At 66.9% G+C, this 111,311-nt stretch carries 115 protein-coding genes, 3 tRNA genes and 5 pseudogenes (2 of these 123 running past the window's edge); 45 read left to right on the top strand and 78 right to left on the bottom strand.

The genetic code is table 11. From position 1 onward, the window contains the following. The 4 genes from JHW48_RS03995 to JHW48_RS03980 form a co-directional block, all read left to right on the top strand. A protein-coding gene (locus tag JHW48_RS03995; RefSeq protein ID WP_119886374.1) for a YbcC family protein crosses the window boundary here: on the top strand, positions 1-1,529 show its 3' portion. It extends 832 nt beyond the left edge of the window; the window shows 1,529 of its 2,361 coding nt (coding positions 833-2,361); the start codon falls outside the window, past its left edge; the stop codon is at positions 1,527-1,529. A gap of 84 nt (positions 1,530-1,613) precedes the next feature. Continuing rightward, entirely contained in the window at positions 1,614-2,360 is a 747-nt protein-coding gene (locus JHW48_RS03990) for an ImuA family protein (RefSeq protein ID WP_119886373.1), read from the top strand. Beyond that, the gene (locus tag JHW48_RS03985) at positions 2,281-3,792 is read left to right on the top strand and encodes a DUF6504 family protein (RefSeq protein WP_119886372.1); all 1,512 of its coding nucleotides are present in this window, start codon (positions 2,281-2,283) and stop codon (positions 3,790-3,792) included. The genes JHW48_RS03990 and JHW48_RS03985 overlap by 80 nt, the downstream gene beginning before the upstream one ends. Then, positions 3,789-6,998, top strand: coding sequence for an error-prone DNA polymerase (locus JHW48_RS03980; protein ID WP_119886371.1), 3,210 nt, complete (start codon positions 3,789-3,791; stop codon positions 6,996-6,998). The genes JHW48_RS03985 and JHW48_RS03980 overlap by 4 nt, the downstream gene beginning before the upstream one ends. Before the next feature lie 6 nt (positions 6,999-7,004). On the opposite strand, the gene phoB is transcribed toward JHW48_RS03980, so the two are convergent. From phoB to pheT, 9 genes are all read right to left on the bottom strand, one after another. Beyond that, on the bottom strand, positions 7,005-7,694 hold the full coding sequence (gene phoB / locus JHW48_RS03975) for a phosphate regulon transcriptional regulator PhoB (protein WP_119886370.1): 690 nt from the start codon (positions 7,692-7,694) through the stop codon (positions 7,005-7,007). A gap of 3 nt (positions 7,695-7,697) precedes the next feature. Further along, positions 7,698-8,417 (bottom strand): phosphate signaling complex protein PhoU, encoded by a 720-nt coding sequence (phoU, locus tag JHW48_RS03970; RefSeq protein ID WP_119886369.1) that lies wholly within the window; start codon positions 8,415-8,417, stop codon positions 7,698-7,700. Between the two features lie 17 nt (positions 8,418-8,434). Further along, on the bottom strand, positions 8,435-9,232 hold the full coding sequence (pstB, locus tag JHW48_RS03965; protein ID WP_119886368.1) for a phosphate ABC transporter ATP-binding protein PstB: 798 nt from the start codon (positions 9,230-9,232) through the stop codon (positions 8,435-8,437). 21 nt (positions 9,233-9,253) lie between these two features. After that, positions 9,254-10,606 (bottom strand): phosphate ABC transporter permease PstA, encoded by a 1,353-nt coding sequence (gene pstA / locus JHW48_RS03960; RefSeq protein WP_419182410.1) that lies wholly within the window; start codon positions 10,604-10,606, stop codon positions 9,254-9,256. A gap of 5 nt (positions 10,607-10,611) precedes the next feature. Continuing rightward, positions 10,612-11,817, bottom strand: a complete 1,206-nt coding sequence (gene pstC / locus JHW48_RS03955; protein WP_119886366.1) for a phosphate ABC transporter permease subunit PstC — start codon at positions 11,815-11,817, stop codon at positions 10,612-10,614. A gap of 79 nt (positions 11,818-11,896) precedes the next feature. Beyond that, positions 11,897-12,928: a substrate-binding domain-containing protein gene (locus tag JHW48_RS03950; RefSeq protein WP_119886365.1), complete on the bottom strand. Its 1,032-nt coding sequence runs from the start codon at positions 12,926-12,928 to the stop codon at positions 11,897-11,899. Between the two features lie 150 nt (positions 12,929-13,078). Beyond that, positions 13,079-13,153: transfer RNA gene (locus JHW48_RS03945), tRNA-Val, on the bottom strand. Positions 13,154-13,190: 37 nt separating this feature from the next. Beyond that, on the bottom strand, positions 13,191-13,805 hold the full coding sequence (locus tag JHW48_RS03940) for a histidine phosphatase family protein (RefSeq protein WP_240637907.1): 615 nt from the start codon (positions 13,803-13,805) through the stop codon (positions 13,191-13,193). A 7-nt stretch (positions 13,806-13,812) separates the two neighbouring features. After that, a complete protein-coding gene (gene pheT, locus JHW48_RS03935) occupies positions 13,813-16,200 on the bottom strand; it encodes a phenylalanine--tRNA ligase subunit beta (protein WP_119886998.1) in 2,388 nt (795 codons plus the stop codon). 135 nt (positions 16,201-16,335) lie between these two features. Between pheT and JHW48_RS03930 the strand changes: the two genes are divergently transcribed. Then, on the top strand, positions 16,336-17,535 hold the full coding sequence (locus tag JHW48_RS03930) for a hypothetical protein (protein ID WP_119886997.1): 1,200 nt from the start codon (positions 16,336-16,338) through the stop codon (positions 17,533-17,535). Between the two features lie 91 nt (positions 17,536-17,626). Continuing rightward, entirely contained in the window at positions 17,627-17,929 is a 303-nt protein-coding gene (locus JHW48_RS03925) for a TM2 domain-containing protein (RefSeq protein WP_119886996.1), read from the top strand. Here the strand turns inward: JHW48_RS03925 and JHW48_RS03920 are convergent. The 4 genes from JHW48_RS03920 to JHW48_RS03905 are packed head-to-tail and all read right to left on the bottom strand — an operon-like array spanning position 17,926 to position 23,730. Beyond that, on the bottom strand, positions 17,926-18,579 hold the full coding sequence (locus JHW48_RS03920; protein WP_119886995.1) for an aminotransferase class IV: 654 nt from the start codon (positions 18,577-18,579) through the stop codon (positions 17,926-17,928). The genes JHW48_RS03925 and JHW48_RS03920 overlap by 4 nt on opposite strands. Beyond that, positions 18,525-19,640, bottom strand: a complete 1,116-nt coding sequence (locus JHW48_RS03915) for an aminodeoxychorismate synthase component I (RefSeq protein WP_119886994.1) — start codon at positions 19,638-19,640, stop codon at positions 18,525-18,527. Before JHW48_RS03915 ends, JHW48_RS03920 begins: the two co-directional genes overlap by 55 nt. Further along, positions 19,637-23,116: a transcription-repair coupling factor gene (mfd, locus tag JHW48_RS03910; protein WP_119886993.1), complete on the bottom strand. Its 3,480-nt coding sequence runs from the start codon at positions 23,114-23,116 to the stop codon at positions 19,637-19,639. Before mfd ends, JHW48_RS03915 begins: the two co-directional genes overlap by 4 nt. A gap of 41 nt (positions 23,117-23,157) precedes the next feature. Next, the gene (locus JHW48_RS03905; protein ID WP_119886992.1) at positions 23,158-23,730 is read right to left on the bottom strand and encodes a hypothetical protein; all 573 of its coding nucleotides are present in this window, start codon (positions 23,728-23,730) and stop codon (positions 23,158-23,160) included. A gap of 96 nt (positions 23,731-23,826) precedes the next feature. Here JHW48_RS03905 and hemB point away from each other — a divergent pair, with 96 nt between their 5' ends. After that, complete coding sequence (hemB, locus tag JHW48_RS03900; protein WP_119886991.1) at positions 23,827-24,822, top strand: porphobilinogen synthase; 996 nt, start codon at positions 23,827-23,829, stop codon at positions 24,820-24,822. Positions 24,823-24,909: 87 nt separating this feature from the next. Then, on the top strand, positions 24,910-25,503 hold the full coding sequence (locus JHW48_RS03895) for a lipid-binding SYLF domain-containing protein (protein ID WP_272835767.1): 594 nt from the start codon (positions 24,910-24,912) through the stop codon (positions 25,501-25,503). A 4-nt stretch (positions 25,504-25,507) separates the two neighbouring features. Here JHW48_RS03895 and JHW48_RS03890 read toward each other — a convergent pair whose 3' ends face one another. The 3 genes from JHW48_RS03890 to JHW48_RS03880 form a co-directional block, all read right to left on the bottom strand. Further along, positions 25,508-26,206, bottom strand: a complete 699-nt coding sequence (locus tag JHW48_RS03890) for an intradiol ring-cleavage dioxygenase (protein ID WP_119886989.1) — start codon at positions 26,204-26,206, stop codon at positions 25,508-25,510. Positions 26,207-26,274: 68 nt separating this feature from the next. Continuing rightward, positions 26,275-26,919 (bottom strand): GntR family transcriptional regulator, encoded by a 645-nt coding sequence (locus tag JHW48_RS03885; RefSeq protein WP_119886988.1) that lies wholly within the window; start codon positions 26,917-26,919, stop codon positions 26,275-26,277. A 31-nt stretch (positions 26,920-26,950) separates the two neighbouring features. After that, positions 26,951-27,646 carry a M48 family metallopeptidase gene (locus tag JHW48_RS03880; RefSeq protein WP_119886987.1) on the bottom strand — a complete coding sequence of 232 codons (696 nt, stop codon included), beginning with the start codon at positions 27,644-27,646 and terminating at the stop codon, positions 26,951-26,953. Between the two features lie 96 nt (positions 27,647-27,742). On the opposite strand from JHW48_RS03880, the gene JHW48_RS03875 reads away from it, so the two are divergent. The 4 genes from JHW48_RS03875 to JHW48_RS03860 all read left to right on the top strand — a co-directional run bounded on the left by JHW48_RS03875 (position 27,743) and on the right by JHW48_RS03860 (position 29,046). Then, positions 27,743-28,057: a TIGR02300 family protein gene (locus JHW48_RS03875; RefSeq protein WP_119886986.1), complete on the top strand. Its 315-nt coding sequence runs from the start codon at positions 27,743-27,745 to the stop codon at positions 28,055-28,057. A 167-nt stretch (positions 28,058-28,224) separates the two neighbouring features. After that, a tRNA-Ala gene (locus tag JHW48_RS03870) sits at positions 28,225-28,300 on the top strand. Between the two features lie 99 nt (positions 28,301-28,399). Beyond that, positions 28,400-28,609 (top strand): DUF6538 domain-containing protein, encoded by a 210-nt coding sequence (locus JHW48_RS03865; RefSeq protein WP_147388125.1) that lies wholly within the window; start codon positions 28,400-28,402, stop codon positions 28,607-28,609. Positions 28,610-28,842: 233 nt separating this feature from the next. Further along, positions 28,843-29,046, top strand: a complete 204-nt coding sequence (locus JHW48_RS03860) for a hypothetical protein (protein ID WP_170152328.1) — start codon at positions 28,843-28,845, stop codon at positions 29,044-29,046. A gap of 26 nt (positions 29,047-29,072) precedes the next feature. On the opposite strand, the pseudogene JHW48_RS03855 reads toward JHW48_RS03860, so the two are convergent. Together JHW48_RS03855 and JHW48_RS03850 are read right to left on the bottom strand one after the other, a co-directional pair. After that, positions 29,073-30,262, bottom strand: a pseudogene (locus JHW48_RS03855) (IS3 family transposase). A gap of 22 nt (positions 30,263-30,284) precedes the next feature. Beyond that, a pseudogene (locus tag JHW48_RS03850) lies at positions 30,285-31,238 on the bottom strand (IS481 family transposase); the annotation flags it as partial. Between the two features lie 88 nt (positions 31,239-31,326). On the opposite strand from JHW48_RS03850, the gene JHW48_RS03845 reads away from it, so the two are divergent. Then, complete coding sequence (locus tag JHW48_RS03845) at positions 31,327-31,518, top strand: Atu4866 domain-containing protein (RefSeq protein ID WP_119887825.1); 192 nt, start codon at positions 31,327-31,329, stop codon at positions 31,516-31,518. A gap of 25 nt (positions 31,519-31,543) precedes the next feature. On the opposite strand, the gene JHW48_RS03840 is transcribed toward JHW48_RS03845, so the two are convergent. Further along, positions 31,544-32,197, bottom strand: a complete 654-nt coding sequence (locus JHW48_RS03840; RefSeq protein WP_119887821.1) for a TetR/AcrR family transcriptional regulator — start codon at positions 32,195-32,197, stop codon at positions 31,544-31,546. 66 nt (positions 32,198-32,263) lie between these two features. Between JHW48_RS03840 and JHW48_RS03835 the strand changes: the two genes are divergently transcribed. Next, positions 32,264-32,983 carry an SDR family NAD(P)-dependent oxidoreductase gene (locus JHW48_RS03835; protein WP_119887822.1) on the top strand — a complete coding sequence of 240 codons (720 nt, stop codon included), beginning with the start codon at positions 32,264-32,266 and terminating at the stop codon, positions 32,981-32,983. Positions 32,984-33,028: 45 nt separating this feature from the next. Here JHW48_RS03835 and JHW48_RS03830 read toward each other — a convergent pair whose 3' ends face one another. Continuing rightward, positions 33,029-33,430, bottom strand: coding sequence for a RidA family protein (locus JHW48_RS03830; RefSeq protein ID WP_119887823.1), 402 nt, complete (start codon positions 33,428-33,430; stop codon positions 33,029-33,031). A 162-nt stretch (positions 33,431-33,592) separates the two neighbouring features. Between JHW48_RS03830 and JHW48_RS03825 the strand changes: the two genes are divergently transcribed. Both JHW48_RS03825 and JHW48_RS03820 read left to right on the top strand, forming a co-directional pair. Beyond that, positions 33,593-34,204 (top strand): TetR/AcrR family transcriptional regulator, encoded by a 612-nt coding sequence (locus JHW48_RS03825; RefSeq protein ID WP_205962003.1) that lies wholly within the window; start codon positions 33,593-33,595, stop codon positions 34,202-34,204. A gap of 171 nt (positions 34,205-34,375) precedes the next feature. After that, a complete protein-coding gene (locus tag JHW48_RS03820) occupies positions 34,376-34,783 on the top strand; it encodes a hypothetical protein (RefSeq protein WP_205962004.1) in 408 nt (135 codons plus the stop codon). Between the two features lie 22 nt (positions 34,784-34,805). Here JHW48_RS03820 and JHW48_RS03815 read toward each other — a convergent pair whose 3' ends face one another. Both JHW48_RS03815 and JHW48_RS03810 read right to left on the bottom strand, forming a co-directional pair. Beyond that, on the bottom strand, positions 34,806-35,189 hold the full coding sequence (locus JHW48_RS03815; RefSeq protein WP_170152389.1) for a hypothetical protein: 384 nt from the start codon (positions 35,187-35,189) through the stop codon (positions 34,806-34,808). Positions 35,190-35,851: 662 nt separating this feature from the next. Then, positions 35,852-36,166 (bottom strand): annotated as a pseudogene (locus JHW48_RS03810) (IS5-like element ISPaes2 family transposase); the annotation flags it as partial. A 64-nt stretch (positions 36,167-36,230) separates the two neighbouring features. Here JHW48_RS03810 and JHW48_RS03805 point away from each other — a divergent pair. Next, positions 36,231-36,988 (top strand): IS5-like element ISPaes2 family transposase gene (locus tag JHW48_RS03805; protein WP_076611977.1). Its coding sequence is split into 2 segments (ribosomal slippage): positions 36,231-36,555 and positions 36,555-36,988, totalling 759 coding nucleotides; the frame shifts between segments, so codons are not numbered across the junction. A 97-nt stretch (positions 36,989-37,085) separates the two neighbouring features. On the opposite strand, the gene JHW48_RS03800 is transcribed toward JHW48_RS03805, so the two are convergent. The 5 genes and pseudogenes from JHW48_RS03800 to JHW48_RS03780 all read right to left on the bottom strand — a co-directional run bounded on the left by JHW48_RS03800 (position 37,086) and on the right by JHW48_RS03780 (position 44,262). Further along, entirely contained in the window at positions 37,086-38,849 is a 1,764-nt protein-coding gene (locus JHW48_RS03800) for an acetate/propionate family kinase (protein WP_119887447.1), read from the bottom strand. After that, complete coding sequence (locus JHW48_RS03795; protein ID WP_119887446.1) at positions 38,846-41,464, bottom strand: HAD-IC family P-type ATPase; 2,619 nt, start codon at positions 41,462-41,464, stop codon at positions 38,846-38,848. The genes JHW48_RS03800 and JHW48_RS03795 overlap by 4 nt, the downstream gene beginning before the upstream one ends. Positions 41,465-41,502: 38 nt before the next feature. Next, positions 41,503-42,267 carry an SDR family NAD(P)-dependent oxidoreductase gene (locus JHW48_RS03790; RefSeq protein WP_119887445.1) on the bottom strand — a complete coding sequence of 255 codons (765 nt, stop codon included), beginning with the start codon at positions 42,265-42,267 and terminating at the stop codon, positions 41,503-41,505. 128 nt (positions 42,268-42,395) lie between these two features. Then, positions 42,396-43,025: pseudogene (locus JHW48_RS03785) on the bottom strand (NAD(P)-dependent oxidoreductase). 136 nt (positions 43,026-43,161) lie between these two features. After that, the gene (locus JHW48_RS03780; protein WP_170152354.1) at positions 43,162-44,262 is read right to left on the bottom strand and encodes an alpha/beta hydrolase; all 1,101 of its coding nucleotides are present in this window, start codon (positions 44,260-44,262) and stop codon (positions 43,162-43,164) included. A 331-nt stretch (positions 44,263-44,593) separates the two neighbouring features. Here JHW48_RS03780 and JHW48_RS03775 point away from each other — a divergent pair, with 331 nt between their 5' ends. The 5 genes from JHW48_RS03775 to JHW48_RS03755 all read left to right on the top strand — a co-directional run bounded on the left by JHW48_RS03775 (position 44,594) and on the right by JHW48_RS03755 (position 49,051). Then, the gene (locus tag JHW48_RS03775; protein WP_170152353.1) at positions 44,594-45,031 is read left to right on the top strand and encodes a hypothetical protein; all 438 of its coding nucleotides are present in this window, start codon (positions 44,594-44,596) and stop codon (positions 45,029-45,031) included. Positions 45,032-45,381: 350 nt separating this feature from the next. Continuing rightward, the gene (locus JHW48_RS03770) at positions 45,382-46,404 is read left to right on the top strand and encodes an LLM class flavin-dependent oxidoreductase (protein WP_119887442.1); all 1,023 of its coding nucleotides are present in this window, start codon (positions 45,382-45,384) and stop codon (positions 46,402-46,404) included. 644 nt (positions 46,405-47,048) lie between these two features. Continuing rightward, positions 47,049-47,830, top strand: a protein-coding gene (locus JHW48_RS03765) for an IS5-like element ISPaes1 family transposase (RefSeq protein ID WP_119887974.1) whose coding sequence is annotated in 2 segments (ribosomal slippage) — positions 47,049-47,391 and positions 47,391-47,830 — 783 coding nt in all. Because the reading frame shifts where the segments join, the coding sequence is not laid out codon by codon here. Between the two features lie 169 nt (positions 47,831-47,999). After that, a complete protein-coding gene (locus tag JHW48_RS03760) occupies positions 48,000-48,497 on the top strand; it encodes a hypothetical protein (RefSeq protein ID WP_147388206.1) in 498 nt (165 codons plus the stop codon). A gap of 38 nt (positions 48,498-48,535) precedes the next feature. After that, the gene (locus tag JHW48_RS03755) at positions 48,536-49,051 is read left to right on the top strand and encodes a hypothetical protein (RefSeq protein WP_119887944.1); all 516 of its coding nucleotides are present in this window, start codon (positions 48,536-48,538) and stop codon (positions 49,049-49,051) included. A gap of 85 nt (positions 49,052-49,136) precedes the next feature. On the opposite strand, the gene JHW48_RS03750 is transcribed toward JHW48_RS03755, so the two are convergent. Next, a protein-coding gene (locus tag JHW48_RS03750; protein WP_272835763.1) for an IS3 family transposase occupies positions 49,137-50,326 on the bottom strand; the annotation gives its coding sequence in 2 pieces (ribosomal slippage) (positions 49,137-50,068 and positions 50,068-50,326; 1,191 coding nt in all). Between the two features lie 103 nt (positions 50,327-50,429). Between JHW48_RS03750 and JHW48_RS03745 the strand changes: the two are divergent. Both JHW48_RS03745 and JHW48_RS03740 read left to right on the top strand, forming a co-directional pair. Continuing rightward, positions 50,430-51,427, top strand: a pseudogene (locus JHW48_RS03745) (IS481 family transposase). Positions 51,428-52,116: 689 nt separating this feature from the next. Further along, the gene (locus JHW48_RS03740) at positions 52,117-53,118 is read left to right on the top strand and encodes a tyrosine-type recombinase/integrase (protein WP_119884979.1); all 1,002 of its coding nucleotides are present in this window, start codon (positions 52,117-52,119) and stop codon (positions 53,116-53,118) included. A 66-nt stretch (positions 53,119-53,184) separates the two neighbouring features. On the opposite strand, the gene JHW48_RS03735 is transcribed toward JHW48_RS03740, so the two are convergent. Next, positions 53,185-53,261 (bottom strand) — tRNA-Arg (locus JHW48_RS03735). Positions 53,262-53,370: 109 nt separating this feature from the next. Then, a complete protein-coding gene (locus tag JHW48_RS03730) occupies positions 53,371-54,792 on the bottom strand; it encodes a sensor histidine kinase (protein WP_119884980.1) in 1,422 nt (473 codons plus the stop codon). A gap of 249 nt (positions 54,793-55,041) precedes the next feature. Here JHW48_RS03730 and rpmH point away from each other — a divergent pair, with 249 nt between their 5' ends. From rpmH to JHW48_RS03680, 10 genes are all read left to right on the top strand, one after another. Then, on the top strand, positions 55,042-55,176 hold the full coding sequence (rpmH, locus tag JHW48_RS03725; RefSeq protein ID WP_042247969.1) for a 50S ribosomal protein L34: 135 nt from the start codon (positions 55,042-55,044) through the stop codon (positions 55,174-55,176). A 98-nt stretch (positions 55,177-55,274) separates the two neighbouring features. Further along, positions 55,275-55,619: a ribonuclease P protein component gene (rnpA, locus tag JHW48_RS03720; RefSeq protein ID WP_240637682.1), complete on the top strand. Its 345-nt coding sequence runs from the start codon at positions 55,275-55,277 to the stop codon at positions 55,617-55,619. Continuing rightward, positions 55,616-55,879: a membrane protein insertion efficiency factor YidD gene (gene yidD / locus JHW48_RS03715; RefSeq protein ID WP_119884982.1), complete on the top strand. Its 264-nt coding sequence runs from the start codon at positions 55,616-55,618 to the stop codon at positions 55,877-55,879. Before rnpA ends, yidD begins: the two co-directional genes overlap by 4 nt. Beyond that, complete coding sequence (ttcA, locus tag JHW48_RS03710) at positions 55,863-56,750, top strand: tRNA 2-thiocytidine(32) synthetase TtcA (protein ID WP_119884983.1); 888 nt, start codon at positions 55,863-55,865, stop codon at positions 56,748-56,750. Before yidD ends, ttcA begins: the two co-directional genes overlap by 17 nt. Before the next feature lie 58 nt (positions 56,751-56,808). Next, positions 56,809-58,104, top strand: a complete 1,296-nt coding sequence (locus JHW48_RS03705; RefSeq protein WP_119884984.1) for an EAL domain-containing protein — start codon at positions 56,809-56,811, stop codon at positions 58,102-58,104. A 119-nt stretch (positions 58,105-58,223) separates the two neighbouring features. Beyond that, entirely contained in the window at positions 58,224-60,083 is a 1,860-nt protein-coding gene (gene yidC / locus JHW48_RS03700; RefSeq protein WP_119884985.1) for a membrane protein insertase YidC, read from the top strand. Continuing rightward, positions 60,080-60,844 carry an MOSC domain-containing protein gene (locus JHW48_RS03695; protein ID WP_119884986.1) on the top strand — a complete coding sequence of 255 codons (765 nt, stop codon included), beginning with the start codon at positions 60,080-60,082 and terminating at the stop codon, positions 60,842-60,844. Before yidC ends, JHW48_RS03695 begins: the two co-directional genes overlap by 4 nt. Beyond that, positions 60,841-61,491, top strand: coding sequence for a ribosome biogenesis GTP-binding protein YihA/YsxC (gene yihA, locus JHW48_RS03690; protein ID WP_119884987.1), 651 nt, complete (start codon positions 60,841-60,843; stop codon positions 61,489-61,491). The genes JHW48_RS03695 and yihA overlap by 4 nt, the downstream gene beginning before the upstream one ends. A gap of 63 nt (positions 61,492-61,554) precedes the next feature. After that, on the top strand, positions 61,555-62,454 hold the full coding sequence (gene argB / locus JHW48_RS03685; protein ID WP_119884988.1) for an acetylglutamate kinase: 900 nt from the start codon (positions 61,555-61,557) through the stop codon (positions 62,452-62,454). An 80-nt stretch (positions 62,455-62,534) separates the two neighbouring features. After that, a complete protein-coding gene (locus tag JHW48_RS03680; RefSeq protein WP_119884989.1) occupies positions 62,535-63,053 on the top strand; it encodes a SixA phosphatase family protein in 519 nt (172 codons plus the stop codon). Between the two features lie 48 nt (positions 63,054-63,101). On the opposite strand, the gene JHW48_RS03675 is transcribed toward JHW48_RS03680, so the two are convergent. From JHW48_RS03675 to rplO, 17 genes are all read right to left on the bottom strand, one after another. Further along, positions 63,102-63,887, bottom strand: a complete 786-nt coding sequence (locus JHW48_RS03675; protein ID WP_170152215.1) for an amino acid ABC transporter ATP-binding protein — start codon at positions 63,885-63,887, stop codon at positions 63,102-63,104. Positions 63,888-63,897: 10 nt separating this feature from the next. Beyond that, positions 63,898-65,352 carry an amino acid ABC transporter permease gene (locus JHW48_RS03670; protein ID WP_119884990.1) on the bottom strand — a complete coding sequence of 485 codons (1,455 nt, stop codon included), beginning with the start codon at positions 65,350-65,352 and terminating at the stop codon, positions 63,898-63,900. Between the two features lies 1 nt (position 65,353). Beyond that, entirely contained in the window at positions 65,354-66,610 is a 1,257-nt protein-coding gene (locus tag JHW48_RS03665; protein ID WP_240637685.1) for an amino acid ABC transporter permease, read from the bottom strand. A 109-nt stretch (positions 66,611-66,719) separates the two neighbouring features. Continuing rightward, positions 66,720-67,748 carry an amino acid ABC transporter substrate-binding protein gene (locus JHW48_RS03660; RefSeq protein ID WP_119884992.1) on the bottom strand — a complete coding sequence of 343 codons (1,029 nt, stop codon included), beginning with the start codon at positions 67,746-67,748 and terminating at the stop codon, positions 66,720-66,722. Positions 67,749-67,918: 170 nt separating this feature from the next. Further along, complete coding sequence (locus tag JHW48_RS03655; protein ID WP_119884993.1) at positions 67,919-68,632, bottom strand: ATP12 family chaperone protein; 714 nt, start codon at positions 68,630-68,632, stop codon at positions 67,919-67,921. Further along, the gene (locus JHW48_RS03650) at positions 68,629-69,285 is read right to left on the bottom strand and encodes an HAD-IA family hydrolase (RefSeq protein ID WP_119884994.1); all 657 of its coding nucleotides are present in this window, start codon (positions 69,283-69,285) and stop codon (positions 68,629-68,631) included. Before JHW48_RS03650 ends, JHW48_RS03655 begins: the two co-directional genes overlap by 4 nt. After that, positions 69,282-70,334, bottom strand: coding sequence for an RluA family pseudouridine synthase (locus JHW48_RS03645; RefSeq protein ID WP_119884995.1), 1,053 nt, complete (start codon positions 70,332-70,334; stop codon positions 69,282-69,284). Before JHW48_RS03645 ends, JHW48_RS03650 begins: the two co-directional genes overlap by 4 nt. A gap of 54 nt (positions 70,335-70,388) precedes the next feature. Next, on the bottom strand, positions 70,389-71,702 hold the full coding sequence (locus JHW48_RS03640) for a replication-associated recombination protein A (RefSeq protein ID WP_119884996.1): 1,314 nt from the start codon (positions 71,700-71,702) through the stop codon (positions 70,389-70,391). A gap of 42 nt (positions 71,703-71,744) precedes the next feature. Next, on the bottom strand, positions 71,745-72,335 hold the full coding sequence (locus JHW48_RS03635; protein ID WP_119884997.1) for an acyl-homoserine-lactone synthase: 591 nt from the start codon (positions 72,333-72,335) through the stop codon (positions 71,745-71,747). A gap of 58 nt (positions 72,336-72,393) precedes the next feature. Then, entirely contained in the window at positions 72,394-73,005 is a 612-nt protein-coding gene (locus tag JHW48_RS03630) for a helix-turn-helix transcriptional regulator (protein ID WP_119884998.1), read from the bottom strand. A 276-nt stretch (positions 73,006-73,281) separates the two neighbouring features. After that, positions 73,282-73,698, bottom strand: coding sequence for a 50S ribosomal protein L17 (gene rplQ / locus JHW48_RS03625; protein ID WP_119884999.1), 417 nt, complete (start codon positions 73,696-73,698; stop codon positions 73,282-73,284). Positions 73,699-73,805: 107 nt separating this feature from the next. After that, positions 73,806-74,822 carry a DNA-directed RNA polymerase subunit alpha gene (locus JHW48_RS03620; protein ID WP_119885000.1) on the bottom strand — a complete coding sequence of 339 codons (1,017 nt, stop codon included), beginning with the start codon at positions 74,820-74,822 and terminating at the stop codon, positions 73,806-73,808. Between the two features lie 114 nt (positions 74,823-74,936). Further along, entirely contained in the window at positions 74,937-75,326 is a 390-nt protein-coding gene (gene rpsK, locus JHW48_RS03615) for a 30S ribosomal protein S11 (protein ID WP_119885001.1), read from the bottom strand. A gap of 12 nt (positions 75,327-75,338) precedes the next feature. Then, a complete protein-coding gene (rpsM, locus tag JHW48_RS03610; protein ID WP_119885002.1) occupies positions 75,339-75,707 on the bottom strand; it encodes a 30S ribosomal protein S13 in 369 nt (122 codons plus the stop codon). A gap of 180 nt (positions 75,708-75,887) precedes the next feature. Continuing rightward, positions 75,888-76,460, bottom strand: a complete 573-nt coding sequence (locus JHW48_RS03605) for an adenylate kinase (RefSeq protein WP_419182409.1) — start codon at positions 76,458-76,460, stop codon at positions 75,888-75,890. A gap of 63 nt (positions 76,461-76,523) precedes the next feature. After that, positions 76,524-77,894 carry a preprotein translocase subunit SecY gene (gene secY / locus JHW48_RS03600; RefSeq protein WP_119885004.1) on the bottom strand — a complete coding sequence of 457 codons (1,371 nt, stop codon included), beginning with the start codon at positions 77,892-77,894 and terminating at the stop codon, positions 76,524-76,526. A 110-nt stretch (positions 77,895-78,004) separates the two neighbouring features. Next, a complete protein-coding gene (rplO, locus tag JHW48_RS03595; protein ID WP_119885005.1) occupies positions 78,005-78,481 on the bottom strand; it encodes a 50S ribosomal protein L15 in 477 nt (158 codons plus the stop codon). Positions 78,482-78,714: 233 nt separating this feature from the next. Between rplO and JHW48_RS03590 the strand changes: the two genes are divergently transcribed. Then, positions 78,715-79,347, top strand: coding sequence for a hypothetical protein (locus tag JHW48_RS03590; protein ID WP_119885006.1), 633 nt, complete (start codon positions 78,715-78,717; stop codon positions 79,345-79,347). Between the two features lie 64 nt (positions 79,348-79,411). Here the strand turns inward: JHW48_RS03590 and rpmD are convergent, their stop codons facing one another. The 26 genes from rpmD to JHW48_RS03460 all read right to left on the bottom strand — a co-directional run bounded on the left by rpmD (position 79,412) and on the right by JHW48_RS03460 (position 96,972). Then, a complete protein-coding gene (gene rpmD / locus JHW48_RS03585) occupies positions 79,412-79,600 on the bottom strand; it encodes a 50S ribosomal protein L30 (protein WP_119885007.1) in 189 nt (62 codons plus the stop codon). Positions 79,601-79,606: 6 nt separating this feature from the next. After that, on the bottom strand, positions 79,607-80,173 hold the full coding sequence (gene rpsE, locus JHW48_RS03580) for a 30S ribosomal protein S5 (RefSeq protein WP_119885008.1): 567 nt from the start codon (positions 80,171-80,173) through the stop codon (positions 79,607-79,609). Between the two features lie 121 nt (positions 80,174-80,294). Beyond that, positions 80,295-80,654 (bottom strand): 50S ribosomal protein L18, encoded by a 360-nt coding sequence (rplR, locus tag JHW48_RS03575; RefSeq protein WP_119885009.1) that lies wholly within the window; start codon positions 80,652-80,654, stop codon positions 80,295-80,297. Between the two features lie 12 nt (positions 80,655-80,666). Next, positions 80,667-81,200 (bottom strand): 50S ribosomal protein L6, encoded by a 534-nt coding sequence (gene rplF, locus JHW48_RS03570; protein ID WP_119885010.1) that lies wholly within the window; start codon positions 81,198-81,200, stop codon positions 80,667-80,669. 10 nt (positions 81,201-81,210) lie between these two features. Further along, the gene (rpsH, locus tag JHW48_RS03565) at positions 81,211-81,603 is read right to left on the bottom strand and encodes a 30S ribosomal protein S8 (protein ID WP_119885053.1); all 393 of its coding nucleotides are present in this window, start codon (positions 81,601-81,603) and stop codon (positions 81,211-81,213) included. Positions 81,604-81,619: 16 nt separating this feature from the next. Next, a complete protein-coding gene (rpsN, locus tag JHW48_RS03560; protein ID WP_119885011.1) occupies positions 81,620-81,925 on the bottom strand; it encodes a 30S ribosomal protein S14 in 306 nt (101 codons plus the stop codon). A 19-nt stretch (positions 81,926-81,944) separates the two neighbouring features. Beyond that, the gene (rplE, locus tag JHW48_RS03555; protein WP_119885012.1) at positions 81,945-82,505 is read right to left on the bottom strand and encodes a 50S ribosomal protein L5; all 561 of its coding nucleotides are present in this window, start codon (positions 82,503-82,505) and stop codon (positions 81,945-81,947) included. Next, positions 82,505-82,810 carry a 50S ribosomal protein L24 gene (gene rplX / locus JHW48_RS03550; RefSeq protein WP_119885013.1) on the bottom strand — a complete coding sequence of 102 codons (306 nt, stop codon included), beginning with the start codon at positions 82,808-82,810 and terminating at the stop codon, positions 82,505-82,507. Before rplX ends, rplE begins: the two co-directional genes overlap by 1 nt. Further along, on the bottom strand, positions 82,810-83,178 hold the full coding sequence (gene rplN, locus JHW48_RS03545; protein ID WP_022708219.1) for a 50S ribosomal protein L14: 369 nt from the start codon (positions 83,176-83,178) through the stop codon (positions 82,810-82,812). The genes rplX and rplN overlap by 1 nt, the downstream gene beginning before the upstream one ends. Before the next feature lie 92 nt (positions 83,179-83,270). Next, a complete protein-coding gene (gene rpsQ / locus JHW48_RS03540) occupies positions 83,271-83,516 on the bottom strand; it encodes a 30S ribosomal protein S17 (RefSeq protein WP_119885014.1) in 246 nt (81 codons plus the stop codon). A gap of 12 nt (positions 83,517-83,528) precedes the next feature. Continuing rightward, complete coding sequence (gene rpmC / locus JHW48_RS03535; RefSeq protein ID WP_119885015.1) at positions 83,529-83,735, bottom strand: 50S ribosomal protein L29; 207 nt, start codon at positions 83,733-83,735, stop codon at positions 83,529-83,531. A gap of 203 nt (positions 83,736-83,938) precedes the next feature. Then, positions 83,939-84,352: a 50S ribosomal protein L16 gene (gene rplP, locus JHW48_RS03530; RefSeq protein WP_119885016.1), complete on the bottom strand. Its 414-nt coding sequence runs from the start codon at positions 84,350-84,352 to the stop codon at positions 83,939-83,941. A 12-nt stretch (positions 84,353-84,364) separates the two neighbouring features. Beyond that, on the bottom strand, positions 84,365-85,075 hold the full coding sequence (rpsC, locus tag JHW48_RS03525; protein WP_119885017.1) for a 30S ribosomal protein S3: 711 nt from the start codon (positions 85,073-85,075) through the stop codon (positions 84,365-84,367). Then, entirely contained in the window at positions 85,075-85,455 is a 381-nt protein-coding gene (rplV, locus tag JHW48_RS03520; RefSeq protein WP_042247864.1) for a 50S ribosomal protein L22, read from the bottom strand. Before rplV ends, rpsC begins: the two co-directional genes overlap by 1 nt. A gap of 5 nt (positions 85,456-85,460) precedes the next feature. Next, complete coding sequence (gene rpsS / locus JHW48_RS03515; protein WP_119751637.1) at positions 85,461-85,739, bottom strand: 30S ribosomal protein S19; 279 nt, start codon at positions 85,737-85,739, stop codon at positions 85,461-85,463. A gap of 3 nt (positions 85,740-85,742) precedes the next feature. Further along, a complete protein-coding gene (gene rplB, locus JHW48_RS03510) occupies positions 85,743-86,582 on the bottom strand; it encodes a 50S ribosomal protein L2 (protein WP_119885018.1) in 840 nt (279 codons plus the stop codon). A 95-nt stretch (positions 86,583-86,677) separates the two neighbouring features. Further along, positions 86,678-86,974 carry a 50S ribosomal protein L23 gene (locus tag JHW48_RS03505; RefSeq protein ID WP_119885019.1) on the bottom strand — a complete coding sequence of 99 codons (297 nt, stop codon included), beginning with the start codon at positions 86,972-86,974 and terminating at the stop codon, positions 86,678-86,680. Beyond that, complete coding sequence (gene rplD, locus JHW48_RS03500; protein ID WP_119885020.1) at positions 86,971-87,591, bottom strand: 50S ribosomal protein L4; 621 nt, start codon at positions 87,589-87,591, stop codon at positions 86,971-86,973. The genes JHW48_RS03505 and rplD overlap by 4 nt, the downstream gene beginning before the upstream one ends. Next, the gene (gene rplC / locus JHW48_RS03495; protein WP_119885021.1) at positions 87,591-88,484 is read right to left on the bottom strand and encodes a 50S ribosomal protein L3; all 894 of its coding nucleotides are present in this window, start codon (positions 88,482-88,484) and stop codon (positions 87,591-87,593) included. Before rplC ends, rplD begins: the two co-directional genes overlap by 1 nt. Before the next feature lie 11 nt (positions 88,485-88,495). Then, a complete protein-coding gene (gene rpsJ / locus JHW48_RS03490) occupies positions 88,496-88,804 on the bottom strand; it encodes a 30S ribosomal protein S10 (RefSeq protein WP_042247848.1) in 309 nt (102 codons plus the stop codon). A 330-nt stretch (positions 88,805-89,134) separates the two neighbouring features. After that, positions 89,135-90,097 (bottom strand): GTP cyclohydrolase FolE2, encoded by a 963-nt coding sequence (gene folE2 / locus JHW48_RS03485; RefSeq protein WP_119885022.1) that lies wholly within the window; start codon positions 90,095-90,097, stop codon positions 89,135-89,137. 51 nt (positions 90,098-90,148) lie between these two features. Further along, complete coding sequence (gene metZ / locus JHW48_RS03480) at positions 90,149-91,336, bottom strand: O-succinylhomoserine sulfhydrylase (RefSeq protein WP_119885023.1); 1,188 nt, start codon at positions 91,334-91,336, stop codon at positions 90,149-90,151. 367 nt (positions 91,337-91,703) lie between these two features. Next, positions 91,704-93,029 carry a sigma-54-dependent transcriptional regulator gene (locus JHW48_RS03475; protein ID WP_119885024.1) on the bottom strand — a complete coding sequence of 442 codons (1,326 nt, stop codon included), beginning with the start codon at positions 93,027-93,029 and terminating at the stop codon, positions 91,704-91,706. A gap of 19 nt (positions 93,030-93,048) precedes the next feature. Then, positions 93,049-94,824, bottom strand: coding sequence for a sensor histidine kinase (locus tag JHW48_RS03470; protein WP_419182408.1), 1,776 nt, complete (start codon positions 94,822-94,824; stop codon positions 93,049-93,051). A gap of 81 nt (positions 94,825-94,905) precedes the next feature. Continuing rightward, a complete protein-coding gene (gene purQ, locus JHW48_RS03465; protein WP_119885025.1) occupies positions 94,906-95,574 on the bottom strand; it encodes a phosphoribosylformylglycinamidine synthase subunit PurQ in 669 nt (222 codons plus the stop codon). A 186-nt stretch (positions 95,575-95,760) separates the two neighbouring features. Further along, positions 95,761-96,972 carry an NADP-dependent isocitrate dehydrogenase gene (locus JHW48_RS03460; protein WP_119885026.1) on the bottom strand — a complete coding sequence of 404 codons (1,212 nt, stop codon included), beginning with the start codon at positions 96,970-96,972 and terminating at the stop codon, positions 95,761-95,763. A 717-nt stretch (positions 96,973-97,689) separates the two neighbouring features. Here JHW48_RS03460 and JHW48_RS03455 point away from each other — a divergent pair. Then, positions 97,690-98,307: a Hint domain-containing protein gene (locus JHW48_RS03455; RefSeq protein ID WP_272835748.1), complete on the top strand. Its 618-nt coding sequence runs from the start codon at positions 97,690-97,692 to the stop codon at positions 98,305-98,307. A 21-nt stretch (positions 98,308-98,328) separates the two neighbouring features. Here the strand turns inward: JHW48_RS03455 and JHW48_RS03450 are convergent, their stop codons facing one another. Then, positions 98,329-99,462 (bottom strand): HD domain-containing protein, encoded by a 1,134-nt coding sequence (locus JHW48_RS03450; RefSeq protein ID WP_240637688.1) that lies wholly within the window; start codon positions 99,460-99,462, stop codon positions 98,329-98,331. Further along, a complete protein-coding gene (locus JHW48_RS03445; RefSeq protein WP_119885027.1) occupies positions 99,459-100,121 on the bottom strand; it encodes an alpha/beta hydrolase in 663 nt (220 codons plus the stop codon). Before JHW48_RS03445 ends, JHW48_RS03450 begins: the two co-directional genes overlap by 4 nt. A gap of 201 nt (positions 100,122-100,322) precedes the next feature. Between JHW48_RS03445 and iscR the strand changes: the two genes are divergently transcribed. The 3 genes from iscR (at position 100,323) to JHW48_RS03430 (ending at position 103,103) form a co-directional block, all read left to right on the top strand. Then, a complete protein-coding gene (iscR, locus tag JHW48_RS03440; RefSeq protein WP_119885028.1) occupies positions 100,323-100,781 on the top strand; it encodes a Fe-S cluster assembly transcriptional regulator IscR in 459 nt (152 codons plus the stop codon). Positions 100,782-100,902: 121 nt separating this feature from the next. Then, a complete protein-coding gene (locus JHW48_RS03435) occupies positions 100,903-102,621 on the top strand; it encodes a YadA C-terminal domain-containing protein (protein ID WP_119885029.1) in 1,719 nt (572 codons plus the stop codon). A gap of 8 nt (positions 102,622-102,629) precedes the next feature. Continuing rightward, complete coding sequence (locus JHW48_RS03430; RefSeq protein WP_119885030.1) at positions 102,630-103,103, top strand: hypothetical protein; 474 nt, start codon at positions 102,630-102,632, stop codon at positions 103,101-103,103. Here JHW48_RS03430 and JHW48_RS03425 read toward each other — a convergent pair. Further along, positions 103,100-103,447 carry an arsenate reductase family protein gene (locus JHW48_RS03425; protein WP_119885031.1) on the bottom strand — a complete coding sequence of 116 codons (348 nt, stop codon included), beginning with the start codon at positions 103,445-103,447 and terminating at the stop codon, positions 103,100-103,102. The genes JHW48_RS03430 and JHW48_RS03425 overlap by 4 nt on opposite strands. Beyond that, entirely contained in the window at positions 103,440-103,961 is a 522-nt protein-coding gene (locus JHW48_RS03420) for an Lrp/AsnC family transcriptional regulator (RefSeq protein ID WP_119885032.1), read from the bottom strand. The genes JHW48_RS03425 and JHW48_RS03420 overlap by 8 nt, the downstream gene beginning before the upstream one ends. Before the next feature lie 99 nt (positions 103,962-104,060). Here JHW48_RS03420 and JHW48_RS03415 point away from each other — a divergent pair, with 99 nt between their 5' ends. The 6 genes from JHW48_RS03415 to JHW48_RS03390 all read left to right on the top strand — a co-directional run bounded on the left by JHW48_RS03415 (position 104,061) and on the right by JHW48_RS03390 (position 110,397). Then, positions 104,061-104,384 carry a DUF2849 domain-containing protein gene (locus JHW48_RS03415; protein WP_119885033.1) on the top strand — a complete coding sequence of 108 codons (324 nt, stop codon included), beginning with the start codon at positions 104,061-104,063 and terminating at the stop codon, positions 104,382-104,384. Continuing rightward, entirely contained in the window at positions 104,377-106,035 is a 1,659-nt protein-coding gene (locus tag JHW48_RS03410; protein ID WP_119885034.1) for a nitrite/sulfite reductase, read from the top strand. The genes JHW48_RS03415 and JHW48_RS03410 overlap by 8 nt, the downstream gene beginning before the upstream one ends. Continuing rightward, entirely contained in the window at positions 106,028-106,759 is a 732-nt protein-coding gene (locus JHW48_RS03405; protein WP_119885035.1) for a phosphoadenylyl-sulfate reductase, read from the top strand. Before JHW48_RS03410 ends, JHW48_RS03405 begins: the two co-directional genes overlap by 8 nt. Next, complete coding sequence (locus JHW48_RS03400) at positions 106,756-107,142, top strand: DUF934 domain-containing protein (RefSeq protein ID WP_119885036.1); 387 nt, start codon at positions 106,756-106,758, stop codon at positions 107,140-107,142. The genes JHW48_RS03405 and JHW48_RS03400 overlap by 4 nt, the downstream gene beginning before the upstream one ends. 46 nt (positions 107,143-107,188) lie before the next feature. Continuing rightward, positions 107,189-108,025 carry a ferredoxin--NADP reductase gene (locus JHW48_RS03395; RefSeq protein ID WP_119885037.1) on the top strand — a complete coding sequence of 279 codons (837 nt, stop codon included), beginning with the start codon at positions 107,189-107,191 and terminating at the stop codon, positions 108,023-108,025. 161 nt (positions 108,026-108,186) lie between these two features. Continuing rightward, positions 108,187-110,397 (top strand): OmpA family protein, encoded by a 2,211-nt coding sequence (locus tag JHW48_RS03390; RefSeq protein WP_119885038.1) that lies wholly within the window; start codon positions 108,187-108,189, stop codon positions 110,395-110,397. 67 nt (positions 110,398-110,464) lie between these two features. Here JHW48_RS03390 and JHW48_RS03385 read toward each other — a convergent pair whose 3' ends face one another. Continuing rightward, positions 110,465-111,311, bottom strand: the 3' portion of a protein-coding gene (locus JHW48_RS03385; RefSeq protein ID WP_119885039.1) for a carbohydrate porin. Its footprint extends 335 nt past the window's final position; only the last 847 of its 1,182 coding nucleotides appear in the window; the start codon falls outside the window, past its right edge; the stop codon is at positions 110,465-110,467.

Raw genomic sequence — 111,311 nt, 5'->3', positions numbered from 1 at the left:
CCGTGGTGCCCGCCCATGCCGCGCCGGTCGAACCCGATCCCGACCATGTGATCGACGCCATCCTGCAGGATGCGGCCGAACGCGCCCATCAGCGCGACCTGGCCGCCCGGCTGACCGGCCCGCGCGGCGCGGGCGCGCGCCCCGCGCTGCAGGCGGCCTTCTGCATCGACGTGCGGTCCGAACCTTTCCGCCGCGCGCTGGAGGGGCTGGCCCCCGATATCCAGACCATCGGCTTTGCGGGCTTCTTCGGCCTGCCGCTGCAGCACCGCCCCCATGCCAGCGACCTGAGCGACGCGCATCTGCCGGTCCTGCTGAGGCCTGTGCTGCGCTCGGTCGATGCCGACGCCCCCCTGGCCGAGGATGCGGCCCGGATCGGCGCCCGCGCGGCCCGGGCCTGGGGGCGGTTCCGGCAGGCGGCGGTGTCCTCCTTTGCCTTCGTCGAGGCGGCGGGGCCGCTCTATGGGGTCACGCTGCTGAAGGACGCCTTGGGTCGCCACGCCGCCCCCGCGCCGGAGGGACGGCCGCGACTGGACCCGCCTCTGCCGGCCGATCAGGGCGCGGCGCTGGCCGCGACGGTGCTGCGCGCGATGGGGCTGACCCGCGATCACGCGCGGCTGGTCCTGCTGGTCGGGCATGGCGCGCAGGTGACCAACAACCCGCATGAAAGCGCCTATCACTGCGGCGCCTGCGGGGGGCGGACGGGGCAGGTCTCGGCCCGGGTGCTGGCCGACCTGATGAACGACCCGGCGGTGCGGGCGGGGCTGCCCGGCCATGGGATCGCGCTCCCGCAATCGACGCTGTTCGTGGCCGCGCTGCATGACACGACGACGGACCGGGTGACGGTCCATGCCGATGCCGCGCCCGCCAGCCATGCGGCGGATCTGGCGCGGGCCGCGGATTGGCTGGCCCGGGCCGGGGCGCGGGTGCGCGCCGAACGCGCCCCCCGCCTGCCCGGCGCGCGGGCCGAGGATGTCGCCGCCCGCGCCCTGGACTGGGCCGAGACGCGCCCCGAATGGGGCCTGGCGGGCTGCGCGGCCTTCATCGCCGCGCCGCGCGACGTCACGCGCGGGCTGGATCTGGGCGGGCGCAGCTTCCTGCACAGCTATGACCGCCGCCTGGACCCCGACCACAAAGTGCTGGAGCTGATCCTGACCGCGCCGGTCGTGGTGGCCAGCTGGATCAGCCTGCACTATTACGGATCGACCGTGGCCGCCCCGGTCTTTGGCGGCGGCAACAAGCTGATCCATAACGTCACCGGCGGCATCGGCGTGGTCGAGGGCAATGGCGGCCCCCTGCGCCCCGGCCTGCCGCTGCAGGCCGTCCATGACGGGCGGCGCGCGGCCCATGACGCGCTGCGGCTGACGGTGCTGCTGGATGCCGCGCCCCAGGCCGTGGGCGCCATCCTGGCCCGCCATCCCCAGGTCGCGGCGCTGTTCGACAATGGCTGGATGCACCTGCTGACGCTGGAGGATGGCCGCATCGCCGCCCGCTATCGCCCCGGCGGCGACTGGAGGCGCGAGCCCGCGTGAAACGGCATCGCGACCTGGCGGATTGACTCGCCGGCCCGAAAAGAACAAAAAAGGAACAACGAATCCCGTTCCTCCGGTTGTCCCATGCCCGCCTCCGCCGCCACGCTCACCGCGCTCCGTGCCCGCATCGCCGATCTGTCGGGCGATGCGCAGGCGCGCGCGGTGCTGCCCTTCGGGGTGGCGGATCTGGACCGGCGCCTGCCGCAGGGGGGGCTGGCGCTCGGCTGTCTGCACGAGGTCGCGGGCGGCGCCGGGGGCGCGGTGGACGGGGCTGCGGCGGCCTGCTTTGCCGCGGGCATCGCCGCGCGCCTGCCGGGGCAGGTGCTGTGGTGCGTGACGCGGGCGGATCTGTTCGCGCCGGGGCTGGCGCAGGCGGGCCTGCCGCCGGGCCGGGTGATCCATGTCGAGGCGGGCGACGAGGCATCGGTCCTGGCCTGCATGGAGGAGGGGCTACGCCATGGCGGCCTGTCCGCCGTGGTGGCCGAGGTCGGGCGCCTGTCCATGACCGCCTCGCGCCGGTTGCATCTGGCGGCCAAGGGCACGGGCACGACGGGCATCGCGCTGCGCCGCTGGCGGGCCGTGGCCGAGGCCGCCGATTTCGGCCAGCCCACCGCCTCCATGACCCGCTGGCAGGTATCCGAGATCCCCTCGGCCGCGCTGCCCGTGCCGGGCCTCGGGCGGGCGCGCTGGCGGGTGGCGCTGGTGCGGGCGCGGGCGGGCGAACCCTTCGATCTGGAACTGGAGGCTTGCGATGGCACGGGTCATCTCGGTCTGCCTGCCGATGTGGCCGATCGACCGGCTGCGGCGGGCAGGCGATACGCCTTCATGTGACGATGGGCCCCTGATCCTCGCGGGCCGCACGTCCAACCGCCGGGTGATCACCGCCGCCTGCGCGCGCGCCCGGTCGCTTGGCCTGGGGCCCGGCATGCCCGTCAGCAAGGCGCAGGCGCTGGTCCCGGACCTGCGCGTCCTGCAGGCCGACCCCCGGGGCGATCTGGCCGCGCTGGAGCGTCTGGCCCTGTGGCTGATGCAGCGCTTCGCGCCCATCGTGGCGGTCGATCCGCCCGAGGGCGTGGTGATCGACGCGACCGGCACCGACCACCTGCATGGCGGCGAGGCCGCGATGCTGGACGCGATCCTGGGTCGGCTGACCCTGTCGGGCATCACCGCGACCATCGCCATGGCCGATACATGGGGGGCAGCCCATGCGCTGGCCCGCCATGCAGGCGCAGTGACCATCGCGCCCCCCGGCACGGCGCGGGAGGCACTGGCGCCCCTGCCCTTGGCGGCGCTGCGGCTGCCGCCCGCGACGGTGGCCGGGTTGGCGGATATGGGGTTCCAGACGGTGGGCGACCTGATGGCCGTGCCCCGCGCGCCCCTGACCCGCCGCTTCGGCCCGGAGGTGACGCGGCGGCTGGACCAGGCGCTTGGCCTCTCGGGCGAGCCCATCGACCCGCTGCGCCCCGCCGATCTGGCCACCAGCCGCCGCGCCTTCGCCGAACCCATCGCCGCGACCGAGACCATCGCCCGCCAGATCGGCCGGCTGGTGGGCGACCTCTGCGCCCAGCTTGAATCGCGGGGCATGGGCGCGCGCCGCCTGGACCTGATCTGCTGGCGCGTGGACAGTGCCGCCCAGCCCGTCCGCGTGGGCCTGGCCGCCCCGCAGCGCGACCCCGCGCGGCTGACGCGGCTGCTGTGCGACAAGATCCCCTCCATCGACCCGGGCTTCGGGATCGAGATCATGACCCTGACCGCCACCTTGGCCGAACCGCTGGCCCCCCGCCAGCGCGCGACCCTGCTGGAGCCCGAGGCCCCCGATGTCACCGGCCTCATCGACGTGCTGGCCAATCGCGTGGGCGCGGCGGCCGTATTCCGCATCGCCCCCGTCGCCAGCGAGGTCCCCGAACGCAGCGTGGCGCGCGTGGCCCCCCTCTCCGCGATCCCCGAGGGCTGGCCCGACCACTGGCCCCGGCCCGCCCGCCTGCTGCCGCGCCCCGAACCGATCGAGACGATGGCCCTGCTGCCCGACCAGGCGCCCCATTGGATCGCTTGGCGCGGCAGCCGCCACCGCGTCGCCCGCGCCGACGGGCCGGAACGCATCTTCGGCGAATGGTGGAAGCGCGAGGCCGAGACCCGCGCCGTGCGCGACTATTTCCGCGTCGAGGACGAGTCCGGCCGCCGCTTCTGGATCTTTCGCCAAGGCGATGGCGAGGACGCCTCGACCGGATCGCATCGCTGGTTCCTGCATGGGGTGTTCGGATGAGCGGGCCGGGTTACGTCGAGCTGCAGGTCACCTCGCAATTCTCCTTCCTGCGCGGCGCCTCCTCGGCCGAGGAGCTCTTCGCCGCCGCCGCCCTGATGGGGATGGAGGCGCTGGCCGTCACCGACCGCAACTCGCTGGCCGGGATCGTGCGCGCCCATGTGGCAGCCAAGGAGACCGGCGTGCGCCTGATCGTCGGCTGCCGGCTGGACTTGGCCTGCGGCATGTCGCTGCTGGTCTATCCGACCGACCGCCCCGCCTATGCGCGGCTCTGTCGGCTGCTGTCCGTCGGCAAGGGGCGCGCAGGCAAGGGCCGCTGCCATCTGGAATGGGCGGACCTGGCCCCTGCCTGCGAGGGCTTGATCGGCGTGCTGATCCCCGATCAGGCGGATGATCACTGCGCCCTGCAGATGCGCCGGATGCGCGAGGCCTTCGGCGACCGCGCCCATCTGGCGCTGACCCTTCGCCGGCGCCCGAACGATCAGCTGCGGCTGCATGAGCTGTCGAGCCTCGCCGTCCGCCTGCGCGTGACGACCGTGGTCACCAATGACGTGCTGTTCCACATCCCCGACCGCCGCATCCTGCAGGACGTGGTCACCGCGATCCGCCACAACACCACCGTCGACGCCCTGGGCTTTCGCCGCGAGCGTCACGCTGACCGCTATCTGAAGACGCCCGCCGAGATGCACCGGCTGTTCAGCCGCTACCCCGAGGCGCTGGCCCGCTCGGCCCGGATCGCGGAGGCCTGCCGCTTCTCGCTCGACGAGCTGGAATACCAGTATCCCGAGGAACGCGACGATCCCACCGTCACCACCCAGGCCACGCTTGAGCGGCTGACCTGGGAGGGCGCGGCCGAGCGCTATCCCGAGGGCGTCCCGATCAAGGTCAACGCCAGCCTGCGCCATGAGCTGCGCCTGATCGACCGGCTGGACTATGCCCCCTACTTCCTGACCGTGAACAGCATCGTCCGCTTCGCCCGCTCGCGCGGCATCCTCTGCCAGGGCCGGGGATCGGCGGCCAATTCGGCGGTCTGCTTCGTGCTCGGCATCACCTCCATCGATCCGGGGCGCCACGATCTCCTCTTCGAGCGCTTCATCAGCGAGGAACGCCACGAGCCGCCCGACATCGACGTGGATTTCGAACATGAACGGCGCGAGGAGGTCATCCAGTGGATCTACCGCAGCTATGGCCGTGACCGCGCGGCGCTGACCGCCGTGGTGATCCGCTATCGCAGCAAGGGCGCGCTGCGCGACGTGGGCAAAGCCCTCGGCCTGCCCGAGGACGTGATCCGCGCCATATCCGGCCAGATCTGGGCTTGGGGGGACGAGCCCATCCCCGAGGCCCTGCTGCGCGAGCTGAACCTGAACCCCGCCGACCGCCGCCTGCGCCTGACGCTGGAACTGGCGGCCCAGCTGCGCGGCACGCCACGGCACCTGTCCCAGCATCCGGGCGGCTTCGTGCTGACCAATGACCGGCTGGACGCGCTGGTCCCCATCGAGCCCGCGGCGATGGAGGATCGCCAGATCATCGAATGGGACAAGGACGACATCGACGCGCTGCACTTCATGAAGCTGGACGTGCTGGCCTTGGGCATGCTGACCTGCCTCTCGCGCAGCTTCGGGCTGCTGCGCGATCACAAGGGGCTGGATCATGACCTGGCCAGCATCCCCGCCGATGACGGCCCGACCTTCGACATGATCTGCCGCGCCGACACGCTCGGCACCTTCCAGATCGAGAGCCGCGCCCAGATGTCCATGCTGCCCCGGCTGAAGCCCCGCAGCGTCGAGGACCTGACCATCCAGGTGGCCATCGTCCGCCCCGGCCCGATCCAGGGCGACATGGTCCACCCCTATCTGCGCCGCCGGGCGGGGCTGGAGACGGTCGTCTATCCCAAGCCCGAACTGGAACGCGTGCTCAAGCGCACCTATGGCGTGCCGCTGTTTCAGGAACAGGCCATGCGCATCGCCATCGAATGTGCGGGCTTCACCCCCGGCCAGGCCGACATGCTGCGCAAGTCCATGGCGACCTTCAAGCTGACGGGCGGCGTCTCGGCCTTTCGCGACCGGGTGATCGAGGGGATGATCGCCAACGGCTACGAGGCCGATTTCGCCGCCCAGATCTTTCGCCAGCTGGAGGGTTTCGGCAGCTACGGCTTTCCCGAAAGCCACGCGGCCAGCTTCGCGCTGATCGCCTATGCCTCGGCCTGGCTGAAATGCCACCATCCCGACGCCTTCTGCGCGGCGCTGCTGAACAGCCAGCCGATGGGATTCTATGCCCCGGCCCAGATCGTGCGCGATGCCCGGGATCACGGGGTGGAGGTCCGCCCGGTCTGCATCGCGACATCGGATTGGGACTGCACGCTGGAGACCGCGGGGGCCGGGCTTGCGGTGCGGCTCGGGCTGCGGATGGTCAAGGGGCTGGCGCGCACCCATGCGGCGGCGATCATCGCCGCGCGGCCCGCCGCCTCTGCCGCCGATCTCTGCCGCCGGGCGGGTGTGCCCGCCGCCGCCCTGACCGCCATCGCCGAGGCCGACGGCTTTCGCCCCGCCTATGGCCTGGCCCGGCGCGAGGCGCTCTGGGCGATCCGCGGGCATCAGCCGGACCTGCCGCTGTTCGCGGCGGCCGCGGCGGAGGAACCCGCCGTCGCGCTGCGCCCCATGCAGGCGGGCCGCGAGGTGGTCGAGGATTACGCCCATACCGGCCTGACCCTGCGCCGCCATCCGCTGGCCTTCCTGCGCGACGACCTGACCCGCCGCCGCATCCGCAGCTGCGCCGAGGCCATGGCCGCGCCGAACCGCAGCTGGACCCATGTGGCGGGGCTGGTCCTGGTGCGTCAGCGACCCGGATCGGCCAAGGGCGTCATGTTCATCACGCTGGAGGACGAGACCGGCATCGCCAACCTGGTCCTGTGGCCCAAGGTCTTCGACGCGCATCGGCGCATCGTGCTGGGGGCGGGGATGATCGGGGTCGAGGGCCGCGTCCAGCGCGCGGGTGCGGTCGTGCATCTGGTCGCCCACCGGCTGACCGACCTGTCGGCGGATCTGGCGAGCGTGGGGCGGCAGGGGGCCTTTCCCCTGCCCCATGGCCGCGGCGACGAATTCCATCGCGGCGCGCCCCCGCCCGATCCGCGCGGCACGGCGCCGAAGCCCCGCGACATCCATGCCCGCGGCCCGAACGGCATCACCGTCAGGACGCGGGATTTCCGCTGAGCGCGATCAGCCGAGCGCGTAGCCCACGCCGCGCACGGTGCGCAGCGGATCGTCGCCGCCATTCTTCATCAGCGCCTTGCGCAGCCGGCCCACATGCACGTCGATGGTGCGCGTGTCGACATAGATGTCGCGCCCCCAGACCCGGTCCAGCAGCTGTTCGCGCGTCCAGACGCGGCCCGGTTTCTCCATCAGCGTGGACAGCAGGCGGAACTCGGTCGGGCCCAGATGCAGCGACTGGCCCGCGCGGAACACCCGGTGTTCGGCCGCGTCCAGGATGATGTCGCCGAAGGACAGCCGCTCGCCCATGGTGGCGGGGCGGGTGCGGCGCAGCTGGGTGCGCAGGCGGGCCAGCAGCTCGACCACGGAATAGGGTTTGACCACGTAATCGTCGGCCCCCGTCTCCAGGCCGCGGACGCGGTCGACCTCCTCGCTGCGGGCCGACAGCATGATGATGGGGATGTTGCGGGTCGAGGGATCGGCCTTGACCTGGCGGCAGACCTCGATCCCCGAGACCTTGGGCAGCATCCAGTCCAGCACGATCAGGTCGGGCTGTTCCTCGGCCACCAGCAGCAGCGCATCCTCGCCGTTATCGGCCATCACCACGTCGAAGCCCTCGGCCTCCAGGTTGTAATGCAGGACCTCGCGCTGCGCGCCCTCGTCCTCGACGACCAGGACGCAGGGGGCTTGGCGCGCCATGGATCAGGCCCCCCCTGCGGGGCTGAAGGACGGCACGCTGTTGCTCTTGGGGCGCACGTCGTCGGGCAGCTCGCCTGACACCAGATAGATCACCTGTTCGGCGATGGATGTCGCGTGATCGCCCATGCGTTCGACATTCTTGGCGATGAAATGCAGATGCATGCAGGGGGTGATGTTGCGCGGATCCTCCATCATGTGGGTCAGGAACTCGCGGAACAGCGCGTTGTACATCTGGTCCACCTCCAGGTCGCGCTGGCGCACATCCTCGGCCAGGTCGGCATCGCGGCGGATATAGCTGTCCAGCGCGTCCTGCAGCATCTTGTTCACGGCCTGGCTCATCCGGCGCAGGGCGATGCCCGACCCGTTGATGGCGGGCATCTGGGCCAGGACCTCGGTGCGCTTGGCCATGTTCTTGGCGTAATCGCCCACCCGTTCCAGCGAGGCCGAGATCTTGATGACCGCCAGCACCATGCGCAGGTCGGTCGCGGTGGGGGCGCGCAGCGCGATCAGCCGGGCGGCATCCTCGTTGATCTGGGCCTCCAGCGCGTCGATCGCCTTGTCGCGGCGGCGGACATCCTCGGCCAGATCCTCGTCGCGCGTGTCCAGCGCGGTCGAGGCGTCGGTGATGGCGGCCTCGACCATGCCGCCCATCTTCACCACCAGCGCCTGGATCGTCTCCAGGTCGCGGTCGAAGGCCGAGGAGATATGCTTGTCGCGGTTCATGTCATGTCCTTTCGCGATCAGCCGATCCGGCCCGAGATATAGGCCTCGGTCCGGCTGTCCTGCGGCTTGGTGAAGATGTCGTCCGTCGCGCCGTATTCGACCAGGTTGCCCAGGTGGAAGAACGCGGTCTTCTGGCTGACGCGGGCGGCCTGCTGCATCGAATGGGTCACGATCACGACCGAGAATTCCGACCGCAGCTGCTCGATCAGCTCCTCGACCTGGCTGGTGGCGATGGGGTCCAGGGCCGAACAGGGCTCGTCCATCAGCAGGACCTCGGGGCTGGTGGCCACCGCGCGGGCGATGCACAGGCGCTGCTGCTGGCCGCCCGAAAGGCCGGTGCCCGGTTCCTGCAGGCGGTCCTTTACCTCGTTCCACAGGGCCGCGCCGCGCAGGGACCGCTCGACGATCTCGTCCAGATCGGCCTTGCCGCGGGCCAGGCCGTGGATGCGCGGGCCGTAGGCCACGTTGTCATAGATCGATTTCGGGAAGGGGTTGGGCTTTTGAAAGACCATGCCGACCTTGGCGCGCAGCTGCACCGGGTCCACGCGGCGGTCATAGACATCCTCGCCGTCGATCATGATCTTGCCCTCGATCCGGGCGATGTCGATCGTGTCATTCATGCGGTTGATGCAGCGCAGGAAGGTCGACTTGCCGCAGCCGGACGGGCCGATGAAGGCCGTCACGGTCTTGTCGAGGATCTCGACATTGACATCCTTGATGGCGTGCTTGTCGCCGTAATAGACCTGCACGTCGCGGGCCGAGATCTTGACGTCCGTCTGTGTCACGGCGCTCTCCGTTCGGGTGGTGTCATACATCATATCGCTCCTTTGCGCCGGTTACCAACGGCGCTCGAACTTGCGGCGCAGATAGACGGCCAGCAGGTTCATGCACAGCAGGAAGACCAGCAGCACGATGATCGCGCCCGATGCCCGTTCGACAAAGGCGGGATCGCTGCGCTGCGTCCAGTTGTAGACCTGCACGGGCAGGGCCGAGGCCGGGTCGAACAGGCCCTCCGGCGGCGCGCCGGGATATTCGCGCACGAAGGCCACCATGCCGATCAGCAGCAGTGGCGCCGTCTCGCCCAGGGCCTGGGCCAGGCCGATGATCGTGCCGGTCAGGATGCCGGGCATGGCCAGGGGCAGGACGTGGTGGAACACGGTCTGCATCCGGGACGCGCCCACCCCGAGCGCCGCGTCGCGGATCGAGGGCGGCACCGATTTCAGCGCCGCGCGGGTCGCGATGATGATCGTGGGCAGGGTCATCAGCGTCAGCACCAGGCCGCCCACGATGGGCGCCGATTGCGGCAGGCCGACGAAATTGATGAAGACCGCCAGCCCCAGGATGCCGAAGACGATCGACGGCACCGCCGCCAGGTTCGAGATATTGACCTCGATGATGTCGGTGATGCGGTTCTTTGGCGCGAATTCCTCCAGATAGATCGACGAGGCCACCCCGATCGGCACCGCCAGGAACAGCACCACCAGCATCATGTAGAGCGATCCCAGCATCGCCACGCCCACGCCGGCCGCCTCGGGGCGCTGGTCGGATGCGTCGGCATTGGTCAGGAATTCGCGGTTGAAGCGGGTGACCAGCAGGCCCTCGTCGCGCAGCACATCGGCCAGCATCAGCTGCTGGGGCGACACGTTGCTGTCGCGTTCGGCCGACTGCATGGTGACGCGGCCCTTGAAATAGCCGTCGATCCGGCCGTTCACCAGCACGTTCACATCGACCGTCTGGCCCACCAGATCAGGGTCGGCCAGCACCATGCGCCGCAGCTGCGCCGATGCATCGCGCGAGATCAGCCCGTCCACGTCCCCGTCCTGCAGGCCGGGGATCTGCAGGTTCAGGTCGGCCACCGCCCGGTCCAGCGCCCGGTCCAGCACCTGCCCATAGGACAGGGTCAGCACGCTGGCGATCTGGGCGGGGTCGCGGTTGCCCTGCGGGTCCAAGATCTCGGCATCCAGCGTCACCGGGATCGACAGATAGGTCTGGCGGAACGCCCCCGACCCGTCGCGGATGATCGTCGTGACCAGGAAGGCCAGGGCCAGCACCGCGATGGCAATGGCGGTCAGCCCATAGGCGCGGAACCGCTTCTCGGCGGCATTGCGCCGGCGCGTGCGCGCGTCCTTTTGATAGAGCGAGCCTTGGTGACGCGCCGCGCGCCGCTCGGTCGGGGATGCGTGGGACAGGTCGGTCATTCGTACTGCTCGCGATACTTGCGCACGATATAGAGCGCGATGACGTTCAGCCCGAGCGTGATGACGAACAGCGTCAGGCCCAGGGCGAAGGCGACCAGCGTCTCGGGCGAGGAGAAGTCGTTGTCGCCGGTCAGCTGGCTGACGATCTTGACCGTGATGGTGGTCATCGCCTCGAAGGGGTTGCCGCTGATCGTGGCCGCGGCCCCCGCGCCCAGCACCACGATCATTGTCTCGCCGATGGCGCGGCTGGCGGCCAGCAGGATTGCGCCGACGATGCCCGGCAGGGCGGCGGGCAGCACGACGCTGCGCACCGTCTCGGACGGGGTCGAGCCCAGGCCCAGGGCGCCGTCGCGCAGGCTTTGCGGCACGGCGTTGATGATGTCGTCGGAAAGCGAGCTGACGAAGGGGATCAGCATGATCCCCATGACCAGCCCCGCGGTCATCACCGAACTGGCGCTGTTGCCCAGGCCCGTGGGCTGCGCGATCCAGTCGCGCAGCAGCGGCCCGACCGTCACCAGCGCGAACAGGCCGTAGACGATGGTGGGGATGCCCGCCAGCACCTCGACCACGGGCTTGGCGATGCTGCGCATGCGCGGCCCGGCATATTCCGACAGATAGATCGCGGCCAGCAGGCCGATCGGCACCGCCACCAGCAGCGCGATGAAGCTGACATAGAGCGTGCCCCACAGCAGCGGCAGCATCCCCAGACGCGAATTCCCCTCGAAGCGGGGCGACCATTCGGTGCTGAAGAAGAACTGGCGGATGCTGTACTGCTCGAAGAAGTTGATCGTCTCGAAGATCAGCGACAGCACGATGCCGACGGTCGTGCCGATGGCGATCAGCGAACAGAACATCATGATGCCCAGCACCATGCGTTCCACCAGGTTGCGGGCGCGAAAGCCCGATTCGACCCGCGTCACTGCCCAGCCCAGCCCGGCCACCGCCGCGCCCAGGGCCAGCAGCCCCGCGAAACCGCCGCCGGTCACCGGGATGATGCCCGCCATGCGCGCGAAGGAGGCCAGCGCCAGCACCGTCAGCGCGGGCAGCATCACGGCCAGGGCGACATTCGCCCCGTGATAGGTGGGGCGGCTGTGCAGGCTGCGCACATCACCGCCCGACGCGGCGAAGGCGCGGCTGCGACCAACGAAAAAACCTGCCGCGGCCAGGATCATGGCGGCTAGCAGGGACCAGGACAGGGGCATCCGTCGAACCTCGGGCGGTCAGGGGGAAAACGGGCAGGGGGGAAACGGGGGCCGGCTGCGCGCCGGCCCCCGCATTGCATCACTGCATGACGGTTTCGTCGGCGACCGCCTGCTGGACCGAGGCCAGCTCGGGGTCCGAGACCAGGCCATAGGAGGCCAGCGGGCCGTTCGGGCCGGCGATGACGTCCGAGACGAAGAATTCCGCGAATTCCTTCACGCCCGGGATGACGCCGATATGCGCCTTCTTGACGTAGAAGAAGATCGGGCGCGACACGGGGTATTCGCCCGATGCGATGGTCTCGGTGCTGGGCACGACGCCGTTGATGGTCGCGACCTGCAGGGTGTTGGTGTTGTTCTCGTAGAAGGACAGGCCGAACACGCCGATGCCGTTGGGCGAGCTGCCGATGCGGCTCAGGGTCTCGGTATAGTCGCCGTCGATGTCGATCGAGCGGCCGTCGGTGCGCAGGCGGACGCAGGCTTCCTTTGCGTCATCCTCGCTCAGCTCGGCCTCGAAGACCTCCTTGGCGCCCGAATCCGCGCAGCCCTGCATGATGACCTTCTCCTCGAAGACCTCGCGGGTGCCGTGACGGGTGCCGGGCACGAAGACCAGGATCTCCTGATCGGGCAGGTCGCCATTGACCTCGGACCAGTTGGCGGCGGTGTTGTCGACGACCGCGCCATCCACGACGCGGCGGGCGGCCAGGGCGTTGAACACGTCCGCCGGCTCCAGCGCGAATTCGTTGCCGTCCACGGCCGAGGCGAAGACGATGCCGTCATAGCCGAAGCGGACTTCCATGATGTCGGTCACGCCATTGGCGGCGCATTCGGCGCGCTCGGTCTCGCGGATCGAGCGGCTGGAATTGGCGATGTCGATGGTGTTCGGGCCGACGCCTTCGCAGAAGCGGCGCAGACCGGTCGAGGACCCGCCCGATTCGATGACCGGGGTGGCGAAGTCGGTGTTCTCGCCGAACAGTTCGGCCACGATGGTCGAATAGGGCAGAACCGTGGACGAGCCGGCAACCTGAACCTGGTCGCGCGACTGCGCGAAGGCACCGGTCGCGGTCAGGGCGACGACGGACAGCGCGGTTGCGCCAAGGCCGAGGATCTTCATGGGTCTTCTCCTGAGGAGTGGAAGTTGCCCGGCACGGATACGTGGCTTTGGTGACAGCATTGCAACGCCCATGTGACAGAAACATGACATGACCCAACGGCAGGATGCGGGCGGGGGCGGCGGATGGCGCGATGGTGGAGGTGGGGGGAATGGTGGCCCGTGACAGATTCGAACTGCCGACCGGCCCGGTGTAAACGGGACGCTCTACCACTGAGCTAACGGGCCGTGGCTGGCCGTATATGACCGCCGCCGGGGCCGGGTTTCAAGCCGAAAAGCCCGGTGGATGCAGCACCGCCTCGCGTTCATGGGAGATGTGGTGGACGGCGCCCTGGATCACCGGGCCGCCTTGGGTCACCCCATGCCCCATGGCTAGGGCACGGATCATCCGCAGCGTGATCCCATGGGTGACCAGCACCGCGGGACCGTCCAGCCCCGCCAGCAGATCGCGGCAGCGCAGCTCCAAGGCGGCGAAGCCCTCGCCCCCCGGGCAGCGGTCGTACCAGTCCAGCGGGCCGCCCGCAAAGACCGCCGGGTGGCGGGCGCGCAGGTCATCCTCGCACAGCCCCGCGAAACCGCCCACGCAGATCTCGGCCAGGCGCGGATCGGCGGGGATGTCGGTGCCGAAGATCAGCCGCGCCGTGTCGCGCGCCCGCCCCGCCGGGCTGGTCAGCCGGATGCCGGGCAGACCGCGCGCCAGCGGGCCCAGGCCCCGCGCCTGCGCCCGCCCCATGGCCGTCAGCGGCGAATCCCCGCGCCCCTGCAGGCGGCCCTGCAGGTTCCATTCCGTCTGGCCATGCCGGATCAGCCACAAGGGCGGAAGGTCCCGCGCCTTCGCCATGACGGGCGCCATGACGGGCATCACGACGGGCGCGGGCATGGCGGGGTCAGGCCCGCAGGGTGCCGCCGGTGGCCTTCTGGACCTTCTCGACGATCTTGCGGCTGACGGCCTCGATCTCGGCATCGGTCAGGGTCTTGCCCTGCGGCTGCAGGCGCACCGTGATGGCCAGGGATTTGCGCCCGTCCTCCAGCCCGGTGAACTGGTCGAAGACCGACACGCCCGCGATCAGCGCCTTGTCCGCGCCGGCCGCGGCGTTGACCAAGGTCAGCGCCTCGACCCCCGCATCCACGACGAAGGCGAAATCGCGTTCGACGGCCTGGAATTCCGACATCTCCAGCGCAGGGCGCGTGGGCGTCCTGGTCTTGGGGAAGGGCACGGCGGCCAGGTGGATGGTGAAGCCCACGGCCGGGCCCTTGACGTCCATCTGGCGCAGGACGCGGGGGTGGATCTCGCCGAATGTCGCCAACGCGTTCGGCCCCAAGGCGATGGTGCCCGCGCGGCCCGGATGCCACCAGCCGTCCAGCTTGCGGGTGATCTGGGCGCGGGCGGGCGCGCCGATCGCCTGCAGGATCGCCTCGGCATCGGCCTTGGCGTCATAGAGGTCCACCTTGCGGCGGCTGCCGAAGGGATCGCGCGGCGCGGTCTGGCCGACCAGCAGCCCGCTGATGCGGACCGCCTGATCGCCTGGCTCTCCGCCCGCAAAGACCGGGCCCATCTCGAACAGCGCCAGATCGGCGAAGCCGCGCGCCTGGTTGCGCGCGGCCGCCTGCAGCAGGCCGGGCAGCAGGTCGGGGCGCAGATGCGACATCTCGCTGCTGATCGGGTTCTCCACCCGCACCGCATCGTCCCCGCCACCGAACAGCGCCGCCGAGGCCTGGTCGATGAAGCTGTAGGTCACGCATTCATTATAGCCCAAGGCCGCCGCCATCCGCCGCGCGGTCTTTTCGCGGACCTGCAGGGGCGTCAGCACGGGCTGCGGCACGCCCGCCTGCGCGCGCGGCAGGGGCTTGCCCTGCAGCTTGGTCAGGCTGGCGATGCGGGCGATCTCCTCGACCAGATCGGCCTCGCCCAGCACGTCGGGGCGCCAGGAGGGCACTTGGGCCATCTCGCCCTCCAGCCGGAAGCCCAAGGCCTCCAGCGTGGCGCGCTGATCGGCCTCCGGGATGTCCATGCCGACCAGGCGGCTGGTCCGCGCAGGGTCCAGGCGATAGGCGCGACCCGTGTCGGGCAGCGCGCCTGCGGTCACCACCTCGGAGGCCTCGCCGCCGCAGAGGTCGATCACCATGCGCGTGGCCAGCTCCAGCCCCGGCAGGGTGAATTCCGGGTCGATGCCGCGTTCGAAACGATAGCGCGCATCGCTGTTGATCTTCAGCGTACGGCCGGTGGCAGCGGTGCTGATCGGGTCGAACCAGGCGGCTTCGATGAAGACGTCGCGCGTCTCCTCGGACGCGCCCGAGGCAGCACCCCCCATGATGCCCGCGATGCTTTCCGGGCCGTGATCGTCGCAGATCACCACCGCGCCTTCGGGCAGGGCATAGGTCTTGTCGTCCAGCGCCACCAGCTCCTCACCTGCCCGCGCGCCGCGCAGGACCAGGTCGCCCGCGACCTTGGCCGCGTCGAAGACATGCAGCGGCCGGTTCAGGTCGAAGGTGAAGAAATTGGTGATGTCCACCAGCGCATTGATCGGGCGCAACCCGATCGCGCGCAGGCGCTTCTGCAGCCAGGCGGGCGACGGGCCGTTCGTCACGCCCCGCACCACGCGGCCCGCGAAGAACGGCGCCTTGGCGGCGACGTCCGCGTCGATGGTCACGCCCACCGGGCAGGGGAAGGTGCCCGGAACCGGCTCCACCGTCACCGGCTTCAGCACGCCCAGACCGCGCGCGGCCAGATCGCGGGCGATGCCGTGGACGCCCAGGGCGTCGGGGCGGTTGGGCGTGATCTTGATATGGATCATCGGGTCGATCTTCTCGGGCGCGTTCTGCGCCAGCCAGTCGACGAAACGCTGGCCGACCTCGCCCGAGGGCAGCTCGATAATGCCGTCATGTTCCTCGGACAGCTCCAGCTCGCGTTCCGATGCCATCATGCCGTGGCTTTCGACGCCGCGGATCTTGCCCACGCCAAGCGTCGTGTCGATGCCGGGGACGTAATCGCCGGGCTTGGCCAGCACCACGGTGATCCCCGCCCGCGCATTGGGGGCGCCGCAGACGATCTGCTTTTCGCCCTCATCCGTCATCACCCGGCAGACGCGCAGGCGGTCGGCATCGGGATGCTGCTGCGCGTCCTCGATCCGCGCCAGGGTGAAGCTGCCCAGCCTGGCTGCGGGGTCCGCGACCTCCTCGACCTCCAGCCCCAGATCGGTCAGCGCCTCGGCGATCTGATCCAGGGTGGCGGTGGTGTCCAGATGCTCCTTGAGCCAGGAGAGGGTGAACTTCATGGCGGCGGCCCTCCGGGGCGGTTTGCGGGTTTGCCGCCTTGAACCGCGCCCGGCGCCGAGAATCAAGCCCGTTCGACCGCTTGCCCGGCGGATCGGCCGGTGCCACTGTGACGGCGGGTTTTCCAAGGTGCTGCCATGAGTCGCAAATTTCCCCTGTTCTGTCTGCCCTTTATCCTGGCGGGCGCGCTGCCCGCCGCCGCCCAGGACGCGCCGTCCTGTTCGGGCCAGCCCGCCCTGTGGCTGGGCGGCCTGGCCGAGGAAAGCGATGTCAGCACCGCGGGCCGGATGCTGTCGCTGTCCATGTCCACGACGGATGCGACCAGCCCCTATGCAATGATCCGCGTCACCGGCGCCATGCAGCCCCTGCGGATCGAGGCCATGTCCGACGGCGACCCCGCCCTGCGGCTGGAGACGCCCGATGGCGACCTGCTGGCGGAAAACGACGACGCGGTGGGGCTGAACGCGCGGATCGAACAGACCGTGGGGCCGGGCGATTACTGCATCCGCCTGCTGGCGGTGGGCCAGCCGCGGATCGCGGCGACGGTGGCGGTGACCACGCCCGACCTGCCGCCGCTGCTGACGGGACCGGTCGACACGACCATCGCCCCCTGCCTGCCCGACACGCCCGCCCGTGACCTGGACGGCCCCCTGCCCCGGCAGGCCACGACCGGGGGCGCGGTGGAATATCTGCGCTTCACGCTGGACCAGCCCGCGCCCGTCACGCTGCGCGCGACCAGCGGCGATCTGGACCCGAACATGATCCTCTTTGACGATCAGGGCAATCAGGTTGCGGCCAATGACGATGCGGACGGGCTGAACGCGCGGCTGGATTTCCCCTCCGGGCTGGTAGGGGCCCATTGCCTGGGGGTGGCGCCGATCTCGGCCGGCGAGGGGCGGATCGAGGTCAGCCTGGCCGCGCTGGACCGCGACGCCTATCTGCGCGACGCCCATCGCCGGGGGGAACTGCCGCCGCCCCTGGACGGGTCGGTGCCGATGCAGCGGATCGACATCGCCGCCACGCCGGAGACGGTGGTCCTGCATGACGGGACCGCGCAATGGCTGGTCCTGACGCTGGACCGCGAGACCGCGCTGATCGTCACCGCCCATGGCAGCCTGGTCGGCGTGGACAGCAAGCTGGCGCTCTTTGGTCCCTCGGGCGGGCTGGTGGCGCAGGACGATGACGGCAGCGGCACGGTCGATGCCCGGATCGGGCCGGTCGTGCTGGCGCCCGGCGATTACCGGCTGGCCGTGACCGACGTGAACCGCCCCGATCAGGCGGGCGCGCCGATCCGCCCCGTGGGCCTGGTCTTCGAACGGTTCCAGCGGGTCGAATGACCCCGCGTCCGGCGCGGGAAACCTTGCGCCGGGCATGGTCGTTTCCCATGTGACAGCCGGGCCGCCCCGGCCCGCGCAAGGAAGGACCCCGATGGACACGCATCGCGAATTGCTGATCGAACAGCGCGTCGCCAACGAGGCGAAATCGCCGCTGATCGCCTATCTGCTGCTGATCTTCCTGTGGGGGTTCGGCGTGCACCGGATGTATCTGGGCCGCTGGATCAGCGGGTTCCTGATGCTGGCCACCTGGGGCGTGGGCTGGCTGCTGACCCCGATCCTGATCGGCTGGCCGGCGGTGGGCTTCGTGGTGCTGTGGTGCATCATCGACCTGTTCCTGATCCCCGGCATGGTCCGCAACGACCGCGAGGACATCCGCCGCCGCCTGCGGATCTAGGCCAGCAGCCGCGCGGGGATCAGCCCGCGCAGCGCATTCCCGCAGAGCATCGGCCCGCGCGCCAGATCCTCCAGCCCCAGATCGGCCTCACGCGCGCGGCCCGCGCCCAGCAGGCTGGCGCGTAGCACCCCCGGCAGCAGCCCCCGCGACAGAGGCGGCGTCAGCAGCACCCCGTCCCGTTCGACAAAGACCGACGTGATGCTGCCCTCGCAGGGCTGGCCGCGGTCGTTCAGCAGGATCACCTCGTCCAGCCCCGCAGCCAGGGCCGCGCGCGCCGCGTCATAGGCCGGACGATGCGAAGATTTCATCCCCAGCCACGGATCGCCCGCGCGCAGACGCTCGGCCGCGATGCCCACGCACCATTCCGGCGGGTTCGGGGCCAAGGGCGCATGGCTCAGCGTGAACCGCCCCCCCGCATCGACCGACAGCCGCGCCCGCAGCACCGCGCCCCGCGGCAGATCCGCCAGCAGCGCCGCGGCCCGCGCATGGTCCAGCCCCCAGCCAAGCCGCGCGCAGCCCCGCCGCAGCCGCGCCAGATGCAGCGGCCAGAGCGCGATGCCCCCGTCCGCCTCCGCGCGCATCGTCTCGAACAGGGTCAGGCCCGGGGGGTGGGGCTCAGGAATGCGGCCTTGCACAACGCCTCCTCCCATTCGGATGCGGCCTCGCTGTCATGGACGATCCCGCCGCCCACATTCAGGCGCAGCCGGTCCGGCGCGGCCAGCCAAGGGGACCGGATCGCCACCGAAAAGCGCATCGGCCCCGCGGGATCGACCCAACCGATGGCACCGCAATAGACCTCGCGCGGGGCTGCCTCCAGCTCGGCGATGATCTCCATCGCGCGGATCTTGGGCGCCCCGGTGATGGATCCGCAGGGAAACAGCGCGCCCAGGATCTGGGCCAGGCCCACGCCGGGCGCCAGCCGCCCCTGGACGGTCGAGACCATCTGATGGACGGTGGCATAGGTCTCGACATGGAACAGCTGGGGGACGCGGACGCTGCCGGGCAGGCAGATGCGGCTGATGTCGTTGCGCAGAAGGTCCACGATCATCAGGTTCTCGGCGCGGTTCTTTTCCGATCCACGCAGCGCCGCGATGGTCGCGGCGTCGTCGGGCGCGCGGGCGGCAGTGCCCTTCATGGGTCGGGTGGTGACTATGCCCTGCCCGTCCACGGCAAAGAACAGCTCCGGGCTGCGCGACAGGACGGGGGGGCCGCCCAGATCGACGAAGGCCCCTTCGGGGACCGGCTGGCGCGCGGCCAGCATCGCATAGAGCGCCAGCGGATCGCCCGCGACCTCGGCCTCGATCGGGAAGGTCAGGTTGATCTGATAGGTGTCGCCGGATTCGATCAGCCGATGCACCGCCGCGATGGCCGCGTCATAGCGCGCCCGGTCCCAGAGCGGCCGCACCGCCCCGATCCGCCCCCCCGGTTCGGGCAGCGGCGGCGCGGGGCGCGGGGCGTCGAAGACCCCCATCAGGATCAGCGGCATGGCGCGATCCGCAGGCATCAGCTCGGCCAGGCGCGGGGTCAGGGCGTGACCCAGCTCGTAGGACAGGTATCCCGCCAACCATTGCCCCCGCGCGGTCGCCGCCTGCATCGCGGCCAAGGCCAGGCCGACGCCCTGCGGCGTATCGGCCCGGATCACCGTCTGCGGGGCCGCGAAGATCGTGCCCTGCCCAAGGGGTCCGGTGTCGAAGCGGATGCTGCCGGTCATCCCTTGGCCTTCTGCGCGGCGCGACCCTCGCGGACCTTGGTGGCCAGGTCGCGGGCCACGGCGAAGGCGCCCTTGATGCGTTCGGCATCGGTGGCGAAGTCGCGTTTCAGCACGACCTTGTTGTCGGTGACCTTGGCGGTGCCGCGCTCGTCGGACAGGAATTCCACCAGGCCCGCGGGGTTGGGGAACTTGTCCATGTGGAACTGGACCGTGACGCCCTTGGGGCCCACGTCCAGCTTCGAGATATTGGCGCGTTTCGCCATCGCCTTGATGCGGATCACCAGCAGCAGCGTGTTCACCTCGCGCGGCAGGGGGCCGAAACGGTCGATCAGCTCGGCCGCGAAGCCCTCCAGCTCGACCTTGGTGGTCAGCTCGGCCAAGCGGCGATAGAGGCCAAGCCGCACGTCCAGATCGGGGATATAGCTGTCAGGAATGGTCACCGGCACGCCCAGGTTCAGCTGGGGCGCCCATTCATCCTCGGGCGTGCCCTCCAGCTCTCCGGATTTCAGCTTGGCGATCGTCTCCTCCAGCATGGCCTGATAGAGCTCGAAGCCGACCTCCTTGATATGGCCCGACTGCTCCTCGCCCAGAAGGTTGCCCGCGCCGCGCAGGTCCAGGTCCTGGGATGCCAGGTTGAAGCCCGCCCCCAGCCCGTCGATGGACCCCAGGAATTTCAGCCGCCGCATCGCCTGCGGGGTCAGCGGAACGCGGGGTTTCGTGGTCAGATAGGCATAGGCCCGCGCCTTGGACCGCCCCACGCGACCGCGGATTTGATAGAGCTGCGACAACCCGAACATGTCCGCGCGCCAGACGATCATCGTGTTCGCGGTCGGGATATCCAGCCCCGATTCCACGATGGTCGTGGCCAGCAGCACGTCATGGCTGCCGTCGTAGAAGGCGTTCATCCGCTGATCCAGATCGCCCGCCGCCAGCTGGCCGTGGGCCACGATATAGTTCAGCTCGGGCATGTTCTCGGTCAGCCAATGCTCGACCTCGGGCAGGTCGGTCAGGCGCGGCACCACGAAGAAGGACTGACCGCCGCGATATTTTTCGCGCAAAAGCGCCTCGCGGATGGTGACGCTGTCGAATTCGCTGACATAGGTGCGGATCGCCAGGCGGTCCACCGGCGGCGTGCTGATGACCGACAGGTCGCGCACCCCGGTCAGGGACAGCTGCAGCGTGCGCGGGATGGGCGTCGCGGTCAGGGTCAGGACGTGGATGTCGGAGCGTAGTTCCTTCAGGCGCTCCTTATGGGCCACGCCGAAATGCTGCTCCTCGTCGATGATCAGCAGGCCGAGATTCTTGAAGCACACGCCCTTGGCCAGCACGGCATGGGTGCCGACGACGATATCCACCTGCCCGTCCGACAGGCCGGTGCGGGTGGCGTTAGCGTCCTTGGTGCTGACAAAGCGCGACAGTGGGCGCACGGTGATCGCGGTGCCGCGGAAGCGTTCGACAAAGCTGCGGTAATGCTGGCGGGCCAGCAGGGTCGTGGGGGCGACCACGGCGACCTGCATCCCTTGGCTTGCGGCGATGAAGGCGGCGCGCATCGCGACCTCGGTCTTGCCGAAGCCCACATCGCCCACGACCAGCCGGTCCATCGGGCGGCCCATTGCCAGATCGCCGGCCACATCCTCGATGGCTGACAGCTGGTCGTCGGTCTCGCTATAGGGAAAGCGCGCGGCAAAGGCCTGCCAGTCGTGGTCCTCGGGCTCCAGCACCGGGGCGGGGCGCAGCAGGCGTTCGGCGGCGACACGCATCAGCTTGTCGGCGATCAGCTTGATGCGTTCCTTGAGGCGCGCCTTGCGGGCCTGCCAGGCGCCGCCACCGAGGCGGTCCAGTAACCCCTCCTCATGGCCGTAACGCGACAGCAGCTCGATATTCTCGACCGGGACATAAAGACGGTCGCCGCCCGCATATTCCAGCGCCACGCAGTCATGCGGCACCTTCAGCGCCATGATCGTCTCGATGCCGGTATAGCGGCCGATGCCGTGTTCGACATGCACGACCAGATCTCCGGGCGACAGGGTCTGGGTGTCCTTGAGGAAATTATCGGCCTTGCGCCGTTTCTTGGCACCCCGGATCAGCCGGTCGCCCAGCACGTCCTGTTCCGAAATGACCGCGATCCGCCCCAAGGCGGTGCCATCCGCGACGAACCCCTCCTCCAGCGGCCAGACGGCAAGGCCGACGGACCCCGCAGCCTCGGGCAGGTCGCGCAGATCCGTGATGGGCTTGGCGCCCGCCAACCCCTCATCGGTCAGAAGCCCCGACAGGCGGTCGCGCGCCCCGTCGGAGAAGCTGGCGATGACCACGCGATGTGTGCGGGCCAGCGCCTTGACGTGATCGGCCAGGGCGCTGAACAGGTTGATCTGTTCGGCCTGCCGTTCGGGGGCGAAATTGCGCCCCGGCCGCCCGCCCGCATCCAGCACGCCCGGACCGGGGGGCTGGTTCAGCACCGACAGGCGCAGCACGCGATGCGGGGCCAGCCAGGCGGTCCATTCGCTTTCCGTCGGGAACATCGCGTCGGGGGGGATGGGCTTGTAGACCGTATCCGTGCGCCCCTTGGCGGCCATGGCGGCGCGGCGGGCGTCGAACTGTTCGCGGATCGTGTTGCGCCGCGCGTCGATCACCTGGCCCAGATGGTCGTCCAGCACCACCGATGCGCCGGGCAGATAGTCGAAGACGCTCTCGGTCCGGTCGTGGAACCACGGCAGCCAATGTTCCATGCCCGCCGTCTTGCGCCCCGCGCTGACGCTTTCATAGAGCGGGTCGCTGGTCCCGCCGCCATATTCGGCGCGATAGGCCTGGCGGAACCGGGTGATCGAGGCCTCGTCCAGGATCACCTCGGACATGGGGGCCAGCTCGACCCGGTCCAGCTTTTCGGTGGTGCGCTGCGTGTCGGGATCGAACCGGCGCGCCCCGTCCAGCACATCGCCGAACAGATCCAGCCGGATCGGCCCGGTGGTGCCCGGGGGATAGATGTCGATGATGCCGCCCCGGATCGCGTAGTCGCCCGGATCGGTGACCGTGGGGCTCTGCACGAAGCCCATGCGGACCAGGAAATCGCGCAAGGCCCCTTCGTCGATGCGGTCGCCCACGCGGGCCATGAAGGCCGTGCCGCGCACCAGATCGCGCGCAGGCACGCGCTGCAGCACCGCGTTCAGCGTGGTCAGCAGCACGAAGGGCCCCTTGACGCGGCCCTGCGCCAGCCCGGCCAGCGTGGCCATGCGCGCGGCCTGAACCTCGGGCGCGGGGGACACGCGGTCATAGGGGGTCGTGTCCCAGGCCGGGAAATCCAGCACGGCCAGATGCGGGGCCATGAAGGCCAGCGCCGCGCGCATCGCCTCCATGCGGCGGTCGTCGCGGGCCACGTGGATCACGGGGGCGCCGCGGTTTTCGGGTCGCGCGGCCTCGCGCGCGATCAGCGCGGCGTCATAGCCTTCGGGCGCGCCGGACAGGATCAACTGGTCGGACATGCGCCGTCAGGTATAGGGCCGGGCCGCGAAGTCAAGCGGCCTCAGAACCCGTTGGGATGCATCAGCGTCCACAGCGTCCCCCACAGCACCGTCACCGCCACCGCCACCATCGACAGCAGCGTCACCCAGCGCCGGTGCCAGACCATCCGCCGGGCCGCCTGTTCGGCCGCCTGCGACAGATCGGCGCGACCGTCCTGCGCCGCCTCGATCAGCGGCACCAGCCGGCGCGCCAGCCCCACCCGCAGCCAGAAGAGCAGCCAGAAGGGCAGCAGCAGCAGGAACAGCGCCTGCGCCATCTCCAGCCAGAAGACAAAGCCGAAGACCCCGAGCGAGGTCAGCAGGAAACTGGTCACGCCCAGGAATATCACCCCCTCGCGCGGGCCCAGCCGCCAGCGCGGCAGCACCAGCGACAGCCAGTCCAGCAGGGTGATGACCGCGGTACCGTCCGATTGCCCGTGGGACTGGGCCAGGCGGGCGCGGGTCAGCACCTCGGTCGGCACGCCCAGCACGCTGCGCCCGGTGGCCGACCACATGCCCAACAGGACCAGCCAATACCAGATCGTCGCGAAGGACCGGCTGTCCAGCAGGCCGATCAGGCTGTTGACTTGCGGCACGGGCAGTTCCTTGTCCTTGGCTGCGGGCGACCTTAGAACGGGTTTTCGACAAGGGAAAGCCACCCGCTTGTCCCACCCCCCGGATCCGAGGTTCCCATGGCCAGCCCCATCATCGCGCCCTTTCCCGCATCGCGCCTGCGCCGCCTGCGCCGCACCGCCAACATCCGGGCGATGGTGTCGGAACGCAACCTGACCCCCGCCAACCTGATCTGGCCGATCTTCGTGACCGAGGTGCCCGGCGCCGAGGGCGAGATCGCCTCGATGCCCGGCGTGGAACGGCTGACCCTGGACGGGGTGCGGCGCGCGGCCGAACGCGCGGCGCGGCTGAACATCCCCGCCATCTGCATCTTTCCCCATTCCGACCAGGACAGCCGCACCGAGGGCTGCGAACGCGCATGGGACCCCGACAATATCGGCAACCTGGCGATCCGCGCCGTCAAGGAGGAGGTCCCCGACCTGGCCGTGATGACCGACATCGCGCTGGACCCCTATAATGCCAACGGCCATGACGGCCTGGTCGTCGACGGCGAGATCCTGAACGACGAGACGGTCGAGGCGCTGGTCCGCATGGCCTTGGTCCAGGCGGAATGCGGCGCCGACATCCTGGGCCCGTCGGACATGATGGACGGGCGCATCGCCGCCCTGCGCGCGGCCCTGGAACGCGAGGGGCACAAGCATGTCGCGATCCTGTCCTATGCCGCGAAATTCGCCAGCGCCTTCTATGGGCCGTTCCGCGACGCGGTCGGCGCCTCGGGGCGGCTGGTCGGCGACAAGAAAACCTATCAGATCAACCCCGCCAACCGCGGCGAGGCGATCCGCTGCGTCGCCCGCGACCTGGCCGAGGGCGCGGACATGGTCATGGTCAAGCCCGGCATGCCCTATCTGGACATCTGCCAGGCCGTGAAGGAGGAGTTCGGCGCCCCCACTTTCGCCTATCAGGTCAGCGGCGAATACGCGATGCTGGAAGGGGCGATCCGCAACGGCTGGCTGTCGCGCGAGGCGATGGTGGAAAGCCTGCTGTGCTTCCGCCGGGCGGGATGCGACGGCATCCTCAGCTATTTCGCGCCCACCGTGGCCGAGATGCTGGCGTGACCTGCCCCCTTGGCGTATCCTGACGGGCAACGGGCCGCCACAAGGCCCGATCCTGACATGAGGCGACAGATGACCCATTCCCGGAACATGACCCGGCGCACCCTGCTGCTGACGGGGGGCGCGGCGCTGATGCTGGGCGCCTGCACCAATGCGGTGGGCACGGACGGCGCGGCCCAGGTCGATGCGCGGGTCGACCAGACCCATCAATACCTGATCCAGTCCTATCCCGCCGCCCAGCCTTTGGTCGAGGGGGCGCGCGGCGTGCTCTACATGCCGCTGATGACCGAGGCCGCCCTGGGCTTCGGCGGGGCCTATGGCCAGGGCGCGCTGCGCATCGGCGGGCAGACGGTGGATTACTATTCCGCGACGCGGGCCACGGTGGGCCTGCAGGCCGGGGCGCAGCAATATGCGCATGTCCTGATCTTCCAGACCGACGAATCCCTGGCCGCCTTCCGCGCGGCGCCGGGCTGGACGGCGGGGGCCGGGGCCTTCTATGCGATCCCGTCGGGGGGGATGGCGGTCGGCGCGGACACGTTCAGCGCCCAGTTCCCGGTCGTGGCGATGATCTTCGGCCAGTCTGGCCTGATCGCCGGCGCCGCGATCGAGGGGACGAAATACACCCGCATCATCCCCTCGACCCTGCCCGACATCCGCTTCGGCACGGTGGGGATGCCCGGCTGACGCCTCAGGCCGGGCGGGGCGCGGCCAGGCCGATGACCATCGCCGCCTCGAACCCGCCCGGGACCTGGGTCACCTCGGCATAGGCGCCCTGCCCCGCGCGGCGCGCGATGCCGTCGCGGTCGTTGAAGATCAGCCCCCGCGTCGATCCGCGCGCATATTCGGGGCGCTGGTCGAACACCGCGCGGCTGAAGCGGTCGGGAAAGAAGATCTGGCCCGTCAGCATGGACCGCTGGCCCATCAGCACCTTGAAATGCACATGGGTCGTGCGGCCCCGATACCAGCCGGGCCAGATGGTGCGGAAGGCCACCCGCCCCGCCGGATTGGTCATCTGCGACCCGCGCAGGAAGGCCTGGCCCCGCAGGTCGCCATCCGCCTGGCCCGCGACGCCGCTGTAATTGCCCTGCGCGTCGCAATGCCAGATATCGACCCGCGCCCCGTCGATGGGCCGGCAGCCCGCATCCACCACCTGCAGCCGCAAGGCCAGCGGATAGCCCGGCCGCCCGTCGCGGATGTCGGACCGCATCAGCTGGGGATCGACATAGAACGGCCCCTCGGTCGTCTCCGGGGTCAGCTGGCAGACATGGGTGGCGATCAGCCGGGCGTCGCGCGCATCGCGCGCCAGCGCGCGGCTGACCGCCCCCAGGCCCAGGACGGATGGCGCGGCCAAGGCAAGCGCCTTCAGCAGGTCACGGCGTGCGGTCATGCGGCATCCCCCTTCGGTGCTGCGGCCCATCATGGCCGGTCGCGCCGCCGCGCAAAGTCACATTGCCGTCAGGCGCCCTCGGTCGAGGTCAGGTGCCGCAGCCCGTGGGTCACATCCGCCCGCACCGCCAGCCGCAGCGCCGGTTCGTCCCCCGCCCGCAGCGCCGCCAGGATCATGCGGTGGTGGCGCGGCGGCTCGTTCCGGCGCACCCGGCCATAGAGCGCGCGCATCGTCGGCCCCAGCTGCAGCCAGATCGTCTCCAGCATGGCCAGCATGGCCGGGGCCTGGGCCCGCAGATAGAGCATGCGGTGGAATTCGAGGTTGCAGCGGATGTATCCGACCGCGTCATGGCGTTCGACCGCATCCGCGATCCGCCCGTTCATCAGGGCCAGCCGGTCGATCAGCGCGAAATGCGCGCGCGGCAGGGCACGGGCAGCCAGCTCCGGCTCGATCAGGGCGCGCAGCGCGGCCAGTTCCTCGATGCGGTCGTCCGACAGGGCGGGCGTCGCCACCCGGCCCGATCCCGACAGGGTCAGCGCGCCCTCGGCCACCAGGCGGCGCACCGCCTCGCGCGCGGGCGTCATCGAGACATGGTGGTCGCGCGCGATCCCGCGCAGCGTCAGCGCCCGGCCGGGCGGCAGCTCGCCCAGCATGATCTGGCCCCGCAGCGTGCGGTACAGCCGTTCATGGGTGGTGGGATCGGTCGGGCTCATGCGCCTGATGTGATCACAAAGCGCAGGCGCGTCAATCGCGGAACCGCCACTGCATCAGCCCCTGCCCCTCGGCCCGCAGCCAGGCGCGGTGGGGGGCATGGCCGGGCATCAAGGCCTCGACCGCGGCCCAGAAGCGGGGGGAATGGTCCATATGGGCCAGATGCGCGACCTCATGCGCGGCGACGTAGTGCAGGACGGCGGGCGGGGCCATGACCAGCCGCCAGTTGAACATCAGCCGCCCGTCATGGGTGCAGCTGCCCCAACGGGACCGCGTGTCGCGCAGCACAATGGCGCGATAGGGCCGCCCCAGGTCGCGCGCCAGCCCGTCGCAGGCCGCCCGCAACCGCGTCATCGCCAGCTGGCGCAGCCAGGCCGCGGCCGTGGCCCCCACCGCCCGGTCCTGCGGGATCAGAAGCCGCGCGCCGTTCACCGCCACGGCGCGCAGCGGCGCGGGCGTCAGGACCAGCGCCCGCCCCTCGACCGGCAGGGCCGCGCCCGCCGCGGCCAAAGACGGCGCCGGAACCCGCGACAGGGCCGCCCGCAGCCAGTCGCGCCGCGACAGCGCGAAGGCCCGGCCCTCGGCCTCGGCGGTGGCGGTGGGCAGGGTCAGGACCGGCCCGGAGCCGTCGCGCGGCACGCGCAGCGTCATCCGCCGCGCCCGCGCCGATCGCCGCAGCCGCAACTGCAGCCCGTCTTCCAGGATGATCCGCCGATCGCCGCTTGCCATGCCCGCCTTGGCCTGCCAGATAAAGCCTTTGACACCCCCCGGCCGCTATGGCAGGGGACGCCCGATTTCCCCTAATCGCGGCTGAAGGAGAATACCATGCCCAAAGAGGAATGGGGCACCAAGCGCCTGTGCCCGCATTGCGCGACCCGCTTCTACGACCTGAAGGCCGATCCGATGACCTGCCCGGCCTGCGGCAACACGTTCACCCTGACCAGCCTGACGGATGGCCGCGGCAAGACGCTGGTGACCGAAAAGACCGCCGCGACCACCAATGACGACCTGGTCGATGACGACGACGACATCTCCGAGGATTCCAACGATCTGGACGACGATCTGCTGGAGGAGGATGACGATGACGGCGACGTGTCGCTGGACGACATCGCCGACGTGGCGAGCGACGACGACGAATGACCCCGAAGGCCGCGCCCCCCCCAGCGCGGCCTTCGTCCTATCAAGGCCCCTTTTCCAAAGATTTCCCGATTTTTGCGACGGGCGTGTTTTTTCCGCTTGCGCCCCACCGCGCCCCCCCATATAGACCCCACACGCGGCGGCGCTGAGGCGCCTCGCAGACCTCCGGTGGGGCCATAGCTCAGTTGGTAGAGCGCTTGAATGGCATTCAAGAGGTCAGGGGTTCGACTCCCCTTGGCTCCACCAGTTCATTCCTTTATTTTGTTTTTCAGGAAGCCTCTTCGATCGTTGGGGAAATTCCATGTTGTGTCACTGGTAGGTGTTACAGTGGTGAGGCCGGAAGCCGTGACTGGACGCACCCGCTTGGCCCGCCGTGGAGCGGTCTTCTACCAGCGTGCGGCGATCCCTGTCGACATCAAGGACAGCTACCCAAAGGCGGAGGAAATGCTCTCCCTGAAGACCAAGGATCGTGCTGAGGCGCTACGCTTAGTCCGCATTGCCGCCGTGGAAGTCGATGAACGCCTCGCCAAGCATCGCCGCAGGATCACCCTTTAACAGGCTGCGCTTCTAGACGATCTGACACCCGGCCAGATCGCCACAGCCAAAGCTGCCTACTTCCGCCACTTACTGGAAGAGGACGAGGACGTCAGGTTCGCTGGCATTGTGGATCTGGATGATGGGGGCAGGGCTATCGGTCCGCCGTCGGACGACCCCCATCCCACCTTTGACGAGCACGGCCAAATCGCTGACGACTGGAGGCAGGACAGGGTTGGGGTCTGTCATAATTTGTGCCGGTCATCCTGCCGCTGACCGAACTTTCGCAGTTGCAAGATGCGCTGCAGGTGACTGCGAAGATTCAATTCATGATGTGCGGCTTTCTAATTGACCAAAAATGGCCCGGCGACGAGTTGTTCAGTCCCGGCATCTGTTGGATCGGATTTGGGATGAATCTGTCTGGCTCAGATGTCCAGATCTTGCGGATGTATTCGTAGGGTGTGAGTGACGTTGCCCCCAACTTCTATCCAGGGTGAGCGAGACTCCGGGTTTGAGTTTTGCCTGTTTGGGCGGGTTGGGCAACGGGGGCTGGCGCGGAGCTTTACGGGTTGCGCAGCGTCAGGCCCCGTTGCGGTGTGAAGGTTTGGGCGAACTCCGCAGGCGTCTGCCAGCCGAGGCGCGAGTGCGGGCGTTCGGTGTTGTAGTCCATACGCCAGGCGGCCAGCGTGGCTCGGGCATGGTTCAGGGACGGGAACAGCGTCTCGTTCAAAAGCTCGTCGCGCAACCGACCATTGAAGCTCTCGATGAAGGCGTTCTGGGTCGGCTTGCCCGGCGCGATATAATGCCAGTCGATCTTGCGGTCGTCGGCAAAGGTCAGGATCGCGTTCGAGGTGAACTCGGTGCCATTGTCGCTGACCACGGTTCCGGGCTTTCCGCGGGCCTCGAACAGCGTTGCCAGTTCCCGCGCAACCCTTGCGCCGGACAGGGACGTGTCGGCGATCAGGGCGAGGCATTCCCGCGTGCAGTCATCCACCACGGTCAGCACCCGGAAGCGGCGGCCATCGGTCAGCTGGTCGGAGACGAAGTCCAGCGACCAGCGCTGGTTCGGCATCAGCGGAAGCGCCATCGGGGCTCGTGTCCCTATCGCCCGTTTGCGGCCACCGCGGCGACGGACATGCAGCCGCTCCTCGCGATAGATGCGGAACAGCCGCTTGTGATTCACCTCATGACCCTCACGGCGCAGGAAGACATGCAGCCGTCGATAGCCGAACCGGCGGCGCACCCGCGCCAGTTCTTTCAGCCGATCGCGCAGCACGGGGTCATCCTGCCGGATCGCCTCATAGCGCATGGTCATCCGACAACATCCGATCACCCGGCACGCCCGCCGCTCGCTCATCCCGTGGCCTGACACCAGATACGCGATCGCTTGCCGCTTCGCGGCGGGCGTCACCACTTTTTTCCCAGCAGGTCCTTCAGAGCCGAATTGTCCAACATGGCGTCGGCGAGCAGCTTCTTGAGCCTCCCGTTCTCATCCTCGAGCGCCTTCAGCCGCTTTGCCTCGCTGACATCCATGCCGCCATATTTGGCTTTCCACTTGTAGACGGTCGCATCGCTGACGCCGTGCTTGCGGCACAGATCGGCGACGGAAACGCCGGCCTCGTGCTCCTTTAGAATGCCGATGATCTGATCCTCGGTGAACCTGCTGCGCTTCATCTCTGGTCCTCTCGGTTAGGCTGTTCAGTCCCGGCATCTGGTGGATCGGATTGACGATGAATCTGTCTGGCTCTGAAGTCCAGACCTTGCAGATGTATTCGTAGGGTGTGACACCGCTCAGCGTCTTGAGCCTGCGTGCGAAATTGTAGGCGGCGATGAAATCGGCGAGGTGCGTGCGCAGCTGGCTGTGGCTGTCGTAGTGGTAGCGCTTGACGGTCGCGTCCTTGATCGTCCTGTTCATCCGCTCGACTTGGCCATTCGTCCACGGGTGGTTGGGCTTGGTCAGCCGATGCTCGATCCCGTTTGCCTCGCAAATCATGTCGAACCGCATTTGCCGAGAGTAAGGAGTGTTACGGTTTCGAGGCTGCTCTGCGAACTGGATGCCATTATCGGTCAGGATCGTGTGGATGCGGTAGGGCACGACGTCCAGAAGGTGCTCCAGGAACTCCCAAGCGGTTTTCCTGTTGGCCTTTTCCGCCAATTGAACGACAGCAAATTTGCTGGTGCGATCAATGGCTACGAAGAGGAAGAGCTTGCCTTCGGCCGTCTGCACCTCGGCGATGTCGATATGGAAGAAACCTATCGGGTAGCGCTTGAACTTCGCACGCTTGGGCTTGTCCCCGCCCACGTCCGGCAGTCGCGAAATGCCATTCCGCTGCAGGCATCGGTGCAGCGCCGAGCGCGTCAGATGTGGGATAGAGGGCTGAAGAGCGTAGAGGCAGTCGTCCAACGGCAGCAGCGTATGGCGCCGAAACGCGACGATTGTTGCTTCCTCGGCCTCACTCAAGACCGTGGAGCGTGGCTCCTTCGGCCCAGTCTTACGGTCCTCAACTGTCTCGCGCTTGCGCCACTTCGCGACAGTCTTTGGGTTGATGCCGAGCTCCCGGCTCAGCTGCGCGAGCGAAGCTTGCGATCGCTGTATTGCAGCTCTGACAGCGTGCGTGGTCGTGGCGCTCCCGTGACGAACTTGTCCCATAATGCTTCCTTCCATTCCTGCGAAAGGATTGCACCATCAAACCATGGGATCAAACACCTAGGGGCATAGCGAGCGCGATCGTTCCCATATCCGGCACAACCTGCTGCCGGATGGCCGCTATGACGAAGCAAGGGGAGACCGTGAAAGTGCCTATCAGGGCCGGTATGAGGTTCGTGACCGGCACATCGACTACTGGGACGACACCGGTTTCACGGCCGACGGTGAGTTCAACGACGACGTCCTCCACCACGCTGGCATGATCCTTTACCGAAAGGAATAGGACCGGCACGAGCGCTTCATTGGCCTCAAGGCGCCGTCGCGCCGGCCTTCGTCCGCGGCAGCGTGTTTAGATAGGCGCCGCACATGATGTGCAGGTTCCGGCGGAGCGCGTCCGTGTCCTCCGCCGAAAGTCCCCTCTCGAAGGCGTTGCGCACCGTGCCGTAGATCACGGAGGTCAGCGTCAGGTTGATCGCTGCGGCATCTTCAAGGGCAACATCAGGCGCGGTCGCCAGCATGGCCGTTGTCGCCCCGTCCACCCGCGCCGCAAAGTCTTGCAGCAGGGACTCGTTGTCCAACTCGACCACCGAGCGGTAGAGGGCCCGGGTGACCTCGGCCCGCTCTGTCTTCGCCTGCCAGTAGGCGTCGATCAGCGCCGCCATCATCTGCGCGATCGGCTTTCCACTCTCAGCTGCCGCAACAGCCTCGATCTTTGCCGCAAGCGCATCCAGATAGCGCGCGTTGAGCGCGTAGATCAGTGCCTGCTTGTGCGGGAAATACTGATACATCGTGCCGACCGATACGCCCGCCCGCTCGGCCACCCAGGTGGTGGTCAGGCCCGCCATTCCGTCCCGCAGCAGAACCTGAATCGTCGCCTCGAAGATGGCATCCACCGTCACGCGCGCGCGGCGCTGCAGCGGGCTTTTCCGGGCCTTCAGGCCGGCTGGCGCCGTGTCAGGCATATGCGAATCCAAAAGCTGAAGCTCCGCTCATATTTTGTGGCGAAGCTAAGGGAAAAGGAAGCCGACATGACAGAGAAGAAGATTGCTTTGGTCACAGGCGCCAACAAGGGGATCGGCCTTGCCATCGCACGACAACTAGCCGAAGCGGGAGTCCATGTCCTGATCGGCGCCCGTGACGAGACGCGCGGCACGGCAGCCGCGGCCCAGCTGGCCGCAGACGGCCTCGCCGCCGACTGGATCAGGCTGGACCTGGACGATCACGCGACGCTTGATGCTGCCGCGGCGGAAATGGAGGCGCGGCACGGGAGGCTCGACATCCTGGTGAACAACGCCGGGATCTTCGATCCCGCTGACGGTGCCCCCGGCGCGGCATCCGTCAAAGCGGTGCGCCGCGTGATGGAGGTCAACTTCATCGGCGCCCTTGCCGTGACGCAGGCAATGCTGCCGCTGCTGCGGAAGTCGCCGGCCGCGCGGATCGTGAACCTGTCCAGCTCGCTCGGCTCGCTGGCGCTGAACGGCGATCCCTCCTCGACCTACTACGCGCAGCAGTTCATCGGCTACAACGCCTCGAAGGCGGCGATGAACATGCTGACGGTGCAGCTCCACGAGGCGCTGAAGTCGGACGGCATCAAGGTGAACTCGGTCAGTCCCGGCTTCGTGAAGACGGATCTGACCGGCTACGGCACGATGACCCCCGAGGAAGGGGCGCGCCTGCCGGTCCATTTTGCGCTTCATGCCGGCGAAAGCGGCCTCTTCGTCGAGCCGGATGGCCGCAGCCCATGGTGATGGGAGCAGCAACAGCTGGCAGCAGGTGCTCGCTGCCACCGCTCCTCAGGCGTTCGGGAGGCGGGCGATGACCTTGATCTCGAAGTCGAAGCCGGCCAGCCACGTCACGCCGACCGCGGTCCAAGTCGGGAACGGCGTCTTCGGGAAGAAACGCTCCTTCACCGGCATCAGGATCGGAAGCTGCGCCTCGGGGTCCGTGTGGAAGGTCGTGACGTCGATGATGTCATCGAAACCGCAACCCGCGGCCTGCAGCACTGCCTCGAGATTGGCAAAGGCACGCTCGACCTGGCCGAGGTAGCTGTCTTCGGGCTGGCCATCCTCGCGGCTGCCGACCTGACCGGATACGAACAGCAGATCGCCCGAGCGGACGGCGGGGGAGTAACCATGCGCATCATAAAGCGCATGGCGGGCGGAGTTTCCGGGGTAGATGGCGTCGCGTTGGGCCATGGTCTTTCTCCTGTGATGGAAGCTGTTTTAAGCCTGAGGGAGCGCGCTTCCCTCTGGAGACGAATTCAGATACGCTGCGTATCTAGAAACTATTTACATACGCAACGTATGTCAATGGGAGCGAACGCGGGAGATGCCATGGCCAGGCGAACACGGGCAGAGATGATGGAGGACACGCGGCGCAAGCTAGTCGCCTCGGCACGCGCGGCATTTGCCGGAAAGGGCTTTGCCAGCACCTCGATGGACGACCTGACGGCTGCTGTCGGGCTGACTCGCGGGGCGCTCTACCACAATTTCGGCGACAAGAAGGGGCTCTTCGCGGCGGTCGTGGACGAGATCGACGCCGAAATGGCGGGCCGGGCGCGCCGGCTTGCTGAGGCGGAAGCGACGGCGTGGAACGCGCTTCTGGCCGAAGGTTGCGCCTATATCGAGATGGCGCTCGACCCCGAGGTGCAGCGCATCGTCCTGCGCGATGGCCCGGCGGTGCTGGGCGATCCGGCGCAATGGCCGAGCCAGAACCGCTGCCTCGACGCTACGCGCGCGGCAGTGGCCGAACTGAAGGCCGAGGGCGTTCTGCGGCCGGTGGACGTGGAGGCGGCATCGCGCCTCCTGAACGGCGCGGCCCTGAACGCGGCACTCTGGGTGGCGGCCTGCGAGGACCCCGCGGCAATGCTGCCGAAGGCGCAGGAGGCGTTCCGGATGCTCGCTGAGGGACTTCTGGCGGAACACGCATCGCAGCTCTTGAAGAAGACACGTGGTGCCGAACTTCGATGAGCTATTCCGGACCGAACTGCCGGCGAAGATCACACTCGGCATCTGGCGGTCAAAACTGCCGCCGATAGCATCAACGTCCAGTCCCGGATACTTCAGGGCCTGCTGGGGTTTGCCGGCAACCGCATCGCGCTGGCCTGGATCGTTCTCGGCGCTGCCGGCCTGGCGGGGCTGGTGACAGGTGTCGCGACTGACCGCCTTGGCCTCGCCCATGTCCACCGGCTGTCGCTGGCGCTAATGGCGGTCGCGGTGATCCGCCTTGCGGCGGGCGGTGCGGCTGCCATCCTGCCCTATTTCGCCATGGGACTGTTCGGAGCAGGCTACATCATCTCGTCGGGCACGCTTCTGCTGTGGGGGATCACGCTGTTCCCAGACCGCGCCGATCTCGGCCTGGGACTGCCGTTCCTGATGATTGCAGCGGGGCAGACGGCGGGCGCGCCGGCTTTCGGCGCGTTGCTCGACATAGCAGGTGCGCCGGTGGCCCTTGCCGCTGCAGCGTTGCTGATGGCGGGCGCCGCCTTGCCGGCGCCCGCATGTCACGGCGTCGTCACTGCAACGGCTGACCCCACCTGCGCCTCGTGACTCCGACATTGCCGCAGGAGGATCAGGCGCGGTCCGGCTGGCGTTCAAGCTTCTCCGCCGCCTCGCGCAGCGCCGTCTGAAGGGACGCGGCGAGCCTCGATATGGCCGGATCGGGATCCTCTGCCGCTGCCGCGAAATCGTCCGCGATCTTGCGCAGACCGTCTGCCGTGCCGCCGAGGCCGAAGCATAGTCCGACCATCATGTGGACAGCTATATCCGCCAAGTGATCGACCTCGGCCTGTAGTTCAGCAAGACGGATGTCGGTATCGCTCATTGTCGTTCTCCGGCGGTCACAAGGCTTGAGCATCCTTTCGTTTAAAGCTTCGCCACTTACCTGCACCAAGCATCGCATATAGGTCTCTGCTTCTTGCAGGGCCACGGCAAGATCCTGGTCGAGAACCGTCACGGAACCGATCTGGCCGTTGTAGCTCGCGCATATCGAATAGCGGCGGAAAGTGTATCCCTCTGCTACCTTATCCCAAGTGCCAGAGGAGCTCGCATTGCCTATCCATGTGCCATAATTCCGGATGCCCTCCCTATGAGATCATTGTTCGCCAACGCAGCTAGTCGATCTCGCTGCGGCATGCTTGAACGGCCGCTTAAGGGAAGCTGCACCGCAGCACCTGAGCGGTGTTGACCGTCCGCAATGGGCCGAGGACACGTGTCGGAGGCTGAATTACACCCTTTTTGTCGCCACGCGCGTGCTCTTCGATCGCACCGAGGTAAGCCGAGCAGCGACCATATCATATAGTAGTTGTTTGACAATCAGCCCCCGCCAGACGCGGAACCTTTCATACCCGGAGAGCTTCGTGAGCATTATAGAAGAAGTTGTCACACGCGCACGTGCCACCGAGCACGGCTTCAAGGACCTGAAGCTGCTTGCTGAGGGTCTTGTCTCGTCCGCCCCCCCCGAGCAAGCCACGAGGATTGCGCTGGACCTGTTGCGCTCGGATGTTCATCAGGCCCGATGCGTGGGGACTTTTGTTCTGGGACAACTGGCAGCATCTGACGCAGACGCGCTCAACATTATGAAACAGCAAGTCAGCTAGGCTCCAGACTCATTAAGTTTCACAGCCAGAACAAGACGGTTGCGGCGAGCATGATCGCTGAGAAGAACGTTTCCGGGCAGCGGTCATAACGGGTTGCGACGCGCCTCCAGTCCTTCAGACGTCCGAACATGATTTCGATGCGGTTACGCCTTTTGTAACGCCGCTTGTCGTATTTGACGACCTTCTTGCGGGACCTCCGTCCGGGGATGCAAACCTTTATCCCCTTGTCTTTCAAAGCGTCTCTGAACCAGTCAGCATCGTAGCCCCTGTCGGCCAGAAGCCACTCAGCCTTCGGCAGGCTGCCCAGCAGCGCCGCCGCGCCGGTGTAATCGCTAGGCTCCAGACCCATTGATCTTACGGTCTTTGCATGATTCAGGCTCCTCAAGGAGACCTGATCGATGAGTAATCTTTACTGGCTGAGCGACGCCCAAATGGAGCGTCTGAAACCGTTCTTTCCCAAGAGCCATGGCAAGCCCCGGGTCGATGATCGTCGCGTCCTCAGCGGCATAATTTTCATCAATCGTAATGGGTTGCGGTGGTGTGACGCGCCGAAGGAATACGGCCCGGCCAAAACCCTCTACAACCGCTGGAAGCGCTGGAGCGATAACGGGGTTTTTGCCCGGATCATTGTCGGCCTTGCCGCCGAGAGCGCCGAGCACAAGACGATCATGATTGACGCGACCTATCTCAAGGCACACCGCACGGCCTCGAGCCTTGGGGTGAAAAAGGGGGGCGCGGGCGCCAGATCGGGCGCACCAAAGGCGGTATGAACACCAAGTTGCACGCTGTCGCCGATGCGAAGGGGCGGCCGATCGGGTTCTTCATGTCGGCCGGCCAGGTTAGCGATTACACCGGCGCGGCGGCGCTGCTGGGCAGCCTGCCGAAGGCTGAGTGGCTTCTGGCCGACAGGGGCTACGACGCTGATTGGTTCAGAGACGCTTTGAAAGACAAGGGGATAAAGGTTTGCATCCCCGGACGGAGGTCCCGCAAGAAGGTCGTCAAATACGACAAGCGGCGTTACAAAAGGCGTAACCGCATCGAAATCATGTTCGGACGTCTGAAGGACTGGAGGCGCGTCGCAACCCGTTATGACCGCTGCCCGGAAACGTTCTTCTCAGCGATCATGCTCGCCGCAACCGTCTTGTTCTGGCTGTGAAACTCAATGAGTCTGGAGCCTAAGGCCGCTTTGGGGGACCCTGCCGCTGACAGAGGCGCATGGTGACCGGCCGGTTTGGAGCAATGCGCCTCTCCCTTCAGAGTTCAGCAACAGCCGTTCCTACCAGCTCTCCTTCTCCGGCGCCCCTGATGCCGGCGGCATTGGCCTCATCCGTGTCGATATGCATTTCCGTCACGGTGCCGGGCGCGACGCGGATCAGCACGCGGTCGAAGACCAGGTCGCGGCCGCTCGCGCCGGTGATGCGGACGCGAATGAGGCTGCCATCGGTGAGGCCCATGGCCTCGGCATCCGCCGGGCTGGTGTGGATGTGCCGCGCGGCGACGATCAGACCGTTGCTGTCCAGTTGCCCGGCCGGACCGATCAGGCGCACGGTGGGGGTGCCGTCGAGCTTGCCGCTGTCGCGCACGGGCGCATCGAGTCCAAGCGCGAAGCTGTCGGTGCGTGATACCTCGATCTGGGTGCGCGGGCGCAGCGGGCCGAGGATCGCCACCCGCTCCAGCCGGCCCTTCGGCCCCTCCAGCGAGAGGCGTTCCTCTGCGACCCAGTTGCCCGGCTGCCGCAGGGGCGCTCCCGGGTTCAGGCGGTAGCCGGGGCCGAACAGGGCATCCACCGCATCGGCCGACAGGTGGACGTGGCGGCCCGAGACCGCCACCGGGATGCTGCGCGGGACCGGGGCGCGACGCGCCAGAAGCTGGCGCACCTCGCGCGCGATCATCAGCTGCTCGGCCGTTTCGGTCACGATGACCGCGACGCGGCTGCCCTGCGCCTGGATCTGCGGCGCAGCGCGATCGGTCAGGTCGGGCGCCCGGTTCAGGTCGTCGTCCAGCATCAGCCCCAGAAAGCTCAGCCCGTCGCAAATGCGCCGCCGCATCGAGGCAGAATTCTCGCCGATCCCCCCGGTGAAGACGACCGCATCCAGCCCGCCCATCGCCGCCGCATAGGCGCCGAGATACTTCCGCGCCCGGTAGGCGTAGATGTTGATGGCCAGCTGCGCCTCAAGATCCCCCGCCGCCGCGCGATCCTCGACATCGCGCATGTCCGCGCTGCCCGTCAGTGCCTTGAGGCCGCTGTCTGCGTAAAGCGCCGCCTCGATCTGCGGGATGTCCAGCCCCAGCTCGCGCTGCAGAAAGCCGAAGGCGCCGGGATCGACATCGCCCGAGCGCGTGCCCATCACCAGCCCCTCCAGCGGCGTCATCCCCATCGAGCTGTCGATGCTGCGCCCATATTGCACCGCGCAGGCGCTGGCGCCGTTGCCGAGGTGGATGCTGACGATCCTGAGGTCCTTCGCGTCCTGCCCGAGCGCCTCGGCCGCGCGCTGAGCGACATACCGGTGCGAGGTGCCGTGGAAGCCGAAGCGCCGCAGCCCTGCATCGCGCCACGCTTTGGGCACGGCATAGGTGGTGGCGCGTGCCGGGTTCGTCAGGTGGAAGCTGGTGTCGAAGACCGCGACCTGGGGCAGGTCGGGCCACAGCTGCCGCGCCAGCCGAACGGCTTGCAGCATCGCCGGATTATGCAGCGGCGCGAGCGGCGTCAGCGCTTCGATGCGGGTCTCGACCGCGTCGTCAATCCGCACCGGGCCGGTGAAGGCGGTTCCGCCATGCGCCAATCGGTGGCCGACGGCGTCGATCTTCTCGACGCCGTGACGATCCAGCAGCGCCGGAACGGCGGCGATGGCGCCAGCGAGATCCGGCTGCGGGGCGCGGCTGGTCTCACCGCCGATCTTCAGGTCGCAACCCTCCGGGCCGAAACGGTCGAAGCTGGCCTTGAAGACCTGCCGCTCACCGTCGAAGACGCCGAGCTTCAAGCTGGAGCTGCCGGCGTTGAAGACCAGAACCCTCATGCAGTGTCTCCTTTGGGATCTCGTTTCCAGAACGCGGCGGCGCGCTTGTCGAGTTCCAGCACCGCCAGAAGCAAGGCGCCCGCAGCCGCACAGGAGACCAGTTGCCACAGGGAAAGTGCAGCCGTGCCGAACAGCGCCTGAAGCGGCGGCGCATAGGTCAGCAGCGCCTGCAATGCCAGCACCACGGCCAGCGCCATCAGGACAGCGGGCGTTCCGCGTGTGCCCTCGACTGTCGCCGAGGCGCCGTGCCGGTAGCGGACCGAGAACAGGTAGAAGATCTCCATCGCGACCAGCGTGTTGACCGCCATCGTCCGCGCCACGTCCAAATCCGCCCCTGTGGCCAGCGCCATCTCGAACTGTCCGAAGATGCCGATGGTGAAGAGGACCGAGACCAGCATGATGCGCCAGAGCACAAAGCGCGACAGGATCGGCGCCGAGGCTGGACGCGGCGGGCGTGCCATCACGCCCATCTCGGGCGGCTCGAAGGCCAGCGCCATCGCCAGCGCGACCGAGCTGAGCATGTTCACCCAGAGGATCTGCAGGGGCGTGATCGGCAAGGTCAGCGCGAAGAGCACGGCGATGATCAGGCTCATGCTTTCGCCGCCGTTCACCGGCAGCAGGAAGCTGATGACCTTCTTGAGGTTCTCGTAGACCGTCCGCCCCTGCCGCACTGCCTCTGCGATCGAGGCGAAGTTGTCGTCCGCCAGCACCAGATCGCTCGCCTCGCGCGCCGCCTGAGAGCCCTTCTGCCCCATCGCGATGCCTGCATCGGCGCGCTTCAGCGCCGGCGCGTCGTTCACCCCGTCGCCGGTCATCGCGACCACGGCCCCCGGCGCCTGCAGCGCCATCACGAGGCGCAGCTTGTGTTCGGGGCTGGTGCGGGCAAAGACATCGGTGACCGCTGCGGCGCCGATCAGCGCCTCGTCGTCCAGCGCGTCAATCTGCGCCCCGGTCAGCACGCGGTCCGGGCGCGCCAGCCCGATCTGGCGGCCAATGGCGGCGGCGGTGCCCGCGTGATCGCCGGTGATCATCTTGACCGCGATGCCGGCGCGGCGGCAGTCGGCCACGGCGGCAATCGCCTCGGGACGCGGCGGGTCGATCAGGCCAACGAGGCCGACAAGGACAAGCCCGGCTTCGACATCCGCGTGGTCCAAGGCCGGCCCGTCATGCGGTTTCTGGGCCAGTGCCAGAACGCGCATCCCGTCTGCCGCGATGGCTTCGGCACGTTCCTCCCACGCAGCCCGGTCCAGTGGTCCCGAGGCACCAAGCGCAGTGGCGCAGCGCGCCAGAACGGCCTCGGGCGCACCCTTCAGCAGGATCATCCCGTCCTGCAGCACCGCCATGTAGCGATAGCGCGCGTCGAAGGGGATCGCCGCCTCAGGCGCAGGGCGGTCTTGCCAGGGCGCGCCCAACTTGCCGGCCAGCGCCAGCAGCGCGCCCTCCATCGGATCGCCTTCGACCCGCCAGCCGCCGTCATGGCGCAGATGGGCCGTGTTACACAGGGCGGCGATGCGGCCGAGAGCGGGCAGCGCGGCGCCTCCTGCGCCGGTGACGTCACCTTCCGGCGCGTAGCCCGCGCCGCCGATCTCGGCGTCGCCCTCGGCCGTGGCGATACGGGTGACGACCATCTCGTTCCCGGTCAGCGTGCCGGTCTTGTCCGTGCAGATGACGGAGACCGCGCCGAGTGTCTCGATCGACGGCAGGCGGCGGATGATGGCGTTGCGCGCGGCCATCCGCTGAACGCCGATGGCGAGGGTGACGGTGAGGACCGTGGGCAGGCCCTCGGGGATGGCCGCGACGATCAGGCCGACGACGACGATGAAGCCTTCGGCGAAGGGCGTGCCGCGAAGCAGCGTGGTGAAGGCCAGGACCGAGGTTGCGACGGCAAGGACGAAAGCGGTCAGGACCTTTGCAAATCGGCTCATCTGAACGATCAGCGGCGTGGTCAGCACCTCGACCGAGCTCATCATGTCGCTGATGCGCCCGATCTGCGTCGCCGCGCCCGTCGCCACGACGACGCCCGTGCCGGTGCCCTCTGCGATCATGGTGCCACTGAAGGCCATCGCGCTGCGGTCGCCAAGCGGCGCTTCGGCGGCGACGGGCGCCAGCGCCTTGCGGACCGGCAGGGACTCGCCCGTCAGCATCGCCTCTTCCGCCGTCAGGTTTGCCACCTCGATCAGCCGCAGATCCGCCGGCACCCGGTCGCCCGCCTCGATCAGCACGATGTCGCCCGGCACAAGCTGCGCGGCGTCCACCCCCTGCCGCTGCCCGCCCCGCAGAACCGAGGCGCGGGGCGCCAGCATGTCCCGCAGCGCCTCCAGCGCCTGCTCGGCCCGGCCTTCCTGCACAAAGCCGATCAAGGCGTTAACGATCACCACGGCCATGATCACGCCCGTATCGATCCAATGCCCCAGCAGCGCCGTGATCGCGGCGGCCAGGATCAGGACCACGATCAGCAGGTTGCCGAACTGCCGCGCCAGCCGCGCCAGCCCGGAAGGCCGCGGCGGCTCGGGCAGCCGGTTCGGGCCGTGCCGTTCAAGGCGCGCGGCGGCCTCTGCCGGGGCGAGCCCCGCAAGGGTGCTGTCCAGTGCCCGCAGCACTTCGTCCACGGACATGGCCCAAGGGTTCAGGTCCCCTGCCTCTGCCGCATCCCTCACGGCGCGGTATATCCGCCGTCGACCAGGTGATAGCTGCCGGTGATGAAGCTCGCGCGCGACGACAACAGGAAGCAGGTCAGCGCCGAGACCTCGGCCGCCGTGCCGATCCGCCCCAACGGGTGCAGCGCGGCCAGCCCCGCCATCACCTCGGCCGAGAGGTTCGCCGACAGGAGCGGCGTGTCGATGAAGGCCGGCCCGACCGCGTTCACCCGCACCCCCTTCTGCGCATATTCCATCGCCGCTGTCTTCGTCAGCCCCAGGAGCGCGTGCTTGGCCGCGACATAGGGTGCGGCATTGGCAAAACCGACCGAGCCGAGGATCGAGGACATGTTCACGATCGCCCCGCCGCCGGCGCGCTCCATCGCCGGGATCTGCCAGCGCATGCCGTAGAACACACCGTTCAGGTTGATGTCGATCACGCGCCGCCAGCCTTCGGCCGGATATTCTCCGGTCGGCAGGCTCGGCCCGCCGACCCCGGCGTTGTTCACTGCCATGTGCAGCCCGCCGCCTTCGGCTTCGGCAAATGCAACGAGACTCCTCATCGCCGCCTCGTCCGTCACATCCGCAGCAAAGACCCGCGCCTGTCTCCCGGCCTCGGTAATTTCGTCGACCACCCGCTGGCAGCCATCTTCCTGAAGGTCGCTGACGACGACCAGCGCGCCTGAGCGCCCAAGCTCCAGCGCAATCTCCCGGCCGATCCCCGAGGCGGCGCCGGTGACGACGGCCGTGCGGCCAGAGAAGTCAAAGCGAAGGTCGGTCATGGTCTTGCTCCTTCCAAAAGCACAGTCGGTGTGCCTGCAACGCACATGTTGCGCGTGGCCTTGGCACGGCTCCTTCTTAGCGAGATGGCAGGCCGCGACATTGACCTATGTCAGATCGCGGTGCGCTCTTATTCATGCCCGATGAAGGGCTTCTGGCGCAGAAAGCTGACCTTTTCGAGGCAGTCCAGGATGAAGCCCGCGACTTCCTGGCGGGTCACTCTTCGCAGTTGCAGCCCCGGTGGGATCTGCGTCACCACCCGAAGCGGCCCAGCCCCGGAGGTGCGGGCAAACGGCGCCGGCCTGACGATCGTCCAGTCGAGGCGGCTTCTCTCGATCATCCCCTCCTACCGGCCCTTGTCGAGATAGCGGTTGCGCGTGAAGAGCGGAAAGATGATGCGGTTGTAGACGAGCCCGCCATGCCCCGTGCTGTCACCCGCTCCGATGCCGGTCACCGCAACGAGCCGCCGGAGGCCTGCAGCGTCCATCGCCTGGAGCACCGCCGCCGTCGTGTCCGAGAAGAGGGTCGTCGGCGCGCGGCTGTCGATGCCGAGGCAGAAGACGACGGCATCATGACCAGTCATGTGTTGGCGAAGGAATGGCGCATCGGTCGGCTCACCCTTGACGACGTGAAGAGCCGCACCGGGCACCAGGCCGTTTCCGCTGCGGCTCTGCGCCGTGATCGCGTGCCCACGGGCCGCACCCCGTTCCAGCAGGCATCTGCCGACGCCGCCTGACGCCCCAATGACGAACAACCGCATCTTGCCTCCCGCATTGAAGTTCGTTGCCCGGATGAGCCGATGATCTGCCCTTCCGTCTTCTGCGCTTATATATTGAGCTGCGCTTCCGGGACTTGTTCCAGATCAAGCGCCTTCTGCGGTGACAACCAGACGCCGCTCACTCCAGCGCCAGCGCCCCTTCCAGCACGTCGAAGGGGGCGCTGACGATGGCCCCGAGCGCGGTCACGCCAAATGCGCCGGCCTGGCGCAGCTCGCGAAGCTGGGCTCGCGTCGCTCCTCGACTGCCGAGCCCGGCATAGCGGTCGTGGCGCAGCCCGTCCGTTGCCCGCAGCTCCGAGATGTCGATGATGGCGATGTTGTATGCCTCTGCGGCCTTCTGGACACGCGGATTCGCCACGTCCAGAACGCCAAGTCTCGCCTCGCCGCTGAGGCGGCCCGCAAGGATCAGGGCGCGATCGTCCCGCGCCACCAGGATCTTCATGGGTCGACGCATGGGGCCGATCACCGCCATCTGGGCGGCAAAGACATCCAGATCGATGTCCGGGCTTGCCAAGGTCACCGACAGCTGGTCCAGCACGTCCCCGCGCCCAGTCAGTCGCAGCTGTCGCATCGCCTCGACCATCAGCAGTGCGCCCATGGAATGCGCGAGAACGTCCACGTTCCCCAAGCGTGCGTCACCCGCCAGATCCACCAGCAGCTGGACCAGCGCATCGCGTGACACGATCACCGAGTCCCGGTCATGAAGGTATCCCTGCACCCGCGCCTCAGAGGGCCAGGCAAAGAGCAGCGGCTGGCCGCGGAGGATCTCGTCCGCCGACAACTGCGCGGTGCGCATCAGCGCTTCGGGAAAGTTCAGGTTGAAGCCGTGGATGAACAGGCTGATGTCGCGGGGGCGCGGACTGCCGGCAAGATGGTCGAGCAGTGCCTGCCGCGAGGTGATGATGGCCTGCCTTTCGACGGCTATGACGGGCGCGTGTCCCGCGGACTGCGTCACGCCCGGTTGGCGCCCCTGCGCCGCCGCGATGTGAAACAGCGCGTGGCTTGGGACGAGGCTGCGCGTCGTCGTAAAGACGTTGGCCGTCGGAGACTGCCGAGCGCGGGTGGTAACAGCCAGCACCTCGAACCGTTCGGCCTCGAGCAGGCTGCCGGGCGGGGGCGGGTTCATGAGGGACAGGTCTGCGCGCGGGGCGCAGGCCGCAACCGCCAGCACCGCCGTCACAAGCGCAGCGCGAGACCAAAGGCGCGATGCGCCCACCATGCATATCCCCCTGACGATCATGTCGGGACGTTACCCACAACCTGCCAGAGAGCAACCTCTTGCTGACGCGCAGGATGTGCTCGTTGGACGCAAGACAAGCCGATCAGCACGAGCATTGACCTGAGCCAACCGAAGGCGCGGCGAAGACTAAGGGCGGAAGCCCTTGCTATATCGCTCTGCGCCGCCAGCACCGGACCGCGGACAAACCGGCTTCGGCGCAACCATGGATGACCGCTACCGACACCTTCCGATGAGAATGACGGCCCGGGATTGCTAATTACCAGAAGGGAGCTAAACAAGCGGCATGTGAGACGACCCGGGGATGATGATGATGCGTATCCTTCTTGCTGCAATTCTGGCAACTGTGCCCGCCGCTGCTGCTATGGCTCGCGAGAGCATCAACTGCGTCGGGCAAAACCAGGCTTATCTTGCTCACGTGACAGAGCCTCTTGAGGACACAACGCGCTCATATGCGCAAGGCGCGGTGCGCATCCTGATCCTTTCTGCGCCAGAGCCTGCCTGTTGCGGCACCGCCGTTGCCGTGCTGATGCCCGACCCGCTGGATGGTGCCCGGATCTGCAGGCTGCTCATTACGGATGACGAGCAAGGCTGGGGCGGGATGACCTTCGGTCCTGGTGCGGCCAGCGATGATCCCGCCTCGGGCCTGCGGGTTCCGATGACGGCAACCGTGTGGGAGGGGGAAGGCTTCCACAAGGAGCCAGTCACTGTCTTCGTCGATCAGGCAACAGGCCGCGTCCACATACGCTAAGCGTCCCACCGGCGGCGCGGGCGCCAACGCCGCGGAACCCCTTCGGCCAAATCCCACGCTTTGGATATAGCATGAAGATGTCGCTGCGCGTTGCACCACCGTCCGCTTTTTGGAAGCTGCACTGCAGCGCCAGCAATAGGATGACCGTCGGCTTTGGGCCGGGTTCGTCAAGCGTGTGCCGCCATGACGTTAGGCACGCAGCAAGGGGCTGACCAGCGCTTTTGTGGCAGCTTCAAGCACCCGGCTCTTCACACAGCGGTTGTTCGGCGGCGCACAGAGGGCGCACTTTCAATGACGATCACTGCGACTTAGCTGAAGGGCATGTTATCAGACCGGAGGCCGAAGCTGCCATGAAGACCATCGGATTTCTGTCGTTCGGCCATTGGTCACCCTCGACTGGCTCGCGGACCCGCTCGGCACGCGATGTCCTGCTGCAGTCCATCGATCTGGCCCTTGCTGCCGAAGAACTGGGCGCTGATGGTGCCTACTTTCGCGTGCATCACTTTGCGCGGCAGCTGGCCTCACCCTTTCCGCTGCTGGCTGCCGTGGGCACGCGCACCAAGCGCATCGAGATCGGCACCGGCGTGATCGACATGCGCTACGAGAACCCGCTCTACATGGCGGAGGATGCCGGCGCTGCGGATCTCATTTCCGGGGGGCGGCTACAGCTGGGCATCAGCCGGGGCTCTCCCGAGCAGGTCATCGATGGTTGGCGGTATTTTGGCTATCAACCCGCCGATGGCGAGAGCGATGCCGATCTTGGCCGGCGCCATGCCGAGGTGCTGCTGGACGTTCTGCGAGGCGAGGGCTTTGCCGAGCCGAACCCCCGCCCGATGTTTCCGAACCCGCCGGGCCTGCTGCGGCTGGAGCCTCACTCTGAAGGGCTGCGCGAGCGGATCTGGTGGGGCGCCGGATCGAACGCAACGGCAATCTGGGCGGCAAAGCTGGGCATGAACCTGCAAAGCTCGACGCTGAAGAACGACGAGACGGGCGAGCCCTTCCACATCCAGCAAGCCAAGCAGATCCGGGCCTATCGGGAGGCTTGGGCCGAGGCGGGGCATGACCGCACGCCACGCGTCTCTGTCAGCCGCAGCATCTTTCCTCTGGTGAGTGATCAGGACCTCGCCTACTTCGGCCGCAGCGCTGAAAACGCAGACAAGGTCGGCTACCTGGACGCGCAGACCCGCGCCATCTTCGGTCGCAGCTATGCGGCAGAGCCCGACCAGCTTGTGGCGCAACTGGCGGAGGACGAGGCCATCGCCGAGGCGGACACCCTGCTCTTGACCGTCCCCAACCAGCTTGGCGTGGACTACAACGCGCATGTCATCGAGGCGATCCTGACGCATGTCGCCCCCGCCCTCGGCTGGCGCTGAGCTGACGCCAGTCGGGTTCGCGAAAGTGCCACAGGCGTGCTCGCCAAGTTCCGGACCCTCGGCATCCGGGCTTGTTCTGTAGCGGCGCTGCCTTGAGAGGTGTGACGCCCGGCCACCGAGCGGCGGCGGCGGCTCCTCTTCGAGGCGCCTCGCTCGAAGCCGCAAGGTAGCTTTGTCTGAGAAGACGCAAGTCCCCGAAGGTCCTCGCTGCGGACGCTGCACTGTAGGTCTCGCTGCTGCGAGTGCGAACGGCCGCTTCAGGAACGCTGCACTGCAGAGTGTGCCGAGGGCTGAGCGGCAGGAATGGGCCGCCTGTGCGTGAACGAGCTGGACCAGACATCTTGGGCTACGCTCGCGGCTACATCGGAGCAAAGAACTCCTCAAACATCGCTCTGCCAAATACATTCTCACGGTGCCAGCGGAGGTTTTCGGGGTGCGGTGCATTCCGTGGGTCTTCCGGCCTAACCAGGCAGGTCAGGCCCGCTGGAGCCTGCCAGATCCGGACTTCGGCACTGACGCGTTGCCGGTCGCCAAAGCCAGGCTGGCCGACGTCTTCGACGCCGCCGGAACAACCCTAGGTCGTGTTGACAAAAGGGATTCCTCTGGCAGTCGTCGTATGATTCAAGCTCATCTCTACGTGGGAGATGAACTTGGCACGCAACCTGATATCCGACGATGAGTGGACCTTCTTCGAAGGCTTCATTCGTGCCGTCCGGCACGCTAACGGGCGGAAACCCGCGAACCATCGTCTTGTTCTCGATGGAATTTTCTGGATCGCAAGGACTGGTGCGCCATGGCGTGATCTGCCCGAAGAGTTTGGCAAGTGGTCCTCGGTCTACCGTCAGTTCCGCCGCTGGACTTTGGCGGGACTGTGGGAGGATATCCTGGATGCGCTGAACCACGCTGAGATCGCGCCAGACAAGCTCCAGATGGTTGATAGCACTGTGATCCGCGCGCACCATCATGCGGCGGGCGCAAAAGGGGGACTCCGAAAGAGGCTCTTGGCCGTTCGAGAGGTGGGTTCTCGACCAAGATCCATCTCAGGGTCAACGGCGCAGGCCTCCCGATGAGGACCGAGATCACGCCGGGGCAAGAGTCCGATTACACCGGCTACGATCTGGTGATGGCCGACAATCTTCCACAGCCCGCCGTTCTGGTCGCCGACAGGGGCTATGACTCTGATAAAATTCGGGAAGACATCGAGAGCCGCAACGCCCTGCCCATGATACCGATGCGAAAGAACCGAAGGGTGCGCAAGGCTGTCGACATGACCATCTATACCCTGCGCAACATGGTCGAGCGCTGCTTCAACAAGCTGAAAAACAGCCGCCGCCTGGCAACCCGCTACGACAAAACCGCCGAAAGCTTCCTCGGCTTCGTCGACGTCGCCTGCATCAGGCTCTGGCTCCGCCATTTGTCAACATGACCTAATCCGCTATGTTTATGCCGACGCCGCCTTTGCCCGGATCTCGGCCAGCGCCGCCTACCGCGCGGCGGCACCCGAGATCGCCGCGGCCTTCGAGGAGGCCCGCCGCGCCGGGGCGGCTAAGCGCGACAAGGTGCTCACCGCCGAGCGGGATCGGCTGGACACGGCCATGGACGCGCTCGATCCCGCACGGCACGGGCCGTCCGATCTGCCGGACTGCGCCGCTTTCGACAGGGACCAGCCCTGGCTGCGTCCGCTCCTGTCGCATTGTCGGGACCTGTGGCGCAGCTTCGAGGCCCGTCACACCCATCTGCGCTGCGAGCGGCTCTTCGAGATCGCTCCGGCCGAACTGCGCAGCGGGGCCTTCGATGTCGGTGGCGGCGAGAGGTTCGATGCCACCGAGATGCTCTGCAACCATGGCTTTGAGGCCGAGGCGAGAACGCGCGGCGGGCTCTTCTCGGCCAGCCGCACCGAGCTGAGCCTGCAGCTCGGGCCGCTGGAGGCGCCGCTGACCCTAACCGGCACGCTCCACGGCCCGGACGCGACGGGGCTCTGGCAGCTGCGGGACCTCGACCTCAGCCCCGGCCGCCTGGCGCGGGACCTCGACCCCGATGCGCCCGAGACCCTGCGCCACTGCCTTTCCGACCACACCCGCTGCCAGGACTGACATCCACTCTCACCCACCCCAGCACCACGGAGACGACCATGACCATCACCTCGACGACCACCACCCGCCGTTCCGCGATACCCCTCCCTGCCCTCCTGCTGCCGGCGCTCCTCCTGCCCGGCGCGGTGACTGCGGCGCCCTATCTCGGCCGCTGCCAGATGGGCGAATGCATCCATGTCGATCAGGTCTCGCGCCAGGTGGTCGGCGAAGGCAGCGCCGCCGTGCCGGGCGATCTGGTGATGGTCGCTCTGCGCACCGCCGTCCCCGGCGCGCCCGAGGCCGATCCCGCCACCCTGGACTGGGAGGCGCCGGCCCCGGTGCAGTTCTTCTGCTCCGAGATCCGGCCCGCCTTCCGCTCGGGCGACGGCAGCTACCAGGGTCTGGATCTCGTGACCCCCGTCGGCGCCACCACGCTGGTCACCGCCATGTATCTGCATGCCTGCCACCCGGAGGCGGAGATCGGTGAGAACCTCTTTGCCGCGGCCGCCGCGCTCGGCTACGGCGCCACTAGCACCGAGGTCTTTGCCGACCTCAACGCCCTGACGGCGCGCTGATGAAAGCTCGGATTGGTGAGGTCGAATGGATCCACGATGGAGCCATTTTCGAACCGTTCATCGATCCTGACGTTGCCCCCAACTTCTATCCAGGGTGAGCGAGACTCCGGGTTTGAGTTTTGCCTGTTTGGGCGGGTTGGGCAACGGGGGCTGGCGCGGAGCTTTGCGGGTTGCGCAGCGTCAGGCCCCGTTGCGGTGTGAAGGTTTGGGCGAACTCCGCAGGCGTCTGCCAGCCGAGGCGCGAGTGCGGGCGTTCGGTGTTGTAGTCCATACGCCAGGCGGCCAGCGTGGCTCGGGCATGGTTCAGGGACGGGAACAGCGTCTCGTTCAAAAGCTCGTCGCGCAACCGACCATTGAAGCTCTCGATGAAGGCGTTCTGGGTCGGCTTGCCCGGCGCGATATAATGCCAGTCGATCTTGCGGTCGTCGGCAAAGGTCAGGATCGCGTTCGAGGTGAACTCGGTGCCATTGTCGCTGACCACGGTTCCGGGCTTTCCGCGGGCCTCGAACAGCGTTGCCAGTTCCCGCGCAACCCTTGCGCCGGACAGGGACGTGTCGGCGATCAGGGCGAGGCATTCCCGCGTGCAGTCATCCACCACGGTCAGCACCCGGAAGCGGCGGCCATCGGTCAGCTGGTCGGAGACGAAGTCCAGCGACCAGCGCTGGTTCGGCATCAGCGGAAGCGCCATCGGGGCTCGTGTCCCTATCGCCCGTTTGCGGCCACCGCGGCGACGGACATGCAGCCGCTCCTCGCGATAGATGCGGAACAGCCGCTTGTGATTCACCTCATGACCCTCACGGCGCAGGAAGACATGCAGCCGTCGATAGCCGAACCGGCGGCGCACCCGCGCCAGTTCTTTCAGCCGATCGCGCAGCACGGGGTCATCCTGCCGGATCGCCTCATAGCGCATGGTCATCCGACAACATCCGATCACCCGGCACGCCCGCCGCTCGCTCATCCCGTGGCCTGACACCAGATACGCGATCGCTTGCCGCTTCGCGGCGGGCGTCACCACTTTTTTCCCAGCAGGTCCTTCAGAGCCGAATTGTCCAACATGGCGTCGGCGAGCAGCTTCTTGAGCCTCCCGTTCTCATCCTCGAGCGCCTTCAGCCGCTTTGCCTCGCTGACATCCATGCCGCCATATTTGGCTTTCCACTTGTAGACGGTCGCATCGCTGACGCCGTGCTTGCGGCACAGATCGGCGACGGAAACGCCGGCCTCGTGCTCCTTTAGAATGCCGATGATCTGATCCTCGGTGAACCTGCTGCGCTTCATCTCTGGTCCTCTCGGTTAGGCCAGAGTCTACCTCAGACTGGATTAGGTGTTTGATCCCATGGTTTGATGGTGCAATCCTTTCGCAGGAATGGAAGGAAGCATTATGGGACAAGTTCGTCACGGGAGCGCCACGACCACGCACGCTGTCAGAGCTGCAATAATGAGGGCCGGCTCGCCATCGGTCCGAGGGCCTCGCCCGAATGATCGCAAGCTTCGCTCGCGCAGCTGAGCCGGGAGCTCGGCATCAACCCAAAGACTGTCGCGAAGTGGCGCAAGCGCGAGACAGTTGAGGACCGTAAGACTGGGCCGAAGGAGCCACGCTCCACGGTCTTGAGTGAGGCCGAGGAAGCAACAATCGTCGCGTTTCGGCGCCATACGCTGCTGCCGCTGGACGACTGCCTCTACGCTCTTCAGCCCTCTATCCCACATCTGACGCGCTCGGCGCTGCACCGATGCCTGCAGCGGAATGGCATTTCGCGACTGCCGGACGTGGGCGGGGACAAGCCCAAGCGTGCGAAGTTCAAGCGCTACCCGATAGGTTTCTTCCATATCGACATCGCCGAGGTGCAGACGGCCGAAGGCAAGCTCTTCCTCTTCGTAGCCATTGATCGCACCAGCAAATTTGCTGTCGTTCAATTGGCGGAAAAGGCCAACAGGAAAACCGCTTGGGAGTTCCTGGAGCACCTTCTGGACGTCGTGCCCTACCGCATCCACACGATCCTGACCGATAATGGCATCCAGTTCGCAGAGCAGCCTCGAAACCGTAACACTCCTTACTCTCGGCAAATGCGGTTCGACATGATTTGCGAGGCAAACGGGATCGAGCATCGGCTGACCAAGCCCAACCACCCGTGGACGAATGGCCAAGTCGAGCGGATGAACAGGACGATCAAGGACGCGACCGTCAAGCGCTACCACTACGACAGCCACAGCCAGCTGCGCACGCACCTCGCCGATTTCATCGCCGCCTACAATTTCGCACGCAGGCTCAAGACGCTGAGCGGTGTCACACCCTACGAATACATCTGCAAGGTCTGGACTTCAGAGCCAGACAGATTCATCGTCAATCCGATCCACCAGATGCCGGGACTGAACACCTAGGCGGAGGGGGCAACGTCAATCCGCGAGCTGAAATAGATGAGTATTACCTGTCGCCATAGCGGCGCACCGATCAACCCCTCACCCCATCTGGAAAGGAGAATAAGATGGCACGGCGAATTGCTTCTGCGAAATGCACCTCGGTATCGGATCAAGGCGAAAGCATCTGTTTTCGTGGCGATATGGAGGACTGGGGCGCTTGAGGAGTAAGCTCGTCCACGATGCCACTTTTGACGATCACGCCGCTTTTGGTTCCGAGCGGTGGGTGGCGGCGCGATTTGGGCGTTCACCAGACTGGCTGAGGAAGACCAGGTCAAAGCTTGAGGTAGACGGGTTTCCACCACCTGACCCGATCGTCGGATTTACACTGAAAGCCGACGTAGACGCTTGGCTCTCCAAACGCCGAAGGGTCGCAGACCCTGCACGAAGTCAAGAATATCATCATCAGGCCCAGAGGGCCGATCTAAGCAAGCTATAGGAGTATAAAAGTGACTTATAAACCCGCACTATGGGACGGGAGCGATCCGCTCTACGCCCCGCATACCGCAAGAACGAAAGATCTTCTCTATTGGAAACCAACTAAGCGCTATACTGAAGCCGGATTTCCAGCGGCGCCTCGGCGACTTCCCGGTCGCTTGGGTGACGGTAACGAGCTGGAACGAGCCCGTCTGGCGCGCGAGTATACCCGGGAAATGCTGCTGTTCCTTGAGAGCCCCGAGCCAAAGGCCGTTCCGGGCTCGTGGAAACATCTTATCGGACGCTATCTGAACGACAGTTACAGCCCGTTTCACGAGCTTAAAGGGAATACTCAGGAAGAATACCTGCGGAATATCGGACGATGGGAGGCTGCAGTCGGCACCAGCTTGGTCCGAGACACGACCTTCGAAGTGGCGAGGAGTTGGCAGCAAGCGATGGCGACAAACGGCAGGTCAATCGCCTATCAGAAGCGCCAGTTTACGATGCTGAGGGTCCTGGCAGGCTATGGTGCCGCCATCGTATTCGACGGCGGCGAAGCTGTGAAGAACGTGCTGTCAGGGATGCGTATCAAAAATCCAAAGCCCCGCGACGTTGCCCCGACAAAGGTGGAGGTCTACGCCGTCATCAGTGCGGCCGACGAGGCAGGTGACGCCATGGTCGCATTGGGCCTGTCCTTGCAATGGTGGCTGACGCTGCGGGCGGTAGATGTGCGTGGTCAGTGGCTCCCCGGCAGCAAGGGCGGCATCGTTCGGGACGGCCGCTACTGGACTGATGGCCTTACTTGGGACATGGTCAGCTCGGACTTATCCTCAATCCGAAAGGCTCCGTCCAAGACGAAGGACGTCCTGCCTCAGCCTCTTGTCTATGATCTGATTCCGTTGGTCGACCTGCGGCAGAGGCTGTCAAAAATCCCCAAGGTGCAACGAGTGGGCCCCGTTATCGTCCAGAAGAACGGCATGCCCTATACCAAGCGGCGCTGGACGACCCTCTTTGCCCGCTATCGGAAAGCGGCCGGTATCAGCGAAGAGATCCTCTGTATGGATATCCGCGCGGGGGCAATCACCGAAGCCGTGGAGCTTGGTGCCTCCGAGATCGAGGCTCAGCATCAGGCGAACCATACGCAACCGTCCACCACGGGGCGCTATGTCCGGCGACGCTCAAAATCGATGAACAAGGTGATCAGAATGCGCTCCGGTGGAACGAGGGGCGAACGATGACTCAACTTTCGTCTCAACCGCGTCTCAACCCCATCAAAGGGCAACAGTCTAAGCATCTGGAAAAAATGGCGGACCCGGAGCGATTCGAACGCCCGACCCCCAGATTCGTAGTCTGGTGCTCTATCCAGCTGAGCTACGGGTCCGTCTTGAGGTGGGGAATTAACGGGGGCGCCGGGGGAGCGCAAGGGCGAAACGTCAAAAATCTGCAATCTTTTTCACCGCCCCCGCAAAGCCCCCCGCAAAGCCCGGCTGTCAGGCCGGGGCGGGCTCGGCGCGCATGGACAGGGCGGCCATGCCGCGGGGGATCTGGATGCAGAACTGGCTGCCCTCGGCATCGCTGCGCAGCAGGTCCAGCCGTCCGCCATGGCCCCGGATCAGGTCGGCGGCGATGGTCAGGCCCAGGCCCGTGCCGCCGCGGCGGGTGCTGCCTGTGAAGGGCTTGAACAAGTATTCGCGCGCCCGGTCCGGCAGGCCGGGGCCGGTATCGCAGACCTTGATCCACCAATCGGATTCGGATTCGCCCGCGCCGATTTCCACCGTGCCGGACTGGCCGGTGGCCTCGATCGCCTGGCGGGCGTTGCGCGCCAGATTGGCCAGCACGCGGTAAAGCTGGTCGCGATCGGCGCGGATCATCAGGCTGGGGGGGATGTCGGTCAGGAACTCGACCCGGCCGGCGGGCTCGGCGGCCAGCGATTCCGCCTCGATCACCTCGGCGGCCAGCTTGGCCAGGTTGAAGCGCGACAGGGTGGGCGCGGGCTCCTCGGCCTTGCCGAAGGCCAGGGTCGTCTCGCACAGGTTCACCGCGCGGGTGATCGAGTTCACCAGCTTGGGCGCGGCGCGGCGGACCTTGGGATCGGCGCTGTCCTCCAGCCGGTCGGCAAAGATCTGGGCGGTGGTCAGGATGTTGCGCAGATCGTGGCTGATCTTGGCGACGGCCTGGCCCAGCTGGGCCATCCGCTCCTTCTGCTTCAGGGACGAGGTCACGGTCTGCTGCATGGATTGCAGCGCGGTCTCGGCGTCGCGCAGCTCGGCCAGGCGGGCATCGGGAATGATGATGTGGCGCGCATCCTCGGGGGCGCTGGCATAGGCGGTCATGTGGCTGATCACCCGCCGGATCGGCGCCAGGATCAGCCGCTGCGCCGCGGTGAACAGCAGCACCGCCGTCAGGATCGAGAAGGCCGCCGACACCGCCAGCAGCCGCAGCCCGTATTCGACCATGGCCTCGCGCAGGGGGGCGGTCTGCATGGTGATCTCGATCAGCTGGCCCGCCTGGTTCACCGGGGCCCCGATGACACGGATCACCCGGTTCTGCGGATCGAACAGCGCCGCCAGCGAATCGTCGATGGTCTGCAGCACCCCTTCGGACCGCAGGTCATAGGTGGCGGCGATCGGACCGGGAATGGGCGATGACAGGACCAGCTGGCGGATGTCGTCGCGCCGCAGCACGACGTTGAAGACGCCCGCGGTCTCCAGCAGTTCCGATTCCAGGTCCAAAGCGATGGATTCGTCCGTGGCCAGCAGCGCCAGGCTGGCGATCTGGGCGCGTTCCAGCCGCGATTCCAGGTAATCCAGACGGAACCCCGCCAGCGAGGGCAGCAGGATGAACAGCTCAGCCAGGATGACGAACATCGTCGTCAGCAAAGCGAATCGGCCAGAGATCGTGTTCAGTCGCATCGTGCCCGGGTTATGGTGGGAAGATCGGCCCTTGTCAGCCAAGGGATTGCGTCATTGTCCATCAAACGAATGTGATCGCCCGGCGGTTCCAGCGCGGAAACCTGCGCGAAGACGGGTTTCCAAGGTTGACGCGGCCGGTTTCGTCCAGTAACCAGCGGGCTTCGAACAACCGGCGCCGTGGCGCAGGGCAAGTTTTCGCAACCTGCCCTGTCCGGTCGCCCCCCGCAAGAACCGACCCGGAGACTGACCATGAAGCGCACCTTCCAACCCTCGAACCTTGTTCGTGCGCGCCGTCACGGCTTCCGCGCCCGCATGGCCACCAAGGGCGGCCGTCTGGTGCTGAACCGCCGCCGCGCCAAGGGCCGCAAGCGTCTGTCGGCCTGATCCCCCGGGATCCTGCCGGCGGCCCCGCCGCCCGACCAAAGGCTTTCGACATGCCGCCCTTGCCCCATCCCGCTGTCTCGCAGCCCCAGGATGTCGGCATGGCGGCATTTCGCATGCCCCCCGTCCTGCAGAAGCGTGCCGATTTCCTGGCCGCTGCCCGGGCACGCCGTCAGGGCATGCCCGGCTTTCTGCTGCAGGCGCGGCGGCGCGACGATGACGGCCCGGCCCGCGTGGGCTTCACCTGTTCCAAGAAGATCGGCAATGCCGTCGCCCGCAACCGCGCCAAGCGCCGCCTGCGCGAGGTCGCGCGGCTCGGCCTGCCCGGCCTGGGCCTGCCCGGATGGGACTATGTCCTGATCGGCCGCCCGGAGGCGACGATTGCCCGCCCCTTCGCCGATCTGCAGGGCGATTTTGCCCGCGCCATGGCCAAGGTCCACGCATGACGCCGCTGGCGCGGATCCTGGCCCTGCCCGTCCGGGCCTATCGGCTGGTCGCCTCGCCCTGGGTCGGGCATGGCTGCCGGTTCCAGCCCACCTGTTCGGCCTATGCGCTGGATGCGCTGGCGCGCCATGGCGGGCTGCGCGGCGGGCTGCTGACCCTGCGGCGCATCGGGCGCTGCCACCCTTGGGGCGGGCACGGCTATGACCCCGTGCCCGGCGCCGATCCCGACCATGAAAGGGCCCGCGATGCTGGACGACGCTGACACGACCGAGATCCATCCCCTGTTCGCGGGCGCCCCGGACAGCACCGAATTCCGCAAGCTGCGCAAGCGCCTGGTCCGCGAGACCCGCGCCGCGATCGAGGATTACGGCATGGTCCGCCCCGGCGACCGCTGGCTGGTCTGCCTGTCGGGCGGCAAGGACAGCTATGCCCTGCTGGCCGTGCTGCATGAATTGCAGTGGCGCGGGCTGCTGCCGGTCGATCTGCTGGCCTGCAACCTGGATCAGGGCCAGCCGAACTTTCCGGCGACCGTCCTGCCGGAATTCCTGAAGGCGCGCGGCGTGCCGCACCGGATCGAATATCAGGACACCTATTCCGTCGTGAAGGAAAAGGTCCCCGCGGGCCGGACCTATTGCGCGCTGTGCTCGCGGCTGCGGCGCGGCAATCTCTATCGCATCGCGCGCGAGGAGGGCTGTTCGGCCGTCGTTCTGGGCCATCACCGCGACGACATGCTGGAGACCTTCTTCATGAACCTCTTTCACGGCGGGCGCATGGCCACGATGCCGCCCAAGCTGCTGAACGAGGAGGGCGACCTGACCGTGCTGCGCCCCCTGGCCTATGTGGCCGAGGCCGATTGCGAGCGGTTTTCCCGCGCGATGGCCTATCCGATCATCCCCTGCGACCTGTGCGGCAGCCAGGAGGGGTTGCAGCGCGTCCAGGTCAAGCGCCTGCTGGACGAATGGGAGGCCCGCAGCCCCGGCCGCCGCCAGGTGATGTTCCGCGCGCTGATGAATGTCCGCCCCTCGCATCTGCTGGACCGGGAATTGTTCGACTTTTCCGCAATTTTTCCCGGCGAGTCGCCCCGGACCGGGGACCAGCCCCCCATCCTGTCGGCGAAGGACGGCGGCCATTAACGGTCCGACAAGCAATTTGACCTAATCCTGATGCCGGTGATTCCGTGAAAGGTCCGGCATGTCCAAGAAATTAAACCGTTTGTTCTCGCCTCTGCGCCGGCTGGTTTGCGGTCAGCGGCGGAAAGAGGACATGTCCCGCAGCGTGCTTTTGCTGCGTCTGGAAAACGTCGAGGCCCTGAACGCCGCCTTGAGTAAAGTCGCCATGGGACATCTGCTGGTACAATTGTCGATGACATTGGGCGGTGCCGTTCGGCCTTATGATCCAGTGCAGATCCTGGCACCCGGTCTCTATGCCGTTGTCCTGCGCAACCGCACGGACCGGGATTCGCTGCAGGTCGCCAAAAGGTTGCATGAACAGGCGCAAAATCCGCTTGTCTATTCCGATCAAACAATCTTGCCCGTGCTCACTGGCATCCTGATCCACGCAGACCAGCCGAATCTACCTGCCGTTCCGGATCTTATCGGCAATGCCCAGCAACGCATGTCCCTGGTAAATGACCTTGAGCTCGGCCGCCTGCGATTGCATCCCTACGACCCAACCCTTTGCGACAGCAAGCTTGCCGCCACTGTTTCCGATGCGGTCGTCGCGGGTCAGATCGAAGCATGGTTCCAGCCGCAGATTTCTTGCCATACCGGTCAGGTAACAGGCTTCGAAGCCCTGGCCCGTTGGAACCATCCGACCCGGGGAATTCTGGCGCCCGGGGCATTCATGCCTCAGATGTCGTCTGCTGACCATAAGACACTGACCCTGTTCATGCTTGCGCAGTGCATGTCAGCCCTGAACTCCTGGGACCGGGACGGTTTTGATGTTCCGACTGTGTCGATCAACATCTCCAACTGCGAATTGTCGGATCGCGGTTTCGCCGATTGCCTTTTGTGGGACTTGGACCGCCATGAAATTCCGACAAAGCGGCTGGTCGTAGAGGTCTTGGAAAGCGTTGGACCCGTCACCAGCAGCAACGAGGCGCGCGAGAACCTGCGCAAGCTGGCCGAGGCGGGCTGCCAGATCGACCTGGACGATTTCGGCACCGGCTATGCCAGCTTGGACGCGATCCGCCAGTTCGGCATTAACCGCATCAAGATCGACCGCAGCTTCGTCACAGCCTGCGACATCGATGGCGCGCAACAGCGCATGATCCTGGCAATCCTTGCCTTGACCGAACGCCTTGGTATTGCAGCCTTGGCCGAGGGTGTTGAAACAAGAGCGGAATATGCCTTTCTGGCGCAGATGGGCTGCGACGAGGTGCAAGGCTATGCCGTCGCTCGGCCGATGCCGTTGGCTGATACCCGTGTGTTCCTGGAGCGTCACAAGGACGCGGCGGCACGTCTGCCGACGATCGCACAGCGGGGGTGACGCGTTTCGGTCACCTGCGATTTCCCCAAGGATTCCTGCCCGCGCGGGCAAATCCGCTTGACCTTTCGGGGTGCGTTCTGTTGAACCGGCGCGACTGACGCGATGACGGTGGCAAGGACATGGAAGACAACAACCGCAATCTGATCCTGGCGACCGTGCTGTCGTTCCTGGTGATCCTGGTCTGGTACACGGTCTTCGCCCCGGAGCCGGTCTCGGACCAGCCCTCGGGCCAGCCCATCGCCGAACAAGGCATCGGCGACCAGCCGCTGGTCCCCGCCGGAACCCCGGCCGCGACCGCGCCCGCCGACCTGGCCGAGGCGCCCGCCGCGGGCGAACCCGTGGGCCGCGTGCCGATCCAATCCGAGGCGCTGGCGGGCTCGATCTCGCTGGCCGGCGGGCGGATCGACGACCTGCTGCTGACCCGCTACCAGGAGACCCAGGACGCAGGCTCCCCGGATGTGCGCCTGCTGTCGCCCTCATCGGCCACGGCCGATGACCGGGTGAACGTCAACGTCACGCGCCCCTATTACGCCGTCTATGGCTGGACCCCCGGTCCCGGCACCGATGCCGCCGCGGTCCCCAACCCCGCCACCGTCTGGACGCTGGAGGATGGCCAGACCCTGGCGCCGGGCCAGCCCGTCACGCTGGCTTGGGACAACGGCGCGGGCCAGATCTTCCGCCGCACCTTCGCGCTGGACGACAACTACCTCTTCACCGTCTCGCAGAGCGTCGAGAACACCGGCGACGCGGCCTTCTCGGCGGCGCCCTACGGCATCATCGCCCGCCACGGCCGCCCGGTGACCGAGAATTTCTTCATCCTGCACGAGGGCGTCGTCGGCATGGTCGACGGCACCCTGATCGAGATGAAGTACAACGCCATGACCGACATGGACCGGGTCGAGCGCGAGGGCCGGGCCGAGATCTACGAGGTCAGCGGCAATGGCTGGATCGGCTTCACCGACAAATACTGGATGACCTCGCTGGCGCCTGCGCCGGGCCAGGCCTTCACCGCGGTCGTGAAATATGCCGAGGGTGCCGACATCTATCAGACCGAGGCGCGTTTCCCGATGCAGACCGTCCAGCCGGGCACGACGCTGACGGCCGACAGCTATCTGTTCGCAGGCGCCAAGGTCTGGGACGTGATCCGCTCCTACGAGGAGAATCCCGGCATCCAGCGTTTCGTCGACTCGATCGATTGGGGCTGGTTCCACTTCCTGACCAAGCCGATCTTCCGCCTGCTGCACTGGCTGCACGGCATCATCGGCAACATGGGCTGGGCGATCATCGCGCTGACCTTCGTGCTGAAGACGCTGGTCTTCCCGCTGGCCCGCAAATCCTACATCTCGATGGCCAAGATGAAGGAATTGCAGCCCCAGATGGAGGAGATCAAGGCCCGCACCGGCGAGGACCGGATGAAGTTCCAGCGCGAGGTCATGGAGCTCTACAAGCGGGAAAAGGTGAACCCCGCCGCGGGCTGCCTGCCGATCCTTTTGCAGATCCCGATCTTCTTCTCGCTCTACAAGGTGATCTTCGTCACGATCGAGCTGCGCCACGCGCCGTGGTTCGGCTGGATCCAGGACCTTTCCGCGCCGGACCCGTCCAGCCTGCTGAACCTCTATGGCCTGCTGCCCTATGGGGTGCCGGCGCAGGGGACGCTGCTGCATTCGCTGACACTGCCGGTCCTGGCCATCGCGCTCGGCGTCAGCATGTGGCTGCAGCAGCGGCTGAACCCGACGCCGACCGATCCCACGCAGAAGATGATCTTTGCCTGGATGCCGTGGATCTTCATGTTCATGCTGGGCGGCTTCGCCTCGGGGCTGGTGCTCTACTGGATCACCAACAACGTGATCACGATCATCCAGCAATACACGATCATGTCGCTGCATGGCGCGCGGCCAGACCTGTTCGGCAACATCCGGGCCTCGATGCCGTCGCGCAAGCGGGGTGACAAGCCAGGCAAGGAAGGCGCCGGGAAATGACCGCCCGTCTGGCCCTGATCCGCCGCCACCCGATCAAGTCGGTCGGCGGAGAGGGGCTGGACGCCGTCACCCTGTCCCCCGCGCGTCGCCTGCCCGGCGATCGCGAATGGGCGATCCTGACCGAGGCCGGCGAAAGGCTGGCCCTGGACCGCCAGGATGGCGACGGCCAGCCGGATCGCTGGCTGCCGAAATCCTGCTTTCTGCGCGGCGTGCTGGCCCCCGGCCTGCAGGCCGTGACCGGCGGATGGGATGACGGGCGGCTGGTGCTGCGCCATCCCGACCGGCCCGACCTGACGATCGACCCCGAAACCGAGGGCCCGCGGCTGGTCGACTGGCTGGCGCCGATCTGGCCTGCCGAGGCCCCCGCCCCGACCCGCCTGGTGCGCGGCGCGGGCCTCTGGACCGATCAGAAATGGCCTTGGGTCTCGATCCTGTCGCTGGACAGCCTTGCCGAGCTGGAGGGTCGCGTCGGCCACCCCCTGGGCACGCATCGCTGGCGCGGCAATCTGTGGGTCCAGGGCTGGGACGCCCATGCCGAACGCGACATGATCGGCCGCATCCTGCGCATCGGCCAGGTCGAGCTGCGCGTGACCGAACCCATCGGGCGCTGTCAGGCGACCTCGGCCGATACGGAGACGGGCCGGCGCGACATCGATATGGTCGCGGCCTTGGGCCGGCATTACGGACATACGGATTTCGGCATCTTTGCCGAGGTCGTCACCGGCGGCACGATCCGCCTTCAGGATCAGGTCAGCGCATGAAAGTCGTCTTCCCCACCGCCCCCGAGCCCGATCCCGCCCAGGCCGAGGCCGCACGGCTGCTGTTCGCGGGGCCGGTCGATTTCGTCAAGGGCGTCGTCCATATGGACGGCCTGCCCCCCGCCGACCGGCCCGAGGTCTGCTTTGCCGGACGATCCAATGTGGGCAAATCCAGCCTGATCAACGCGCTGACCGGCCGCAAGGGCATCGCCCGCGCCTCGAACACCCCCGGCCGCACGCAGGAGATCAACTATTTCGCCCTGGGCGAGCGGGCCTATCTGGTCGACCTGCCCGGATACGGCTTTGCCAAGGCCCCGGTCGCGGTGGTCGCCAAATGGCAGGCACTGCTGAAATCCTATCTGGCCGGGCGCCAGACCCTGCGCCGGGCCTTCTGCCTGATCGATTCGCGCCACGGGGTGAAGGATGTCGATCACGAGATCATGACCCTGCTGGACCGGTCCGCCGTGCCTTTTCAGGTGGTGATGACCAAGACCGACAAGCTGGGCCCCAATGCGCTGAAACCCGTGCTGGCCCAGGTCGAGGAGGCGCTGCAGAAGCATCCCGCCGCCTATCCCGAGATCGTGTTGACCAGCTCGGAAAAGGGCCATGGCATCGCCACGCTGCGCACGATCATCGCCGGGCTGGACTGATCCGCCCTTGCGTCCTAGGGTCCGGCCGTCAGCCAGGGACCCCCAAGGATGAGAAAACAGACCATGAATCGTGACTGGATCGCCACCGCCCGCACCCTGTCCGAGGCGCTGCCCTATCTGCAGCGCTATTCCGGCGCGGTCGTGGTCGTCAAATTCGGCGGCAACGCCATGGGCGATGACGAGGCGATGGCCGAATTCGCCCGCGACATCGTGCTGATGAAGCAGGTCGGCATGAACCCGGTCGTCTGCCATGGCGGCGGCCCGATGATCAACGACCTGCTGGGCAAGCTGGGCATCGAGAGCCGCTTTGTCCGCGGCAAGCGCGTCACCACAAAGGAGACCGTCGAGGTGGTCGAGATGGTCCTGTCGGGCCTGGTCAACAAGCGCATCGTCCAGGCCATCAACGATGCGGGCGGCCGCGCGGTGGGCATCTCCGGCAAGGATGACGACATGATGGTCTGCGAGGCGGACGATCCCGAACTGGGCTTCGTCGGCCGCCCGGTCGAGATGAACGTCCAGATCATCCGCGACCTTTATGGCGCGGGCATGATTCCGGTGATCGCCCCGGTCGCCACGGGGATGGAGGATAACGAGACCTTCAACGTGAACGGCGACACGGCGGCGGGCGCCATCGCGGGCGCGCTGAAGGCCGACCGGCTGCTGCTGCTGACCGATGTGGCGGGGGTCAAGGACGCCTCGGGCGAGGTGGTGACGCAGCTGCATCCCGACCAGGTGCGCGCGATGATCGCCGATGGCCAGATCGCCGGCGGCATGATCCCCAAGACCGAGACCGCGCTGAAGGCGCTGGATGACGGGGTGCGGGCGGTGGTGATCCTGGACGGGCGGGTGCCCAATGCCTGCCTGCTGGAGCTGTTCACCGAACATGGCGCGGGCTCGCTGATCCGCACGACGGAACCGCGGGTCAAGCCGCGCGGGCTGCGTCAGGGCGATACCGGGCTCTGACGCGCGTTCCGCTTGCTGCTCCGCCGGGACCTGTGGCAGGCTGCCTGAACCGACGGCATGGCACGAGAGGCAAAGACCCCATGACCCCCACAGGACACCGCCGCCTGATTCTGACCCGCCATGCGAAATCGGCCTGGGACGATCCCACGCTGGACGATCACGACCGGCCGCTGAACGAACGCGGCCGCCGGTCGGCCCGCGCGCTCGGCGACTGGATGGCCAGCCGCGGCCACGAGCCGGAGGAGGTGCTGTGCTCGACCGCGCTGCGCACCCGCGAGACATGGGAGATGCTGGCCATCGCCCCGCTGGAGGTGCGGCCGATCATGCGGTTCGAACCCACGCTCTATCACGCGGGGCCGGACCGGATGCTGGCGGTGCTGCGCACGGCGACCATGCCCACGGTGATGATGCTGGGCCATAATCCGGGCATTTCGGAATTCGCGGCCATGCTGCCCGCGCGGGCGCCGATGGACCCGGATTTCCGCCGCTATCCCACGGCGGCGACGCTGGTCGTGGATTTCCAGGTGGATAGCTGGGACCAGGTCCGCCCGGGCGAGGGCAGCGTGCTGGATTTCATCCGCTTCGACGGCCGCAGCTGAGACGCGTCAGGCAAGGGGCCGGGCAGGGGTCGCCCCCTGCCCCGCCCTTCAATGCCCCAGGATCTGGCTGAGAAACAGCTTGGTCCGTTCCGACCGCGGGTTGTTGAAGAATTCGGTCGGGGTGTTCTGCTCGACGATCTGGCCCTGATCCATGAAGATCACGCGATTGGCCACGGCCTGGGCAAAGCCCATCTCGTGGGTGACGCAGATCATGGTCATCCCCTCCTCGGCCAGCTCGATCATGGTGTCCAGGACCTCCTTGATCATCTCGGGGTCCAGCGCGCTGGTCGGTTCGTCGAACAGCATGATCTTGGGCTGCATGCAGAGCGAGCGGGCGATGGCCACGCGCTGCTGCTGGCCGCCCGACAGCTGGCCCGGATATTTGCCGGCCTGTTCGGGGATCTTGACCTTTTCCAGGAACCGCATGGCGGTCGCCTCGGCCTGCTTGCGGGGGATCTTGCGGACCCAGATCGGCGCAAGGGTGCAGTTCTCCAGCACGGTCAGATGCGGGAACAGGTTGAAATGCTGGAACACCATCCCGACCTCGGATCGGACCTTGTCGATGTTCTTGATGTCGTCGGTCAGTTCGACCCCGTCCACGACGATATGGCCCGCCTGATGCTGTTCCAGCCGGTTGATGCAGCGGATCAGCGTGGATTTCCCCGATCCCGACGGCCCCGCGATGACGATCCGTTCGCCGCGATGCACGGTCAGGTCGATGTCGCGCAGCACGTGGAACGATCCGTACCACTTGTTCATGTTGCGGATCTCGATGGCGACCTCGTCGCTGACGCGCATCTGGCTGCGGTCGATCACCCGTTCGATGGTTTCCATGATGTGGTCCTTACCTGTGGTCCCGCTGCAGGCGGCGTTCCAGATACATCGAGTATCGCGACATGCCGAAGCAGATGAGGAAGAAGATGGCGCCGACGAAGATGAACGGCTCCCAGTAGATGCCCTTCCAGGCGACATTGGCGCGCACCGCGTCCGACATCGACTTCAGCGGGTCGTAAAGGCCCACGAAGGTCACCAGCGTCGTGTCCTTGAACATGCCGATGAAGGTCGAGACGATCCCGGGGATCGAGATCTTCAGCGCCTGCGGCAGCACGATCAGCCGCTGCGCCTTCCAGTAATCCAGGCCCAAGGCGTCGGCCGCCTCGTACTGCCCCTTGGGCAGGGCGGCCAGGCCCCCGCGGATGACCTCGGCCATATAGGCGGCGGCGAAGATCGTCACCATGATGATGACGCGCAGGATGATGTCGAAGGTCGTGCCCGGCGGCAGGAAGTAGTTCAGCAGCAAGGATGCCACGAAGAGCAGCGTGATCAGCGGCACCCCGCGGATGAATTCGATGAAGATCACCGACAGCGACTTGATCAGGAACATGTCCGACTGCCGCGCCAAGGCCAGCACGATGCCCAAGGGCAGCGACAGCGCGATCCCCGCCACCCCAATGGTCAGGGACAGAAGAAAGCCGCCGAACCGGTCCGAGCGCACCGACTGGATGGACAGCGACAGCAGGTTCTCGGCGTCGCGCGCCGCGTCCCCCGCCAGCATCAGCCAGAACAGCACCGTGACCAGGATCGCCGCGACCGTCGCCAGCAGGGGCGAGACGCGCGACAGCACCCGCCACGCGATCCAGCCCAGCACCGGCCCGACCAGCACGAAGATCGGCCCCCAGAGGCTGCCGCCCCACAGGAACCACACCCCCAGCAGCGGATAGATGATCGAAAAGGGCAGCAGCCACATGATGTTGCGTTCCGACGCGACCAGCCCCACGACCAGGACCAGCGTCGCAAAGCCCAGCCATCCCGCGGGCGCCCCCAGGACGATCATCGCCCACAGGGTCACCACGGCGGTGATCGCCAGCACCACCCGCCGGATGGTCAGCGAGGCGCTGAACAGCACCGGCGCCAGCGCGACCATCATCAGCCCGAAGGTCATGGTCGGCCGCCAATAGAGGTCCTGCGGATAAAAGCCGAACAGATACTGGTTCCAGCGTTCGCGGATCACCGCGAAGCAGGCGCCGCGCGCGCCCTCGCCCCAGGTGGCGGCGACGATCTCGCGGCATTCGTTCAGGCTGTTGGCGTTCCAGACGGAATGGGCGAACCAGTCCCAGAAGGTCGCGACCAGGAACCAGACGATGCCGATCCCCAGGATGGTCAGGATGGTGTTCACGGGGCCGGAAAACAGGTTCTCGCGCAGCCAGCGCACCGCACCGGATTCCCGCACCGGGGGCGCGGCCGAAGGCAGCATGGTGTCGCGGACGAAGCCTACGGTCTGGGCGTGGGTGTCGCTCATCTCACCGCTCCTTCAGTTTGACGCGGGCGTTGAAGATGTTCATCCCCGCCGAGATGATCAGGCTGATCACCAGATAGGTCAGCATCATCAGCACGATCGCCTCCAGTTCCCGTCCGGTCTGGTTCAGCGTGGTGCCGCCCAGGGTGCCGCGCAGGTCCATGTAACCCACCGCGATCGCCAGAGAGCTGTTCTTGGTCAGGTTCAGGTATTGCGAGATCAGCGGCGGGATGATCACCCGCAGCGCCTGCGGCAGGATCACCAGGCTCATGGTGCGGTTGGGGCGCAGGCCCAGGGCGAAGGCCGCCTCGGACTGGCCGCGGCTGACGGCCAGGATGCCGGCGCGCACGATCTCGGCGATGAAGGCGGCGGTATAGAGCGTCAGCGCCAGCCACAGCGCCACCAGCGAGTTCGACACGTTCAGCCCGCCGGTGAAGTTGAAGCCCTGCAGGCTGGGCGCCTCCAGGTGCAGGCCGAAATACCAGATCAGGATCAGCGTCGGCACGGTCATCACGGCCAGCGTCTGCCACCAGGTGACGGGGCGGATGCCGGTGCGGTCCTGCACGGCCTGGGCGCGGTCGCGGATCATCCGGCGCGCGATCAGCCCGGCGATCAGGGCGCCCGCGATGGCGATGGTCGCCCAGTTGAAGGTGATGCGCGCCCCCAGGTCCAGGCTGCCCGGATCGTTGGTCATCGCCAGGGTCGGGATCGCGGTATAGCGGTTGGTCAGCGCCACATGATCGAAGAGGATCATCGAGGCGGTGGGATTGTCCCCGCGAAAGGCGTTGGGCGCGGGCATGATCTCGGTGAAGACCGCATAGACGATCAGGATCCACAAGAGCAGCGGCATGTTGCGGAAGATCTCGACGAAGACGGTCATCAGCCGCGCGAAGAGCCAGTTGTTCGACAGCCGCGCGACCCCCACGATCACGCCCAGAACGGTGGCCGCGATGCAGCCCAGCACCGCCACGATCAGCGTGTTCAGCAGCCCCACCACCGCGGCGCGCAGATGCGTGTCGTCGGCGGTATAGGGGATCGGCGTCTGCGGGATGTCATAGCCCGCGCGCTGGAACAGGAACCCGAAGTTGAAGCTCTTGCCCATCAGGCTCAGGTTGTGGATCGTGTTCATGACCAGCCACCAGGCGCCGGCCATGACCAGGATGAACACGACCACCTGGAAGGTCATGGACCGATACCGCCGGTCATTGACCAGCATGCTCAGTCGGAACGGCGGCGAAGCCGGGACCGATGCGTCCGTCATCTTTCTACCCCTGTCACCCGCCATCGGCTTTGTGCCGTTTCATTGATGCGGCGGGCTTGTCGTTGATCGGGGACCGGCCCGTGCGGCCGGCCCCCTTGTCCGTGTCGGATCAGCGGAACGGCGGCGCGTAGAGCAGCCCGCCCTGGGTCCATTGCGCGTTCAGCCCGCGCGCCAGCCCGATCGGGGTCTGTTCGCCGATATTGGCGGCGAAGATCTCGCCATAGTTGCCGCCGGCCACGATCGCGCGGCGCGCCCATTCGGCGTCCAGGCCGATCATCGCGCCCAGCTCGTCCGTGGTGCCCAGCAGGCGCTGGACCTCGGGGTTGGTCGAGGACCGGACCAGCTCCTCGATATTGCGCGAGGTGACGCCGTATTCCTCGGCGGCGATCAGCGCGTTCAGCGTCCAGCGGGCGATGTCGCCCCAGTTGTTGTCGCCATGGCGCACGGCCGGGCCAAGCGGTTCCTTCGAGATGATCTCGGGCAGGATGATGTGGCTTTCGGGATCGGCGAAGGCGGCGCGGGTCGCGGCCAGGCCCGATGCGTCGGTCGTATAGGCGTCGCAGGCCCCGGCCATGTATTGCTGTTCACCCTCGGCATTGCTGTCGATGTTGACGGGGGTGTAGTTCAGGTTGTTGGCGCGGAAATAATCGGCCAGGTTCAGCTCGGTCGTGGTGCCGGTCTGGATGCAGATGGTGGCGCCGTCCAGTTCCTTGGCCGAGGTCACGCCCAGGTCGCGGCTCACCATGAAGCCTTGGCCGTCATAGTAGTTCACGCCCACGAAATCCAGCGCCAGGTCCGTATCGCGCGAGAAGGTCCAGGTCGAGTTGCGCGCCAGCACGTCGACCTCGCCCGAGGCCAGCGCGGTGAAGCGGGTCTGGCCCGTGGTCGGCACGAAGCGCACCTTGTTCGGATCGCCCAGCACCGCCGCGGCCAGCGCCCGGCAATAGGCCACGTCGAACCCGGTCCAGTTGCCGCTGGCATCCGGCGCCGCGAAGCCGACCAGGCCGGTATTCACGCCGCAGTTCAGCTCGTCGCGGTCCTTGACCTGCGCCAGCGTCGCCCCCCCATCCTGGGCCATCCCCATGCCGGCCAGCATCGTCGTCGCGGCCACCGTCCCCAGGAAAACCGATTTTTTCATTTCTACCTCTGTGTTGGAGCATCCTGCGGGCCTTGGGCCCCCGGACGCGATGCGGACCCTTCCCCGGGTCCTTGTCGACCTCGGGCCGGCATCGACTGCCGTCCCAATAGGCGGTATTGTGCCGATACAACTTGCCGCGTCAAGAACTCCGTCGCCGGTCGCAACCGCTTTCAACCGCGACGGGACAGATGCCACAGGCGCTCTGCCACCAGAATGGACAGACGGCGGCCCTCGGCCACGGCGGCGGCGTCCTCGTCATGGCCCCATTCCTCGGCCTGGAAATCCTCGTCGATGCGGGACAGGTGGTGGGCCTCCTCGCCGGTCAGGCGGCCCTCGATCACCGCCAGGCCCAGGATCAGCGACCCGGGAATCGTGACCAGATCATGCAGCGCGGTCAGCCCATACAGGTCCAGCGCGCGCAGACGGTCATGCAGCCGGGCCAGCGCGGCGGGGTCCTGGGGGACGGGAATCACCCCTTCGGTCACGCGCAGCGGCGCGTCCAGGTCGCGCGCGGCCCATGCGATCAGCGGGTCCCAGGCCTCGGCCTGGCGCCGGACCAGGACCTGCGGCCCCGTTGCCCGATAGGACAGCAGGTCGGTGCCCGCATATTCGGCAAGCATGGAAGCAACGTCTTCGAATTGCGGGGCCACGCGTTCGGTCGCGGAATTGGCCGCCCGGGTCAGGGGCATGGTCAGCGGGCGGATCAGATCCTCCTGCGCGCGCCATTCCTCGGCCAGGGCGCGGGCCAGCGCCTCGGTCGGCAGGATCAGGGGATGCTTGTTGGGGCTGCGCAGGGGTTTGTCATCCAGCACAACCTCGAACCCGTCGCCCGCCGCGCGGGTCGAGACCTCGGTCCAGAACCGCCGGGCCTTCCATTCGCTCATGCCGCCCACTCCTCGATGGCCTGTGTCAATGCGCCGAAATCATCCAGCAGCCGCGCCGCGCCGTGATCGCGCAGCACCTGCGGGGGGTGATAGCCCCAGGTCACGCCCAGGCCCGTCACGCCCGCCGCCTGCGCCATCGCCATGTCAAAGCCCGTATCCCCGATCATCACCGCGCGGTCGGCCGGAACCCCGGTCTCGGACAGGGCCGCCAGCAGCATCGCGGGATGCGGCTTGGACGGGTGGCCGTCCGCCGTCTGCAGGCTGATGAACCGCCCCTGCAGCCCGTGGCCCAGGATCATCGCATCCAGCCCCCGGCGCGACTTGCCCGTGGCCACGGCCAGCAGCAGGTCGTCGCGCCGCGCCAGCCGGTCCAGGCAGTCCCGCGCCCCGGGAAAGAGCGGCGCGATCCCCTGCGTCCGCGCCCGCGCGAAGCTGTCCTTGTAGGCCGCCACGATCGCCGCCTGCACCGCATCCGACAGGCGCGGCGCCAGTTCGCGCACCGCGACCGGCAGGGACAGGCCGACGATGCGCAGCGTCTCGGCCTTGGGCAGCGGCTCCAGCCCGACCTGCGCGAAGGCATGGCTCATGGCATGGTGGATGTGGTCCTGGCTGTCGACCAGCGTGCCGTCGACGTCAAAGACGACCAGCCTCATGCGTCATCCGCAAAGGGGTCGTCGGGCACGTCGTTCTCGTGCCAGCCGACCGATTTCCAAGTGCGCAGCATATGCTCGGGCAGGGGCGCGGTGATGGTCACGCGCTTCCTGGTGATCGGATGGTCGAAGGTGATCGAGCGGGCGTGCAGATGCAGCTTCTTGCTGATCTCGCCGCCCAGCTGCGCGCCCCAGCCATCGCCCAGATTCTCCTGCCCCGATCCGCCGTATTTGCCGTCGCCCACGATCGGATGGCCCAGTTCGGCCATATGGGCGCGCAGCTGATGCGTGCGCCCGGTGATCGGCACCAGCGCGCACCAGCTGGCCCGCGTGGCCAGCGCGTCCAGCACGGCGTAATCGGTGGTGGCGCGCTTGGCGCCTTCGGTCGCGTCGATGTCGCGGGGATGGACGGCGATCATCTTCTCGTTGTCGCCGCGGCCGCCGCCGCCCTTGACCAGGCCATAGCGGATCGTGCCCATGCGCGGATGCGGCACGCCCGCCACCGCCGCCCAATAGATCTTGCGCGTGGTCTTGTCGCGGAAGGCCGCCGACAGGGCGCGCGCCACCCGGTCGGTCCGCGCCAGCAGCAGCACCCCCGACGTGTCCTTGTCCAGCCGGTGCACCAACTTGGGCCGTTCCTTGTAGCCAAAGAGCAGCGCGGTGGTCAGCCCGTCCACATGCCGTCCGCCCAACCCGCTGCCGCCTTGGCTGGGCAGGCCGGGGGGCTTGTTCAGCGCGATGATGTGTTCGTCCTTCCACAGGACGGCCTCCTGGATCATCTGCGCGTCGCTGTCGGTCACGCGCGGGCCCAAGGGGCGTTCGGCCCGTTCAGCGGCGGGACCGGGTTCGGGCAAAGGCGGGATGCGGACCTGCTGGCCCGGCTCGACCCGGGTGGCGGCCTTGACCCGGCCGCCATCGACGCGCAATTCGCCCTTGCGGCACATCTTCTCGACCGCGACCTGGCTCAGATGCGGAAAGCGCTTGCGCAGCCAGCGGTCCAGGCGCATCTCCGCCTCGTCATCGCCGACGATGATGGTCTGAACGCCACTCATGGCTGAAATCCTCGTGTTTGCTGGCCCCTCTCCTGTCGGCGCGGGGCGGCAAAGTCAACCGCCGCGCTTCAGGCGCTGGCTGACGAACCAGTCCAGGCGCTTCTTCAGCTCGCGTTCGAAGCCCCGCTCGACCGGGACATAGAGGACCGGGCGCTTGACGCCGTCGGGGAAATAGTTCTGGCCGCTGAACCCGTCCTCGGCATCATGGTCATAGGCATAGCCCGCGCCATAGCCCTGATCCTTCATCATCTTGGTCGGCGCGTTCAGGATATGGGCGGGGGGCATCAGGCTGCCGGTGCGGCGCGCCTCGGCCCGGGCGCCCTTGTAGGCGGCATAGCCCGCGTTGGATTTCGGCGCCAAGGCCAGATAGATCACCGCCTGGCCCAAGGCCAGCTCGCCCTCCGGACTGCCCAAGCGTTCATAGAGCGCCCAGGCATCCAGGCAATGGCGCGCGGCCGCCGGATCGGCCAGGCCGATATCCTCGATCGCCATGCGGGTGATGCGGCGCGCGAGGTAACGCGGATCCTCGCCCCCCTCCAGCATCCGCGCCAGCCAATAGAGCGCGGCATCCGGGTCGCTGCCGCGCACCGATTTGTGCAGGGCCGAGATCAGGTTGAAATGCTCGTCCCCCGCCTTGTCGTATTTCGCGGCCCGCCGCATCAGGCGCTGCGCCAAGGCGTCGGGGTCGATGGGCGCGGTGACCTTCCAGGCGGCGACCTGCTCGATCAGGTTCAGGGCGGCGCGGCCGTCGCCATCGGCCATCTCCAGCAGCGCGTCGCGCGCCTCGGGGGTCAAAGGCAGCTTGCGGCCCAGCTCGCGTTCGGCGCGCTGCGCCAACAGCTCCAGATCGGCCAAGGACAGGCGGTCCAGCACGATGACCTGGGCGCGCGACAGCAGCGCGGCGTTCAGCTCGAAGGAGGGGTTCTCGGTCGTGGCCCCGACCAGCAGGATGGTGCCATCCTCCATATGCGGCAGGAAGCTGTCCTGCTGCGCCTTGTTGAAACGGTGGATCTCGTCGACGAAGAGCAGCGTCGCGCGGCCCTGCCCCCGGCGCAGACGCGCGGCGTCGAAGACCTTGCGCAGGTCCGGGACGCCGGTGAAGATCGCGCTGATCTGCACGAAGGCCAGGTCGGTCTCGTCCGCCAGCAGGCGGGCGATGGTGGTCTTGCCCACCCCGGGCGGCCCCCAGAGGATCAGCGAGGACAGGCTGCCCGCCTCCAGCATCCCGCCGAGCGGCCCGTCGGGGCCCAGCACCCTGCCCTGCCCGATCACGTCGGACAGGCGCGCGGGCCGGATGCGGTCGGCCAGGGGGCGGACCGTCCGCGACGGGGTTTCGGGTTCGGGCGCAGTGTCGAAAAGGTCGGCCATGGCGCGCAGTCTAGGGCCTGGCCCCGGTCTGCGACAGCCCCATCAATGCATCTTGGTGGTCAGGTCGATCGCCACGCATTGGAACAGCCCGTCATCGATCTGCATCTGGCGGCCCAAGGCCTCGGCCGTCAGCCCGCAGCGCCCGTACCAACGCGGCCAGTTCGCCCCGGTCAGCGCGATCAGCTTGGTCGCGCCCATGTCACGCGCCGATCCGGTCATCGCCTCGACCATCTTGAAGTGGACCTTGCGGCGATACATCTGCGGGATCGAGTGGCTGACGAAGACGCGCGAGCATTCCCAGACATGCGGATCGACCGGCGCGGGCGCATAGAGCAGGTCCTGCGGGATGGCGCCGCCCAGGATCCCCTCCTGCGCGTCGCGGATCATGTAGGAATAGATCCCGCAACGCGCCGTGGTGGGGGTCAGCCGGATGCCCGCCAGGACCTCGGTGCGGTCATGGATGGCGATCCAGCGGCTCTGGGGCGTGTCATACTGGTCGAATTCCATATCCTCGGATTCGGGCAGGTCCCAGTTCTTCTGGATGATGAAGCTCTGCTTGCGGGCCCGGAACAGGTTTGCGAACAGTTCGCCGTGATTGTGTAGGTTCGAAAAGGACAATGTCGTGGTCTGCATCTGCTTCTCCTGGGTGTGAGGGCACCCTTCCCGCCTTGCGGACCCCTGTGGGCGACATCTACAGCAAACGGTATTCCTTGGCCCTCTGCAGCGCCTCGGCGGTGGTCCTGGCCTTCAGGCGCTCGCGGACGGAAATCAACCTAGCCTTGAACGCGCTTTCGGTAATGCCAAGCTTGGCAGCCGCAGCCGCATGACGATCCCCCTCCGCAATGCAACGAAGGGCATCTTTCTGAGCCTTGGTCAGGCTCTCCGGCGGCTCCGTGATCTCGTGGAGGCGCCGAACCGTGGTCGAGATCTCGGCGATCTCGGGGTCGGTGAACTCGCGGTCGGCCCGGGCAAAGGAGGCGATGGTCCGCGAGGCGATCGGACCATGGGACACGGTCAGACCGAAGATCAGCCCGTGATTCGCCGCATCCTTCAGGATGTTGAACGGATCAGGGATCGGCAGCGACGACCACCGGCAATGCCCCGTGGTCGAAAAGCCCCAGGCAATCGTGGGGTCACGCAGGGCATAGCCGTTCTGGGAATAGAATTCCGACCATTCCTCGGAATAGGTCTGGAATTGCATCAGGGGCGCCGCGAAGCGGATATGCAGACCGACGAAATAGCCGGACTGGGCAATCTTGCCCAGGCTGCGCAATCCGGCGTTTATGTCTGCACGTGAGGACATGGCTTTTTGAACAGCTTGAAATGATTACGGTCAACGTCCATCGAAGCTTTGGACGCATTAAGTTTCGATTTGGTTAACGCGATGGCAAATAGGTTGCGTTCCATCATTCTCCCCCTGGCCGGCCGCTGAAGACGGCCGCGCCGCCTCCAGTCATACCGCCAGTCCGCCACCCGCAATAAGGCGAAGAATGCGCGCTGCCTCTACGTCAAGCGGATAAGCGAAACCCCGCCGCGGCAGGTCGCGACGGGGCAATGTCGGTCAGCCGAAGCGCCGGGATCACTCCTCGGCGTATTCCGCCTCCAGGCGGGCGCGGTCGGCGGCGCCCTTGGCGCTGGTGTCGCGGTCGACCAGCTCGATGATCGCCATCGGCGCCATGTCGCCATAGCGGAAGCCGGCCTTCATAATGCGGACATAGCCGCCCTGACGGTCCTTGTAGCGCTCGCCCAGGACGTCGAACAGCTTGGCGACATGCATGTCCTGCTTCAGCGCGGCGGCGGCCTGACGGCGGGCGTGCAGATCGCCGCGCTTGGCCAGCGTGATCAGCTTTTCGACGATCGGACGCAGTTCCTTGGCTTTCGGCAAGGTGGTCTTGATCTGCTCGTGCTCGATCAGCGAGCCGGACATGTTGGCGAACAGCGCCTTGCGGTGTTCGTGGGTACGGTTGAGGCGGCGGTAACCGCGAGCGTGACGCATGATGATCTCCTACAGCGTGTTTTGCTTTGTCCGGCGGCCCATGCGTGCGGGCCGCTCTCCTTGGGGCGGATGCCCATATCCGGCGGGGGTCACCCCCCGCCGATATCTCAGAACTGGTCGTCGAAACGCTTGGCCAGGTCCTCGATGTTCTCCGGCGGCCAGTCGACCACATCCATGCCCAGGTGCAGTCCCATGCCCGACAGCACTTCCTTGATCTCGTTCAAGGACTTGCGGCCAAAGTTCGGGGTCCGCAGCATCTCGGCCTCGGTCTTCTGGATCAGGTCGCCGATATAGACGATGTTGTCGTTCTTCAGGCAGTTCGCCGAACGGACCGACAGCTCCAGCTCGTCGACCTTTTTCAGCAGGCGCGGGTCGAATTCCAGCCCGTCGTCGCTGTCCTGGCGGGTCGCCGATTCGGGTTCGTCGAAGTTCACGAAGACCGACAGCTGGTCCTGGACGATGCGCGCGGCATAGGCCACGGCGTCCTCGGGGGTCAGCGAGCCGTCCGTCTCGATCTTCATCGTCAGCTTGTCGTAATCCAGCACCTGGCCCTCGCGGGTCGGCTGAACCTCGTAGCTGACGCGCTTGACCGGCGAGAAGATCGCGTCGATCGGAATCAGGCCGATGGGCGCATCCTCGGGGCGGTTCTTGTCGGCGGCGACATAGCCCTTGCCCGTCTGCACGGTCAGTTCCATGTTCAGCTCGGCGCCGTCGTCCAGGTGGCATATGACGTGGTCGCGGTTCAGCACGGTGATGCCGGCCGTTTCCTGGATGTCGCTGGCCTTGACCTCGCCCGGACCCTTGGCGGACAGGGTCAGGCGCTTGGGGCCTTCGACATCCATCTTCAGGGTGACGCCCTTCAGGTTCAGAACGATGTCGGTCACGTCCTCGCGGACGCCGGCGACGCTGCTGAATTCATGCAGGACATTGTCGATCTGGACGGCGGTGATGGCACCGCCCTGCAGCGACGACATCAGCACGCGGCGCAGCGCGTTGCCAAGCGTCAGGCCGAAGCCCCGCTCCAGCGGCTCCGCGACCAGGGTCGCGGTGCGGGTCGCGTCGGCGCCCGGCTTGACGACCAGCTGGGTCGGCTTGATCAGTTCGGCCCAATTCTTGTGGATCATGGATTTTCCTCCATACCTGTCCCCGACCCATGACCGTGGCCGGAAACGCCCGAGGTGAAATGCATAAGCCCGGCCCCCGCGAAAAGGCGGGGGCCGGTCATTGATGATCCGCGATCAGACGCGACGGCGCTTGGGCGGGCGGCAGCCGTTATGCGCGATCGGCGTCACGTCACGGATGGCCGTGATGTTGAAGCCGGCCGCGGCCAGCGCGCGCAGAGCCGATTCGCGGCCCGAGCCGGGGCCCTGGACCTCGACGTCCAGCGTGCGGACGCCGTGTTCCTGCGCCTTGCGGCCGGCATCCTCGGCGGCCATCTGGGCGGCATAGGGGGTCGATTTGCGCGACCCCTTGAAGCCCATCGTGCCGGCCGAGGACCATGCGATCGCATTGCCCTGGACGTCCGAGATCAGGATCTTGGTGTTGTTGAAGCTCGAATTCACATGAGCAACGCCAGCGGCGATGTTCTTGCGTTCCTTGCGCTTCATGCGGGTCTTGTCACGTGCCATGTCGCTGCCCCCTTACTTCTTCTTGCCGGCGATCGGTTTCGCCGGGCCCTTGCGGGTGCGGGCGTTGGTATGCGTGCGCTGACCGCGCACGGGCAGGCCGCGACGGTGGCGCAGGCCGCGATACGAACCCAGATCCATCATGCGCTTGATGTTCATCTGGACTTCGCGGCGCAGGTCGCCCTCGACGGTCAGGTTGGCGTCGATATATTCGCGGATCGACAGGACTTCGGCATCCGACAGTTCATTGACGCGGCGCGTGCGGTCGATGCCGGTCGCCTCGCAGATCTGTTCGGCGAACATGTCGCCGATGCCGTGGATATAGGTCAGTGCGATGGGGACGCGTTTCCCCGTCGGAATGTTGACGCCAGCAATACGAGCCACGCGTTTTCCTTTTCAGTTGCGGTTCCGTAACGCCGGAACCTTTTTTCACAACGCAAGGCCCGAAAGCCATGCCTTCGGGCCAAATCGATGATCCACCCGCGGACCGGGTGATTCTCTTGCGAGATGCCGTGATCTAGCGGCAGTCGGCCCCGCCGTCAAGCGCCGGGGCCTGATGCCGCCTCAGGGCAGCTTGGCGGCGATGGCCTCGGCGACGTCATCCATCGCGCCCATGCCGTCCACCGCCTGAAGATCGCCCTTGGCGTAATAGTAGCCCAGAAGCGGCGCGGTCTTCTTGTAATATTCCCGCAGCCGGTCGGCAAAGACCTCGGGCGTGTCGTCGCGGCGGACCTCCTGACCCGCGGCGCGGCTCTCCTCGGCGCGCTTGACGATCCGGCCGACCAAGGCCTCGTCATCGACCTGCAGCTCGATCACCGCGTCCAGCTTCATGCCGGTCTCCTCCAGCAGGCGGCCCAGGGCGTCGGCCTGGGCCAGCGTCCGGGGGAAGCCGTCAAAGATGAAGCCCTTGCCGCCGCGGTCCAGCTGTTCGCGAATCAGGCCGATGACGATTTCGTCTGTGACCAGCTCGCCCCGGTCCATGACCTCGGCCACGCGCTTGCCCATCTCGGTCCCCGAGGACCGGGCGGCCCGCAGCATGTCGCCGGTGGACAGCTGCACCAGGCCGCGTTCATCCACCAGACGCTTGGCCTGGGTGCCCTTGCCGGCACCCGGCGGTCCCAACAGGATGATGTTGATGGTCATGCGTCTGTCCCCCTCAGGCTGGCCATTAATTTCGGCCCTTTCGGTCCCGCCGCGCCCTCAGCGGCGCGACGGTGTGCGGCGCGGTTTCGCCGTCCCCGGCTTGCGCTTACCACGCAGCTGGGATTTCTCAATCAGCCCTTCGTATTGATGGGCCAGCAGATGGCTCTGGACCTGGTTGATCGTGTCCATCGTCACCGAGACCACGATCAGCACCGAGGTGCCGCCCAGATAGACCGGGATCGAGAACTGGTCGCGCAGGATCTCGGGCATCAGGCAGACGGCGGCCAGATAGGCCGAACCGATCACCAGGACGCGGTTCACGACATAGTCCAGATAATCCTGGGTCCGCTTGCCGGGCCGGATGCCGGGAATGAAGCCGCCCTGGTTCTTCAGGTTCTCGGCCACGTCCTCGGTCTTGAAGGACACGTTCTGGGTGTAGAAATAGGTGAAGAAGATGATCATCGCCGCGAAGAACAGCAGATAGAGCGGCTGTCCCGGCCCAAAATATGCCAGCACCAGCGACATGACCGGCCCCGTCTCATTCCCCGAGAAGGTCGAGATCGTGATCGGCAACAGCAGCAGCGAGCTCGCGAAGATCGCCGGAATCACGCCCGCCGGGTTCACCTTGACCGGCAGGTGGCTGGTCTGGCCGTCATAGACCTTCATGCCGACCTGGCGCCGGGGATACTGGATGCGAATCTTGCGCAGCGCGCGCTCCATGAACACGACGAAGGCGATGACGGCGATCAGCATGACGATCACGAACAGGATCACCGGGGTCGAGATCGCGCCCGACCGGCCCTGCTGGAAGAAGGTCGCCAGCGCCGCCGGAATTTCCGCCAGGATTCCCACGAAGATGATCAGCGAGATGCCGTTGCCGACGCCGCGCGCGGTGATCTGTTCACCCAGCCACATCAGGAACATCGTGCCGCCGACCAGCGTGATCACGACCGATGCCTGGAAGAACAGCCCCGGCTCATGCGCCAGGCCCCCCGCCTCAAGGCTTCGGGCCAGGCCATAGGCCTGGAACAGCGCCAGCGCGACCGTGCCGTAGCGGGTGTACTGGTTGATCTTCTTGCGGCCCTGCTCGCCCTCTTTCTTCAGCTGCTCCAGCGACGGGACCATCGAGGTCAGCAGCTGCACGATGATCGAGGCCGAGATATAGGGCATGATGCCCAAGGCAAAGACGCCCATCCGGCCAAGCGCGCCGCCGGTGAACATGGACAGCATCCCGCCGATCCCGGTCGAGGCCTGGTCCATGAAGTTGCGCAGCGCCGCGCCGTCGATGCCGGGCACGGGGATATAGGTGCCGACGCGGTACATGATCAGCACGCCGATTGTGAACCAGATCCGCTGGCGAAGTTCCGTGGCCTTGCCGAGCTGCCCCCAGGAGAGGTTCGCGGCCATCTGTTCTGCGGCTGACGCCATATGAAGTCCGTCCCGTGTCATGACAGCGCCGCCGACCCGTTTTCGCGGGGACCGGCGGCGCCTGAAAACCTGAATGCTATCTATGGGGCGCGCGCGCCCCGATCAACAGCTTATTCGGCCGCCGCCTTGGGCGCGGCCAACTGGACCTTGCCGCCGGCCTTCTCGACCGCCTCGATGGCGGCCTTCGACGCGCCGGTGACGCTGATGGTCAGGCCGGCCTTCAGTTCGCCCTTGGCCAGCAGACGGATGCCGTCCAGCTTGCGGCGCACGAGGCCCGAGGCGACCAGCGCATCCTCGGTCAGCTCGGCGGAGCCGTCGATCTTACCCGCGTCGATGAAGCCCTGGATCATGCCCAGGTTGACGACGGCGAAGCTCTTGGTGTTGGGCGCGGTGAAGCCACGCTTGGGCAGACGGCGATAGAGCGGCATCTGGCCGCCTTCATAACCGTTCAGCGCGACGCCCGAACGCGATTTCTGGCCCTTGATGCCGCGGCCTGCGGTCTTGCCCTTGCCCGAACCGGGGCCGCGGGCGACGCGCTTCTTGGTGCGGTTGGCGCCGTCATTGTCGCGGATTTCATGCAGTTTCATGTCGCTTCTCCTTGCCGGACGCACCCTCGAAGCGAAACAGGGGGCCACGGCTTTTCTTGCTTGTTGAATCACTGTGCCCTGAGGCACCGGGGCGCAATACACCCGATCGCCGCGGCATTCAAGCAATCCTGCAACGCCGCCCGCCCCGCGGGGCCATGACACCATCTTGTGTCTTGAGCGCCGCGCCCCCCTGCCCCAGTCATCGATGCAGACGCAACCGACAGGACACCCCCATGAGGCGCCTGACCCTTTCCCTTTTCGCCCTGACCGCGGCCCTGACCGCAACCTTGACCGCGGCCCCCGCCCTGGCCGAGCCGGTCTTCTGCACCGCGCGCATCAACGACCGCGACGTCGTGATGGCCTATGACCCCGCCGAGGCGCGCCAGGATGACAGCTTCACCCGCAGGCAGGCCCTGGCCGCCCGCGTCGGGCGCCACGACTGCCCCAGCTATGTGGTGCTGCGCAGCCTGACGCCGGAACTGACCGACGAGGAACGCCAGCCCTTCTGCCTGCGCCATGACAAGGCCAGCGATTCGGTGATCGGCTATGACCTGGGCGCCCGCGACAGCCTGGGCCAGTGCCGCGCAGCGTCGCGCTCGGTCTGTCGGCGGGTGAACCAGACCACGGCGGCCGCCAATGCCCTGACCGGGGCGGCCGCGCGGCGGTCGGTCCAGGGGCTGCAGGCCCTGCCCGACGGGTCGGGCGCGGTCATCCTGAACGGCACCGGCAGCGCGATCTCCGGGGCGCTGGCCTCGCTCGGCGGGGCGGCGGCGGCCGTGGCGGCATCGCCCGTGCTGCTGACCGGGGCGGCCGTGTCGGTCGTGGCCGTGGGCGGCACGCTCTATGCCTGCCGCGAGGAGGACTGAGGTCCGGAACGCAAAACGCCCCGCCGATCGGCGGGGCGTTTCGATGAACAGGGCCTGACGGGCCTCAGTTCTTTTCTTCGATGATGGTCACCAGATGCGGGATCTTGTTGACCATGCCGCGGACCGAAGGCGTGTCCTCCAGTTCCCGCGTGCGATGCATCTTGTTCAGGCCCAGACCCTTCAGCGTCTCGCGCTGGATGGCGGGGCGGCGGATCGGGCTGCCGATCTGCTTGACGACGATGGTTCCCATGATGGCTCCTTAGGCTTCGACGGCTTCGGCAGCCGGCTTGGTGTCCTGCTGCAGGATGTCGGCCACCTTCTTGCCGCGACGCTGCGCGACCGAACGGGGGCTCGATTCCTTTTTCAGGCCATCCAGGGTGGCGCGGATCATGTTGTAGGGGTTCTGCGACCCCTGCGACTTGGCCACGACGTCCTGGACGCCCAGCATCTCGAAGACGGCGCGCATCGGGCCGCCCGCGATGATCCCGGTACCGGGAACGGCGGTCCGCATGATGACCTTGCCGGCGCCGTGGCGGCCTTCCATGTCATGATGCAGGGTGCGGCCGTCGCGCAGCGGGACGCGGATCAGGTTGCGCTTGGCCTGCTCGGTGGCCTTGCGGATGGCCTCGGGGACCTCCTTGGCCTTGCCCTTGCCGAAGCCGACGCGGCCGCGCTGGTCGCCCACGACGACGAGCGCCGCAAAGCCGAAGCGCTTGCCGCCCTTGACGGTTTTCGAAACGCGGTTGATCGCGACGAGGCGATCCTGGAATTCCGGGTTCTCTTCGCGCTCGTCGCGGCGACCCCGGCGGTTGTCACGTTCTGCCATGAGGCATTCCTTCCTGGTTGGCGCGCGCTTGGCGCCGATCACATCAACCCAGGTGGGCGGGCGACCGAAACCGTCCGCCCCCGGGTCATCGGAGCGGCGCCCGAAAGCGCCGCCCGCAACATCAGAACTTCAGGCCACCTTCACGGGCGGCGTCGGCCAGAGCCTTGACTTTGCCGTGGAAGATGAAGCCGCCGCGGTCGAAGACCACTTCCTCGACGCCGGCGGCCTTCGCACGCTCGGCGATCGCGGTGCCGATCTTGGCGGCGGCCTCGACGTTGTTCTTGCCCACCAGGCCGAAATCCTTCTCCAGCGTGCTGGCCGAGGCCAGGGTCACGCCGTTCAGGTCGTCGATGACCTGAACCGAGATGTTCTTCGACGACCGGTGGATCGACAACCGCGGACGGCCGTTCGACATCGCCCGCAGTTTGTTCCGCACGCGCAGGCGGCGCTTCTGGAACAGCTCTTGCTTTTTCAGTGCCATTTCATGCGCCCCTTACTTCTTCTTGCCTTCCTTGCGGAAGACATACTCGCCCTTGTAGCGGATGCCCTTGCCCTTGTAGGGCTCAGGCTTGCGCCACTCGCGGATGTTCGCGGCAACCTGACCAACCAGCTGCTGGTCGATGCCCTCCACAACGATTTCGGTCTGCTTCGGCGACGTGATCGTGACGCCTTCCGGCACCTCGAAGTTCACGTCATGCGAATAACCCAGAGCCAGCTTCAGGACATTGCCCTGCATGTTGGCGCGGTAACCCACGCCCTGGATCTCCAGCTCCTTCTTGAAGCCCGTCGAGACGCCCGTCGCCAGGTTCTCGATCATCGAGCGGGTCATGCCCCACTGCTGGCGGGCACGTTTGGACGTGCCGCGCGGCTTCACCGAAACCGAACCCTCTTCCAGGGTCAGGTCCACATCATCGGTCGCCGTGAAGCTGCGGGTGCCTTTCGGCCCCTTAACTTCGATGGTCTGACCCTTGATCTCGGCCGTCACGCCCTTGGGCAGTTCGACCGGCTTCTTACCAATCCGAGACATTCCGCCCTCCTTAGAACACGGTGCAGAGGACTTCGCCGCCGACATTGGCGTTGCGAGCCGCTGCATCCGACATGACGCCCTTGGGAGTCGAGACGATGGAGACGCCCAGACCCTGACGGACCTGCGGGATTTCCTTGGAACCGGCATAGACGCGGCGACCGGGCTTGGACACGCGCGACAGTTCCCGGATGACCGGGCTTCCGTCGTGGTATTTCAGGCCGATTTCCAGCTCCTTATGGCCGGCTTCGGTGGTCACTTCCTCGTAGCCGCGGATGTAACCTTCGCTTTGCAGCACGTCCAGAACCCAGGCACGCAGCTTGGAGGCGGGGGTGCGGACGGTCGATTTGCCGCGCATCTGCGCATTGCGGATGCGGGTCAGCATATCGCCGAGAGGATCGTTCATCATTCTGTATGCCCCCTTACCAGCTGGACTTGACCAGGCCGGGGATCTGACCTTGCGAGCCCAGCTCGCGCAGCATGATCCGCGACAGTTTCAGTTTGCGGTAATACGCATGCGGACGACCGGTCAGTTGGCACCGGTTGTGCAGACGCGTCGCCGACGAGTTGCGCGGCAGTTCGGCCAGCTTCAGCGAGGCCTTGAACCGCTCTTCCATCGGACGGGACTGGTCGTTGATGATCTCTTTCAGGTCGGCACGCTTGGAGGCGTACTGCTTGACCAGACGCTCGCGCTTCTTCTCGCGCTCGATCATGGATTTCTTTGCCATATCTTCTTTCCCTCCGCGATCAGCTGGTGAACGGCATGTTGAAATGCTTCAACAGCGACTTCGCTTCCGCGTCGGTCGTCGCGGTGGTGCAGATGATGATGTCCATCCCCAGAACTTCGTCGACCTTGTCGAAGTTGATTTCCGGGAACACGATCTGTTCCTTCAGACCCATCGCATAGTTGCCCCGACCGTCGAACGAGGTCGGCTTCACGCCGCGGAAGTCGCGGACGCGCGGCAGCGCGATGTTGATCAGGCGGTCCAGGAATTCGTACATGCGGTCGCCGCGCAGGGTCACCTTGCAGCCGAGCGGCATCTCCTCACGGACGCGGAAGCCGGCGATCGACTTCTTGGCATGCGTGATGACAGCCTTCTGACCGGCGATGAGCGACAGCTCCTCGGCGGCCTGCTTGACCTTCTTGGTGTCCTTGACGGCTTCGCCGACGCCCATGTTCAGGACGATCTTGTCCAGACGCGGGATCTGCATATCGTTCTTGTAGCCGAACTCTTCCTTCAGCGCGGCCTTGATCTTGTCACGGAACTCCGCGCGCAGGCGGGGCGTGTACTTGGTTGCGTCCAGCATCAGATCACGTCTCCCGTGGTCTTGGCGAAACGGACCTTCGCGCCGTCTTCCATGCGGAAGCCCACGCGGGTCGCCTTGCCGTCCTTGTCCATCAGCGCCAGGTTCGACAGGTCGATCGGCATGGCCTTCGCCACGCGGCCGCCCTGGCTGTTCTGGGACTGCTTGGTGTGGCGGATGGCGACGTTCACGCCGTCCACGATGGCCTTGTTGTCCTTGGGCATGACAGCGGTGATCTCACCCTGCTTGCCCTTGTCCTTGCCGGCCAGCACGACGACCTTGTCGCCCTTCTTCAGCTTGGCAGCCATCACAGCACCTCCGGAGCGAGCGAGATGATCTTCATGAAGTTCTTGGCACGCAGCTCGCGCACGACCGGCCCGAAGATACGGGTGCCGACCGGTTCGCCCTGGTTGTTCAGGATGACGGCGGCGTTGCGGTCGAAGCGGATCGAGGTGCCGTCTTCACGGTTCACTTCTTTCGCGGTGCGGACGACGACGGCCTTGCGGACGTCACCTTTCTTGACCCGGCCCCGCGGGATGGCTTCCTTGACGGACACGACGATGATGTCGCCCACCGACGCATAGCGACGGTGCGAACCACCCAGGACCTTGATGCACTGAACCCGGCGAGCGCCGGAGTTGTCAGCAACATCCAGATTGGTCTGCATCTGGATCATTTGGTTTCTCCCGACCTTTGGGGACCGCGCCCTGTCTCTTGAATGGGGGCGGCCCCAGGGTTTCGATCATTTCTGATCTGTGATGATGGACTTCAGGCGGTAGCCGCTTCGTCCGTCAGGACAGTCCAGCGTTTCGTCTTCGAGATCGGGGCACATTCGACGATGCGAACGAGGTCCCCGACCTTGAACTGGTTCTGCGCGTCATGCGCGCGGTATTTCTTGGACGACCGCACGGTCTTGTGCAGCAGCGGGTGCTTGAAGCGGCGTTCGACCAGGACGGTGACGGTCTGTTCGTTCTTGTCGCTGGTGACGCGGCCTTGCAGAATACGCTTGGGCATGGGCCGGGCTCCTTAGTTCGAGGCCGCGGCTTCGGCCGCTTTCTGGTTCAGAATCGTCTTCACACGGGCGACGTCGCGACGGATGGTCCGCATGCGCGCCGTGCTCTCGAGCTGGCCGGTGGCCTGCTGAAAGCGCAGGTTGAAGGCCTCTTTCTTCAGGGCGACCAGCTGGTCCTTCAGCTGGTCGGGCGTTTTCGCCGACAGTTCCTTGGCGTCCATGACGCGTGTTCCTTTCAACATCACCGGAGAGCCCCTGATGCCCAGGGCCACCCTGATTCCGGTGGAGTTTCATGATGAAGGCCTGCCCATACAGGCTGGTGCAGGTCTTGGCAAGCCCCAATCCCCGGAAAGCCGGGAAAACAAGGGCCCCGCCGACGGATCGGCGGGGCCCCTGCGGTGATCTGTGCCCGGGCGGGCGGGACTTACCAGTCCTCGCGCGCCACGATGCGGGTCAGGACCGGCAGCTTCATCGCGCCGAGGCGCAGCGCCTCGCGGGCGATCGTGTCGTTCACGCCGTCGATCTCGAACATGATCCGGCCGGGATGGACACGGGCCGCCCAGAAATCGACGGAACCCTTGCCCTTACCCATCCGCACCTCGGTCGGCTTCGACGAGACCGGGACATCCGGGAAGATCCGGATCCAGACGCGGCCCTGGCGCTTCATGTGGCGCGTGATCGCGCGGCGGGCCGCCTCGATCTGGCGCGCGGTGACGCGCTCGGGCTCGGTCGCCTTCAGGGCGTAGGAGCCGAAGTTCAGGTTGTACCCGCCCTTGGCTTCGCCGTGGATGCGGCCCTTGTGCTGTTTGCGGAACTTCGTCCGTTTCGGTTGCAGCATCTGTTCTTCTCCTTACCGGGCGTCGCGGCGCGGGCCGCGAGGGGCCGGGCCTTCCTGAGCCTCGGCGGCGCGGCGATCGCGGGCCTGGGGATCATGTTCCATGATCTCGCCCTTGAAGATCCACACCTTGACGCCGATGATCCCATAGGGGGTCGTGGCTTCGGCCAGCGCATAGTCGATATCGGCACGCAAAGTATGCAGGGGCACGCGGCCCTCGCGATACCATTCGGTCCGCGCGATCTCGGCACCGCCGAGACGGCCCGCGACGTTCACGCGGATGCCCAGGGCACCCATGCGCATCGCGTTCTGGACCGAACGCTTCATCGCGCGGCGGAAGGACACGCGACGCTCCAGCTGCTGTGCGATCGATTCCGCGACCAGCTGCGCATCGACGTCGGGCTTGCGCACTTCGACGATGTTCAGGTGCAGCTCGCTGTCGGTGAAGTTCGCCAGCTTCTTGCGCAGCACCTCGATATCCGCACCCTTCTTGCCGATGATGACACCGGGGCGGGCAGCGTGGATCGTGACGCGGCACTTCTTGTGCGGACGCTCGATGATCACGCGGCTGACGCCGGCCTGCTTGGCTTCCGTCTTGATGAAGTCCCGGATCTTCAGGTCTTCAAGCAGCAGATTGCCATAGTCCTTGTCGTCGGCGTACCAGCGGCTGTCCCAGGTGCGGTTGACCTGGAGGCGCATGCCGATCGGATTGACCTTCTGACCCATTACGCTTGCTCCTCGACTTGGCGCACCTTGATGGTGATTTCCGAAAACGGCTTCATGATCTTGCCGAACCGGCCACGTGCCCGCGGACGGCCACGCTTCATCACCAGGTTCTTGCCGACCCAGGCCTCGGCGACGACCAGGTTGTCGACGTCCAGACCGTGGTTGTTCTCGGCATTCGCGATGGCCGACTGCAGGCACTTCTTCACGTCGCCCGCGATCCGCTTGTGCGAGAAGGTCAGGTCGGCCAGGGCCTTGTCCACCTTCTTGCCGCGGATCAGCTGGGCCACGAGGTTCAGTTTCTGCGGCGAGGTGCGAAGCATCTTCGTCTTCGCGAAGGCCTCGTTCTCCGCCACGCGGCGCGGATTGTTTTCCTTACCCATGACGATTACTTCCTCTTGGCTTTCTTGTCGGCCGCGTGCCCGTAATAGGTGCGCGTGGGCGAGTATTCACCGAACTTCTGACCGATCATCTCTTCGGAGACGTTCACCGGGATGTGCTTGTGCCCGTTGTAGACGCCGAAGGTCAGGCCGACGAATTGCGGCAGGATGGTCGACCGGCGCGACCAGATCTTGATGACGTCGGATTTCCCCGACTCACGGGCCTTCTCCGCCTTCTTGAGCACATAGGCGTCAACAAAGGGGCCTTTCCAAACAGAACGTGCCATAGGTCAGCGCCCCTTCTTCTTCGCGTGACGCGAACGCAAGATGTACTTGTCGGTCGCCTTGTTGCTGCGGGTCTTCTTGCCCTTGGTGTCCTTGCCCCAGGGCGTGACCGGCGTGCGGCCACCCGAGGTGCGGCCTTCACCACCACCATGCGGGTGGTCGATCGGGTTCATGGCGACACCGCGGACGCTGGGACGGATGCCCTTGTGGCGGTTGCGGCCGGCCTTGCCCAGGTTCTGGTTCGAATGGTCGGCATTCGACACGGCGCCGATGGTCGCCATGCATTCCTGGCGGACCAGACGCAGCTCGCCTGAAGACAGGCGGATTTGGGCATAACCACCGTCGCGTCCGACGAACTGGGCATAGGTGCCTGCCGAACGGGCGATCTGGCCGCCCTTGCCGGGCTTCAGTTCGACGTTGTGGACGATCGTGCCGATCGGCATGCCGCTGAAGGGCATGGCGTTGCCGGGCTTCACGTCGACCTTGGCGCCGGCGACGACCTTGTCGCCCACGGCCAGACGCTGCGGCGCCAGGATATAGGCCTGCTCGCCGTCTTCGTATTTCACCAGCGCGATGAAGGCGGTGCGGTTGGGATCGTATTCGATCCGCTCGACCACGGCCGCGATGTCGAACTTGGTGCGCTTGAAATCGACGATGCGATACAGGCGTTTCGCGCCGCCGCCTTGGCGCCGCATGGTGATCCGTCCGGTGTTGTTCCGGCCGCCTTTCTTGGTCAGACCCTCGGTGAGGCTCTTGACCGGGCGACCTTTCCAAAGCTCCGAACGGTCGATCAGAACCAGCCCGCGCTGGCCAGGCGTCGTCGGTTTGTACGACTTCAATGCCATCTTTCTGTCTTCCGTTGCTTTGGACCAGGGTGGTCCGTTTCAGTCAAATGCGGCGACCCCGGATCGCTCCGGGGCCGCCAGATCGGATCCGGCTGTCAGAGACCGGTCGACACGTCGATGCTGTGGCCCTCTTCCAGGGTCACATAGGCCTTCTTGACGTCGCTGCGACGGCCGGGCTGGCCGCGGAAGCGCTTGGTCTTGCCCTTGGTGATGGTGGTGTTGACCGCCTTCACCTTCACACCGAACAGGGCTTCGACGGCCTGCTTGATCTGCGGCTTGTTCGAATCCTTGGCGACCTGGAACACGACGCCGTTGTTTTCGGACGTCATGGTGGCCTTTTCGGTGATGATCGGCTTGACGATCACGTCGTAATGTTCGGCTTTCGCGGTCATTTCAGACGAGCCTCCAGAGCTTCGACACCGGCGCGCGTGATGACCAGGGTGTCACGCTTCAGGATGTCATAGACGTTGGCACCCATCGACGGCAGGATGTCCACGCCTTCGATGTTGCGGGCGGCGCGGGCAAAGCCCTCGTTGACCTCGGCACCGTCGATCACCAGCACGCGCTTCCAGCCGTTTTCCTTCACGGCCTTGGCGACGGCGGCGGTCTTGGCATCAGCCAGGTTCAGGTCCTCGACGATGACCAGTTCACCCGCGGTGGCCTTGGCCGACAGCGCGTGACGCAGGCCCAGGGCGCGGACCTTCTTGGGCAGATCGAACGCGTGCGAACGCGGGGTCGGACCCTTGTAGACGCCACCGTGACGGAAGATCGGGGCCTTCTTGGACCCGTGGCGTGCGCCGCCGGTGCCCTTCTGGCGATAGATCTTCTTGGTCGAGTAGCTGACCTCGGACTTGCCCAGCACCGAATGCGTGCCGGCCTGCGCCTTGGCGCGCTGCCAGCGGACGACGCGCTGCAGGATGTCGCCACGCGGCTCCAGCCCGAAGATGTCGTCGGCCAGCTCGATCGACCCGGCGGCGCCGGAATCCAGCTTGATCACATCAAGTTTCATCACTTGTCTCCTTCCGGCGCGTCGTCGTCATTGGCAACCGGCGCATCGGCGTTCGGATCGGCGGCTTCCTTGTCCGACGCGATCGAGGCCTCGGCCTCGGCCAGGGCGGCGGCCTCCTGCTCGGCGGCCAGACGGGCGGCCTCCTCGCGGGCGGCCTCTTCCTCGGCTGCCGCGGCGGCGGCGGCTTCCTCGGCCAGGCGCTTGGCTTCGTCGGCGGCGGATTTCAGCGCGGCCGGATAGATCAGGTTCTCGGGCGTCGCCTTCTTGACGGCGTCCTTGATCGTGACCCAGCCACCCTTCGAACCCGGAACCGAACCCTTGACCATGATCAGGCCACGGTCGGCATCGGTCTTGACGACCTGCAGGTTCTGCGTGGTGACGCGGACGGCACCCAGGTGACCCGCCATCTTCTTGCCCTTGAACACCTTGCCGGGGTCCTGGCACTGGCCGGTCGAACCGTGCGAGCGGTGGCTGATCGACACGCCGTGCGAGGCGCGCAGACCACCGAAGTTGTGACGCTTCATCGCGCCCGCAAAGCCCTTACCGATCGAGGTGCCGGCGATGTCCACATACTGACCCGCGAAATAGTGGTCAGCCGTGATCTCCTCACCGACATTGATCAGGTTCTCTTCGGCCACGCGGAATTCCGCGATCTTGCGCTTGGGCGCGACCGAGGCCTTGGCGAAGTGACCGCGCATGGCGGCGGTGGTCCGCTTGGCCTTGGCGGCGCCGGCGCCCAGCTGGACGGCGGTATAGCCGTCAGTGGCGGCGGTGCGCTGCGCGACGACCTGCAGGCCGTCCAGTTGCAGAACGGTCACGGGAACCTGACGGCCATCCTCGAGGAACAGACGCGTCATGCCCAGTTTCTTGGCGATTACACCAGTACGCAACATGTCGTGCCTCCTCAGACCTTGATCTCGACATCCACGCCGGCGGCGAGGTCGAGCTTCATGAGGGCGTCAACGGTCTGCGGGGTCGGATCGACGATGTCCAGCAGGCGCTTGTGGGTGCGGATCTCCCACTGGTCGCGCGACTTCTTGTCGATATGCGGACCGCGGAGAACCGTGAATTTCTCGATCTTGTTCGGCAGCGGGATCGGGCCGCGGACGGTCGCGCCGGTGCGCTTGGCCGTGTTGACGATCTCCTGGGTGCTGGCATCCAGCACGCGATAGTCAAACGCCTTCAACCGGATCCGGATGTTCTGGCTTTGCATGTCACTTCCCTCTGGTGGGGAGTTCCAGTCGAGAGGCTGACATCGCACCGCGCGGCGCCAGCATCGGACCGTAAAAATAGCAGCAGGCCGCCCATGGGTTGGCGGCCCGACACAGGGAACCGATTCGCGCCTGTTCGTCGCGCGCCGGTCACAGTGGCGGTCCTTTACCCCGACGAAGGGCAGCGGTCAAGCGGGCTGGCGGCGATTGTGCCCGGCCGCGCGGGCCGCTATGGCCCGGGCCGGATCATGAGGCAATTGTGACAGGGACAGGGCCGGTGCGGGACCGGCCGATCACCAGAATCGGGAATGCCGGAGGGCCGCCCTGCTCGGCTAGGCGCGCAGCCCGGCAAAGGTCGCGGGATCCAGCGAGGCCTGGGCAAAGGTCGGGCCGCTGGTCAGCAGGCTGACCGCATCATGGGAGTGCAGCGATTCCTGATGGCTGGCGATGACCCGGAAATCGCCGATCCGCGCATCGGCCAGCAGCTGGCCGGCAAAGGCCCGCACCGCATCCTCGACAAAGATCGGATGGGCGGCGTTCAGCTCGGCAAAGGCCTGCTCGTCCTCGCGCTTGACCATGACCTGGGTCTCGGTCGGCACGGCGCGGCGGCACAGGTCGATGACATCCTCGAACCAGATGCGGTCCGGCCCTTCCATCACCAGCGACAGCCGCGCGACGGAACGCTGCGAATGGGGCGTGGCCAGCCGCCCGCGGGTCTGGCGGGCATGTTCGGACAGCTCCAGCGAACAGGGGCAGGTCGAGGAATAGACATAATCCACATGCATGACCCGCAGCCGCCGCCCGCCCTGCTCGATCACCTCCAGCGCGATGTCGTAATACTGCCAGCCGGACAGGCCGGACCGCAGGCTGTCCACCCGCATCGGATAGGAGAACCGCATCTGGATCCGCGCGTCCAGCGCGTCCAGATCGGTCTTGTAATCGTCCAGCGCCGCTTCCAGCACGGTCAGGCTGAAGGCGCTTTCCGAATGGCCATAGAAGGACCGCATGATGCGGGACATGTTGATGCCCTTGCGGTCGGCCTCCAGGCTGACGGTGCCGGTGACGCTGGTCTCCAGCGCGATCTCGCCGCCCTCGCGGGTCAGATAGCGGATCGGCAGGCGGAAATTCGAGATGCCCACATGCTGGATCGCCGCCCGGGCGCCCACGATCAGGCTGGCCGGGCCGTTCTGCAGGTCCGGCAGCCCGGCCTTGTAGGCCGGATCCACGCGGAACTGGTCGTCATAGCTGCGCGCCAGCGCCGGATAGGCGGGGCTGAGGGGGCGGATCTCGGTCATGCGGCCTCTCCGGGGATGTCAGGGCCCATATAGGGCCGAATGGCGCGCTTGTCAGCCGTCCAGCGCCTGCATCAGGTCCTGGGTCAGGTCGCGGGCATCCTCCAGCCCCACGGACAGGCGCAGCAGGCCCGGCGTGATGCCCAGATGGTCACGATCCTCTTGGGACAGGCGCTGATGGGTGGTGGTCGCGGGATGGGTGACGATGGATTTCGCATCGCCCAGATTGTTCGAGATGGCGATGATCCGCAGCCGGTCCAGCGCGGCGAAGGCGGCCTCCTTGCCGCCGGCCAGCTCGATCGCGATCATAGTGCCGCCCGAGCCCATCTGGCGCATCGCCAGATCGTGCTGGGGATGATCGGGCAGACCCGGATAGACGACCCGCGACAGGGCCGGATGGCCGTGCAGCGCCGCCGCGATGCTGGCCGCCGCATCGGCCTGGGCGCGCACGCGCAGATCCATGGTCTGCAAGCCGTTCAGCATGATCCAGGCGTGGAAGGGGCTGATCGCACCGCCGGTATGCTTCAGATAGGGCTCGGCCACCTCGCGCACGAAATGGCGCGTGCCGCAGATGACCCCGGCCAGCGCCCGCCCGCCCCCGTCGATATGCTTGGTCGCGGAATAGACGACCACATCGGCCCCCTGTTCCACCGCGCGCGAAAAGACCGGGGTGGCAAAGACGTTGTCGACGACCACCATCGCCCCGGCCGCATGGGCCAGCCTGGCCACGGCCGCTAGGTCGATCACCTCCAGCGTCGGGTTCGACACGCTCTCGAAGAAGACCGCGCGCGTGCCGGGGCGGATGGCCGCGGCCCATTGGTCCAGATCGGTGCCGTCGACATAGCTGACCTCGACCCCGAAACGGGCCAGCAGGTCCAGCACATAGAGGCAGGACCCGAAAAGCGCGCGCGCCGCCACGACGTGATCGCCCGGCTTGCACATCGAGAACATCGCGCCGTTGACCGCGGCCATGCCGCTGGCGGTGGCGAAGGCGTCCTCGGTCCCCTCCAGCGCGGCGATGCGGTCCTCGAACATGCGGCTGGTCGGGTTGCCATAGCGGGCATAGATGAATTCGTCCGGGCCGGTGCCTTGGAACCGCGCCTCGGCGGCGGCGGCATCGGGATAGACGAAGCCCTGGGTCAGAAAGATCGCCTCGGCCATCTCGCCATACTGGCTGCGGCGGGTGCCGTGATGGACGGCCTGGGTGCGGGGGTGGAACGTCTTGTCGGACGGAATGGTCATCGGCCTGCCTTTCCCTGGATCAGGCGCGGGGTAATCCCCCCGCGCGGGCGGCGCAAGGTCCGACGGTGACGCGGGGGAACTGTCGGCTTGGCGACAAATTGCACAAGATGCAGAGAAATCCATGCAAATCATCGACATAGAAAAACCACCTGCCGAAAGAGACAGATTGTTTCGCCATCCATTTGTCGTAGTTTGGGGTGGCGGACAGGATGGCACAGTCCAGCCACCGCATAAAACGCAGTTCCCTGTTCCTGCGCCTGCAGGTCATGTTCACCAGTGCTCGACTAGGTCCCTGCGGTTCGTCTTTGTCAGTACCGCTTTTGTTTGGTTTCACGAACCCAGGGACCGGATCTGCCCGTCACCGCCGCTAGAGGTAATCGCCCCGCTGCAGGCCGTATTTGGCCATCTTCTCGTTCAGGGTGCGGCGCGGCAGGCACAGCTCTTCCATGACGCCGGCAATGCTGCCCTTGTGGCGGCGCATGGTGTTGTCGATCAGCATCTTCTCGAAGCTTTCCACATATTCCTTCAGCGGCTTGCCCTCGGTCGTGGTGGCCTGCTGGTTGTCCTCGCCATCGGCCATCAGCAGCGACGCGATCGACCCCGATCCGCGGCGGTTCTGCAGGACGGCGCGTTCGGCCACGTTGATCAGCTGGCGGATATTGCCGGGCCAAGGCGCCTGCAGCAGCTGGGCGGCCTCCTGCGCGCTGACCTGGGGGGGCTCGCAGCCGTATTCCTCGCTGAACTGCTCGGTCATGCGGGTGAACAGCGCCAGGATGTCCTCGCCCCGCGCGCGCAGCGGCGGCAGCGTCACCTTCAGCGCCGAGAGGCGGTAGAACAGGTCGGGGCGCAGCGAATCCTCGGCCTTGCGGCCCTCGCCGCGGGCATTGCTGATGGCGATGATGCGGGTCTCGGCCGGCGTGCCCTGATCGCTGATGAAGGCCAGAAGGCGGGCCTGCAACGCCTCGGACAGCGCCTCGATATCCTCAAGACACAGCGTCCCGGCGCGGGCCTCCTCGACGGCGGGCAGCCCGTCCTCGATGGGGCCGAACAGGCGCGCGGCCAGCGCCTCGTCATTATAGGCGGCGCAGCTGACGGGGACGAACTTCTTGGACGCGCGCGGCCCCACGGCATGCAGCGCATGGGCCACCAGCGTCTTGCCGGTGCCGGTCTCGCCGTCGATCAGCACATGGCCGTCGGCCTGGCCCAAGTCCAGGATATCCTCGCGCAGGCGCTCCATCACCGGGCTGGCACCGATCAACTTGGACATGACCTGCTGACCCTCGGACAGGTCGCGGCGCAGCGCACGGTTGTCCAGCGTCATGCGGCGCGCCTGCGTGGCCTTCTTGGCCAGCTGGGTCATCCGGTCGGGATTGAAGGGCTTCTCCATGAAATCCATGGCGCCGATCCGCATCGCCTCGACCGCCATGGGCACGTCACCATGGCCGGTGATCATGATGACCGGCAGGCTGCTGTCCAGCCCCATCAGGCGCTTGAGGAAGGCCATGCCGTCCATGCCGGGCATGCGGATGTCGCTGACCACGACGCCGGGCCAGTCGGGGCCGATGACCTTCAGCGCATCCTCGGCGCTGGCGAAGGTCTCGGTGTCAAAGCCCGACAGAACCAGCCATTGGCTGATCGATTCGCGCATGTCGGGTTCGTCGTCCACGATGGCAATCTTCAGCTTGCGGGACATTCTTGTTCCTCTTTTTCCATCATTCGGCCGCCAAGGCCTGGCGGGGCGCGCCGGGTCGGTGCAAGGGCAGCTCGACCCGGAAGACGGCGCCGCCTTCGGTTTCGTTATGGGCGGTCAGGCGACCGCCGAAATCGGCGACGATCGTGGACGAGATCGCCAGCCCCAACCCCGTGCCCTCGCCGGGCTTCTTGGTCGTCCAGAAGGGTTCAAACAGCTTTTCCAGGTCCGAGACACCCGGACCGTTGTCGCGAACGGACACATAGGCGTGAGAGCCCGCCTCGACCGCGATCTCGATCGTGGCCTCGGGGCGGCCGCGCACCGCATCCACGGCATTGCGCAGCAGGTTGATCAGCACCTGTTCCAGCCGGATGCGGTCGGCCATGACCATCACCCGGTCGCGCGGCACGTTGCGGATGATACGGATCGGCCGCGTGCGCAGCTGCGGCTCCATCATGGTCAGGGCGCTGCTGACCGCGGCGCGCAGATCGACGGGCTCCACCGCCTCGCCACCCTTCCTGGCATAGGATTTCAGCTGGCGCGTGATCGCGCCCATCCGGTCAATCAGGTCGTCGATGCGCTGAAAGCTGGACAGCGCCTCCTCCGGGCGGCCGCGCTGCAGCAGCAGGCGCGCGCCCGCCAGATAGGTCTTCATCGCGGCCAAGGGCTGGTTCAGCTCGTGGCTGACGCCCGCCGACATCTCGCCCAAGGCGGCCAGCTTCGAGGATTGCTGGACGGTCTGTTCGGCGACGCGCAGCTCCTTCTGGACACGCTCGCGTTCCGCGATCTCGCGCGTCAGGCGGGCGTTCAGCGCGCGCAGGTCGTTCGATTCGCGCAGGTAAGCCTGGGACTGGATCCGCGCGCGCCGTGACAGCAGCCAGAAGGCCCCCGCCAGCAGGATCGCGAATCCCATGATCTGCAGCGCCAGGATCGCGTTCACCCGCTCGCGCACGGATGAATAGGCGGTGAAGCTGATCATCCGCCAGCCGCGGAACGGGACCCGCGCCTCGGCCTGCATGACGGCGCGGCCCTGGACATAGGCATCCGCCGGGCTGGAGGTCCAATCCGCCGTCACCTGGAAGGCCCGCCGGATGGCCGAGGGCGCGGACCTTACCGCCAAGGCCTCGGGCATGGTCAGCCCGCGCCAGCGCGGCTCGGTCGACAGGATGATGACGCCCTCGCTGTCGGTGACGGCGACGGCGTCGGAAATGCCGGCCCAGGACCGCTCCAGCCGGGTCAGGTCGGCCCCCACGACGATGACTCCGAGCGTCCGCCCCTCGGACACGACGGCGCGGGAATAAGCGAATTCATGGGCGCCCGAGGCCATCTCCGACACGGTGAAGACCGTGTCGCGCGACCGCAGCGCCTCGACGTAATAGGGGGCGGCGACGCTGTTCGTGCCAATCTGATAGCGGTCGGTCGCGCCCACCACACGGCCCGAGGCGTCCAGCAGCCGGATCGAGGCCGCGCCGATCTCTTTCTGGGCGGTCATCAGCCGCGCCGAGGTGGTCGAGAAATCGTTCCCCGCCAGCGCCGATATCAGCGCGGGATCGCGCGCCAGCAGCAGGGGCACGACGGAATTGCGCTGCAGCTCGGACATCAGGTTGCCGGAATAGAGCGCCAGCCGCAGCTCGGACCGCACTCGCGTATTCTCGGAGAACCGGTCGGTCAGCCAGAAATTCGTGGTCCAGATCGTGCCGAGCGCGGTCAGCACGATCGCGACGATGGTCGCGCGCAGCCACCAGGGATTGACCGGCTGCGGCCCCCTGCTCCGCCGCCTCTCGGCCCGGTCCTCGATGTGATCGTCGCTGGCCAATGCCGGGTCCGTCCCGCCTGATCCGATCCGCGCAATCTAAGGCCAATGGCCGCGCGGCTCAAGTCAGGCCGTGGCCAGGCCCTGCACCAGGCCCCGGAACAGCGCCGCGCCATCGGTCCCGCCGGTCGCCGGATCGGCCGCACGTTCCGGATGGGGCATCATCCCCAGCACCCGGCGGTTGGCCGACAGCACCCCGGCGATATCGGCGACCGATCCGTTGACGGCAGGCGCATAGGTGAAGGCGACCCGATCCTCGGCCCGCAGCGCCTCCAGGCCCTCGGGTGCGATCTGGTAGTTGCCGTCGTGATGGGCGACGGGCACGGTGATCACCTGGCCCGCCGCGTATCCGGCGGTGAAGGCGCTGTCACGCGTCTCGACCCGCAGGGTGGCCGGCTTGCACAGAAAGGTCAGCCCGGTGTTGCGCATCAGCGCGCCGGGCAGCACGCCCAGCTCGGTCAGGACCTGAAAGCCGTTGCAGATCCCGATCATGTAGCCGCCCCGTTCCGCATGGGCGCGCAGCGCGCCCGCAATGGGCGACTGCGCCGCGATGGCACCGCAGCGCAGGTAATCCCCGAACGAGAACCCGCCCGGCACCGCGACCAGGTCGATCCCGTCGGGCAGCGCGTCATCCTTGTGCCAGATGCGGGTCACATCGGCCCCCGCCTGGCTCAGCGCCACCGCCAGGTCGCGGTCGCAGTTTGATCCGGGAAAGGTGATGACGGCGGCTTTCATCGCAGGGCTCCTGTATGGGATGGCATCGCAATAGCGCAGGTCGGCTTGCGAAGAAAGGGGGCCAGCCCCCATCGCCTTCGGCGATTCCCCCGGGGTATTTCGGCAACGGAGAATGCGCCTCTCCGTTGCCGAAATACCCCCGCCGGAGGCAAGAAGGCCGGGCGCATGCCCGGCCTCCCCCTTGGATCAGTTCAGAGCCTTGTTCAGGTACTCGTCCACCTTCTCGAGATAGCCCATGGTGGTCAGCCATTTCTGGTCCGGACCCACCAGCAGCGCCAGGTCCTTGGTCATGTGGCCGTCCTCGACCGCCTGCACGGTGACCTTCTCCAGCGTCTCGGCAAAGCGCATCAGCTCGGCATTGTCGTCCAGCTTGGCGCGGTGCTTCAGACCACCCGTCCAGGCAAAGATTGACGCGATCGAGTTGGTCGAGGTCGCGTTGCCCTTCTGATGCTCGCGGTAGTGGCGGGTCACGGTGCCGTGCGCGGCCTCGGATTCCACGATCTTCCCGTCCGGCGTCATCAGCACCGAGGTCATCAGGCCAAGCGAGCCGAAGCCCTGCGCGACGGTGTCCGACTGCACGTCGCCGTCATAGTTCTTGCAGGCCCAGACATAGCCGCCCGACCATTTCATCGCCGATGCCACCATGTCGTCGATCAGGCGGTGCTCGTAGTGGATGCCGGCTTTCTTGAACTGGTCCTCGAACTCGGCCTCGTAGACCTCCTGGAAGATGTCCTTGAAGCGGCCGTCATAGGCCTTCATGATCGTGTTCTTGGTCGACAGATAGACCGGATAGCCGCGCGAAAGGCCATAGTTCATCGAGGCGCGCGCGAAGTCGCGGATCGAATCGTCCAGGTTGTACATTGCCATGGTCACGCCCGATGAGGGCGCGTTGAAGACCTCGTGCTCGATCGTCTCGCCATCCTCGCCCACGAACCTGATCGTCAGCTTGCCGGCGCCCGGGAAGCGGAAGTCGGTGGCGCGGTACTGGTCGCCGAAGGCGTGGCGGCCGACGATGATCGGCTGCGTCCAGCCCGGGACCAGCCGGGGCACATTCTTGCAGATGATCGGCTCGCGGAAGATCACGCCGCCCAGGATGTTGCGGATCGTCCCGTTGGGCGAACGCCACATTTTCTTCAGGCCGAATTCCTCGACGCGCTGCTCGTCGGGGGTGATCGTGGCGCATTTGACGCCGACGCCGTATTTCTTGATCGCCTCGGCGGCGTCCACGGTGATCTGGTCGTCGGTGCGGTCACGCTCCTCAATGCCCAGATCATAGTATTTCAGGTCAACGTCCAGATAGGGCAGGATCAGCTTCTGCTTGATGAAGTCCCAGATGATCCGCGTCATCTCGTCGCCGTCAAGCTCGACGACGGGATTGGCGACCTTGATCTTCGACATGGGGGTCCCCCTTTGGCATTGGATTTCGAATGCCCCCCCCATAGCGCGATCCGGCCCTGTTGAAAAGACGGTATGCGATTGTATGCCAAGCGGCGCGAAGCTGACCTGTAAAATTCTACTCAATTGGTCGACTTACGACTTTTGCATTTATTGCCTGAGGGCGCGAAGGTGACATGCGCGGGCTTTTCTTTTGAGGTGCATATGTCCAGCTCGGTCACATGGATGTGGTTTGGCAACCAACCACAGATAAACTCGGACTGGAGAACGCCAGCGACCACGAACGAAGCGAACGGAATCGTAGGGTATAAGGCATTCGGATCGGACCAGATTAAACCTGTCGACGTTTTCGGATCGGAACGCAAGATTCAGACCCAGTATGGAACTGAATACGCCTATGCGCCATCGTACACACATGATCCGAACGGCTACAGCGTGATGGCCTATGCCGATCCGGCGACGGGTCAGGCGAAATATACGGCCATCACTGGGTTTATGCAGGTCAGATACGCATTGACCCAGCCCGATGGCAGCGTCGTCCAGCAGACGGGCGTCTTGATCCAAATGTACAACGGAGACATGTTTTTCCGCCCATCCCGGGATCAGGTCGCTGCGTGGAGCGGCATCAACGAGTTGCAGTCCGTAGAGATCCTCTCGGCGACATCGTTACCTGCGAATACATACGCCGCGAAGGTTTCGTTCAGTCCTAGCGTCTACGACGTGCAAATCGTCTGCTTTGCCGGCGGCACCATGATCCGCACGCCGCAGGGCGATGTCGCGGTCGAGGATCTGCGCCCCGGCATGATGGTCATGACCCGCGACGCGGGCGCCCAGCCCCTGCGCTGGTGCGGTGCCTCCGCGGTGCCGGCGGCGGTCCTGCAGGCGGGCGACCGTCTGCGCCCGATCCGCATCGAGGCCGGCGCGCTCGGCGTGGGGATGCCCTCGGCGGCGCTGCGCGTGTCGCCGCAGCACCGGGTCCTGGTCTCCTCGGCCATCGCCGAGCGGATGTTCGGCACGACGGAACTGCTGGTTCCGGCCAAGCACCTGACGGATCTGCCGGGCGTGTCGGTGGATGACGACCTGTCTGGCGTCACCTATCACCACCTGATGCTGGATGCGCATCACATCCTGACCTCGAACGGGGCGCCGACGGAATCGCTCTATCCCGGGCGGCAGGCGCTGCAGGCCATCGGCCCCGATGCCGTGGCCGAGATCGAGGCCCTGTTCCCCGGCCTGCTGGACGCGGCCCCCGCACCGGCCCGGACGCTGGCGCGCGGCCCCAAGGTCCGCAAGCTGGCCGAACGCCACGCCGCAAACGACCACGCCCTGGTCGGCTGACAGGCTCCCGCGCCGGCCGGGTCAGGCCGGCGCGAAATGCCGCTGCAGGCGGTCGTCCAGCCAGGCCCAGAGCGGCCCGGACGCCGCCCGCACCGCAGGCCCCACGCGGTCCTGCACCTGGGTCAGGCCCACATCGAATTCCACCCATCCCCGGCCGCCGCCCATCAGGTTCTGGATGGCGGGCTGGCACCGGTCCAGCCCCTTGGCAAAGACCGCATCCGGGCTTTGCGCCGCCTCGAATTCCCGCCACAGCGCCAACAGCCCGTCCCCCTGCGCGGGCGGCAGCAGGCCGAAGAGACGCCGCGCCGCGCGATCCTCGGCGGCCTGGCGTTCGGGTGCCGCATGGGCGGTGCCGTTCGCGGCATGCAGCGGCACGTCGCCCACGTCGATCTCGACCAGGTCATGGATCAGCAGCATGCGGATGACGCGCCCGACATCCACCCCCGGCCCCGCCAAGGGCGCCAGCACCAGCGCATAGAGCCCCAGATGCCAGCTGTGTTCGGCACTGTTCTCGCGCCGGCTGTTGTCGATCAGGCGGCTGGCGCGCAGGACGGATTTCAGCCGGTCGGCCTCGGCCATCAGGGCCAGGGCGGGGGCGATGGGCCCCGCGGGCCGGTCGCCCCGCATCAGCGCGCGGGCGGCATCCACCGCATCCGGCCATTCGGACGCCATGCGCGCGGCGCGGCCCCGGTCCAGGTTGTCGCGCACGATGGCCACATGGTCGGGGATCGGGCGGGGCGACAGCAGGACCTGAAAGATCGGCTGGACGTGATCCATGCGCTTGGCCAGCACGGCATCGGCATCGCCATGCGCCTCGAAGACGCGCCACAGCGCCGCCAGCGCATCGCCGCCCGGCGCCATGCCGAACAGGCGCGCGGCGGCCCGATCCTCGGCCGCGGCCAGGGCGGGGGCGTCGTGATCCAGGTGGATCGGCTGGTCGCCCGTGTCGATCTCGACCAGGTCATGCAGCAGGATCATCGCGATCGCCCGGTCGCCCGCACCGCAAAGCAACGCCAGCAACGCGACGTGCCAGCTGTGTTCGGCGCTGTTCTCGGGGCGGGACAGGTCCATCAGGACATTCGCGCGGCGGACCGATTTCAGCCGATCCGCCTCGCACAGAAAGCCTATGGCCGCGTCCAGATCGGCGGGCCTCACCGCGAGCTTTCGGTCAGCCTGCGACGGACATAGCCCTGGACCAGGTCGATCATCGGCTTCATGTGGGTTTCGTCGTCGCGGAAGAAATGGTCCGCGCCGTCGATCTCCTCATGGGTGATGGTGATGCCCTTCTGTTCGCGCAGCTTGCCGACCAGGGTATGGGTGTCCTTGGGGGGCGCCACGCGGTCGGCGGTGCCGTTCACGATCAGACCCGATGACGGGCAGGGCGCCAGAAAGCTGAAATCATACATGTTGGCCGGGGGCGCGACGCTGACGAAGCCGGTGATCTCGGGGCGGCGCATCAGCAGCTGCATCCCGATCCAGGCGCCGAAGCTGAACCCCGCGACCCAGCAATGCTTGGAATTGGGGTTCATCGCCTGCAGGTAGTCCAGCGCCGATGCGGCATCCGACAATTCGCCGATGCCTTGGTCGAATTCGCCCTGGCTGCGGCCCACGCCCCGGAAGTTGAAGCGCATCACCGTGAAGCCCATCTTGTGGAACGCGTAATGCAGATTGTAGACGACGCGGTTGTTCATCGTCCCGCCATATTGCGGATGGGGATGCAGGACGATGGCGATAGGCGCGTCGGGCTTGCCGGGCTGGGGGTGGTAGCGGCCTTCGAGACGGCCCTCGGGGCCGGGGAAAATCAGCTCGGGCATGTGTGTCCTTCACGGGGCATTGCGGATGGCGTCACGGAAAACGTCGGGCGCGGGTGGGGTTTCTTGACGCGTCGCCGCGTGGCTTCTAGACGATATATCTGGGCAGCCGGCGGCGGCTTGGCAAGAAACATGCAGGCTGGGCATAGCCCGCCACGACCGCGCCCGTCAATGCGGGCGCCGGGGCAAAGGGGGGATCGGGCCATGAAACTGTCGACCAAGGGGCGCTATGCGATCATCGCGCTGACGGACCTGGCCATCGCCAAGGGCGATGAGCTGACATCCCTGTCCGAGATCTCGCGCAGGCAGGACATCTCGCTGCCCTATCTGGAACAGCTTTTCGTGCGGCTGCGGCGCGCGGGGCTGGTCACCTCGGTGCGCGGCCCGGGCGGCGGATACCGCCTGGCCCGCACCCCCGAGACGATCCGCATCGCCGAGGTGCTGGAGGCCGTGGACGAGACCGTCAGCGCCCTGCATGTCGGCGCGGGCGCGTCGGGCGGGGTGTCGGGGTCGCGCGCCCAGACCCTGTCCAACCGGCTGTGGGAAAGCCTTTCGGCGCATGTCTATGTCTTCCTGCACAATCACACGCTGGCCGATGTGGCGGGCAACCAGCTGCTGCCCTGCCCCGCCCTGCCCCAGATCCTGAACGTCGTGGACGACTGATCGCGGGTTTTCACGCGCGATCAGATTTTCTTGATCATTTGTGCATCCGAACGCGCATCCCGCGCGTCCCCCGTTCCGGAGGTCGCCCTTGGCCCCATCCAACGGAAACGAGTAGGAAGACATGATCCGCAGAAAGACCGATGCCGCCTTGGCATCCGGCGTGGCGCTGATCGCGCTGATGGCCGGCACCGGCCTGTCGATGGCGCAGGATTGCAGCGCGGGCAGCAGCGAGAATGCCCTGCAATGCGGCCCGTCCGCCATCGCGGCGGGCCCCGAATCCGTGGCGATCGGCAATGGCGCCGTGACGGATGTCACCGCGACCGACGCCGTGGCCATCGGGACCGAGGCATCGACCACCGGACCGTCCACCACCGCCGTCGGCGGGCTGAGCATTGCCGAAGGCCCCGGCGCCACCGCCATCGGCTGGCGCGCCGAGGCGACCGCGGAACGCGCGCAGGCGCTCGGCCATCTGGCCACCGCCCAAGGCGAACGCTCGCTGGCCGTGGGCGAGGCCGCCGATGCCCAGAGCGATTTCTCGACCGCCATCGGCAACGAATCCGTCGCCAACGGCATCGACGCCCTGGCCATCGGCGACGAGGCGCAATCGCTTGGCCAGTCCACCACCGCGGTGGGCGGCGAATCGATTGCTGAGGGTGCGGGTGCGACTGCCATCGGCTGGCAGTCCATGGCCACCGCCGAACGCGCCCAGGCCTTCGGTCACCTGGCCACCGCATCGGGCATCCGGTCCCTGGCCGTGGGCGAGAATGCCGATGCCCAGAGCGATTTCTCGACCGCGATCGGCAATGAATCCGTGGCCAACGGCATCGACGCCCTGGCCATCGGCGACGAGGCGCAGTCGCTCGGCCAGTCCACCACCGCGGTGGGCGGCGAATCGATCGCCGAGGGTGCCGGTGCGACCGCCATCGGCTGGCAGTCCATGGCCACCGCCGAACGCGCCCAGGCCTTCGGTCACCTGGCCACCGCATCGGGCATCCGCTCGACCGCCGTGGGCGAGGCCGCCGAGGCATCGGGCGACCGCGCCATCGCCTTGGGCAACCAGAGCATGGCCGCGGGCGACCGCTCGACCGCGATCGGCAACGAGGCCATGGCCAGCGGCCAGGACGCCCTGGCCGTGGGCGAGATGACCCAGGCCGACGGCCAGTCCACCGCCGCCGTGGGCGGTCTGGCCATCGCGCGCGGACCGGGGGCCACGGCCATCGGCTGGCGCGCCGAGGCGACGGCCGAACGCGCCCAGGCCTTCGGACACCTGGCACAGGCGACGGGCGTGCGCTCGACCGCCGTGGGCGAGGCGGCGATGGCCATGGGCGAACGCGCCATCGCCATGGGCGACCAGGCCCAGGCCCAGGCCGACAACTCGGCCGCGATCGGCGCGGGCGCGGTGGCGACCCGCACGAATGAATTCGTGCTGGGCAATGCCGCCAACACCTATCGCGCCACGGGCATCGCCTCGGATGCCAGCCGCGCGGCCCAGGGCGTGCCGGTCGGCGTCGTGACCTCGGACGCGCAGGGCAACCTGGCCGTGGACCGCTCGATCGGCCAGACCATGTCCTCGCTGGAGCAGCGCAGCCAGGCGATGAGCCGCCAGATCGACAACAACAAGGAAGGCATCGCGATGGCCATGGCGCTGAACAGCCCCTATGTGCCGACCGACCGCACCTTCGCCGTGTCGACCGGGCTGGGCAGCTTCGAGGGCAGCCAGGCGCTGGCGGCGTCGATGGGGTATCGTTTCAACGACAATACCCAGATGGATGCCGGCATCACCTATGGCTTTTCCCAGAACCAGGTCGGCGGCCGCATCGGCGTGACCTATTCGTGGTAAGGGCCCGCATGACGATCCGGAGGGCGGCGCTTGCGCTGCCCCTCGCCTTTGCCCTGGCCCTGCCGGTGGCGGCGCAGGAACCGGCGCCCGAGACCGGCGATGCGCCGCTGGTCGAGGCCAGCTACGCCACCGCGCTGATCCGCGACGTGCTGGCGGCGGTCAATCACGGCAACTGGACGGGCAATTACACCGTGCTGCGCGACTATGCGGCGCCGGATTTCGCGGCGGCCAACGATCCGACGCGGCTGGCGGGCCTGTTCACCGCGATCCGGGCCGAACGTCTGGACCTGCTGCAGGCGATGGTGGTCGATCCGGTGATCCTGCAGACCGATCTCAGCGACAGCGGCCAGGAGATGCGCCTGACCGGCTATGTCCCCCTGCAGCCGCGCCATGTCAGCTTCGACCTGGTCCTGGGCCGCGAGGGGCGGCGCTGGCTGCTTCTGGGGATCTCGGTCGGGGCCTTTGCGCCCATCGAACCCTAGAGGATCTCGGCCACCCGCTCCTTGGGGCGGCAGAGCAGCCCGCCGCCGGGATGAAGGACCAAGGGCCGCTCGATCAGGATCGGATGGGCGGCCATGGCGGCGATGATCCGGTCGGGATCCTCCTGCTGCCGCAGGTCCAGGTCGCGGGCCAGCGGCTCCTTGCGGCGCAGCAGGTCGCGCGCGCCGATGCCCGCCTGCGCCAGCGCCGCGCGGATCGTGGCCGCATCCGGCGGATCGGCCACATAGTCGCGGATCACCGGGTCGACCCCCGCATCGCGCAGCGCCGCCAGCACCCAACGCGAGGTCGAACAGCTCGGCTTGTGCCAGATCACCCAGTCAGCCATGGATCTCGCCCTCCGGGATGGGCAGGGCGCTGCTGGACTTGATCTCCTCCATCGACAGCAGGGCGGTGACGTTGTGGATCTTCACCTCCGCGATCAGCGACTGGTAGAACCGGTCATAGGCGCGGGCATTCCTGACCTGCACCTTCAGGATATAGTCGATATCGCCCGCCAGCCGATGCGCCTCGATCACCTCGGGGCGGTCGCGCAGCGCCTTGAGGAACCGCGCCGCCCAGTCCCGGTCATGTTCACTTGTGCGGATCAGCACGAAGAAGCAGGCCTCCAGCCCCAAGGCCTCGGGGTCCAGGATGGCGACCTGGCGGCGGATCACGCCCGCCTCGCGCAGCTTGCGGATGCGGTTCCAGACCGGGGTCTTGGAGGCCCCCACCCGCTCGGCGATCTGGTCCAGCGACAGGCTGGCGTCGCGCTGCAGCAGGGACAGGATTTTGCGGTCCACCTCGTCCAGCCGGACGGGGGTTTGCGGGCTTGGGGGGTTTTGCGAACCTGGTTCCGTCATGGCGCGTCCTTGCATGGCATCGTCCTTATTTCGCCCGACCACTCGCAAGAATCCAGAACGAAATTCTATATAGAAGGCATCAGAACCGAGGTCCGAGTCATGAGCAAAGCCTTCACGCCCACCCCTGCCCGTCCCGGTGTCATCACCGCCAACGACCTGCGCGAAGGCCATAACGTCTGGATGTGCGACGGCGGCTGGACCCCGGACCCCAAGCGCGCCACCGTCTTCGAGGACGAGGCCATCGCCGATCTGGCCCTGCTGGACGCGATCGGCCAGGCCGGTCTGGTCGTCGGCCCCTATCTGGTCGAGGCCAAGCGCGGCCCCGACGGCCCCGAGCCCGTCCATTTCCGCGAGGCCTTCCGCCAGCGCGGCCCGTCCAACTATTTCCACGGCATTCAGGCAAAGGAGGACGCCCATGTTTGATGTCCGCCCCGTCGAGACCGACTATGTGCGCCACCGCGCGGCCCAGTTCCGCGATCAGGTCGAACGTCGCCTGAACGGCAGCCTGTCGGAAGATGAATTCAAGCCGCTGCGCCTGATGAACGGCGTCTATCTGCAGCTGCATGCCTATATGCTGCGCGTGGCCATCCCCTATGGCACGATCAGCCCCGACCAGATGCGCACCCTGGCCCATCTGGCCCAGACCTATGACAAGGGCTATGGCCACTGGACCACCCGCCAGAACATCCAGTTCAACTGGCCCCGGCTGGTGGACATCCCCGATATGCTAGACGCGCTGGCCGATGTCGGCATGCATGCGATCCAGACCAGCGGCAACACGATCCGCAACGTGACCACCGACGCCTTCGCGGGCGCGGCCTTCGACGAGGTGACGGATCCCCGCCCCTATGCGGAACTGCTGCGCAGCTGGTCCACCGACCATGCCGAATTCCAGTTCCTGCCGCGCAAGTTCAAGATCGCCATTTCCGGCGGCAAGAAGGACCGTGCTGTCATCGCCGCCCATGACATCGGCCTGCGGCTGGTGGAGCGCGACGGCAAGATCGGCTTCGAGGTCTGGATCGGCGGGGGCCTTGGCCGCACGCCGATGCTGGGCAAGGTCGTGCGCGACTTCCTGCCCGAGGAGGACCTGCTGCCCTATGTCGAGGCGATCATCGCGACCTACAACCTCTCGGGCCGCCGCGACAACAAGTACAAGGCCCGCATCAAGATCACCGTGCATGAGCGCGGCCTTGACGTCATGCGCGCCGAGATCGAGGAGGAGTTCCTGGCCCGCCGCCGCGATTTCCGCGGCGCCGACCGCGAGGCCTTGGCGATCTTCAAGGACCGTTTCCGCGCCCCCGCCTTCCGCAATGCCGCGACCGAGGTTTACGAGGCCGCGCGCGCCGCGAACCCCGCCTTCCGCAGCTGGACCGACACGAACCTGCATCCGCACCGGATCGACGGCTATGCCAGCGTCGTGGTGACCTTCAAGGCGCCGGGCCAGACGCCGGGCGATGCCAGCGCGGATCAGATGCGCCTGCTGGCCGATCTGGCCGAACGCTATGGCCATGCCGACCTGCGGGTGATGCATGACCAGAACGTCGCCCTGCCGCATGTCCATAAATCCGACCTGCCTGCGCTCTATGACGCGCTGAAGGCGGCGGGCCTCGCCACGGCCAATGCGGGCCTGACCAGCGACATCATCGCCTGCCCCGGCATGGATTACTGCGCGCTGGCCACCGCGCGCTCCATCCCCATCGCCGAGGAGATCGCCGACCATTTCCGCGCCGTGGACTTGGAGGAGGAGATCGGCAACCTCAACATCCGCATCTCGGGCTGCATCAATGCCTGCGGGCATCACCATCTGGGCCATATCGGCATCCTGGGCCTGGATCGTGCCGGGGTCGAGAACTACCAGATCACGCTTGGCGGCGATGCCTATGACATCCCGGCTATCGGCGAACGCGCCGGGGCGGGCTTTCCGGCCGAGGAGGTCGTGCCCGCCATCGACCGCCTGCTGCGCGCCTATCTGGAGGTCCGGCAGGACGCGTCCGAACGCTTCATCGACGCCTATCGCAGGCTGGGCCCCGCGCCCTTCAAGGCCGCCCTTTATCCGGCGCAGGCCGATGCTTGACGGCAACCTGGACACGCGCGCCGGGCGGCTGAATGACCGCTATCGCCATCACGCGGCGATCGAGGTCCTGCGCCGCGCGGTCAGCGACCCCGATCTGGGGCGGGTGGCGCTGGTCTCGTCCTTCGGGGCGGAATCGGTGGTGCTGCTGCATATGGTCAGCCGCGTCGCGCCGGGCCTGCCGGTCCTGTTCATCGACACGCAAATGCTGTTCCCCGAGACGCTGGCCTATCAGCGCGAGGTCTCGGCCAAGCTGGGCCTGACCGATGTGCAGGTGATCACGGCCAGCGATACCGAGATCGCCGCCCATGACCCGGACGGCACCCTGCACAAGGTGAACCCCGACGCCTGCTGCGATTTCCGCAAGACGGTCCCGCTGGAGCGGGTCCTGTCGGGCTATGACGCCTGGATCACGGGCCGCAAGCGGTTCCAGAACGGCCAGCGCGCCGCCCTGGAATTCTTCGAGCCCGAACCCCCCGCGCGGCTGCGCGTGAACCCGCTTGCGCATTGGCGCCCCGAGGATGTGCAGGATTACATGATCGAGAACCGCCTGCCCCGGCATCCGCTGGTGGCGCAGGGCTACCCCTCGATCGGCTGCGCGCCCTGCACCTCGCCCGTCAAGCCGGGCGAGGATCCCCGGTCAGGCCGCTGGCGGGGCCAGGAGAAATCCGAATGCGGCATTCACTTCATTGGCGGGCGCATGGTCCGCGGAAAGGTCTCGGCATGAGCGAGCAGTTGAACAGCCAGCCCGTCCTGGCCCGTGATGACGGGTTCCACCCGATCGAGGATCAGCCCGCGGTCACCTTGGCCCCCGATACCCCGCCCGCCACGCTGTCGGATCACCTCGACGCGGCGCTGATCGGCATCGACTTTCCGGCCTTCAGCGACGGGCGCGGCTTCACCTTGGCCCGACGCCTGCGGGAGCTGGGCTACACGGGCCGCCTGCGCGCGACGGGCCGGCTGATCGCGGATCAATACGCGATGGCCCGCCGTGTCGGCTTCGACGAGGTCGAGGTCGCCCCCGACATCGCCGCCCGCCAGCCCGAGGATCAGTGGCGCGCCCGCGCCGACTGGAAGGACTGGGACCATCGGGCGCAGCTTGCGGGCTGAGGCTTTCGCCCGCCCGCCCCATCCCGTAAGAATGACTGGAACGACCATGACCCTGGATTTGCCCGTGACGAATGCCGACGCCCCCACCAAGACGCTGCCGGATGCGCAGACCGTTACCGCGGTGACGAAATGGACCGACAGCCTGTTCTCGTTCCGGGTGACGCGGCCAGCCAGCCTGCGCTTCCGGTCGGGCGAATTCGTGATGATCGGCCTGCCGGGCGATAACGGCAAGCCGATCCTGCGGGCCTATTCCATCGCCTCGCCCAATTGGGATGACGAGCTGGAATTCTATTCCATCATCGTGCCGGACGGGCCGCTGACCTCGCGGCTGCAGCATATCAAGCCGGGCGACCAGATCATCCTGCGCCCGAAACCCGTCGGCACCCTGGTCCTCGACGCGCTGCTGCCGGGCAAGCGGTTGTGGTTTCTGGCCACCGGCACCGGCATCGCGCCCTTTGCCAGCCTGATGCGCGACCCCGAGACCTATGAGCGCTACGAGCAGGTCATCATGATGCATACCTGCCGCACCGCCGAGGAGCTGACCTACGGCGCCCAGCTGGTCCAGAACCTGCGCGACGACCCGCTGCTGAGCGAGCTCTACGGCGAGGATTTCGCCAGCCGCCTGCTCTATTATCCGACCACCACGCGCGAGGAGACGCCGCTGATGGGTCGGATCACGGACAACCTGGCCTCGGGCAAGGTGCTGGCCGATCTGGGCCTGCCGCCGATCGACCCGGCCCAAGACCGCGCGATGATCTGCGGCAGCCTAGCCTTCAATGTCGACGTCAAGGCCGTGCTGGAGGGTTTCGGCATGAACGAGGGCGCCAATTCCGATCCGCGCGAATTCGTGGTCGAAAAGGCCTTCGTCGGCGAAGGCGTCTGATCGGCCCCATCCCCGTGACCGGGTTCAGGCCGCGCCCCCGGGTGCGGCCTTTCGCATGCCCGGCCCTTCACGACGGGGTCACGGCAAGTTTGGGAACCCTTTGCGCAAGCACCTGTTAAACCGCCAGCAGACTTGTTCGGTATTCCTGAAGGGAGCACATCATGCGCCGGATCATCCACAACTCCACGGCTGTCGCCGCCTGCCTGTCGCTGCTGGCGCCGCATCTGGCGATGGCACAGCCGCTGACCGCGGGCGCGGCCCAGGATCGCGCGCCCAGCCCGCTGGTCCTGGCCCAGGCCCAGACCGAGGCCGAGCAGGCCGACCTGCCCCCGCTGGTCCCCGCCGAGGAGGCCGTCGAAGACGAGGACGACGCCACCGACGAGGCCGAGGACGGCCCGCAGGATGGCGGCGATCTCTATCAGGGCATGACCGACCCGGAGGCCGAGGCCCCCGCCGAGTCGGAACCCGAGGCCGAGCCCGTCGAGGAACCCCAGCCCGAGCCCGCCCCCGTGGAAGAGCCCGCCGAAGAGCCTGAGACCCCCGCCGAGCCCGAGGCGATGACCGAGGAGGACCCCGTTGAGGAGGAGGCCGCCGATGAGGCCGCCCCCGAGGAGACCCCGGCAGAAGCCCCCGCCGCCGAAGCTCAGGCCGCCGAAGCTCAGGCCGCCGAAGCTCAGACCGCGCCCGAATCCTCGGCCGCGCCGCGCGCCCGTCCGCAGCGCGAGGAAGGCACGCGCCCCGGCAACCGCCCCGAGCGTGCTGCCCCAGCCGAATCCAATGACGACGCGGATGACCTGGCCGAGGCCCTGCGCGCGCAGGAGGATGCCCCCGCCGAGACCACCGCGACCGAGGACCAGCCCACCGAGGCGACTTCCGCCGATGACGCCGAGGACCAGCCCGCCGAGGCGGCCCAGGCCGACAAGGCCGATGACAGCAGCATCGTCGACGACCTGGCCGAGGCCCTGCGCGGCCAGTCAGGCGCAGCTGCGACCGCCGGTGCCTTGGCGCTTGCCGCGGGCAGCGTCCAGGCCGAGCGGTCCCAGTCCCTGCCGGGCCTGGCCAATGTCCTGTCGGGCGAGGTCGATGCCGGCCTGACCGCCGAATCGCTGACCTGCCTCGACGGCAGCGCCTTCCCCTGCGCCGATGGCGGCCGGGCGATGACCCCCTCGGGCGTCGTGGTCGAGACGAACGGCGCGGGCGAGCTGCGCCTGGCCCCGGTCGAGGCGCAGATGTACCGCGTCGGCCAGAACGGCCAGATGCAGCTGCGCGCAGCCGAAGAGGACACCCCGGAAACCGAGATCAGCCGCGAGGCCGCCGAGGCCGCGACCCCGTCCTCGGCCGCCGCGCTGGAGGCCGAGGAAGGCACTGGCGAGGTCACCGAGGAACAGGTGACCGAGGAGAACAGCCGCTCCTCGGGCGAGGATTTCACCACCAACCTGCGCGACGCGCTGGCCGCCTCGGGCGTCCAGGGCCAGCAGAGCCAGGACAGCGGTGACAACAACAACCTGCGCAACGCCCTGCTGCTGGGTCTGGGTGCGCTGGCGGTCGGGTCCTACCTGAACAACAACCGCCAGGTCGCCCTATCGGCGCCCGACCGCGTGGTCGTCACCCGCCCGGATGGCAGCCAGGAGGTCATTCGCGACGACGTGGCGCTGCTGCGCCAGCCCGGCTCCACCGTCACAACCGAGAATTTCGACGACGGATCGTCGCGCACGATCGTGACCCGCGCCGATGGCAGCCGCATCGTGACCATCCGCGACGCGAACCTGCAGGTCCTGCGCCGCACGCTGGTTTCGGCCGATGGCACCACGACGCGGCTGATCGACGACACGGTCGACGTCCAGCCCGTCAACGTGGCCCAGCTGCCCCCGGCGGCAACCCCGGTCCAGACCAGCACCCAGCCCCTGAACGAGGAGCAGCTGCGCGAGGCCCTGCTGCGCGAATCGAGCTTCGACCGCCGCTTCACCCTGTCGCAGATCCGCAACATCCCCGAGGTGCGGGCGCTGGTCGCGCCGGTCAATATCGACGCGATCACCTTCGACACCGGGTCGGCCGCGATCCGCGCCGATCAGGCGCAGAGCCTGCAATCCCTGGGCCGCACGATCCAGGATGCCGTCGCCGCCAACCCGCGCGAGATCTTCCTGATCGAGGGTCACACCGACACGGTCGGATCGGACGCCGCCAACCTGGCCCTGTCGGACCGCCGCGCGGAATCCGTGGCCTTGGCCTTGGCGGAATATTTCGACGTTCCGCCGGAGAACATGGTGACCCAAGGCTATGGCGAGCAGTTCCTGCGCATCCGCGCCGAAGGCGACATTCGCGAGAACCGTCGCGCCTCGGTCCGCCGGATCACCGACCTGCTGGCGCAGTAAACCAACCCTATCACGACGGAAAAGGCCCCGGCGATCGCCGGGGCCTTTTCACAGGAAACGCCGATGATCAGAACCAGGTTTCCAGCTGCAGCCCGACCGAGGTTCCGGCCGTGTCCGTGCCATAGGCCGCCTGCTTGGAGATGGCGCCGACATCGCTCCAGGATCCGCGCGTCACATAGGCGCGCAGCTGCGGGCGGTCCCAGAAGCCGCTCTGCCCGAAGGTGTAGATCCCGGCCAGCGTGCCCTTCAGCAGGTCGCGGCTGCCGCCCTCATCGCTGACGCGGTCATAGCCGATCTCGGTCGCGATGGCGAAATTGTCGCTCAGCGCGTAATGCGGGCGGATGCCGACCGAGCTCCATTTCGATTTGTCGCCGTCATTGTCGTCGACCTGGTGCAGCCCCACGAAGAACAGCTCGGTCCGGTCCGCCACGGGCACGAGCCCATGCACCTGCGCCCGGCTGAGCGAGCGGTCCTTGCCGACATCCGGCGCCCCGTCGGCGGAAAAGCCGAAGGCCGCGCCGTTGGAAAACATCAGGCTGCCCTTTATGTAGCCGCCGAAGAAATCGTTGCGCTGCACATGACCGCGCAGGGCAAAGCCGTTGTCGCCCGTCGCATCCCCACGCGCATCGGCGAACGCCAGGCCGACCTCGCCGGTCCAGTTTTCGGCGAGCGGCATGTCCTCGATGCGGGCGTCATAGGTATGCACGCGGTTGAACCGCTCGCGGAAACCCGCCAGCGACAGCTTGCCAAAGCCGAGCGCGATATCCTCGACCCCAAGCCCGTAGCCGTCGAAGTTGGAATAGCTTTCATAGTAGAAGTCGTTGATATGGATGTCCTTGCGCTTGTAGTAGCGCCGGCCGGCCCAGACCGCGGCTTCCTCGAAGGCGCCGGCGCCCAGGCCGCGATAGCCCAGC

This window comes from Paracoccus aestuarii (assembly GCF_028553885.1).
Lineage (GTDB): Bacteria > Pseudomonadota > Alphaproteobacteria > Rhodobacterales > Rhodobacteraceae > Paracoccus > Paracoccus aestuarii.
The sequence above is the reverse complement of the archived record's forward strand: the minus strand, read 5'-3'. Positions and strand labels throughout refer to the sequence as shown.

Coding starts and splice junctions, on each gene's coding strand:
- JHW48_RS03875 (WP_119886986.1), top strand. CDS start 27,743: ATGCCCAAAGAGGAATGGGGCACCAAGCGCCTGTGCCCGCATTGCGCG.
- JHW48_RS03830 (WP_119887823.1), bottom strand. CDS start 33,430: ATGGCCCAACGCGACGCCATCTACCCCGGAAACTCCGCCCGCCATGCG.
- JHW48_RS03890 (WP_119886989.1), bottom strand. CDS start 26,206: ATGACCGCACGCCGTGACCTGCTGAAGGCGCTTGCCTTGGCCGCGCCA.
- JHW48_RS03410 (WP_119885034.1), top strand. CDS start 104,377: ATGTTTGATGTCCGCCCCGTCGAGACCGACTATGTGCGCCACCGCGCG.
- JHW48_RS03780 (WP_170152354.1), bottom strand. CDS start 44,262: ATGGTGGGCGCATCGCGCCTTTGGTCTCGCGCTGCGCTTGTGACGGCG.
- JHW48_RS03415 (WP_119885033.1), top strand. CDS start 104,061: ATGAGCAAAGCCTTCACGCCCACCCCTGCCCGTCCCGGTGTCATCACC.
- rplO (WP_119885005.1), bottom strand. CDS start 78,481: ATGAAACTGCATGAAATCCGCGACAATGACGGCGCCAACCGCACCAAG.
- rpsQ (WP_119885014.1), bottom strand. CDS start 83,516: ATGCCCAAGCGTATTCTGCAAGGCCGCGTCACCAGCGACAAGAACGAA.
- JHW48_RS03940 (WP_240637907.1), bottom strand. CDS start 13,805: ATGCCCGCGCCCGTCGTGATGCCCGTCATGGCGCCCGTCATGGCGAAG.
- yidD (WP_119884982.1), top strand. CDS start 55,616: ATGACGCCGCTGGCGCGGATCCTGGCCCTGCCCGTCCGGGCCTATCGG.
- rplD (WP_119885020.1), bottom strand. CDS start 87,591: ATGAAACTTGATGTGATCAAGCTGGATTCCGGCGCCGCCGGGTCGATC.
- rplF (WP_119885010.1), bottom strand. CDS start 81,200: ATGTCTCGGATTGGTAAGAAGCCGGTCGAACTGCCCAAGGGCGTGACG.
- JHW48_RS03670 (WP_119884990.1), bottom strand. CDS start 65,352: ATGAGCGACACCCACGCCCAGACCGTAGGCTTCGTCCGCGACACCATG.
- JHW48_RS03950 (WP_119886365.1), bottom strand. CDS start 12,928: ATGAAGATCCTCGGCCTTGGCGCAACCGCGCTGTCCGTCGTCGCCCTG.
- hemB (WP_119886991.1), top strand. CDS start 23,827: ATGGCCAGCCCCATCATCGCGCCCTTTCCCGCATCGCGCCTGCGCCGC.
- rplP (WP_119885016.1), bottom strand. CDS start 84,352: ATGCTGCAACCGAAACGGACGAAGTTCCGCAAACAGCACAAGGGCCGC.
- rpsN (WP_119885011.1), bottom strand. CDS start 81,925: ATGGCAAAGAAATCCATGATCGAGCGCGAGAAGAAGCGCGAGCGTCTG.
- JHW48_RS03705 (WP_119884984.1), top strand. CDS start 56,809: ATGTCCAAGAAATTAAACCGTTTGTTCTCGCCTCTGCGCCGGCTGGTT.
- rplC (WP_119885021.1), bottom strand. CDS start 88,484: ATGTTGCGTACTGGTGTAATCGCCAAGAAACTGGGCATGACGCGTCTG.
- JHW48_RS03665 (WP_240637685.1), bottom strand. CDS start 66,610: ATGACGGACGCATCGGTCCCGGCTTCGCCGCCGTTCCGACTGAGCATG.
- rpmH (WP_042247969.1), top strand. CDS start 55,042: ATGAAGCGCACCTTCCAACCCTCGAACCTTGTTCGTGCGCGCCGTCAC.
- phoU (WP_119886369.1), bottom strand. CDS start 8,417: ATGAACCGCGACAAGCATATCTCCTCGGCCTTCGACCGCGACCTGGAG.
- JHW48_RS03840 (WP_119887821.1), bottom strand. CDS start 32,197: ATGCCTGACACGGCGCCAGCCGGCCTGAAGGCCCGGAAAAGCCCGCTG.
- rpsS (WP_119751637.1), bottom strand. CDS start 85,739: ATGGCACGTTCTGTTTGGAAAGGCCCCTTTGTTGACGCCTATGTGCTC.
- JHW48_RS03740 (WP_119884979.1), top strand. CDS start 52,117: ATGCTGCTGTTCCTTGAGAGCCCCGAGCCAAAGGCCGTTCCGGGCTCG.
- JHW48_RS03755 (WP_119887944.1), top strand. CDS start 48,536: ATGACCATCACCTCGACGACCACCACCCGCCGTTCCGCGATACCCCTC.
- JHW48_RS03505 (WP_119885019.1), bottom strand. CDS start 86,974: ATGACCGCGAAAGCCGAACATTACGACGTGATCGTCAAGCCGATCATC.
- argB (WP_119884988.1), top strand. CDS start 61,555: ATGAATCGTGACTGGATCGCCACCGCCCGCACCCTGTCCGAGGCGCTG.
- rpsK (WP_119885001.1), bottom strand. CDS start 75,326: ATGGCACGTGACAAGACCCGCATGAAGCGCAAGGAACGCAAGAACATC.
- JHW48_RS03695 (WP_119884986.1), top strand. CDS start 60,080: ATGACCGCCCGTCTGGCCCTGATCCGCCGCCACCCGATCAAGTCGGTC.
- JHW48_RS03660 (WP_119884992.1), bottom strand. CDS start 67,748: ATGAAAAAATCGGTTTTCCTGGGGACGGTGGCCGCGACGACGATGCTG.
- rpsJ (WP_042247848.1), bottom strand. CDS start 88,804: ATGCAAAGCCAGAACATCCGGATCCGGTTGAAGGCGTTTGACTATCGC.
- JHW48_RS03400 (WP_119885036.1), top strand. CDS start 106,756: ATGAGCGAGCAGTTGAACAGCCAGCCCGTCCTGGCCCGTGATGACGGG.
- JHW48_RS03895 (WP_272835767.1), top strand. CDS start 24,910: ATGACCCGGCGCACCCTGCTGCTGACGGGGGGCGCGGCGCTGATGCTG.
- JHW48_RS03730 (WP_119884980.1), bottom strand. CDS start 54,792: ATGCGACTGAACACGATCTCTGGCCGATTCGCTTTGCTGACGACGATG.
- JHW48_RS03460 (WP_119885026.1), bottom strand. CDS start 96,972: ATGTCGAAGATCAAGGTCGCCAATCCCGTCGTCGAGCTTGACGGCGAC.
- JHW48_RS03790 (WP_119887445.1), bottom strand. CDS start 42,267: ATGACCGACCTTCGCTTTGACTTCTCTGGCCGCACGGCCGTCGTCACC.
- JHW48_RS03435 (WP_119885029.1), top strand. CDS start 100,903: ATGATCCGCAGAAAGACCGATGCCGCCTTGGCATCCGGCGTGGCGCTG.
- rplE (WP_119885012.1), bottom strand. CDS start 82,505: ATGCTGGACGCAACCAAGTACACGCCCCGCCTGCGCGCGGAGTTCCGT.
- JHW48_RS03620 (WP_119885000.1), bottom strand. CDS start 74,822: ATGATCCACAAGAATTGGGCCGAACTGATCAAGCCGACCCAGCTGGTC.
- JHW48_RS03925 (WP_119886996.1), top strand. CDS start 17,627: ATGGACACGCATCGCGAATTGCTGATCGAACAGCGCGTCGCCAACGAG.
- JHW48_RS03475 (WP_119885024.1), bottom strand. CDS start 93,029: ATGTCCCGCAAGCTGAAGATTGCCATCGTGGACGACGAACCCGACATG.
- rplX (WP_119885013.1), bottom strand. CDS start 82,810: ATGGCTGCCAAGCTGAAGAAGGGCGACAAGGTCGTCGTGCTGGCCGGC.
- JHW48_RS03390 (WP_119885038.1), top strand. CDS start 108,187: ATGCGCCGGATCATCCACAACTCCACGGCTGTCGCCGCCTGCCTGTCG.
- rpmC (WP_119885015.1), bottom strand. CDS start 83,735: ATGGACGCCAAGGAACTGTCGGCGAAAACGCCCGACCAGCTGAAGGAC.
- JHW48_RS03445 (WP_119885027.1), bottom strand. CDS start 100,121: ATGCCCGAGCTGATTTTCCCCGGCCCCGAGGGCCGTCTCGAAGGCCGC.
- ttcA (WP_119884983.1), top strand. CDS start 55,863: ATGCTGGACGACGCTGACACGACCGAGATCCATCCCCTGTTCGCGGGC.
- iscR (WP_119885028.1), top strand. CDS start 100,323: ATGAAACTGTCGACCAAGGGGCGCTATGCGATCATCGCGCTGACGGAC.
- JHW48_RS03635 (WP_119884997.1), bottom strand. CDS start 72,335: ATGCAGACCACGACATTGTCCTTTTCGAACCTACACAATCACGGCGAA.
- phoB (WP_119886370.1), bottom strand. CDS start 7,694: ATGGCGCGCCAAGCCCCCTGCGTCCTGGTCGTCGAGGACGAGGGCGCG.
- mfd (WP_119886993.1), bottom strand. CDS start 23,116: ATGTCCGACCAGTTGATCCTGTCCGGCGCGCCCGAAGGCTATGACGCC.
- JHW48_RS03835 (WP_119887822.1), top strand. CDS start 32,264: ATGACAGAGAAGAAGATTGCTTTGGTCACAGGCGCCAACAAGGGGATC.
- rplV (WP_042247864.1), bottom strand. CDS start 85,455: ATGGGTAAGGAAAACAATCCGCGCCGCGTGGCGGAGAACGAGGCCTTC.
- JHW48_RS03795 (WP_119887446.1), bottom strand. CDS start 41,464: ATGTCCGTGGACGAAGTGCTGCGGGCACTGGACAGCACCCTTGCGGGG.
- yidC (WP_119884985.1), top strand. CDS start 58,224: ATGGAAGACAACAACCGCAATCTGATCCTGGCGACCGTGCTGTCGTTC.
- JHW48_RS03640 (WP_119884996.1), bottom strand. CDS start 71,702: ATGGCCGACCTTTTCGACACTGCGCCCGAACCCGAAACCCCGTCGCGG.
- rpsE (WP_119885008.1), bottom strand. CDS start 80,173: ATGGCAGAACGTGACAACCGCCGGGGTCGCCGCGACGAGCGCGAAGAG.
- JHW48_RS03405 (WP_119885035.1), top strand. CDS start 106,028: ATGCTTGACGGCAACCTGGACACGCGCGCCGGGCGGCTGAATGACCGC.
- JHW48_RS03630 (WP_119884998.1), bottom strand. CDS start 73,005: ATGTCCTCACGTGCAGACATAAACGCCGGATTGCGCAGCCTGGGCAAG.
- JHW48_RS03920 (WP_119886995.1), bottom strand. CDS start 18,579: ATGGGAGGAGGCGTTGTGCAAGGCCGCATTCCTGAGCCCCACCCCCCG.
- JHW48_RS03880 (WP_119886987.1), bottom strand. CDS start 27,646: ATGGCAAGCGGCGATCGGCGGATCATCCTGGAAGACGGGCTGCAGTTG.
- rpsH (WP_119885053.1), bottom strand. CDS start 81,603: ATGAACGATCCTCTCGGCGATATGCTGACCCGCATCCGCAATGCGCAG.
- JHW48_RS03395 (WP_119885037.1), top strand. CDS start 107,189: ATGACCCTGGATTTGCCCGTGACGAATGCCGACGCCCCCACCAAGACG.
- JHW48_RS03680 (WP_119884989.1), top strand. CDS start 62,535: ATGACCCCCACAGGACACCGCCGCCTGATTCTGACCCGCCATGCGAAA.
- JHW48_RS03770 (WP_119887442.1), top strand. CDS start 45,382: ATGAAGACCATCGGATTTCTGTCGTTCGGCCATTGGTCACCCTCGACT.
- JHW48_RS03980 (WP_119886371.1), top strand. CDS start 3,789: ATGAGCGGGCCGGGTTACGTCGAGCTGCAGGTCACCTCGCAATTCTCC.
- JHW48_RS03760 (WP_147388206.1), top strand. CDS start 48,000: ATGGACGCGCTCGATCCCGCACGGCACGGGCCGTCCGATCTGCCGGAC.
- rplB (WP_119885018.1), bottom strand. CDS start 86,582: ATGGCATTGAAGTCGTACAAACCGACGACGCCTGGCCAGCGCGGGCTG.
- JHW48_RS03985 (WP_119886372.1), top strand. CDS start 2,281: ATGGCACGGGTCATCTCGGTCTGCCTGCCGATGTGGCCGATCGACCGG.
- JHW48_RS03655 (WP_119884993.1), bottom strand. CDS start 68,632: ATGAGCGAATGGAAGGCCCGGCGGTTCTGGACCGAGGTCTCGACCCGC.
- rpsC (WP_119885017.1), bottom strand. CDS start 85,075: ATGGGTCAGAAGGTCAATCCGATCGGCATGCGCCTCCAGGTCAACCGC.
- secY (WP_119885004.1), bottom strand. CDS start 77,894: ATGGCGTCAGCCGCAGAACAGATGGCCGCGAACCTCTCCTGGGGGCAG.
- rnpA (WP_240637682.1), top strand. CDS start 55,275: ATGGCGGCATTTCGCATGCCCCCCGTCCTGCAGAAGCGTGCCGATTTC.
- JHW48_RS03590 (WP_119885006.1), top strand. CDS start 78,715: ATGAGGCGCCTGACCCTTTCCCTTTTCGCCCTGACCGCGGCCCTGACC.
- rplR (WP_119885009.1), bottom strand. CDS start 80,654: ATGGCACTGAAAAAGCAAGAGCTGTTCCAGAAGCGCCGCCTGCGCGTG.
- JHW48_RS03645 (WP_119884995.1), bottom strand. CDS start 70,334: ATGAGTGGCGTTCAGACCATCATCGTCGGCGATGACGAGGCGGAGATG.
- pheT (WP_119886998.1), bottom strand. CDS start 16,200: ATGAAGTTCACCCTCTCCTGGCTCAAGGAGCATCTGGACACCACCGCC.
- JHW48_RS03990 (WP_119886373.1), top strand. CDS start 1,614: ATGCCCGCCTCCGCCGCCACGCTCACCGCGCTCCGTGCCCGCATCGCC.
- JHW48_RS03825 (WP_205962003.1), top strand. CDS start 33,593: ATGATGGAGGACACGCGGCGCAAGCTAGTCGCCTCGGCACGCGCGGCA.
- JHW48_RS03650 (WP_119884994.1), bottom strand. CDS start 69,285: ATGAGGCTGGTCGTCTTTGACGTCGACGGCACGCTGGTCGACAGCCAG.
- JHW48_RS03930 (WP_119886997.1), top strand. CDS start 16,336: ATGAGTCGCAAATTTCCCCTGTTCTGTCTGCCCTTTATCCTGGCGGGC.
- rplN (WP_022708219.1), bottom strand. CDS start 83,178: ATGATCCAGATGCAGACCAATCTGGATGTTGCTGACAACTCCGGCGCT.
- JHW48_RS03885 (WP_119886988.1), bottom strand. CDS start 26,919: ATGAGCCCGACCGATCCCACCACCCATGAACGGCTGTACCGCACGCTG.
- pstB (WP_119886368.1), bottom strand. CDS start 9,232: ATGTATGACACCACCCGAACGGAGAGCGCCGTGACACAGACGGACGTC.
- yihA (WP_119884987.1), top strand. CDS start 60,841: ATGAAAGTCGTCTTCCCCACCGCCCCCGAGCCCGATCCCGCCCAGGCC.
- JHW48_RS03775 (WP_170152353.1), top strand. CDS start 44,594: ATGCGTATCCTTCTTGCTGCAATTCTGGCAACTGTGCCCGCCGCTGCT.
- JHW48_RS03430 (WP_119885030.1), top strand. CDS start 102,630: ATGACGATCCGGAGGGCGGCGCTTGCGCTGCCCCTCGCCTTTGCCCTG.
- JHW48_RS03675 (WP_170152215.1), bottom strand. CDS start 63,887: ATGGAAACCATCGAACGGGTGATCGACCGCAGCCAGATGCGCGTCAGC.
- pstC (WP_119886366.1), bottom strand. CDS start 11,817: ATGCCCCTGTCCTGGTCCCTGCTAGCCGCCATGATCCTGGCCGCGGCA.
- JHW48_RS03915 (WP_119886994.1), bottom strand. CDS start 19,640: ATGACCGGCAGCATCCGCTTCGACACCGGACCCCTTGGGCAGGGCACG.
- metZ (WP_119885023.1), bottom strand. CDS start 91,336: ATGACCATTCCGTCCGACAAGACGTTCCACCCCCGCACCCAGGCCGTC.
- rplQ (WP_119884999.1), bottom strand. CDS start 73,698: ATGCGTCACGCTCGCGGTTACCGCCGCCTCAACCGTACCCACGAACAC.
- purQ (WP_119885025.1), bottom strand. CDS start 95,574: ATGAAAGCCGCCGTCATCACCTTTCCCGGATCAAACTGCGACCGCGAC.
- JHW48_RS03425 (WP_119885031.1), bottom strand. CDS start 103,447: ATGGCTGACTGGGTGATCTGGCACAAGCCGAGCTGTTCGACCTCGCGT.
- folE2 (WP_119885022.1), bottom strand. CDS start 90,097: ATGACCGAGATCCGCCCCCTCAGCCCCGCCTATCCGGCGCTGGCGCGC.
- JHW48_RS03800 (WP_119887447.1), bottom strand. CDS start 38,849: ATGAGGGTTCTGGTCTTCAACGCCGGCAGCTCCAGCTTGAAGCTCGGC.
- JHW48_RS03420 (WP_119885032.1), bottom strand. CDS start 103,961: ATGACGGAACCAGGTTCGCAAAACCCCCCAAGCCCGCAAACCCCCGTC.